Origin of the sequence: Pseudomonas sp. G.S.17, assembly GCF_038096165.1 — a bacterium.
In the GTDB taxonomy this organism is placed as follows: Bacteria; Pseudomonadota; Gammaproteobacteria; order Pseudomonadales; family Pseudomonadaceae; genus Aquipseudomonas.
Genome location: NZ_CP151076.1, coordinates 2449621 through 2564963, shown reverse-complemented (window position 1 = coordinate 2564963; position 115343 = coordinate 2449621). Strand labels below are relative to the sequence as shown.

At 59.5% G+C, this 115343-nt stretch carries 102 protein-coding genes and 2 pseudogenes (2 of these 104 only partly in view); 51 read left to right on the top strand and 53 right to left on the bottom strand.

All coding sequences use genetic code 11. The features are described 5' to 3' along the window. On the bottom strand, nt 1-360 hold the 5' end (the start) of the coding sequence (locus AABC73_RS11885; RefSeq protein ID WP_341522017.1) for an IS30 family transposase. Its footprint begins 654 nt before the window's first position; only the first 360 of its 1014 coding nucleotides appear in the window; it begins with the start codon at nt 358-360; its stop codon lies off the left edge, out of view. Between the two features lie 63 nt (nt 361-423). Here AABC73_RS11885 and AABC73_RS11880 point away from each other — a divergent pair, with 63 nt between their 5' ends. Next, nucleotides 424-1992, top strand: coding sequence for a methyl-accepting chemotaxis protein (locus AABC73_RS11880; RefSeq protein WP_341524222.1), 1569 nt, complete (start codon nt 424-426; stop codon nt 1990-1992). An 11-nt stretch (nt 1993-2003) separates the two neighbouring features. Here the strand turns inward: AABC73_RS11880 and AABC73_RS11875 are convergent, their stop codons facing one another. From AABC73_RS11875 to eat, 4 genes are all read right to left on the bottom strand, one after another. Next, the gene (locus AABC73_RS11875; protein WP_341523742.1) at nt 2004-3632 is read right to left on the bottom strand and encodes a diguanylate cyclase; all 1629 of its coding nucleotides are present in this window, start codon (nt 3630-3632) and stop codon (nt 2004-2006) included. An 811-nt stretch (nt 3633-4443) separates the two neighbouring features. Further along, nucleotides 4444-5268, bottom strand: a complete 825-nt coding sequence (eutC, locus tag AABC73_RS11870; protein WP_341523741.1) for an ethanolamine ammonia-lyase subunit EutC — start codon at nt 5266-5268, stop codon at nt 4444-4446. A gap of 3 nt (nt 5269-5271) precedes the next feature. Continuing rightward, nucleotides 5272-6663, bottom strand: coding sequence for an ethanolamine ammonia-lyase subunit EutB (locus tag AABC73_RS11865; protein ID WP_341523740.1), 1392 nt, complete (start codon nt 6661-6663; stop codon nt 5272-5274). 13 nt (nt 6664-6676) lie between these two features. Next, entirely contained in the window at nt 6677-8032 is a 1356-nt protein-coding gene (eat, locus tag AABC73_RS11860; protein ID WP_341523739.1) for an ethanolamine permease, read from the bottom strand. A gap of 379 nt (nt 8033-8411) precedes the next feature. Between eat and AABC73_RS11855 the strand changes: the two genes are divergently transcribed. Next, nucleotides 8412-9467, top strand: a complete 1056-nt coding sequence (locus AABC73_RS11855) for an AraC family transcriptional regulator (protein ID WP_341523738.1) — start codon at nt 8412-8414, stop codon at nt 9465-9467. Between the two features lie 24 nt (nt 9468-9491). Here the strand turns inward: AABC73_RS11855 and AABC73_RS11850 are convergent, their stop codons facing one another. Continuing rightward, nucleotides 9492-11111 (bottom strand): methyl-accepting chemotaxis protein, encoded by a 1620-nt coding sequence (locus AABC73_RS11850; RefSeq protein ID WP_341523737.1) that lies wholly within the window; start codon nt 11109-11111, stop codon nt 9492-9494. A 704-nt stretch (nt 11112-11815) separates the two neighbouring features. On the opposite strand from AABC73_RS11850, the pseudogene vgrG reads away from it, so the two are divergent. Then, nucleotides 11816-14083 (top strand): annotated as a pseudogene (gene vgrG, locus AABC73_RS11845) (type VI secretion system tip protein VgrG); the annotation flags it as partial. 997 nt (nt 14084-15080) lie between these two features. Here the strand turns inward: vgrG and AABC73_RS11840 are convergent. After that, on the bottom strand, nt 15081-16148 hold the full coding sequence (locus AABC73_RS11840; RefSeq protein ID WP_034136202.1) for an IS630 family transposase: 1068 nt from the start codon (nt 16146-16148) through the stop codon (nt 15081-15083). Between the two features lie 297 nt (nt 16149-16445). Here AABC73_RS11840 and AABC73_RS11835 point away from each other — a divergent pair, with 297 nt between their 5' ends. The 6 genes from AABC73_RS11835 (at nt 16446) to AABC73_RS11810 (ending at nt 24287) form a co-directional block, all read left to right on the top strand. Next, nucleotides 16446-16880, top strand: coding sequence for a hypothetical protein (locus AABC73_RS11835; RefSeq protein WP_341523736.1), 435 nt, complete (start codon nt 16446-16448; stop codon nt 16878-16880). 81 nt (nt 16881-16961) lie between these two features. After that, the gene (locus AABC73_RS11830; protein ID WP_341523735.1) at nt 16962-18407 is read left to right on the top strand and encodes a hypothetical protein; all 1446 of its coding nucleotides are present in this window, start codon (nt 16962-16964) and stop codon (nt 18405-18407) included. A 1-nt stretch (nt 18408) separates the two neighbouring features. Next, nucleotides 18409-19458 (top strand): hypothetical protein, encoded by a 1050-nt coding sequence (locus AABC73_RS11825; RefSeq protein ID WP_341523734.1) that lies wholly within the window; start codon nt 18409-18411, stop codon nt 19456-19458. Continuing rightward, nucleotides 19455-19718, top strand: coding sequence for a PAAR domain-containing protein (locus AABC73_RS11820; RefSeq protein WP_341523733.1), 264 nt, complete (start codon nt 19455-19457; stop codon nt 19716-19718). Before AABC73_RS11825 ends, AABC73_RS11820 begins: the two co-directional genes overlap by 4 nt. A gap of 3 nt (nt 19719-19721) precedes the next feature. Further along, nucleotides 19722-20954 carry a hypothetical protein gene (locus tag AABC73_RS11815; RefSeq protein ID WP_341523732.1) on the top strand — a complete coding sequence of 411 codons (1233 nt, stop codon included), beginning with the start codon at nt 19722-19724 and terminating at the stop codon, nt 20952-20954. Between the two features lie 9 nt (nt 20955-20963). Next, nucleotides 20964-24287: an ImcF-related family protein gene (locus tag AABC73_RS11810; protein ID WP_341523731.1), complete on the top strand. Its 3324-nt coding sequence runs from the start codon at nt 20964-20966 to the stop codon at nt 24285-24287. Between the two features lie 147 nt (nt 24288-24434). Here AABC73_RS11810 and AABC73_RS11805 read toward each other — a convergent pair whose 3' ends face one another. Then, nucleotides 24435-25271 (bottom strand): IclR family transcriptional regulator, encoded by an 837-nt coding sequence (locus AABC73_RS11805; RefSeq protein ID WP_341523730.1) that lies wholly within the window; start codon nt 25269-25271, stop codon nt 24435-24437. A gap of 249 nt (nt 25272-25520) precedes the next feature. On the opposite strand from AABC73_RS11805, the gene AABC73_RS11800 reads away from it, so the two are divergent. The 11 genes and pseudogenes from AABC73_RS11800 (at nt 25521) to moaA (ending at nt 36046) form a co-directional block, all read left to right on the top strand. Further along, a complete protein-coding gene (locus AABC73_RS11800) occupies nt 25521-26549 on the top strand; it encodes an ABC transporter ATP-binding protein (RefSeq protein ID WP_341523729.1) in 1029 nt (342 codons plus the stop codon). Further along, entirely contained in the window at nt 26546-27418 is an 873-nt protein-coding gene (locus AABC73_RS11795) for an ABC transporter permease (protein ID WP_341523728.1), read from the top strand. The genes AABC73_RS11800 and AABC73_RS11795 overlap by 4 nt, the downstream gene beginning before the upstream one ends. 3 nt (nt 27419-27421) lie before the next feature. Then, on the top strand, nt 27422-28216 hold the full coding sequence (locus AABC73_RS11790) for an ABC transporter permease (protein WP_341523727.1): 795 nt from the start codon (nt 27422-27424) through the stop codon (nt 28214-28216). A 24-nt stretch (nt 28217-28240) separates the two neighbouring features. Then, a complete protein-coding gene (locus AABC73_RS11785; protein WP_341523726.1) occupies nt 28241-28531 on the top strand; it encodes a (2Fe-2S)-binding protein in 291 nt (96 codons plus the stop codon). Continuing rightward, a complete protein-coding gene (locus AABC73_RS11780) occupies nt 28528-29892 on the top strand; it encodes an FAD/NAD(P)-binding oxidoreductase (protein WP_341523725.1) in 1365 nt (454 codons plus the stop codon). Before AABC73_RS11785 ends, AABC73_RS11780 begins: the two co-directional genes overlap by 4 nt. Next, entirely contained in the window at nt 29889-31070 is a 1182-nt protein-coding gene (locus tag AABC73_RS11775) for an FAD-dependent oxidoreductase (protein ID WP_341523724.1), read from the top strand. The genes AABC73_RS11780 and AABC73_RS11775 overlap by 4 nt, the downstream gene beginning before the upstream one ends. Continuing rightward, a complete protein-coding gene (locus AABC73_RS11770) occupies nt 31067-32119 on the top strand; it encodes an ABC transporter substrate-binding protein (protein ID WP_341523723.1) in 1053 nt (350 codons plus the stop codon). Before AABC73_RS11775 ends, AABC73_RS11770 begins: the two co-directional genes overlap by 4 nt. 165 nt (nt 32120-32284) lie before the next feature. Next, nucleotides 32285-33124: pseudogene (locus AABC73_RS11765) on the top strand (cation:proton antiporter); the annotation flags it as partial. Between the two features lie 265 nt (nt 33125-33389). Further along, nucleotides 33390-33821: a response regulator gene (locus tag AABC73_RS11760; RefSeq protein ID WP_341523722.1), complete on the top strand. Its 432-nt coding sequence runs from the start codon at nt 33390-33392 to the stop codon at nt 33819-33821. Further along, nucleotides 33818-34849, top strand: a complete 1032-nt coding sequence (locus tag AABC73_RS11755) for a histidine kinase dimerization/phosphoacceptor domain -containing protein (RefSeq protein WP_341523721.1) — start codon at nt 33818-33820, stop codon at nt 34847-34849. Before AABC73_RS11760 ends, AABC73_RS11755 begins: the two co-directional genes overlap by 4 nt. Before the next feature lie 198 nt (nt 34850-35047). Next, complete coding sequence (moaA, locus tag AABC73_RS11750) at nt 35048-36046, top strand: GTP 3',8-cyclase MoaA (RefSeq protein ID WP_341523720.1); 999 nt, start codon at nt 35048-35050, stop codon at nt 36044-36046. A 12-nt stretch (nt 36047-36058) separates the two neighbouring features. Here moaA and AABC73_RS11745 read toward each other — a convergent pair whose 3' ends face one another. From AABC73_RS11745 to pedF, 8 genes are all read right to left on the bottom strand, one after another. After that, a complete protein-coding gene (locus AABC73_RS11745) occupies nt 36059-37726 on the bottom strand; it encodes a NahK/ErcS family hybrid sensor histidine kinase/response regulator (protein WP_341523719.1) in 1668 nt (555 codons plus the stop codon). Further along, nucleotides 37710-38873, bottom strand: a complete 1164-nt coding sequence (gene ercA / locus AABC73_RS11740; RefSeq protein WP_341523718.1) for an alcohol dehydrogenase-like regulatory protein ErcA — start codon at nt 38871-38873, stop codon at nt 37710-37712. Before ercA ends, AABC73_RS11745 begins: the two co-directional genes overlap by 17 nt. Before the next feature lie 147 nt (nt 38874-39020). Next, nucleotides 39021-39092: a pyrroloquinoline quinone precursor peptide PqqA gene (gene pqqA / locus AABC73_RS11735; protein WP_020289857.1), complete on the bottom strand. Its 72-nt coding sequence runs from the start codon at nt 39090-39092 to the stop codon at nt 39021-39023. A 222-nt stretch (nt 39093-39314) separates the two neighbouring features. Then, nucleotides 39315-41090, bottom strand: coding sequence for a PQQ-dependent methanol/ethanol family dehydrogenase (locus tag AABC73_RS11730; RefSeq protein ID WP_341523717.1), 1776 nt, complete (start codon nt 41088-41090; stop codon nt 39315-39317). Nucleotides 41091-41255: 165 nt separating this feature from the next. Beyond that, the gene (locus tag AABC73_RS11725; RefSeq protein WP_341523716.1) at nt 41256-42209 is read right to left on the bottom strand and encodes a quinoprotein relay system zinc metallohydrolase 1; all 954 of its coding nucleotides are present in this window, start codon (nt 42207-42209) and stop codon (nt 41256-41258) included. 1 nt (nt 42210) lies between these two features. Continuing rightward, on the bottom strand, nt 42211-42972 hold the full coding sequence (locus AABC73_RS11720) for a quinoprotein dehydrogenase-associated SoxYZ-like carrier (RefSeq protein ID WP_341523714.1): 762 nt from the start codon (nt 42970-42972) through the stop codon (nt 42211-42213). Nucleotides 42973-43066: 94 nt separating this feature from the next. Then, nucleotides 43067-43927: a transporter substrate-binding domain-containing protein gene (locus AABC73_RS11715; RefSeq protein WP_341524220.1), complete on the bottom strand. Its 861-nt coding sequence runs from the start codon at nt 43925-43927 to the stop codon at nt 43067-43069. Nucleotides 43928-43976: 49 nt separating this feature from the next. Further along, complete coding sequence (gene pedF / locus AABC73_RS11710) at nt 43977-44414, bottom strand: cytochrome c-550 PedF (RefSeq protein WP_139110520.1); 438 nt, start codon at nt 44412-44414, stop codon at nt 43977-43979. A gap of 239 nt (nt 44415-44653) precedes the next feature. On the opposite strand from pedF, the gene exaA reads away from it, so the two are divergent. Both exaA and AABC73_RS11700 read left to right on the top strand, forming a co-directional pair. Next, complete coding sequence (gene exaA / locus AABC73_RS11705; RefSeq protein WP_341523713.1) at nt 44654-46525, top strand: quinoprotein ethanol dehydrogenase; 1872 nt, start codon at nt 44654-44656, stop codon at nt 46523-46525. 108 nt (nt 46526-46633) lie between these two features. Next, complete coding sequence (locus AABC73_RS11700; RefSeq protein WP_341523712.1) at nt 46634-47278, top strand: pentapeptide repeat-containing protein; 645 nt, start codon at nt 46634-46636, stop codon at nt 47276-47278. Nucleotides 47279-47423: 145 nt separating this feature from the next. Here the strand turns inward: AABC73_RS11700 and AABC73_RS11695 are convergent, their stop codons facing one another. Both AABC73_RS11695 and AABC73_RS11690 read right to left on the bottom strand, forming a co-directional pair. After that, entirely contained in the window at nt 47424-48065 is a 642-nt protein-coding gene (locus AABC73_RS11695) for a response regulator transcription factor (protein ID WP_341523711.1), read from the bottom strand. Beyond that, nucleotides 48066-49325, bottom strand: coding sequence for an ATP-binding protein (locus AABC73_RS11690; protein WP_341523710.1), 1260 nt, complete (start codon nt 49323-49325; stop codon nt 48066-48068). A 150-nt stretch (nt 49326-49475) separates the two neighbouring features. Between AABC73_RS11690 and AABC73_RS11685 the strand changes: the two genes are divergently transcribed. From AABC73_RS11685 to AABC73_RS11660, 6 genes are all read left to right on the top strand, one after another. Then, on the top strand, nt 49476-50660 hold the full coding sequence (locus AABC73_RS11685) for an ABC transporter substrate-binding protein (RefSeq protein WP_341523709.1): 1185 nt from the start codon (nt 49476-49478) through the stop codon (nt 50658-50660). Nucleotides 50661-50696: 36 nt separating this feature from the next. Further along, nucleotides 50697-51671, top strand: coding sequence for a YVTN family beta-propeller repeat protein (locus AABC73_RS11680; protein WP_331150369.1), 975 nt, complete (start codon nt 50697-50699; stop codon nt 51669-51671). Further along, a complete protein-coding gene (locus tag AABC73_RS11675) occupies nt 51668-52411 on the top strand; it encodes an ABC transporter ATP-binding protein (protein WP_341523708.1) in 744 nt (247 codons plus the stop codon). Before AABC73_RS11680 ends, AABC73_RS11675 begins: the two co-directional genes overlap by 4 nt. Continuing rightward, entirely contained in the window at nt 52408-53199 is a 792-nt protein-coding gene (locus tag AABC73_RS11670; RefSeq protein ID WP_341523707.1) for an ABC transporter permease, read from the top strand. The genes AABC73_RS11675 and AABC73_RS11670 overlap by 4 nt, the downstream gene beginning before the upstream one ends. Nucleotides 53200-53338: 139 nt before the next feature. Next, entirely contained in the window at nt 53339-53887 is a 549-nt protein-coding gene (locus AABC73_RS11665) for a PQQ-dependent catabolism-associated CXXCW motif protein (RefSeq protein ID WP_341523706.1), read from the top strand. A gap of 67 nt (nt 53888-53954) precedes the next feature. After that, nucleotides 53955-54620: a response regulator transcription factor gene (locus AABC73_RS11660; RefSeq protein WP_020289842.1), complete on the top strand. Its 666-nt coding sequence runs from the start codon at nt 53955-53957 to the stop codon at nt 54618-54620. Nucleotides 54621-54746: 126 nt separating this feature from the next. Here AABC73_RS11660 and AABC73_RS11655 read toward each other — a convergent pair whose 3' ends face one another. Continuing rightward, entirely contained in the window at nt 54747-55076 is a 330-nt protein-coding gene (locus tag AABC73_RS11655) for a thioredoxin family protein (RefSeq protein WP_341523705.1), read from the bottom strand. Between the two features lie 224 nt (nt 55077-55300). On the opposite strand from AABC73_RS11655, the gene AABC73_RS11650 reads away from it, so the two are divergent. From AABC73_RS11650 to AABC73_RS11640, 3 genes are read left to right on the top strand one after another with little or no spacing between them, the layout of a single operon-like run. After that, nucleotides 55301-56452, top strand: coding sequence for an HlyD family secretion protein (locus AABC73_RS11650; RefSeq protein WP_341523704.1), 1152 nt, complete (start codon nt 55301-55303; stop codon nt 56450-56452). Then, the gene (locus AABC73_RS11645; protein WP_341523703.1) at nt 56449-58044 is read left to right on the top strand and encodes a DHA2 family efflux MFS transporter permease subunit; all 1596 of its coding nucleotides are present in this window, start codon (nt 56449-56451) and stop codon (nt 58042-58044) included. The genes AABC73_RS11650 and AABC73_RS11645 overlap by 4 nt, the downstream gene beginning before the upstream one ends. A 12-nt stretch (nt 58045-58056) precedes the next feature. Next, entirely contained in the window at nt 58057-59520 is a 1464-nt protein-coding gene (locus tag AABC73_RS11640; protein ID WP_341523702.1) for an efflux transporter outer membrane subunit, read from the top strand. A 124-nt stretch (nt 59521-59644) separates the two neighbouring features. Here the strand turns inward: AABC73_RS11640 and AABC73_RS11635 are convergent, their stop codons facing one another. The 14 genes from AABC73_RS11635 to phnC form a co-directional block, all read right to left on the bottom strand. Then, complete coding sequence (locus AABC73_RS11635) at nt 59645-60466, bottom strand: alpha/beta hydrolase (protein ID WP_341523701.1); 822 nt, start codon at nt 60464-60466, stop codon at nt 59645-59647. Between the two features lie 693 nt (nt 60467-61159). After that, nucleotides 61160-61909 carry a phosphonate metabolism protein PhnP gene (gene phnP, locus AABC73_RS11630; RefSeq protein WP_341523700.1) on the bottom strand — a complete coding sequence of 250 codons (750 nt, stop codon included), beginning with the start codon at nt 61907-61909 and terminating at the stop codon, nt 61160-61162. Continuing rightward, nucleotides 61900-62466: a phosphonate metabolism protein/1,5-bisphosphokinase (PRPP-forming) PhnN gene (gene phnN / locus AABC73_RS11625; protein WP_341523699.1), complete on the bottom strand. Its 567-nt coding sequence runs from the start codon at nt 62464-62466 to the stop codon at nt 61900-61902. The genes phnP and phnN overlap by 10 nt, the downstream gene beginning before the upstream one ends. Next, nucleotides 62466-63611: an alpha-D-ribose 1-methylphosphonate 5-triphosphate diphosphatase gene (locus tag AABC73_RS11620; protein WP_341523698.1), complete on the bottom strand. Its 1146-nt coding sequence runs from the start codon at nt 63609-63611 to the stop codon at nt 62466-62468. Before AABC73_RS11620 ends, phnN begins: the two co-directional genes overlap by 1 nt. Continuing rightward, entirely contained in the window at nt 63605-64321 is a 717-nt protein-coding gene (phnL, locus tag AABC73_RS11615; RefSeq protein ID WP_341523697.1) for a phosphonate C-P lyase system protein PhnL, read from the bottom strand. Before phnL ends, AABC73_RS11620 begins: the two co-directional genes overlap by 7 nt. A 22-nt stretch (nt 64322-64343) precedes the next feature. Continuing rightward, nucleotides 64344-65162 (bottom strand): phosphonate C-P lyase system protein PhnK, encoded by an 819-nt coding sequence (phnK, locus tag AABC73_RS11610; protein ID WP_341523696.1) that lies wholly within the window; start codon nt 65160-65162, stop codon nt 64344-64346. After that, nucleotides 65159-66043, bottom strand: coding sequence for an alpha-D-ribose 1-methylphosphonate 5-phosphate C-P-lyase PhnJ (locus tag AABC73_RS11605; RefSeq protein ID WP_341523695.1), 885 nt, complete (start codon nt 66041-66043; stop codon nt 65159-65161). The genes phnK and AABC73_RS11605 overlap by 4 nt, the downstream gene beginning before the upstream one ends. Beyond that, complete coding sequence (locus AABC73_RS11600; RefSeq protein ID WP_341523694.1) at nt 66040-67116, bottom strand: carbon-phosphorus lyase complex subunit PhnI; 1077 nt, start codon at nt 67114-67116, stop codon at nt 66040-66042. The genes AABC73_RS11605 and AABC73_RS11600 overlap by 4 nt, the downstream gene beginning before the upstream one ends. Continuing rightward, nucleotides 67116-67712 (bottom strand): phosphonate C-P lyase system protein PhnH, encoded by a 597-nt coding sequence (gene phnH, locus AABC73_RS11595; RefSeq protein WP_341523693.1) that lies wholly within the window; start codon nt 67710-67712, stop codon nt 67116-67118. The genes AABC73_RS11600 and phnH overlap by 1 nt, the downstream gene beginning before the upstream one ends. Then, a complete protein-coding gene (gene phnG / locus AABC73_RS11590) occupies nt 67712-68176 on the bottom strand; it encodes a phosphonate C-P lyase system protein PhnG (protein ID WP_341524219.1) in 465 nt (154 codons plus the stop codon). The genes phnH and phnG overlap by 1 nt, the downstream gene beginning before the upstream one ends. 5 nt (nt 68177-68181) lie before the next feature. Then, nucleotides 68182-68886 carry a phosphonate metabolism transcriptional regulator PhnF gene (gene phnF / locus AABC73_RS11585; RefSeq protein ID WP_341523692.1) on the bottom strand — a complete coding sequence of 235 codons (705 nt, stop codon included), beginning with the start codon at nt 68884-68886 and terminating at the stop codon, nt 68182-68184. Nucleotides 68887-68922: 36 nt separating this feature from the next. Beyond that, entirely contained in the window at nt 68923-69717 is a 795-nt protein-coding gene (gene phnE / locus AABC73_RS11580) for a phosphonate ABC transporter, permease protein PhnE (RefSeq protein ID WP_341523691.1), read from the bottom strand. Nucleotides 69718-69770: 53 nt separating this feature from the next. Next, the gene (gene phnD / locus AABC73_RS11575) at nt 69771-70775 is read right to left on the bottom strand and encodes a phosphonate ABC transporter substrate-binding protein (protein ID WP_341523690.1); all 1005 of its coding nucleotides are present in this window, start codon (nt 70773-70775) and stop codon (nt 69771-69773) included. A gap of 75 nt (nt 70776-70850) precedes the next feature. Then, nucleotides 70851-71684: a phosphonate ABC transporter ATP-binding protein gene (phnC, locus tag AABC73_RS11570; RefSeq protein ID WP_341523689.1), complete on the bottom strand. Its 834-nt coding sequence runs from the start codon at nt 71682-71684 to the stop codon at nt 70851-70853. Nucleotides 71685-72050: 366 nt separating this feature from the next. On the opposite strand from phnC, the gene AABC73_RS11565 reads away from it, so the two are divergent. Next, nucleotides 72051-74144 (top strand): hypothetical protein, encoded by a 2094-nt coding sequence (locus tag AABC73_RS11565; RefSeq protein WP_341523688.1) that lies wholly within the window; start codon nt 72051-72053, stop codon nt 74142-74144. Nucleotides 74145-74692: 548 nt separating this feature from the next. Here AABC73_RS11565 and AABC73_RS11560 read toward each other — a convergent pair. The 10 genes from AABC73_RS11560 to mrdA all read right to left on the bottom strand — a co-directional run bounded on the left by AABC73_RS11560 (nt 74693) and on the right by mrdA (nt 88938). Further along, entirely contained in the window at nt 74693-76582 is a 1890-nt protein-coding gene (locus AABC73_RS11560) for a methyl-accepting chemotaxis protein (RefSeq protein WP_341524218.1), read from the bottom strand. A gap of 242 nt (nt 76583-76824) precedes the next feature. Next, nucleotides 76825-77814, bottom strand: coding sequence for an ABC transporter ATP-binding protein (locus tag AABC73_RS11555; protein WP_341523687.1), 990 nt, complete (start codon nt 77812-77814; stop codon nt 76825-76827). After that, complete coding sequence (locus tag AABC73_RS11550; RefSeq protein ID WP_341523686.1) at nt 77811-78830, bottom strand: ABC transporter ATP-binding protein; 1020 nt, start codon at nt 78828-78830, stop codon at nt 77811-77813. The genes AABC73_RS11555 and AABC73_RS11550 overlap by 4 nt, the downstream gene beginning before the upstream one ends. Before the next feature lie 2 nt (nt 78831-78832). After that, nucleotides 78833-79732 (bottom strand): D,D-dipeptide ABC transporter permease, encoded by a 900-nt coding sequence (gene ddpC, locus AABC73_RS11545; protein ID WP_341523685.1) that lies wholly within the window; start codon nt 79730-79732, stop codon nt 78833-78835. A gap of 1 nt (nt 79733) precedes the next feature. Beyond that, nucleotides 79734-80750 carry an ABC transporter permease gene (locus tag AABC73_RS11540; protein WP_341523684.1) on the bottom strand — a complete coding sequence of 339 codons (1017 nt, stop codon included), beginning with the start codon at nt 80748-80750 and terminating at the stop codon, nt 79734-79736. A gap of 130 nt (nt 80751-80880) precedes the next feature. Beyond that, nucleotides 80881-82449 (bottom strand): ABC transporter substrate-binding protein, encoded by a 1569-nt coding sequence (locus AABC73_RS11535; RefSeq protein ID WP_341523683.1) that lies wholly within the window; start codon nt 82447-82449, stop codon nt 80881-80883. Nucleotides 82450-82620: 171 nt separating this feature from the next. Next, a complete protein-coding gene (gene ddpX / locus AABC73_RS11530; RefSeq protein WP_341523682.1) occupies nt 82621-83181 on the bottom strand; it encodes a D-alanyl-D-alanine dipeptidase in 561 nt (186 codons plus the stop codon). A 58-nt stretch (nt 83182-83239) separates the two neighbouring features. Further along, nucleotides 83240-84100: a MurR/RpiR family transcriptional regulator gene (locus tag AABC73_RS11525; protein WP_341523681.1), complete on the bottom strand. Its 861-nt coding sequence runs from the start codon at nt 84098-84100 to the stop codon at nt 83240-83242. Between the two features lie 990 nt (nt 84101-85090). Then, nucleotides 85091-86809: a ubiquinone-dependent pyruvate dehydrogenase gene (poxB, locus tag AABC73_RS11520; RefSeq protein WP_341523680.1), complete on the bottom strand. Its 1719-nt coding sequence runs from the start codon at nt 86807-86809 to the stop codon at nt 85091-85093. Between the two features lie 239 nt (nt 86810-87048). Further along, nucleotides 87049-88938 carry a penicillin-binding protein 2 gene (gene mrdA, locus AABC73_RS11515; RefSeq protein ID WP_341523679.1) on the bottom strand — a complete coding sequence of 630 codons (1890 nt, stop codon included), beginning with the start codon at nt 88936-88938 and terminating at the stop codon, nt 87049-87051. Between the two features lie 454 nt (nt 88939-89392). Here mrdA and AABC73_RS11510 point away from each other — a divergent pair, with 454 nt between their 5' ends. From AABC73_RS11510 to AABC73_RS11500, 3 genes are read left to right on the top strand one after another with little or no spacing between them, the layout of a single operon-like run. Next, complete coding sequence (locus tag AABC73_RS11510) at nt 89393-90142, top strand: gluconate 2-dehydrogenase subunit 3 family protein (RefSeq protein WP_341523678.1); 750 nt, start codon at nt 89393-89395, stop codon at nt 90140-90142. A gap of 6 nt (nt 90143-90148) precedes the next feature. Further along, complete coding sequence (locus AABC73_RS11505; protein ID WP_341523677.1) at nt 90149-91912, top strand: GMC family oxidoreductase; 1764 nt, start codon at nt 90149-90151, stop codon at nt 91910-91912. Continuing rightward, complete coding sequence (locus AABC73_RS11500) at nt 91909-93135, top strand: cytochrome c (protein ID WP_341523676.1); 1227 nt, start codon at nt 91909-91911, stop codon at nt 93133-93135. The genes AABC73_RS11505 and AABC73_RS11500 overlap by 4 nt, the downstream gene beginning before the upstream one ends. Before the next feature lie 67 nt (nt 93136-93202). Here the strand turns inward: AABC73_RS11500 and AABC73_RS11495 are convergent, their stop codons facing one another. After that, on the bottom strand, nt 93203-93598 hold the full coding sequence (locus tag AABC73_RS11495; protein ID WP_341523675.1) for a helix-turn-helix domain-containing protein: 396 nt from the start codon (nt 93596-93598) through the stop codon (nt 93203-93205). Between the two features lie 87 nt (nt 93599-93685). On the opposite strand from AABC73_RS11495, the gene AABC73_RS11490 reads away from it, so the two are divergent. Both AABC73_RS11490 and AABC73_RS11485 read left to right on the top strand, forming a co-directional pair. Beyond that, a complete protein-coding gene (locus tag AABC73_RS11490) occupies nt 93686-94543 on the top strand; it encodes an SDR family oxidoreductase (RefSeq protein WP_341523674.1) in 858 nt (285 codons plus the stop codon). Between the two features lie 131 nt (nt 94544-94674). Further along, nucleotides 94675-94983 (top strand): RcnB family protein, encoded by a 309-nt coding sequence (locus AABC73_RS11485; RefSeq protein ID WP_331152133.1) that lies wholly within the window; start codon nt 94675-94677, stop codon nt 94981-94983. A 90-nt stretch (nt 94984-95073) separates the two neighbouring features. Here the strand turns inward: AABC73_RS11485 and AABC73_RS11480 are convergent, their stop codons facing one another. Continuing rightward, nucleotides 95074-95832 carry an SDR family oxidoreductase gene (locus AABC73_RS11480; RefSeq protein ID WP_341523673.1) on the bottom strand — a complete coding sequence of 253 codons (759 nt, stop codon included), beginning with the start codon at nt 95830-95832 and terminating at the stop codon, nt 95074-95076. Nucleotides 95833-96060: 228 nt separating this feature from the next. Here AABC73_RS11480 and AABC73_RS11475 point away from each other — a divergent pair, with 228 nt between their 5' ends. Continuing rightward, nucleotides 96061-96960 carry a LysR substrate-binding domain-containing protein gene (locus AABC73_RS11475; RefSeq protein ID WP_341523672.1) on the top strand — a complete coding sequence of 300 codons (900 nt, stop codon included), beginning with the start codon at nt 96061-96063 and terminating at the stop codon, nt 96958-96960. 77 nt (nt 96961-97037) lie between these two features. Continuing rightward, nucleotides 97038-97868 (top strand): AraC family transcriptional regulator, encoded by an 831-nt coding sequence (locus tag AABC73_RS11470; protein WP_341523671.1) that lies wholly within the window; start codon nt 97038-97040, stop codon nt 97866-97868. On the opposite strand, the gene AABC73_RS11465 is transcribed toward AABC73_RS11470, so the two are convergent. Next, nucleotides 97865-98452, bottom strand: coding sequence for a LysE family translocator (locus AABC73_RS11465; protein ID WP_341523670.1), 588 nt, complete (start codon nt 98450-98452; stop codon nt 97865-97867). The genes AABC73_RS11470 and AABC73_RS11465 overlap by 4 nt on opposite strands. Before the next feature lie 181 nt (nt 98453-98633). Here AABC73_RS11465 and AABC73_RS11460 point away from each other — a divergent pair, with 181 nt between their 5' ends. The 5 genes from AABC73_RS11460 to AABC73_RS11440 all read left to right on the top strand — a co-directional run bounded on the left by AABC73_RS11460 (nt 98634) and on the right by AABC73_RS11440 (nt 100776). After that, a complete protein-coding gene (locus tag AABC73_RS11460; protein WP_341523669.1) occupies nt 98634-99551 on the top strand; it encodes a bestrophin family protein in 918 nt (305 codons plus the stop codon). A gap of 47 nt (nt 99552-99598) precedes the next feature. Then, entirely contained in the window at nt 99599-99793 is a 195-nt protein-coding gene (locus tag AABC73_RS11455; RefSeq protein ID WP_341523668.1) for a hypothetical protein, read from the top strand. A 103-nt stretch (nt 99794-99896) separates the two neighbouring features. Further along, on the top strand, nt 99897-100136 hold the full coding sequence (locus AABC73_RS11450) for a hypothetical protein (RefSeq protein WP_065834293.1): 240 nt from the start codon (nt 99897-99899) through the stop codon (nt 100134-100136). A gap of 72 nt (nt 100137-100208) precedes the next feature. Further along, the gene (locus tag AABC73_RS11445) at nt 100209-100403 is read left to right on the top strand and encodes a hypothetical protein (protein WP_341523667.1); all 195 of its coding nucleotides are present in this window, start codon (nt 100209-100211) and stop codon (nt 100401-100403) included. A 121-nt stretch (nt 100404-100524) separates the two neighbouring features. Next, nucleotides 100525-100776, top strand: coding sequence for a hypothetical protein (locus AABC73_RS11440; RefSeq protein ID WP_341523666.1), 252 nt, complete (start codon nt 100525-100527; stop codon nt 100774-100776). A gap of 24 nt (nt 100777-100800) precedes the next feature. Here AABC73_RS11440 and AABC73_RS11435 read toward each other — a convergent pair whose 3' ends face one another. The 3 genes from AABC73_RS11435 to AABC73_RS11425 form a co-directional block, all read right to left on the bottom strand. Continuing rightward, nucleotides 100801-102273 (bottom strand): MFS transporter, encoded by a 1473-nt coding sequence (locus AABC73_RS11435; protein ID WP_341523665.1) that lies wholly within the window; start codon nt 102271-102273, stop codon nt 100801-100803. 79 nt (nt 102274-102352) lie between these two features. Next, nucleotides 102353-103672, bottom strand: a complete 1320-nt coding sequence (locus AABC73_RS11430) for an Nramp family divalent metal transporter (protein ID WP_341523664.1) — start codon at nt 103670-103672, stop codon at nt 102353-102355. Nucleotides 103673-103931: 259 nt separating this feature from the next. Further along, nucleotides 103932-104867 (bottom strand): NADP-dependent oxidoreductase, encoded by a 936-nt coding sequence (locus AABC73_RS11425; protein ID WP_341523663.1) that lies wholly within the window; start codon nt 104865-104867, stop codon nt 103932-103934. A gap of 272 nt (nt 104868-105139) precedes the next feature. Here AABC73_RS11425 and AABC73_RS11420 point away from each other — a divergent pair, with 272 nt between their 5' ends. Continuing rightward, nucleotides 105140-106579 (top strand): MFS transporter, encoded by a 1440-nt coding sequence (locus AABC73_RS11420; protein WP_341523662.1) that lies wholly within the window; start codon nt 105140-105142, stop codon nt 106577-106579. A 123-nt stretch (nt 106580-106702) separates the two neighbouring features. Further along, nucleotides 106703-106873: a hypothetical protein gene (locus tag AABC73_RS11415; RefSeq protein WP_331152146.1), complete on the top strand. Its 171-nt coding sequence runs from the start codon at nt 106703-106705 to the stop codon at nt 106871-106873. 74 nt (nt 106874-106947) lie between these two features. Here the strand turns inward: AABC73_RS11415 and AABC73_RS11410 are convergent, their stop codons facing one another. The 3 genes from AABC73_RS11410 to AABC73_RS11400 all read right to left on the bottom strand — a co-directional run bounded on the left by AABC73_RS11410 (nt 106948) and on the right by AABC73_RS11400 (nt 109172). Continuing rightward, on the bottom strand, nt 106948-107172 hold the full coding sequence (locus tag AABC73_RS11410) for a DUF6555 family protein (RefSeq protein ID WP_331152147.1): 225 nt from the start codon (nt 107170-107172) through the stop codon (nt 106948-106950). Nucleotides 107173-107310: 138 nt separating this feature from the next. Beyond that, nucleotides 107311-108861: a nitric oxide reductase transcriptional regulator NorR gene (norR, locus tag AABC73_RS11405; protein WP_341523661.1), complete on the bottom strand. Its 1551-nt coding sequence runs from the start codon at nt 108859-108861 to the stop codon at nt 107311-107313. Nucleotides 108862-109013: 152 nt separating this feature from the next. Continuing rightward, the gene (locus tag AABC73_RS11400) at nt 109014-109172 is read right to left on the bottom strand and encodes a hypothetical protein (protein WP_341523660.1); all 159 of its coding nucleotides are present in this window, start codon (nt 109170-109172) and stop codon (nt 109014-109016) included. Between the two features lie 31 nt (nt 109173-109203). Between AABC73_RS11400 and AABC73_RS11395 the strand changes: the two genes are divergently transcribed. From AABC73_RS11395 to AABC73_RS11375, 5 genes are read left to right on the top strand one after another with little or no spacing between them, the layout of a single operon-like run. After that, a complete protein-coding gene (locus AABC73_RS11395; protein WP_341523659.1) occupies nt 109204-110655 on the top strand; it encodes a UbiA family prenyltransferase in 1452 nt (483 codons plus the stop codon). After that, a complete protein-coding gene (locus AABC73_RS11390; RefSeq protein WP_341523658.1) occupies nt 110652-111968 on the top strand; it encodes an FAD-binding oxidoreductase in 1317 nt (438 codons plus the stop codon). Before AABC73_RS11395 ends, AABC73_RS11390 begins: the two co-directional genes overlap by 4 nt. Continuing rightward, nucleotides 111965-112705 carry an SDR family oxidoreductase gene (locus tag AABC73_RS11385; RefSeq protein WP_341523657.1) on the top strand — a complete coding sequence of 247 codons (741 nt, stop codon included), beginning with the start codon at nt 111965-111967 and terminating at the stop codon, nt 112703-112705. Before AABC73_RS11390 ends, AABC73_RS11385 begins: the two co-directional genes overlap by 4 nt. Next, on the top strand, nt 112702-113685 hold the full coding sequence (locus tag AABC73_RS11380) for a lysylphosphatidylglycerol synthase transmembrane domain-containing protein (protein WP_341523656.1): 984 nt from the start codon (nt 112702-112704) through the stop codon (nt 113683-113685). The genes AABC73_RS11385 and AABC73_RS11380 overlap by 4 nt, the downstream gene beginning before the upstream one ends. 34 nt (nt 113686-113719) lie before the next feature. Further along, on the top strand, nt 113720-115153 hold the full coding sequence (locus AABC73_RS11375) for a glycosyltransferase family 39 protein (RefSeq protein WP_341523655.1): 1434 nt from the start codon (nt 113720-113722) through the stop codon (nt 115151-115153). 148 nt (nt 115154-115301) lie between these two features. Here AABC73_RS11375 and AABC73_RS11370 read toward each other — a convergent pair whose 3' ends face one another. Beyond that, a protein-coding gene (locus AABC73_RS11370; protein WP_341523654.1) for a glycoside hydrolase family 15 protein crosses the window boundary here: on the bottom strand, nt 115302-115343 show its 3' end. The gene runs 1785 nt beyond the window's last position; 42 of the gene's 1827 nt are visible here — the last part of the coding sequence; its start codon lies off the right edge, out of view; the stop codon is at nt 115302-115304.

The following is a 115343-nucleotide window of genomic DNA, read 5'->3' as shown; positions in this document are numbered from 1 at the left end:
GTTGTAGATGGTTTCACGGCAAACGTAGGCTTCTTCAAAGTTCATTTTCATAAGCCGCAGCTTGCCCGCGATTTGCTCAGGAGAAAAGCGCTCTCGGAGCAAGTGGATAACCAACTCGAAGCGATCGTTGCCCACCACCAGCTTTCTGGAAGGGCGACAGACTTTGCGCCTCTCACGGGTGTGAGTTTGTGCAGCAAGCGCGGCATAGCCCGTGCTGGAACATCGATTACGACGAAGCTCCCGGCTAATCGTGGAGGGGCTACGGCCCAGCATCCGGGCGATTTCGCGCTGACTGAGATTCTGGTACTGCCCGACCTGAATCGTGGCGCGTTCTTCAATACTGAGTTCGGTATAAGACATGGCGGCACCTTACCTGAGGTGAGGTGTTGCACTCAGTTTTTGCGGCCGCCCAGCTTCGGCGTTATCTGCCTGCTGATCATAACGCTTGCCGGTACGGTTCTTTACGAACTCAATGGTGTCCATGACTCGGCCACTGAGTTGCAGGGCAACTGGCTGCCCAGTGTTCAGGCCGTCGGCAAGATTGAAACTACCGCGCTCCTTTATCGGTTGGATGCCAGACGTTTTGTGATGGACGACAAGCGACACGGTGAAGCTTCGCTGAAAAAAATCGGGCTCCTGAGATCAACTCTGAGCCAGACAGTCGAAGCCTACAAACCACTCATTTCCAGCCCGCGGGAACTGGATTTGTTCAACAAAGTTGCGGCCGACGTGGCAGCGTATCAATCCAAAGTCGATGAGCTCATGACGTTGAGCAAAACCCAGACTTATCAGGAAATGGCGGTGTTCATTCAAGACACTACCAAACCTCAGGCAGTTGCCTTGCAGGCCTCCCTCGCAGAGTTGATAGATCTGAACGCAAAAGGCGCCATCCAGTCAGGCGAAACCGCCAGCGCGAGCTTCAAGAGTGGTCAAGTCTTCGTCATCGCTTTAAGTGTGATTACGATCATCATTACGATCCTGGTGGCCATCACCTTCACCCGCAGTATCAGCCGACCGATCCTGGCACTGTTGGGCAGTACGCAGAAAATCGCCAGCGGCGACTTGCGCACCCCTGTTGCCGTCAATGGCGCGGACGAAATCACCGAACTGCAAAGCGCGACAGCCGCAATGCTCGCCAGCCTTAAAGGGACGATCCAGCATATCTCCGATTCATCCGGACAACTGGCGTCGGCAGCCGAGGAAATGAGCTCGATCACCAAGGAGTCCACCGCTGGCATTCAGCGTCAGACCATGGAAACCGAGCAAGCCGCGGCAGCGGTCAACGAGATGACCGCTGCGGTTGAAGAAGTCGCACGCAATGCCGTGTCGGCCTCGCATTCCACCCAGGAATCGGAGCGTTCTGCCCGCACAGGCCAGGAGCGCGTAGGCCAGACCATTGAATCGCTGGAGAAACTGAGCGCGACAGTCTCGCAGACCGGTATCGAAGTCGAAGGCCTCGCCAACCAGGCGCAAAACATTGCCAAGGTGCTGGACGTGATTCGCTCGATTGCCGAGCAGACCAACCTGCTGGCGCTGAACGCCGCCATCGAAGCCGCACGGGCTGGCGAACAAGGTCGAGGTTTTGCAGTTGTTGCCGATGAAGTGCGAGCGTTGGCGCACCGCACCCAGTCGTCGACCCAGGAAATCGAGCAGATGATCCAGGGCATCCAGAAAGACTCCACACGAGCAGTGCAGTCCATGCAGCAAAGCAGCGCTGAAGCCGGTTCTACCTTGTTGATTGCTCATGAAGCCGGCGCCGCGATCAAGCAGATTACTGCGTCGATCTCCGACATCAACGAACGCAACATGCTGATCGCCACCGCCTCGGAACAACAGGCGCAAGTCGCCCGCTCCGTCGATGTGAACCTGGTGAGTATTCGTGACCTTTCAGTGCAGAGTTCATCGGCTGCAAGCCAGACCTCGATTGCCAGTAACGAGCTCTCGCAGTTGGCCGTTGACCTGAACAGGCTGGTATCGCGCTTTTCGGTCTAGTCAGGGTCTAGTCAGACCCTGGAACTCAAGAACCGGCCCCGGCCGGTTTTCTTGACCTGGTACATGACCCGATCCGCAGCCAGTAGCAATGAGCTTTCAGAACTGTTTCCGTCACCCCAGGAAATTCCGATCGACACGCCTACCACGCAAACCGTACCGGCCAGATAAAACGGCGTACTCAAGACATCGATGCACTTGACGGCCACGGCGCTGACAGTGGTTTCGGCATCGGGTCCAAGGTCACCGAGCAGCACCACAAACTCATCGCCGCCAATGCGCGCCAGCGTATCGGCCTCGCGCACCACGCTGGCGAAGCGCATGGCGACCTGGCGCAACACTTCGTCGCCAGCATCGTGCCCCAGGCTGTCATTGATACCTTTGAAGCCATCCAGGTCCATGAACAACAGGCCCACATGACTCTGCTTGCGCTGCGCCAGCGCCAGTGACTCGCGCAAGCGTCGGGAGAGATACGCCCGATTGGGCAAGTTGGTCAAGGCATCGTGATGCGCCATGCGCTCCAGTTCGGCTTGTTTGGCATTCAATTTAAGTAAAAGACGATTGAACGCCGAAATCAGATGCCCGATTTCGTCGTCGCGAATAACCGGCAAGGGCGCCAACGGTTGTTCGCCCCGCGTCATACGGTCCGCTTGTGCCGCAGCCGTGAACAACTGCCGAAAGACCAGATAGATACCCAACGCCGACAGCGTGCCAAACACCAGAACCGCAAATAAAACACCTTTGAGCAAAAAATGCTGCAGGCGATTGACCGTCGCAAACGCTTCGCTACCCGGCACACGCGCCACAACATACCAGCCCGCACTTGCAACAGAAGCCATCGCTGCAACTTCCTCGGTGCCTTCGGCGTTGACGGTGACTCCCGCCCCGCGAAACCCCGCCATGGCCCGATCATTCAGCGTATCGACGCTGGGCTCGGCAACTGGCTTGAGAGTCATTGGAAGTTGCGACGACTCGACAAACTGTTTATCCCGGGGGAACACCAACGCGAACCCGCTACCGGTCTCACCCATTCGATTGTGGAACAGCGAATCAAGAAAACCAGCTGCTGCAAGTGCTGTGCTCCCCACCAGCACTGCCGCAATTTCACCGTTCGGTTTTTTTACCGGCACAGCAATGGGAATCAGCGGCCCATTACCAGCAGTGTCGGGTTGTGGACTTCCGACAGACGGCCGACCCGCCAATGCCGCTTGAAGGTAATCGCGCTCGGCATAATCAGGATCACGTTGGCCATCCAGCAACGGAGCACTGGTCAGCAAACGTCCTTGGGTATTGATGACGGCAATACCAGAGAACAGCGTCTGATAGTCGTAACGCTCGTTCAACCAGGCTTGAAGTTGTCCGGGTTCTGCCAGTGAAACCTGGGACATATCGGCAGCCAGCCGTTCCAGCAAACGTTGACGTTGTAGAATCTTGCTGTCGACATCCTGCGCCACGTAACTCGCCAGGGCCAGCTGCTGGCGCTGCACCGTGGCAGCCAGATCTTCACGCAGGAAGTTGCTCAATACGTAACCACGCAACACCGCGCCGGAAATAATGATGCACAGAGCCAATAGCAAGAGTCGGGTGACGATGCTGTTGAAGAGGCGTGGGCGATTCACAGCCAGATAATATTTACTTCTCATCGCCAGCGTTTATCCGAAGGCCATCCATTTGACATCAGGGTGCGATAAGTTTCGATTTATAGCTACCTTGGATGAGATATTTCCTGCGCTTAAGCAATATCTGTAGCAGGGGACTTGTCCCCGAAAGCGCCAGTGCAAGCGCTGCAGATCTTCCTCGGCAGACCCAGCGCCTTCCCGGACAAGTCCGGTCCTACCGAATCAACACAACCCGGTAGGAGGGGACTTGTCCCCGAAGAGGCCGGTGTGAACGCTGAAGATCTTCCTCGGCAGACCCAACGCTTTCCCGGACAAGTCCGGTCCTACCGAGCTATACAACCCGGTAGAAGGGGACTTGTCCCCGAAAGCGCCAGTGCAAGCGCTGCAGATCTTCCTCGGCAGACCCAGCGCCTTCCCGGACAAGTCCGGTCCTACCGAATCAACACAACCCGGTAGGAGGGGACTTGTCCCCGAAAGCGCCAGCGCAAGCGCTGAAGATCTTCCTCGGCAGACCCAACGCCTTCCCGGACAAGTCCGGCCCTACCGAATCAACACAACCCGGTAGGAGGGGACTTGTCCCCGAAAAGGCCGGTGTGAACGCTGAAGATCTTCCTCGGCAGACCCAACGCCTTCCCGGACAAGTCCGGTCCTACCGAATCAACACAACCCGGTAGGAGGGGACTTGTCCCCGAAAGCGCCAGCGCAAGCGCTGAAGATCTTCCTCGGTAGGCCCGCCGCCTTCCCGGACAAGGCCGGTCCTACATTTATCGCGAGTTGCCGACGCTATTTAGGAGTGAGGGCAGTGTTTGCTGCGCGACAGGAGATTGTCTCCAATTCATTGCTTGAGAAGGAAATTACCCTTGCCCGTCGGAACATCGGCGTCCAGCGTATGCACCTGCGCATCGTCCTTGAGATTGACGCCCGACAACTGCCGTCGCCAGGCTTCACGCATCAGGTACAGCAATTTATGCGCGGCCATCGGGTAGCTCATGCCTTCCAGGCGCACATTGGAGATGCAGTTGCGCGCCGCATCGTTCAAACCCACGCGAGGCGCGAAGGTGAAGTACAGGCCAAGGCTGTCCGGCGAACTGAGCCCAGGCCGCTCACCGATCAGAATTACCACCATTCGCGCATTAAGCAGTTCACCGACTTCATCGGCCACGGCAACTCTGCCCTGCTCCACCAGCACCACCGGCGCCAGGCTCCAGCCTTGCTCGGCGGCCAGTTCGTCGATGCGTTCGAGCATTGTCGGGCTGTGCCGATGCACCGCCAAAGCCGACAAACCATCAGCCACCACCAGCGCCAGATCAAAACCCTGCGCCTGGTCCTGGGCATAGGCGCTCAGTTGCCCGGCCGAATCAGCGGACAATCGGCGACCGAGGTCAGGCCGCTGCAGGTACTGATTACGATCAGCCGCAGAGCTGTGCAACGTCAGCACTTCCCGGCCGCGGGACTGCAATTTTTCAGTCAATGCCGCGTGGTCGAATGCCAGGTGCACCGCATCGCGCGCCTGAGCATGGGCGAACTGGAAGTCCAGCTGCGCCGCAGTGGGCAGGCTGGTGCCCGCGTGACCCAAGGCGATGCGCGCTGAAGTCAGCGAACGTAACTGGCTCCAGGCATCGGCCTGAACGGGAGTTTTCGGGTCATCCCTCATGGTCATCCCTCAATTGAGTTTTGCCAGCGCCTGGCTGAAGAGTGGCGGGATACCCTGCCCGAGCCGCACACCGCCGTCATCCTGGCGCAGGATGTTCATGCGGATCAGCCACTCCTCGAACTCCGGCGCAGGTCGCAAGCCGATGGTTTTGCGGGCATAGAGCGCGTCGTGAAACGACGTGGTCTGGTAGTTGAGCATGATGTCGTCGGAACCGGGAATGCCCATGATGAAGTTGATCCCGGCAACGCCCAGCAACGTCAGCAACACGTCCATGTCGTCCTGATCGGCTTCGGCATGGTTGGTGTAGCAAATGTCGCAACCCATGGGTACGCCCAGCAGCTTGCCGCAAAAGTGATCTTCCAGCCCGGCACGGATGATCTGTTTGCCGTTGTACAAGTATTCAGGACCGATAAAACCGACCACGGTGTTGACCAGAAATGGATTGAAATGCCGGGCCACGGCGTACGCGCGGGTCTCGCAGGTCTGCTGGTCGACGCCGTGATGGGCATTGGCCGACAGCGCGCTGCCCTGCCCGGTCTCGAAATACATCAGGTTATTGCCCCGCGTGCCCCGGTTCAGACTCAAACCGGCTTCGTGGCCTTCCCGCAAAATCTCCAGGCTGATACCGAAACTGCTGTTCGCCGCCTCGGTGCCGGCAATCGACTGGAACACCAGATCCAGCGGCACGCCCTTTTCAATCGCCGCAATGGACGACGTGACGTGAGTCAGCACGCAGGATTGAGTCGGAATCTCATAGTGACGAATCACGCCATCGAGCATCTTCAACAGTTCACTGATGGCGCTGACGCTGTCGGTGGCCGGATTGATGCCGATCATGGCATCGCCGTTGCCATACAGCAGGCCATCGAGAACGCTGGCGGCAATGCCGGCGGGATCGTCGGTCGGGTGATTGGGTTGCAGACGGGTCGACATCCTTCCGCGCAGCCCCACGGTGTTGCGAAAACGCGTGACCACACGGATTTTCTGCGCCACCAGCACCAGATCCTGGACGCGCATGATCTTCGACACAGCAGCGACCATTTCCGGAGTCAGCCCCGGCGCCAACGCCCGAAGGCTGGTTTCAGTGGCCTCGTCGCCCAACAACCAGTCGCGAAAGCTGCCGACGGTCAAATGACTGACCGGCAAGAAGGCTGCCGAATCATGGCTGTCCATGATCAGCCGGGTGACTTCGTCCTGCTCGTAGGGGATCAGCGCCTCGCTGAGGAACCGCTTGAGCGGTACGTCCGCCAGCGCCATCTGCGCTGCCGCTCGCTCAGCGTCGCTGGCGGCGGCGATTTCGGCAAGAAAGTCCCCGGAGCGCGCGGGACTGGCCTTGGCCAGCAACTCCCGCAGGCTGTCAAAGCGCCAGGTCATCGCGCCAATGCTGTGGGAGAAGCTCATGCACATCCTTCCTTTATTGACTGGCCAGAGCCGGGACAGCGCCACGACCACGTACCATTTTGCAGAACACCGCACCGACCAGCATCAAGCCGAGGAAGATGCAGCCAATCATCAGGTTGAACCAGATCATTGCCACCAGGCACACCACTGCCAGAATCAGGGCAATGGCCGGGACCACGGGATAACCGGGGGCACGGAAGCTGCGCTCAAGATTTGGCTCGCTGCGACGCAGTTTGAACAGGCTCAGCATGCTGACAATGTACATCACGATGGCACCGAACACCGACATGGTGATCATCGCTGCGGTGAGGCTCATGCCTTGCAGATTGACCAGACCGTCGCTGAGAATCGCCGCGATACCCACTACGCCACCGGCCAGAATGGCCCGATGTGGCGTCTGGAAACGTGACAGTTTGGCCAGCCCGGACGGCAGGAAACCCGCACGCGCCAAGGCGAAGAACTGACGTGAGTAGCCCAGAATGATGCCGTGGAAACTCGCGACCAGACCGAACAGGCCGATCCACACCAGCATGTGCATCCAGTTCGAGTTATTGCCGACTACGGCTTTCATCGCCTGAGGCAATGGATCGTTGATGTTCGCCAGCGTGCGCCAGTCGCCGACACCACCGGCGAAGATCATCACACCAATAGCCAAGGTCACCAGGGTCAGAATCCCTGCGACATACGCACGGGGAATGGTCTTTTTCGGATCTTTCGCTTCTTCGGCAGCCATGGCCGCGCCTTCGATGGCGAGGAAGAACCAGATGGCAAACGGGATCGCGGCAAACATGCCGCTGATCGCCGGCATACTGAAAGTATCGGAACCGGCCCAGCCACCCAAGGCGAAGTTACTGAAGCTGAAGGCCGGAGCCACTACGCCCATGAACACCAGCAATTCGGCTACGGCCAGCACAGTGACGACCAGTTCGAAGGTCGCGGCAATGCTCACCCCCAGGATATTCAGGGTCATGAATACGAAATACGCGCCGATGGCCGCCCACTTCGGGTCCAGCGACGGGTATTGCACATTCAGGTATGCACCGATGGCCATGGCGATGGCCGGCGGCGCAAAGACGAACTCGATCAGCGTCGCCAATCCGGCAATCGTCCCGCCAGTCACGCCAAATGCGCGCAGGCTATAGGCGAACGGGCCGCCGGCGTTGGGGATCGCGGTGGTCAGTTCGGTAAAGCTGAAAATGAAGCAGGTGTACATCACCGCCACCATCAGCGTGGTGACCAGAAACCCCAGGGTACCCGCGCTGCCCCAGCCGTAACTCCAGCCGAAGTATTCGCCGGAAATCACCAGGCCGACGGCCAGCCCCCACAAATGCAGGGTGCCCAATGTTGGTTTGAGTTGCGAAGCAGTCATGGTCGTAAACCCCGGAAGCCAGCGACGGTATTGTCTGTCGACGAGAATAGTCACTCGGACAAAGCCAAGGCTTGACCGGGGAGAACGAGATTTGTCCTCTGCGGTCAAGTTTTCCGGCGCATTGCAGGCAGTGCCTCACGCCAGCGCACGAAAACTCGGTTGCGCCTTAAATCGGGTCACGGATTTCGGGGTTTTCAGTGCCACTTCGCTTCCCAAGCTGGCGTTTGGCCTGCGCGATGCTGGGTGATCGGGTATCAGCTAAGGCGTTCCACGCACCAACGGGATTGCCACCCGGACGAGCTGACAACCCTTAAGCGGTAACAAGGTATGACAATTGCTTGAATTATTTTCATACACACCATGACGGCCCCTCATCACCATGTTCCAGAACCTGCTTTCACCCGCACCGTTAAATGCGCAAAGTGCCAGCAATTGTGGTGTCCTGTCGGCGGCCGCCAATGGTCTGGACGGTTTTATTGTTCAGCATGGCGGTGATCTTGATCGCGTCTTCGGCCATGCGGGAATCAATCCCGAACAGCTGCTGCACCCGACCTTGAGCCTGCCGCTGCCCAACTACTGCAAAGTGCTGGAGGAAGCCGCGCGGCAAACCGCTTGTGACAATTTCGGCCTGCACTATGGCCAGCAATTCCAACCCCAGGCGCTCGGCCTGCTGGGTTATATCGGCCTGTGCTCGTCCACCCTCGAAGACGCCTTGATCAACTTCGCCAAGGCTTTTCCGTTTCATCAACACAGCACGCTGATCCAGCTGGTGGATCAGGGCGAGTGTTATCGCTTCGATTATCAGGTACGTCACGGCGCGATCCACGAACGCCGCCAGGATGCCGAGCTGACCATGGGCATGGCCACCAATCTGGTGCGCCATGTGCTCGGCCCCGACTGGGCACCCAGGGAAGTCGCGTTCGAACATGCGCAGCCCGAAAACTGGCATGAGCACCGTGAAGCGTTCCAGACCCAGGTTCGCTTCGGTCAGGCCTGCAACTCAGTGCTGATTCCCAAGCACGACCTCATTGCCAGGGCGATGCCCGGTGCCGACCCGATCCTGTTGATGCTCATCAAGGATGCCATTCGTCAACTGGGTGAAAGCGGCAACCAGCCCGGCGTACTCGATCAGGCGCGACAAGCCATCACCGCAGTCCTGCATCTGGGCGAGCCCGTGCTGGAAGACATCGCGCAAACTCTGGGCCTGTCCGAATGGACGCTGCAACGTCGGTTGCGTGAACACGGCGTCAACTTCACGCAATTGGTGGATCAAATCCGGCAGCAATCTGCCATGACCCATTTGCAGCAGCAGAACATGAGCGTCACCCAACTTGCGACGCTGCTGGGCTACTCGGAAACCAGCGCCTTCTCCCGCGCGTTCAAACGCTGGTTCGGGTTAAGCCCGAGGCAGTGGCGCAGCGCGGCGAATGTCTGAAACGATCAGTTCCAGACATCGGCCTCAAGCACTCAAGCGTGAAATCACATCGTTGAGCCCCACCGAAAGGCCATGCAAATCATGGCTGGCGGCTTGAGTGCGCTTGACGTTGTCCTGATTGGTGCTGGCGATGGCGGTAATTTCCGTGAGATTGCGGGAAATGTCCTCGGCCACGGACGTCTGTTCTTCGGCAGCGGTGGCGATCTGCCGGTTCATGTCCCGAATGGCTTCGACTGCCAGCGTAATCCGATCCAGAGTCGCACCGGCACTGGTCACCTGCTCGACGCTTTCTTCGCTGCGTGCCTGACCGCCCTGAATCGCCTGCACGGCGTCGATAGCGCCGGTCTGCACCGAATTGATGATCTGGTTGATCTCGGCGGTCGACGCGGCAGTGCGTTGCGCCAGGGTTCTGACCTCGTCTGCAACCACTGCAAAGCCCCGCCCGGCTTCACCGGCACGGGCCGCTTCAATGGCCGCGTTGAGGGCCAGCAAGTTGGTCTGCTCGGCGATGCCGCGAATCACTTCGAGGACCTTGCCGATCCGCCCGCTGTCGGTTTCCAGACGATGAATCACGTTGGCGGTATTGCCGATTTCGTTGCGCATTGACGTGATCGTCGCCATGGTTGCCTTCATCACCTTGCCGCCTTCCTGCGCATGGTGATCGGCTTCATCGGCGGCCTGTGCCGCTTGCGCCGCGTGGCGTGCAACTTCCTGCGCCGTGGCCGACATTTCGGTCATGGCGGTTGCCACCTGATCGGTGCGCTCGAACTGCTCGTGAGTCCCTTGGGCCATAAGCGCGGCAATCGAATTCAATTCGCTGCCGGCCGTGTCCAGATCCGAAGTGCTGCGCTTGAGTCGAGTAAAGGTATCCGCCAAAAAGTCGCGCAGGATGTTTGCCGCGATGGCCAGACGACCCAACTCATCCTGACGAGTAATTTCAACCCGTTGAGCAAATTTGCCTTCGCTCAACTGCGACACATAGTCGATCAGCCTGCGAATCGGCGTGATCAAGTTGCGATTGACCATCCACAAGGTCAGCAACCCCACCAGAATCGCCGAAGCCAACATGACCAGCGCGCCGAGCAAAATGGTACGGTCCGCCGTGCTGCTGATCAGCAGCGACTGTTCGCCGCTTTGCTTGCGCAACTGCTCGACCAACTGGCTCATCTGTTCACTGGCTGCGCGGTCCACGCCCTTGACGGCAATGTCGCCCGCCACCGGATCGCCGCCAGCGGCAACGAAGGCATCGCGCCCGTTGCGATAGGCAGCGCCAAGCACCTGATGTTCTGCGCGCAACTTCTGAACCTGAGCTTTTACTGATTGCTCCGTGCCCTGCAATGCTGCGAGTTTATTCAGAGCCTCCTCAACCAGATGCTCCTGCTCTTCGAACAGCGCCCAGTACTTATCCCGATCCGCCGACGCCTTGCCGCGCAGCAGCACGTTCTTCCATTCCTGGACCTGGATCTTGAATTGCAGATTGGCTTCATCGACCAGCTGTGAAGCGCGCAACGGCCCCTCAAGCAAGCCGCGATAGGACTGCACATTGTTGGAAAGGAAATGAAAACAGGCCAGCGCGATCAACAGCACCAGAATCAGACTGCCACCAAGCAGGCCGAGAATCTGCAGCCTCAGGGATTTGGACATAACAAGCACCTCGGGAGGGAGACGGACCCATGCCTGGCATGAACCCAATGATGTCGACTTCCATGTTCTGCCGCTCCGAGCACACGCCTCGTCACGCAACCTACTCCCGAGGCATCGGCTCGGCTGCGCGGTTCTTGAGGGGCGTTGGTCGGTCAGGCGCGCGCGTGCCTGCGGTACTGTGAAATTCACGGTGGCGACGCAGCCAAGTAACCGACGGAAAAACTGAATGCAGGATACGACCTTGCATTTGCTTCATTTTCAATGAAAGTGATCGTGATCGTGATCGTGATCAGATGCCGACCTCATAGATGCTTTAGTGCTTCGCTGTAGGACACGTCCGATAATACATAGGAAATTTCCTTATTCCGGGTTCGGGTATGGAATCAAGGCCCTAGATAATCCATTGTTGCGCGCTCCGACCCCATTATAGGTTTTGCACAAGGTATTTATCGGTAACCGGCAATGCCTGTTCAGCGTGTTGTTAGCGATATGAATATTGGCAGCCTTATTGATAGACGTATTTGGGTGCGGTTCGTTAATCAATCTTCGGTTTGTTTAAAAGGATGTTTATTAATGTTTATAAGCATTGACTGCGCATTATTGCGCGTCCCCTTTCTGTGCGTTAATTCCGCGTACGTTGTTGGAAGCATCTTGTTACTCCCGCCTGGCAGCGTTCCGTTGCAAATGTTACGGGAGGCCTGAACATGTCCACTGCACTGCACGCTTTCTTCGACCACAGCCGTCACAAACTGCAAGTAAGTGATGTCGATGCATCCCTCGACGTCCTGACTTTCAAGGGCGAAGAACATCTGAGCCAGCCGTTCAAGTACGACGTGGAGTTCACCTCTGCGCAGCAGGACATTGCGGTCGAGAAGATGCTCGGTCGGGCCGCGACATTCAGTCTGCATGGGTTGCCGCCCAAGTACCCGAAGATGACGCCGGATTTTCTTTCCGTCGTGCCCGAGCCGCCGCTGCGCACGTTGCATGGCGTGGTCACCGGCTTCAAGCGCCTGTCCGATTCCAACGATGAAGCCCGTTACGCACTGACCCTGCAACCGCGTCTCGCGCTGCTCGGCACGGGTAAACAGTTCCGCATTTATCAGCATCAGTCGGTGCCGACTATTGTCGAGAGCATTCTGCGCAGTCGGCATAACTTCGAAGGTCAGGACTTTCTGTTCAAGCTGGCGCGCGACTACCCCAGGCGCGAACAGGTCATGCAATACGGCGAAAGCGATCTGGTGTTTATTACCCGGCTGCTGGCCGAAGTGGGTATCTGGTTTCGCTTCACCGTCGACCAACGTCTGAAGATTGATGTTGTTGAGTTTCATGACGACCAGCGTCATTACCAGTTCGGCGTCGAACTGCCTTTGCGTTCGCCGTCTGGTTTTACCAGCAGCGGGCAGGATGGCGTGTGGCAACTGCAAACCAGCCATAAGGTGGTAGAAAAAAACATCAACTTTCGCGCCTATCACCATCGCGATGCCAATGCCTGGCTCAACGGCGAAGTCGATCAGACCCGAGGCGCAAAAACCACCTACGGCGAGGCTTACCACTACGCCGAACCTTACAAAGAACTCGGCGACCGGATTGCTCAGGACGAAGACCTGTTAAGCGAAAGCGGTTTTTTCTACGCGCGCCTGCGTCACGAGCGCTACCTCAACGGCCAGACCCAACTCAGCGGTGCCAGCAGCAGCGCGACGCTGGGCCTCGGTCAAGTCCTGAAAATCACCGGCGCTCCGCAAGCCTTCGCGCCGGGCGCAGTCATTACCCAACTGAACACTTGCGCCGCCCGTGATCGCAGCTTCGAAGTCACCTTCGAGGCCATCCCCTATTCGGAAACCGTCTGCTTCCGCCCGCCCTTGGTGGCGAAGCCGCAAATCGCCGGCACCGTACCGGCGCGCGTCACCAGCCCGCAGAAAAACGCCCCTTACTCCGAAATCGACCGGGATGGCTACTATCGGGTCAACTTCCTGTTCGACCGCGACAGCTGGAAGCCCGGCCAGGAAAGCATGCTGCTGCGCCTCGCGCGCCCGTATGCCGGCGACACCCACGGCCTGCATCTGCCGCTGATTGCCGGCACCGAAGTGGCCATCGCCTTCGAACAAGGCGACCCCGACCGACCTTACATCGCCCACGCCCTGCACGATGACCGCCGCCCGGACCACGTCACCCTGCGCAAACGCGACTACACCCGCAACGTCCTGCGCACCCCGGCCAACAACAAACTGCGCATGGAAGACCTGCGCGGCTCCGAGCACATCAAACTCAGCACCGAACACAGCGGCAAAAGCCAGCTCAACCTCGGCCATCTGGTCGACGCCGAGAAGAAAAAACGCGGCGAAGGGTTTGAACTGCGGACCGATGGCTGGGGGGCGATACGGGGTGGTAAAGGCATTTTTATCAGTGCGGATGAACAAGCCAAGGCCCAGGGTGTTGCGCTCAGCATGAGTGAAGCAGTCGCGCAATTGGACGAGGCCCTACAGCGCGTACAACTGCTGGCCCGCAATGCGGTGACTGCGGGGGCATTGGAGGCAGACGCAGCCGCACCGGAACACCTCAAAAGTGCGTTAGCGCAGTTGAAGGAAGCGGGCTTTCTCGTTTCTGCCCCGGCAGGCATGGCTTTGGTGACACCTGCGCATTTGCAATTGTCGGCGGGACAGACGCTAACCGGAGTGAGTAACAACACCGATTTCAGTGCACTTAAACGCTTCACAGTTGCAGCAGGTGATGCCATTGGTTTGTTTGCTCAAAGGCAGGGATTCAAGTTCATCGCCAATAAGGGGCCTGCGTCGATTCAGGCGCAGAACGACAGCATGGAACTGCTCGCCCGACAAGGGCTGGATATCAGTAGCACTGAGGATGAAATACGCATTACTGCGAAAAAGAAAATAACCCTCAACTCCGGTGGTAACTACATCACCATCGACCCTTACCGCATCGAGATTGGCTCGCCGGGCGAAGTTGAAATCAAAACCCCTCACTTCGATTACATTCGAACGGGGGCCAAGCTGAATACCGCGCTATCTCCGCTGGCTGATCCGCTGGGTGATGTACCCAACAAGCTCGCTCTCAATTACTTCGATGCAGCGGCAAAGCCTGTCGCAGGCGTGCCCTACATCCTGACGTTTGATAATGGGCAAGTGTTGCAAGGCAACCTGGATGAGAACGGCAAAGCTCTGCACAGTCCAGTTCCGGATAGTCCAGCACGCGTGCAGTATCAGCTCCCTGAGCCTGAACCGGAAGAGTCCTGGCCAACCTATGACTCACTGGCGCAAGAGCCTCCGGGAGAAGAAAAGTCCCCACCCCAAGAGTCAGGTCCTGGGGTATGGGTTACCAAGGAATACGACTATCTCGGTTTGGCAAACGTAGCAATCGGATTGCTTAACCGGGTTACGACTATGGGGGATCAAGGGCGAGTACTAGGTAGTGATGGCAAAGACCTAAAAAACACCATGAGAGATGTTATTCAGGAGTGGCAACCGCTTGCTAGCGGTACGCCGTCAGATTTGGTGCAGAAGTCTAAGCAGAACAAATACGGAGAGGTCAGGCGCAAGCGGCAGACTTATCAGGAGGGTAACGATAATTGGGCGGTTAGTGGCAGTTCCTGGCACTGGATGCCGGTCATTCCCAATAAAGAATTCGAGATGAAGGAGTAATCAGCATGAATAAGAGGCGTGTATTTCTGCTCTGGGGTTTCATGGATATTATGTACCTGCTGAGCTTTATTTATTGGGACTTTAGTCGAGGGCGCACGCCTATTTACGACGATTACATTTTGATGCAAGAAGTCGTCGTGCAGTATGGTAACAGCGCGCCAGCGTTTTTGTTTTGGTGCTCCGTGATATTGATTCTATCGATATGTTGTTCAGCAGCCATGTTTATCAAACAAGCCCCTGCTGCACGCATTGTTGCCTATTTGCAGAGCCCACTTCGCCTGTACCTAGTGTGCTGTCTCAAAAATAAAGCTCCTCATGCCTGTGAGGCCATTGCCTCACGGGCTCGCTGTATCTTGTTCAAAATATCTTCCCCCTTGGCGTTCCAGACATAGCGAGTCGGCTGCGCATTTCGCAGTGCTAGGAACGTGGTGATCGAGCTTTCCAGTTCGCGAACCGAGCTGAAACTGCCGTCACGCAGGTACACCGTGATATCGCGAAAGAAGCGCTCAACCATGTTCATCCACGAGCTGGAGGTCGGGGTGAAGTGCATGTGGAAGCGCTTGTGCTTCTCAAGCCATGCCTTCACTTTCGGGTGTTTATGCGTGGCGTAGTTGTCCACGATCAGATGCAATTGGAGCTGTTTGGGCGTTTCTCGATTGATCTTCTTGAGAAACTCCAGCCATTCCTGATGCCGGTGTTGGCGCTCTATGGAACTGATCAAGCGCCCCTGAAGATAATCCAGCGCAGTGAACAAGGTGACGGTGCCATGGCGGACATAATCGTGCGATTGCGTACGGATATGACCGATCCCCAAAGGCAGTCCAGGCTGGGTACGCTCCAGAGCCTGAACCTGGCTTTTTTCATCGCAACAAAGCACCAATGCCTTATCCGGCGGATCCAGATACAGCCCGATGACGTCCCAGAACTTCTCTTCGAAGTTTGGATCTTTGGACAGTTTGAAGGTACGTGTCAGGTGCGGTTTTATATCGTTGGCGGCCCATATGCGCTGGACGCTGGCCGGTGAAATGCCGGCGACTCGCGCCATGCTTCGACAGCTCCAGCGAGGCTGACCGATACGCGGCTGAGTGACCTGCTCAAGTGTTCGTTTCAACGCTTCGGCCGATAGGGATGGCTTGCGACCTCGTCCGGGCAGATCCACTAGGCCTTGTAGACGCAGCTCTTGAAAGCGCTTGCACCAGCGGGTGACTGAAACAACGGAGAGACCTGTCAACTGGGCAATCTCGTTACGAGAACAACCTCGAGCGGCTAGCAAAATCACCCGTGCCCGACGACCGTCGCGCTGACTGATCGTGGCTGATCTTATGCGCCGACTCAGTTCAATTTGTTCGTCTTCACTGAGCACGATGTCCTGAGAGTTCATGTGATCACTCCAAGCACTGACTGACCACAGAAGCATAGCTCAGGTTAGAAACTTATTTCAGAGACGGCACACTAGCGGTGCCTTCATTGGCGTTCATTCCATGGGTCAGCGGTTTTTTTAGCGTCAACCACGCGGTGGTAGCTTGGCTTTTATTATTAACGTCCGAGGGGTTGAAGATATGGAGCATTAAGCGGCGAGGCACGGATGACAAAATTGGCGCTTGAGTAAGGCGCTATAAAGATCCGGGATCCAGTCAATTTTTTTGGATGACATAGTAATCGATAGGGACAAGTAAAAATGACCAAGCAGCAAGTGTATTTCTTTTGGGGTGTTGTCGACCTGTTGTGCGTGTGGTGGTTTGTTTACTGGAATTTAAGTAATCCCACAACATTTCTTTATGGCGCATACATGATGATGATATATGCGTTTTCGCCGGCCAACTGGCTGGCTATTTTGGGTGGATTCATTGTCCCTGTACTTTTAAACCTCTCATTGGCGCTGAGTATGTTCATGTTTTTCAGCCATCACCGCTGGGCGCATATGGTTGCTTTTGTGCAAGCGCCATTTCGCCTGTATTTCTTTATTCCGTCGTTACCCTTTATGCCTTGGGTGAATAGTTTCTTTGGGCTGAAAAAAACAGCGTTGATATTTTTTATATTTCTTCTCGTTGAAGTTATCAAGCTGCTCAGCATTTCGAGGGTGAACGCAGTACCGGTTGGAGAGCCTGAGTAATCATGCGTTTTCTTGACGCGCAGTGGCCTCCGGTTACAGGGAACCGCACAACTTTCTTATTAAATACTGCGATGAAATGCCATGAATGAAGAACTGCAGAACGCACTGGCGTTCTATCAACCCGCGCCACCCGGTTGGTTTTCGGGTGCCCAAGCCAGGGTCGAGGCCAGTGGCGTCTGGCTTTGGGAAACGCTGCAAGGCGATTTCCATGAAGACCCCAGCACGGCGCAGGTCGTTACAGGAACGCTGATTTCCATGATCCCGCTGGTGGATCAACTCTGCGATATCCGCGACTTTATCGCCAACTGCCGCAAGATCGATGAGGACAGCAGCAATACGTGGGCCTGGGTGGCGATGGTGTTGACCTTGATCGGCGCTGTTCCGGTATTGGGCTCACTGGTTAAAGGTTGCTTCAAAGTAATGATCCAGGCCGCGCGGCGTCGTTTACACACGACGCTCAAAACAGAGCCGCGTGAGATTGATTTCGAGCAGGGGATGGCCCTGCTCAGGCGCTACCTGGACATGGCACCGGTGCGCGAAACACTGGCTCGTATGAAAGTTCACAACGTTTACCAATACCTCGCGCAAAGCATCGACCAGCTCAAGGCCCAATTGAGCGTGGAACTCCTGATGGACGGCTTTAATGCTCTGAGGAGCATCAGTCGTAAGTTGATAGACCGCGCCATTCTCTGGGGCCCGGCTGCCTTGAAAACGCCAGCGGAATTGCTATTGGCGACCATTGAGGGGGTATTCATCAAGGCCCCCACTGAACTGTATAAGGCCCTGCGTCATACCCAGGATTATCTGGACACCCTGGCCAACCGCCTGCGGGTGGAGGCTGACGGCGTCTATCGCGCACGGCCGGGGGACAATACCCATGTGCTGGGTCAGCGGCCGAATGCCGAGCTCGAGCTGCTTGAACGCAAAAAACCGGAGTGGGTGGACGATATTACGGACTCTAAGTTTAAGGCCTTGCAGGAGTTGCCGTCAGATGCGTTGACGAAGATTGCGGAAGGTTGGCCGGACATCATTAAAGGTAAGTTCGATACGTTCCACGGAACTGTAAACGCAGTGAGCGTCGCCCCAGGCAAGCGTCTATACCGGGTGGTGGAGCCCGGAGAAAAGTCCTACGACAACGGCTTCTTCTGGATGCGCGAGGACGAGTTCCAGGCACTCAACTCCAAAAGTGAGTGGCGGCGCAATTTTGCCGTCTGGAAGAGCTGGAATGAAAACGGCGAGTACCTGGTTTATACCGTGCCACCAGGCGATTCCCTCAAGGTTTGGGAAGGGGTCGCTGCCAGTCAGAAGCTCAAACCGGACGCCAGTTACACGCTGGAAGGGGGGCGCAAGCAAATCGTGTTGGACCCCAAGGACCTTAAGCCTGATTTTTCCAGCCCCCGACAAAAAACCGGCTGGGGCTACGACGACGGTACCGGCTTCGCCGACCTCGATCCTCCGGCACCCTTTTTGGGCCTGCCCGTCTTGACCAATAACTGGCGCATGCCTGATCTCAAAAAGGAACCTTGAAATGGCCGTTCTGCATCCCCTTGAATGCTACTTGCTGGAAACCTTCAGTTCACCCGAGCATTTCGCGGCCACCCGCGATGCAATCATTGAGTGGATCGATGCCCATGAGGCGGCCTTTGCTCGCGTGCAAAGCAACCTTGATCCGCACCATCGCAGTAAACCCCAATGGCAGCAAGGCGATGTGGTCTGGGGTAACCGGGTGCTGCCCGATATTCGTCCTGACCGGGATTTTTACATCAAAGCTTATATCCAGCGAGTCAACAACGATCCATTGGCATTCAAAGCTGGCTTTGCAATGAGATTCAATAACCGGGGCATGATGGAGTTCTGGGACGGCTGGATGACCGATGAGGAGCAACAGCGCATTCAGCTACTGCGAGAGCGGGCGACCAAGCTGGATCAACGACTTGGCTGGACTACTGGCGGAGAATGGGACGAAGGCGCCTTGACCTATAAGGGGCAGGGTGGGCTCTACGAAGTAAGTGAATTGCCCCGCCGCATCCCCCGCTATGAACTGGACCCTAATGTGCGCATCGAAAAAAACGAGCGAGCCACGCAGATAGGCATCTATCTACCGGATGTGGATTTCGCTCCAGCGCGCTTACTGTATCCCGACAAGTTTAAGGGGGGGAGCTCGGCAAGTCTGGGCATCCGGCGCACGGATTTTGTCTTTGAAGCTACTGGCAAACCCGCCTATGACTGGGTGGAAACCCAATGGACCGAAACCGGCTGGACACTGGTCCGTCGCGTGGAAGATGAATTCATTGACGTGCCCGAGCGCGGTTTCTTCCCCAAAGGTGAACCAGAAGAACTCTATACCTGGCCTCAGCGCGAAGCGCAGTTCATCAGCCGTGAGGAACGGCCACATATCACCGCGCGGTCGGGAGAGCTCGCAAGCCACAGCGGGAAATGGTCGGTCTTTACCCGCAAAGGCCTTGAGTACGTCGACCTGCAACAAGGCGAACACCTGCCCTTTAAGGATGACCAGCCGGTGACCTGGACGCTGATCCGGCGGGTCGACGGTGGTTCTTGCACGGAGTCTCGAAAATGAAAGGAATTATTCGTATAGGCGACACCACCACCGGTGGCGGTAAGGTGTTTTCGGGTTCCGAGGATATGGTATTTGACGGTATCGGTGCGGCCCGGTTGGGTGATCCGGTGCTGTGCCCTATTCCCGGCCACGGCCGCACAATTATCGCCGAGGGGAACCCGACCTATTGTGACAACGGTGTACCTGTGGCTTTTGATGGGCATTTGTGTGCCTGTGGCTGCGCATTGATTTCTTCCCTGTCTGCTGCCACGGCGAGGTGATTAATGCCAGTCAAACTGGACGAAGTCCCTGCTCCCCTGAGCCCCCCGGCGGCACCTCGTGCGTGGTTATGGCTTCTTTTACTGGTTGTGTTGCTGCTGGTGGGTCTGATGCTAACGCTGTTATTGGCGGGTGCCGATTTTGCTCTGCAGCCGGATCGTTTTTGGTTAAACGTTTTGGGCGCCCCTTTTCTGATCTGGTGTGCGCTGGGCCTTTTACGGGCGATGTTGTATGCCGGTGAGTCTGGCGTGGCTGAAAGCTGGAACGACGCCCGGGAAGAGGATCTAGCTCAGAAACTGCGTCGTGGGCGACGTTCGCAGCAGGTGTTAGCAGTAAGCCTGCATACCGCGTTACGTGAGCGCAGCATCGATAGCGGTGAAGCACAACTGCAAGCTTTGCTTCACGGTCAAAAGGCCCTGACTGTCCAGCCTGAGTGGCAGGCCAGTGAAAATGGCGCTCGTCATAGTCGACTGGTTTACGAACAGGGAGAGTCGCCCGAAGTGTTGCTGCGACGAGTGTTGCGGCAAGTGGTGGGCGATATTGCCAGAGTGCTTGAGATGCTCCCGGACGATCAACCGCTGGCGTTGCTGCTGGAGATGAGCAGCGGCATCCAGAAAAACACGTTGAGCGAGCTTTGGCATGACGTTTGGTCCGAATCGGGTATACGCCAGACGGCCACACCGGTCGAGGGCAGCGGATTATCGGTAGTGGATGACTGGCTCGACCAGCGTATCCACGATCAGGCGCTATTGCTGGTAGTAGCGTTTCAGCTCGCACCTGACCAAACCGGGGGTACGGCAGAAGCGGTCGTGGGCTTGCTGTTCGGTAACCGTTTGACGCAAACCGTGCTGGAGCCGCTGGCTTATCTGCATCGTCCCGAGCAGGAACGCGAGCCAGATGCCGAGGGGCTTCTTAAGGCCACGCGCCAAGCTCTCGAATGGGGGCCGGTGGAGGTTTCACTCATCCAGCACGTTTGGATCGCCGTAGCGGACTCGGCCCGGACAGCGGCTGTTAGCGGGGCACTTGACGGCGTGCAGATGCTGGCCGACCACCGACAAGGCTTGCACGACCTCAGTATGTTTTTGGGCGATCTAAATTGCGCTGCGGCATGGGTCGCAATCGCTGCTTCTGTGGAATCGATCCGCGCCGAAGCCACGGCCCAGTTCATTTTTTGTCGAGAGAGCACGGCTGACGCACGGCTGTGGTGCTCAGTGGTTGTGCCGCCATTGGCAGTTTAGGGAAATCTGATGAGTAGTCGACGTTCTATATGGTTTTGGATTCTTGTCGCTGTGGTGCTTTCAGTGGGAGCTCTCCTATGTTTCCTGGTCTGGCAGCGGCCAACGTTACTAAACATGCAGTTGGAAGAAGTTGGACTATCTTCCGTTTGGCTGACTACAGCCGGTCTGATACTGATGGTGCTGGTGATTGGTTTTAAGGTCATGGGGCGTAGGGCAGGCCCGTCGTTTTATCAGTCCCGCAGGAGTGACGACCTGATCCCTGCCGCTTCGGACAGCACGCAGAACAAGAGCTCGGAACGGCCAGATAAACTCCGCAATCGCCTCAAACAAAACCACGGCCTGCTCTGGCGCCGCAAAGTCCGCCTTTTAATCATCGTCGGCGAACCCGAGCAGATCGAAGCCATCGCTCCCGGCCTGGCCAAAGACCTTTGGCAGGAAGGCCAGGGCACGGTGTTGTTGTGGGGTGGCAGTCCGCAGGTTGAATTGCATGAGGCGTTCGTTGCGCGGTGGCGCGGTTTGACGCGTGGGCGGCCGCTGGATGGGGTGGTTTGGGCGTTGAGCAAGGCGCAGAGCGCCGATGCTGCGGCGATGAATACGGGGACGCGCAACCTGAAAAGTCTGGCGAGTGCCTTGTGTTGGCAGTTGCCGCTGCACCTGTGGCAGGTCTGCGCCAGTGAATGGTCGCAACTTGAACGCCCGACCGATTCGGTGGGTTGTCTGTTGCCGGCGCGCTTGACGGCGCCGCAGCTGGAAAGCTGCCTCGGCGAGTTGCCGCAGCCTTTGCGGCTGGCGGGCCTGGCGCAGATGGAAACCGCGCTTGAGCATGATTTCCTGTTTCGTTTGTCTCGCGACTTGCAAGCCGAGGGCATCGCCCGTTGGCGCCAGGCGCTCGCGCCGTTGCTCGGTGATTTCGCTCGGGGTTTGCCGCTGCGTGGTGTGTGGTTCAGCCTGCCAGTGTCGCGAGCTACAAGTGATTACCCCAACCTCTGGCTGCTGGATCCGGCGTGGCGTGGCGTAGTTGAAGACCGGGCCGTCAATGTGCGTCGCTTGGGCTGGCCCGCCACCCGCATCGGCTACGTATTGATGCTCAGCCTGGCACTGCTGTGGGGCGCGGGCATGCTGTTGTCGTTCGCCAGCAATCGGCAACAAATCGCCCAGTTGCACACCTCGCTCGCGACCCTGCAACAGCCCGGCAATGGTGATGCGCAGCTGCGAGCGCTGAACGACTGGGTGCGGGAAATGGCGCGGCTGGATTATCGCCTTGAACACGGCGCGGCCTGGTATCAGCGCTTTGGCCTGAACCAGAATCAGGCGCTGCTCGATGCCTTGTGGCCGCGTTATATCGAAGCCAACAATCGCCTGATGCGCGACCCGGCGGCGGCAAACCTGCAACGTCAGCTGCGGGCGTTGGTCAAGCTGGCGCCGGACAGTCCCGAGCGGGCCAAGCGTGCCAACGACGCGTACCAACAGCTCAAGGCGTACCTGATGATGGCGCGTCCGGAAAAAGCCGATGCAGCCTTTCTGGCCAAGGCTTTGGGCAATGCCGAACCTGAGCGTGAGGGTATTTCGCCGGGCTTGTGGCAAGGCTTGTCGCCCGGACTTTGGAAGTTTTACAGCGAGCACCTGGCCGCGCACCCGGACTGGCGCATTGAAGCCAATCCGACGCTGGTGGCCCAGGCGCGACAAGTGCTGCTGGGGCAGTTGGGCCAGCGCAATGCCGAAGCCAACCTGTACCAGAAAGTGCTCGACGCGGCGGCCAATCACTCTCCGGCATTGAGCCTGCACGACATGGTCGGCGACACCGATGCGCTGGCGCTGTTGTCCTCGGGCGCCGAGGTGCCCGGCGTGTTCACCCGTCAGGCCTGGGAAGGCCAGGTGCGCAAGGCGATTGATGACATTGCCGACGCACGCCGCGAGCAAATCGACTGGGTGCTCAGCGACAGCCAGACGGACATCGCCGCCGAACTGACCCCGGATGTGCTGCGCGAACGCCTCACCCAACGCTACTTTCAGGACTACAGCGGTGCGTGGCTGGCGTTTCTCAACAGCCTGCGCTGGAAGCAGGCCAAGAGCCTGGCCGAAGTGATCGACCAGTTGACGCTGATGAGCGACGTGCGCCAATCGCCGGTCATCGCGCTGATGAATACCCTGGCGTGGCAAGGACAGGCCGGCACGCGTGGGCAGGCGTTGGCTGACTCGTTGATTCAGTCGGCTCAGCAGTTGATCAAACAGGACGCGACCCCCGTCATCGACCAGCTAGGACTCGGCCCGCGCGGGCCGCTGGATGCAACCTTTGGTCCCTTGCTGGCCCTGCTCGGCAAAGGCCCGGAAAGTGCGGCCAGCGATGACAGCCTGAGCGTGCAGGCGTTTCTCACCCGCGTGACCCGCGTGCGCTTGAAGTTGCAGCAAATCAGCAACGCACCCGACCCGCTGGAAATGACCCAGGCTTTGGCGCAAACGGTGTTTCAGGGCAACAGCATCGACCTGACCGACACCCAATCCTATGGCCGTCTGATCGCCGCGAGTCTGGGCGCCGAATGGGCCGGAATTGGCCAGACCTTGTTTGTGCAGCCGCTGGATCAAGCCTGGCAAAAAGTCCTGCAACCCTCGGCGGCGAGCCTCAACAAACAGTGGCAGCGTGCGGTTGTCAGCGACTGGGACAGCGCCTTCACCGGCCGTTACCCCTTTGCGGCCACCGCCAGCGACATCTCGCTGCCCATGCTCGGGCAAATGATCCGCGCCGATTCCGGGCGCATCGAACAATTCTTGCAGCGCCAGCTCAGCGGCGTGCTGCGCAAGGAAGGCAGCCAGTGGGTGGCAGACACGCGCCATAGCCAGGGCTTGCGCCTGAATCCGCAATTTCTGACCGCCATCAACCAGCTCAGCCATCTGGCCGACGTGCTCTACACCGACGGCGGCATGGGCTTGAGTTTCGAGCTCAGTGGCAAAGCCGTGCGCAACGTGGTGCAAACCACCTTCACCCTCAACGGCGAAAAACACGAGTACTTCAATCAGCGGGAAAAATGGCAACGCTTCAACTGGCCGGGCCGCAGCGACCATCCGGGCGCCAGCCTAACGTGGACCAGCGTGCACACCGGCGAGCGCCTGTTCGGGGACTATCAAGGCACCTGGGGCCTGATCCGCCTGCTGGAGAACGCCAAAATGACCCTGCTGGACGACGGCGAAAGCCGCTACCGCATGGTCCTCACCGCCCCCGACGGCCTCGGTTTGACCTGGCATCTGCGCACCGAAATGGGCGCGGGGCCGATGGCGTTGCTCAAGTTGCGGGGGTTCAGGATGCCGAAGGAGATATTTCTCGTTAGGAGGAATTGAAAGGTCATTGCAAAAGAGCCTCTGAACACGGCGGGAGTCGAAACCGGGATCATCATCCGCGAGGCGTGCGGACGGGCGTCGTCAGCAATCGCTGCCTCGCGGCGCGGGCGAACATTAAATCCGGTGTTTTCGCGGAACAGTAATCCCCTACTCCCCCTGCCCAAACACCTGACTCGGCCTGCGCAACGACGGATCAAACGGGTTGATCCGTGCGCTGATCACGGCGGCTTCGCGCTTGAGCAATTCCACGACGGTCAGCAAACGATCCGGGCCGAGGCGGTCGCTGATGGTGGCAACGCTGAGGGCGGCCACCGAGCGGCCTTCGCGGTCGAAGATCGGCACCGCCAGGCCGGCCATACCCGGCAGTGCGCCGGTGTTACGGGCGGCGTAGCCGAGGCGGCGGACGTTTTCGACTTCCGAACGCAGGAAGACTTCGTCGTACAGGTGGAAATCCTTGAGGCGTGGCAGGTTGTAGCGGATCACGGTGTCGCGTTCTTCTTCCGGCAAATAGGCGAGGATTGCCAGGCTGCCCTGCCCCACGCCCAGTGCTACGCGGCCGCCGATATCGCCGGTGAAGGTGCGAATCGGATACGGGCCTTCGCTGCGGTCCAGGCAGATTGCATCGAAGCCACTGCGCGCCAGCAGGAACAGCGAATCGCCCAGGGAAGCCGACAGCCGCAACAGGCTGGGCCGGACCAGATCGCGCAAGTTGCCGGTGTTGCCCGCCTTGGCGGCCAACGCAAAAAACTCGATGCTCAGCCGATAGCGCTTGCTGCGCTGATCCTGCTCGACCATGCCTTCATCCATCAGGCTGCGTAACAGGCGATGGGTGGTGGGTTGCGACAGGCCAACCTGCTGGGCTAATTGGGTAACCCGTTCGCCACCCTCGGCGCAGTTGCCCAGGCAACGCAGCACGGCAAACAGCCGTGACACAGCGCCGACACCAACATCTTTCGTATTTTCGTTCCGCTCAGTGGAATTCATTTAAGTTAATTCCGATATTTAATTCGCCAACCGAATGAACATGAAAAAAGATGTCATTCAGTGAAATTGCCTCTTTCACCCATCCTAGTCTTCGTCCTACTCTCAGTCCACAGGGCGATTTGAACAAAACCTGGTAGCCGACCCAGATCGAGCACCAACGTCCACTGCAACCGAATGACTTCATTTCGCTTCTGCCCTTTTACCAACAGCGTGCCCCGGCGCGCGTGATAAACAAGGTGGAACGCAGCCATGGCTTTTCTGCAACTCGAAGGTCTTTCCAAGCGCTATGGCGCTATCGACGCCGTCGTCGCCACCAACCTCGTGGTGGAAAAAGGCGAATTCGTTTCCCTGCTCGGCCCTTCCGGCTGCGGCAAGACCACCACCCTGCAAATGATTGCCGGCTTCGTTGAAGTCAGTGACGGACGCATCGTGCTCGACGGTCGCGACATTACTCACGCCAAACCCAGCAGTCGTGGCCTGGGTGTGGTGTTCCAGAGTTATGCGCTGTTTCCGCACATGAGCGTTGCCGATAACGTCGCCTTTGGCCTGCGTATGCGCAAAGTGCCCGCCGCCGACATCCAGCGCCGCGTTGCAACAGTGCTGGAATTGGTGCGCCTGACCCAGCATGCCGCGCGTTACCCTCGGGAGTTGTCCGGCGGGCAGCGCCAGCGGGTCGCGCTGGCCCGAGCGCTGGTCATCGAGCCGCCGGTATTGCTGCTGGACGAGCCGCTGTCCAATCTGGACGCCAATCTGCGCGAAGAAATGCAATTCGAGATCCGCCGCATCCAGCGCGAAGTGGGCATCACCACCTTGATGGTGACCCACGATCAGGCCGAAGCCCTGTCGATCAGTGATCGCGTGGTGGTGATGCAGGCCGGGCGTATCACGCAGATCGATGAACCTTACAAACTCTACGAACACCCACGCACGCGCTTCATTTCCGGGTTTGTCGGCAAGGCCAACATGCTGCCCGGCGATCTGGATGCCGATGGCTGCGCGCAAGTGCGTCACGTAGCCGGTGACGGCGCGCTGACCTTGAGCCTGCGCCCGGAAAAAATCGATCTGGTGGCCGCTGGCAGCGGACGCCTGCAAGGCCGGGTCATCACCCGTTATTTTCTGGGCAGCCAGTGGCTGTATCGCATCGACACCGACATTGGTGAGCTGACCGTGGTACGCCGCAATGACGGCGCAGCCCCGATGGAAGAAGGCACGGCGGTCGGCATGGATTGGCAGGCGGGTTTGTTGCGCGTGCTGGACGCTGACGAGGTACACCCATGAGCCTGCTCACCGCCATGCGCCAGGGCGGGCGCGGTTATCTACTATCGGCACCCGCGCTGGCACTGTTCGTCGGCCTGTTGCTGTTGCCGCTGGCCTTGACCTTGATCCTCTCGTTCAACGTTTTCGACTATGAAGTGGGCGTCAAGAGCGGCTCTTACACGCTGGCCAACTACGTCAGCGTCCTCACTGACTCGTACTTCTACGAAATTTTCCTGCGCACCTTCTGGATCAGCGCGCTGGTGACGCTGCTTTGCGTGATTATCGGTGTTCCAGAGGCCTACATCCTGAGCCGCATGGGCACGCCGTGGCGCTCGATTTTCCTGATTCTGATCCTCACGCCGCTGTTGATCTCGGTGGTGGTGCGCGCCTTCGGCTGGAGTCTGCTGCTGGGTGCCGACGGCCTGATCAATCAAGGGATTCAAGCCTTGGGCGGTCGGCCGATCAAGATGCTCTACACGCCGTTCGCCGTGATCATCGCGCTGGTCCACGTGATGCTGCCGTTCATGATCATTCCGATCTGGACATCGTTGCAGAAGCTCGATCCGGCAGCGGAACAAGCAGCGCTTTCCCTTGGCGCATCGCAGGCCAAGGTAATGCGTCTGGTGGTGCTGCCACAGGTGATGCCGGGCGTATTGTCCGGCACGCTGATTGTGTTCGGGTTGTCCGCCAGTTCTTTCGCGATTCCCGGTCTGCTGGGCGGCAGACGCCTGAAGATGGTCGCGACCGTGGTCTACGACCAATACCTCTCGGAATTGAACTGGCCCATGGGCGCGACCATCGCCGTGGCGCTGTTGTTGGTGAACCTGCTGGTCATGCTGTCCTGGAACCGCATGGTCGAAGGCCGCTATAAGAAAACCCTGGGGGAATGACCCATGTCGAAAAACGGTCCTTTGGCCCTGTCGTTTCACGCCCTGGTGGTGCTGTTCATGCTGGCCCCGCTGGTGGTGGTCTGTCTGGTGGCGTTCACCCCGGAAAACACCTTGAGTCTGCCGACGTCGAGCTTCTCCCTGCGCTGGTTTCGCGCGGTGTTCGAGCGCGCCGACTTTATCGATTCGTTCTATAACAGCCTGATTCTGGCCTTCGTTGCGGCTTCCCTGGCGACGCTGATTGCGGTGCCCGCTGCATTGGCGATCACCCGCTATCAGTTTCCGGGGCGCAACTTTCTCAACGGCTTGTTCCTGTCGCCGATCATCATTCCGCACCTGGTGCTGGGTGTGGCGATGCTGCGTCTGTTCGCGCTGATGGGCGTCAACGGCAGCTTTGCCTGGCTGATGCTGGCGCACGTGGTGATCATCACGCCGTATGTGCTGCGTCTGGTGATCGCTGCGGCCATCGGCATTGATCGCAGCGCCGAGCAAGCAGCTGAGTCTCTGGGGGCGAGCCGTTTCACGCTGTTTCGGCAGATTACCTTGCCGATGATTCTGCCGGGTGTCGCCGGGGGTTGGCTGCTGGCGTTCATCAACAGCTTCGATGAAGTCACGTTGTCGATCTTCGTCACCTCGCCTTCCACGCAGACTTTGCCAGTGCGCATGTACGTGTACGCCACTGAATCCATCGATCCGATGATGGCCGCCGTTTCGGCGCTGGTCATCGCGTTGACTGCTGCGACCATGATCCTTCTCGACCGGGTATACGGCCTGGATCGGGTACTGGTCGGCAAACACTAACTGGCGGTCAGGAGCGCAACTCTTATGGCATTGCTCAAACGATTGGCCGAGCAGGATCGCCCGGCCCTGGCCTTCACCCTCGACGGCCAACCGGCCAGCGGCTTGCTGGGCGACACGTTGCTTACCGCCGTATTGACCAGCGCCGAGCATCTGCGCGGCAGCGATTTCAGTGCCGAGCCTCGCGCCGGGTTTTGCCTGATGGGCGCGTGTCAGGATTGCTGGGTGCAACTGGACGACGGTCGCCGGGTGCGCGCCTGCTCGACGTTGCTGGAAGCCGGGCTGAACGTGAGTCGCGAACCGGGGCGGCAGCTATGAGCCAGGTCCATTCGGCAGTCATCGTCGGTGCCGGTCCTGCCGGTATTCGCGCGGCGCAAACCTTGCTCGCCCATGGCGTAACCCCTTGTCTGGTAGACGAAGGCTTGCGCGGCGGCGGGCAGATTTATCGACGTCAACCGGAGAATTTTCGTCGCGAACCGAAAGCGCTGTATGGCTTTGAAGCCAGCAAGGCGGTTGCCGTGCATCAGACCATGGATCAGTTGGCGGCGGTGGTTGATTACCGTCCGCAAACCCTGGTCTGGAACGCCGAGGACAACCGCCTCGACACCCTGCAGAACCGCCACGCCGGGCAGATCGACTATCAGAACCTGATCGTCGCTACCGGCGCCACGGACCGGATTCTGCCGGTGCCGGGCTGGACGCTGCCGGGCGTGTACAGCCTGGGCGCGGCGCAAATTGCCTTGAAGTATCAAGGCTGCGCCATTGGCGAGCGCGTGGTGTTCGCCGGCAGCGGACCTTTGCTGTATCTGGTGGCTTATCAGTACGCCAAAGCCGGGGCCAAGGTGGTTGCGGTGCTCGACAGCGCGCCTTTTTCTGCCCAATGCCGCGCCCTTCCGGCCTTGCTTGGCCAACCGCTGACCCTCGCCAAAGGCCTGTATTACCGGGCCTGGCTCACCGCGCACGGCATTCCTGTGCATCAAGGCACAACGCTGCAGCGCATTGACGGCGAAAAACGCGTCAGCGCAGTGCAGTGGCAAGGCAACGCAGCGGTTAAACATCTCGAATGCGACGCCGTAGCCTTCGCTCATGCTCTGCGCAGCGAAACGCAACTGGCCGATCTGCTGGGTTGCGACTTCCACTGGAGCCCGCTGAATCGCGCCTGGCTGCCAAGCAGGGACAACGCCGGGCGCAGCAGCGTCAAAGGTGTGTATCTGGCGGGCGATGGCGCCGGAATCATGGGCGCCGACGCTGCGGAAATGGCCGGCGAACTGGCTGCCCTGACATTGCTGGCCGACAACGGCCACAGTGTTGATGCGGCACGCGTCGCTGAACTGCAAGTAAAACTGGCCGGCATCGAACGCTTTCGGCATGGCCTGGAAACTGCTTTCCCCTTCCCCGTCGACTGGGCCGCTAAAACCGCCGACGAAACCGTTGTCTGCCGTTGCGAAGAAGTCAGCGCCGGGGACATTCGCGCTGTCGTCGAAGAGGGTCATTGGGAGATGAATCGGGTCAAGGCCATGTGCCGGGTCGGCATGGGTCGCTGCCAGGGACGTATGTGTGGATTGGCCGCAGCGGAAATCGTCGCGCACAGCAGTGGCCGGGAATTGGCCAGCATCGGGCGTCTGCGCGGGCAGGCACCGATCAAACCCCTGCCGTTCGGTGTGGAGACTTCGCAATGAGCAACGTCATCGAAACCGACGCGCTGATTATCGGCGGCGGCATTGTCGGTGCTTCAGCAGCGCTGGCCCTGGCGCTGAAAGGCAAAAGCGTTGCCTTGTTGGAGCGGGACTTTTGCGGCTCGCATTCCAGTGGGGTGAATTACGGCGGCGTGCGGCGTCAGGGTCGACCCTTGTCGCAACTGCCGTTGTCGCAACGCGCCCACGCCATCTGGAGCGGGCTGCATGAGCTGATCGGCATCGACGGCGAATATCAACGTTCCGGCCACCTCAAACTGGCGCGGAGCGACACGGACATGGACGCGCTGCGCGCCTATGCCGAAGCAAGCCGGGGGTTTGGTCTGGAGCTGCAATTGCTTGATCGCCAACAGCTGCGCGCGCGTTTCCCGTGGGCTGGCGATGTAGCAGTCGGGGCGTCGTTGTGCGCTGACGACGGACACGCCAACCCGCGTCTGGTGTCGCCGGCATTTGCCCGGGCGGCCAAACGCGCCGGAGCGCAGATTCACGAACAGGCCAAGGTCGTCGACGTCAGCCATGATGGCCAGGCGTTTACCGTGCACACCGCGAATGGCCTGACGTTGCGCGCACCGTGGTTGCTCAACTGCGCCGGCGCCTGGGCCGGTTCGCTGGCGGCGCAATTTGGCGAACCGGTGCCGATGGTGTCCGGTCATCCGGCGATGCTGGTCACCGAACCGCTGCCGATGTTCATGGATATCAGCACCGGCGTCGAAGGCGGCGGGATCTACGCCCGCCAGGTCGCCCGGGGCAATTGCGTGCTGGGCGGCGGACAAGGGTTTGCCCTGGACCCGGCCCGGGCCAAATCGGGTCAGGCTGCGCTGTTGGAAATCCTGCGTAACGCCGTGGAGCTTTACCCACCGCTGGCCGGTGCGCAGGCCATCCGCACCTGGAGCGGCACCGAAGGTTACTTGCCGGATCGCGAACCCGTTCTCGGCCCGAGCATTGCCCAGCCAGGTTTGCTGCACGGTTTCGGCTTTGCCGGTTCCGGCTTTCAAATCGGTCCGGCGGCAGGCGAGGCACTGGCCGAATGGGTCTGCACCGGCCAGTCGACAATCGCCCTGGACGCGTTTTCCATTCAACGATTTCAACCACCTGTTTCAGTTGCTAAACAGCCCATCCCGACTAACGTCATCCCATTGCACAGAGGAAGGTCGCTTCTATGAAGAACGTCAAACGTTTCGCAATCTCCGGCTTGTCGTGCCTGCCGCTCGCGGCCTTGCTGGCCTCGGCCCCGGCCCACGCCGAACCGACGCTGTACCTTGGCATGAACGGCGGCACCATGGAGCGCCTTTACGCGGATCAGGTGCTGCCTGCGTTCGAGAAAGCCAACAAGGTCAAAGTGGTGATCGTGCCCGGCACCTCGTCGGACATCCTCGCCAAGGTCCAGGCCAGCAAGGATAACCCGCAGATGCACGTGATCTTCCTCGACGACGGGATCATGTACCGCGCCATTTCCATGGGCCTGTGCGACAAGCTGCAACCGAGCTCAGGGTTGGCTGATCTGCCCGCCAAAGCCAAGATCAAGGACGAAGCGGCAGCGGTCAGCCTTGGCGTAACCGGCCTGGCCTATAACACCAAGATGTTCAAAGAGAACGGCTGGAGCGCGCCGACTTCCTGGATGGACCTGGCGGACAAGCGCTACAAGGAAAAGGTCGTGTTCCAGTCACTGGCGTCGTCCACCTTCGGCCTGCATGGCTTCCTGATGTTCAACCGGATTCAGGGCGGCAGTGAAACCGACGTCGAACCCGGCTTCAAGGCCTGGCCGAAAACCGTTGGCCCTAACGTGCTGGAATACATCGCCAGCTCGGCGAAGATTTCCGAGATGGTGCAAACCGGCGAAGCCGCGCTGTTCCCGCTGACGCCTACTCAGGTGACGGCGCTGAAGATCAAAGGCGTGCCAGTGGAATACGCACCGCCCAAGGAAGGCGGCGTGGTGCTGAACGTGGCTGAATGCGCAATCGCCAAAAATGACCAGCCGGAACTCGCGCAAAAACTCGCAGCGTACCTGCTGACCCCGGAAGCACAGGCCCCGGCGCTGGAATTCGGCGACCAGATCCCGTCCAACCCGAAAACCCCAACCACCGACAAGACCCACGGCCAAGTCGCGGCGATGAACAAGTATCTGGAAACCGCCGTGACCATCGACTGGGATCAGGTCAACCAATTGCGCCCCGAGTGGAACGCACGCTGGAATCGTAGTGTGGAGCGGTAGTCACTGACCGATCCCTGTATAGAAGATCCGTAGGACTGGCTTTAGCCGGGAGAATGCCCTCCCGGCTAAAGCCAGTCCTACGGAATTGTTTCAACTCTACGGTCTCACGACAGTCACAACGATAACGCCCCCGGTCGGGGGCCATGTTGCGAGAGTCGGAGACGGATGAGTTTTATTGTTTGTATGGCCGTGTTGGGCACGCTGCTGATGCTACTGGCGCTCACCTCCTCCTTCCTGCGCTGGTTACCTGTCACGACGTCGGCGGTCTGCCTGGCGTTCGGTTTTGCCATCGGCCCGCTCGGCCTGAATATGCTCGATCTGGACTTTCGCCAGGCGTCCGGCTGGATGGAGAGCCTGACGGAAGCTGCCGTGCTGTTTTCCCTGTTCAGTACCGGAATCAAATTGCGGCTGCCATTGAGCGGCAAGGCCTGGCATTCGGCTTATTGGCTGGCGGGGCCGGTAATGCTGGCGACGATAGCCGGCACCAGTCTGGTCGCCCACTACCTCTTCGACCTTTCCTGGGGCATGTCATTGTTGCTGGGGGCGATGCTGTCCCCGACTGATCCGGTGCTGGCCGGTCTGGTGCAAGTCAACAACGCACAGGATCAGGACCGGGTGCGCTTCGGTCTTTCCGGCGTGGCCGGTCTCAACGACGGCACGGCCTTTCCCTTCGTTATTTTTGCCCTGCTGTTTATCAGCCATGGGGGGGTCGACATCGACTGGCTACAGCACTGGGCCGTGAAGGATCTCGTCTGGGCAGTACCGGCGGGCCTGTTGATCGGTTACGGGCTCGGCCGTGGCGTTGGGCATTTGATGATTTACCTGCGCATCAAGAATGCCGACAGCACTACTTCACCCAATGACTTCCTGGCGCTGGCATTGATTGCCATCTCTTATGTCGTCGCTGACACAGTGGGCGCGTTCGGCTTCCTTTCGGTATTCGCCGCCGGCCTGGGATTACGTCAGGCGGAAGCCCGCACCACCCAGTCTGAAGTACCTTCCGACTTTTGCACGGCATCAGCATCCAGCCATTACTTGAACGCTACGAACGCAGTTCGGCGGTTAACAGTCCGCACTGATTTTGTAATGGCTATCATTTAATCTATCCAATCGAATGTATTTTAGAACTTTTATGAACCATTTAGATAGAACACAGACCAAGTTATTGATACGCCTGCTTCGAGAAGCGGCGACCCCCTGCGTTTAGGGCCCTGCACCTTGTTCATTCGCTAAAGCGTGCCTTGGCATAGTTAAAAAGTAGACGAGTAAAATGCGTATTCTTCTGGTAGACGACGATCCGGTACTGGCCTTGCTCGCGGCAGCAACCTTGGCGGATGAGCATGAAGTCATCGGACCTGCCTACGACGCGTCGCACGCCTTGCTGTTGGCGGCGCAGTACAAGGCTGACGTGGCATTCGTCGATATCAACCTCAACGGCCACGACGAAGGCATTGCCCTGGCCCGCGGTCTCTGGGCCAGGCATGGGGTCGCCTCGCTGTTCGTCAGCGGCCAGGTCGGCGCAGCGCGGGCGCACGCCGATGCAGCAATAGGCCTGCTGCGTAAACCCTATGCCCCGGAAGACCTCAATCAGTGCGCGTTGATCGCCCAGGCCATTCTTGCTGGCCAGTCATTGAGTACCCTGCACCCACCCGGCTCACTGGAAATTTTCAGCACCGCCTTTCTACGCAGCGCCAGCGGATGAAACAGCTAAATGACGTCCCCATTGACCCAGTACAACTGGGTGAACTCGAATTTCGGGAATTGGCTGACCACGCTCCGGTAATGATCTGGCGCTCACGTCCGGACAAACGCTGTGACTGGTTCAACGAGCGCTGGAAGTCCTTCACCGGCAAGACCCAGGAGCAACTGTTCGGCTACGGCTGGGCCGAGGATGTGCATCCCGACGATATCGAACAATGCATGTCCATTTATCAGAATGCCTTCGACGCCCGTGACGCCTACACCCTCTCTTATCGCCTGCGTCGTACCGATGGGCAGTATCGCTGGCTGCTGGGCAACGGAGCTCCGTACTACCGGAACGGCGAATTTGCCGGATATTTTGGCAGTTGCATCGACATTACCGATCAGCGGGAAATGGAGGAACAGCAACGGGTACTGCTGGCCGAACTCAATCACCGGGTCAGAAACAACCTGCAGTTGATCATCAGCCTGCTGCAAATCTCGAAACTGCGCGCCAAGGGCGAAGAAGCCAAGACCCTGATGCAAACCGCCATAGCCCGGATAACCGGCGTCGGTGCGGTTCAGGACGAATTGCATCGCAGCAGCACCGGACGCATCGATCTGGCTGACTATCTACCCAAGCTGGCGCGCAACATTATCAATGCCCAACGTCGCGGTCCATCGATCCTGTGCGCCGAGACCCAATCGGTGCAGGTCTCGCTGCAAATGGCTTCAAACCTGGGGCTGATGCTTAACGAATTGATGGGCAACGCGGTCAAGCATTGCCAGGGCGGCCCCGACAGCCGAATCGGCCTGCACCTTTCCCTGCTGGATGACCGGACGGCGCAGATCAGCGTAATCGACGACGGCAAGGGCTTCAGCGCCGAAACCCTCGCGGAATTTTCCCAGCCCAAGGGCAGGCGCGCCGTCAATCTGATTGACGCCCTTTCGCAACGCTGCAAGGCCAAGATCGTGCGCGACAACCTGAGGCCCGAAGAAGGCAGCGGCGCTCGGGTGCAACTGGTGTTTGCGGTGGATAATCTGCCGTGAGCGTTATCTGCACTGCCCCGCAAACCCTGCCTCATCGACTCAATCAATGACCCCATCGGAACAAGCAATTGGACTGCGGCAATTGGACTCAGTTAGCGTGCTGGTCAATTCGACAGTGAACTCCAGGTAGACAACAGGGCGCGCGGTCTTCGTCGGTCTGGATTACTATGTGTCGAGACTCAGTATCGAGAAGGTGAAATGTCAGACCGAATCCTCGTAGACAGCTTTGCACGCAAGGTAGATTACCTGCGGATGTCCGTGACAGACCGTTGCGACTTCCGTTGCGTGTATTGCATGGCCGAAGAGATGACGTTTTTGCCCCGGCAACAGATCCTGTCCCTGGAAGAAATCCTCCAGGTGGCAGAGCGGTTTGTGGCGTTGGGCACCCGCAAGATTCGCCTGACCGGTGGCGAGCCGCTGGTACGCTCGGGCATCGTCGGCCTGTGCAAGAACATCGCCGCCCTGCCCGGCCTGCGCGAACTGTGCATGACGACCAACGGCTCACAGCTGGAAAAACTCGCCCAGCCGCTGTTCGACGCCGGCCTGTCTCGCTTGAACATCAGCCTCGACAGCCTGGACCCGGCACGTTTTCGCGAACTGACCCGTACCGGCGACTTGAGCAAGGTCATTGCCGGCATCGATGCCGCCAATGCCGCAGGTTTTGTCCACACCAAGCTCAATTGCGTGGTGATGCAGGGTCGTAACGATCACGAAATCAACGATTTGGTGGCGTTCGCCATCGAACGCAATCTGGACATCACGTTCATTGAAGAAATGCCGCTGGGTGTGATCAGCGAACACAGCCGCGCCGAGTCGTTTTTCTCCAGTGACCAGGTCCGGGAAAGGATTGCCGAGCGCTATACCCTGATTCATTCCACCGAATCCACCCAGGGCCCGTCCCGTTATTGGCGCCTGGCCGAGGCGCCGGATATTCGCGTCGGTTTCATCTCTCCGCACAGCCACAATTTCTGCGCCACCTGCAACCGGGTGCGCCTGACTGTCGAGGGTCGACTGTTGCTATGCCTGGGCAACGAGCATTCGGCTGACCTCAAGTCAGTGTTGCGCGCACATCCAGGCAAGCCGGAGAAACTGGAAAAAGCCATCATCGATGCCATGCAGCTCAAGCCGTGGAGCCACACCTTCACCCTTGATGACGATGTGCAGGTCGTACGCTTCATGAACATGACGGGCGGCTGACAGCCCGTTCATTTACCCCAGCAATTGACTCAACACCGCCCGCAACTTGCCGGGCTTGACCGGTTTATTGAGCAATGGCGCACCCAGTTTCTGCAATGAACGTCGGCATTGATCGCTTCTGTCGGCGGTAATCATGACTGCGGGTATTTCCTGCCCGAAATATTCACGCAGGCCTCTGACGACCTGGCAGCCGGTCACCCCGTGATCAAGGTTGAAATCCGCGAGAATCAGCTCCGGCGGCCGACCTTCGAGCACGCGATAAGCGCTGGCCTCGTCGCTCGCAGTGAGCACTTCGCAGCCCCATTGGCCAAGCAAGGCGGCCATGCTCTCCAGAATGCTCAATTCGTTGTCCAGCACCAGCAAACGCCGCCCCGGCAGCGGGTTGCCCGTCCCCGATTGTTGCTGCACCACGACACTGACCGGCACCGGTATTTCGTCGGACAGCGGCACGTCGATGCTGAAACGCGAGCCCACGCCCGGCCGGGATTTGACCTGCACCCGATAGCCGAGAATCTTCGCGATCCGCTCGACAATCGCCAACCCGAGGCCCACGCCTTTGCGGTCGGCGGCGCGGCCCACATCCAGCTGATTGAATTCGAGGAAGATCGATTCCAGCCGATCGTCGGCGATGCCGCGCCCGGTATCCCAGACTTCCAGACGCAGAGAGTCGCCGCGCCGTCTGGCGCCCAGCAGGATGCCGCCTGAAGCGGTGTAACGGCAGGCATTGCTGAGGAAATTACGCAGGATTCGGGTCAACAGTCGCAGGTCGGTGTACACCGCAAAATCGCCGATGTGCGCGCGAAAGCTCAAGCCTGAGGCTTGCGCCACTGACTGAAATTCCGAAGCCAGCGGTGCCAGCAGTTCATCCAGCCGATACAACTCCACGTCCGGCTTGACTGCCGCCTGATCCAGCTTGGAGATGTCCAGCAGATCGGTGAGCAGGTCTTCGGCGCCTTCCAGTGCCTGATGGGTGCGTTCCACCAGGATGTGTTCCGCATCCGGCAAGGCGCGCTCGCGCAAGGTGGAGATCAACAACCGCGCCGCGTTCAAGGGTTGCAACAGGTCATGACTGGCGGCGGCCAGGTATTTGTCCTTGCTGCGATTGGCGGCCTGGGCTGCGTCCCTGGCCACCAACAACTCGTCGGTGCGGGCGGCGACACGCTGCTCCAGTTCGTCGTTGAGTTGTTGCAGGCGCTGCTGCGCCAGCTTGCGCTCGGTGATGTCGGCGACGAAGCCCTCGAAAATGCCGTCTTCATCGGGTTTGAGCAGCAGGTTCATCAATACGTCGAGCCAGCTGCCGTCATTGCGGCGCAGCCGGGTTTCGTAGCCCAGCAAGCTGCCTTCGCGTTGCAGGACGTGGCCGATAGCGTCCGTTTCAGCCTGCCCGCCGATAAACAGGCTGCCGGCCAGATCAGCCAGGGAAAACAGCACTTGCTGCGGATCGTCGTAGCCGAGCATGCGCGCCAGTGCCGGGTTGGCGGCCAGCAACCCCTGTTGCAGGCTGGCCTGGAAAATCCCGTGAACGGCATGCTCGAACAGCCATTTGTAGCGGTTGCGCTCCTTTTCCAGCTCCTCGAGCCGCACCGTCAACTCGGGATAATGGCTCTTGCGCGTCGAATGGTTGCCCAGTCCAAGCAACGCGGTCAGCGCGCTTTGCCGCTCGTCAGAGGGCTTCGCCATACACCACCTCAACGTCGCGCTGACTGGACGCGCGCGGGTTGGTGAGAATGCACGGGGCATCCATGGCGTGCTGCGAGAGGAACGGAATATCCGACATCCTGACCCCGTGCCGCCCCAGGGTTTCGTGGAAGCCGACCGCATGTTTGAGGGCGATCAAATGTTCGACCAGGCGCTGGGAAATCATTTTGTGGGTCAGCCCACGGCAATCGATGCCCAGGGTTTCGGCGATCAACTTGAAGCGGTCGGGCGCGGAGCTGTAGTTGAAGGCCACAACGTGTTCGACCAGTACTGCGTTGCACAAGCCGTGAGGCAAGTCGAGGAAACCGCCGAGGCTGTGGGACATGGCATGCACCGCGCCAAGGATCGCATTGGAAAACGCCAGCCCGGCCTGCATGCTGCCGAGCATGATTTTCTCGCGCAGGGCGATGTCGGTGGGATTGGCGATCATCTGCACAAGGTTGCCGTCAATCAGGCGCATGGCCTCCAGCGCATGAGGATCGGTCAGCGGACCGTGACCCGTGGAAACGAAGGCTTCAATGGCATGCACCAGCGCGTCGATGCCGGTACAGGCGGCCAGAAACGGATCCATGCTCAGCGTGGTTTCCGGATCGATCAACGACACGTCCGGGACCACCGCCTTGCTGACGATGGAAAATTTCATGCGCTCTTGCTGATTGGAAATGATCACGAATTGCGAGACATCGGCGGAGGTCCCGGCCGTGGTCGGAATCAGGATCAACGGCGGGCTCGGCACACGGATGGTGTCCACGCCTTCGAATTCAAGGATGTTGCGCCCATGTGCCACAACAATGCCGATGCCCTTGCCGCAATCCATCGGGCTGCCACCGCCCACCGCGACGATCACATCGCAGTGATGCTCGCGGTACAGCTCGGCGCCACGCATGACTTCTTCGACCCGAGGATTGGGCGAGACGTCGCTGTACAGGAAGTGGTCGATATTCAAGGCTTGCAGGCTGGCCTGGACATCGGCCACCCAACCGGCGGCAATCACGCCAGGGTCGCTGACCAGCAGGACCTTGCGCGCACCGAAGGTTTTCGCATAGTTGCCGACGCTGTGACGACTGCCGGCACCAAAGATGATTTCAGGAGAAACGAATTTACGCAGCTGGCTGAGGTTCTGGCTCATATAAAGCCTTTTTTTGTTGTTATTAGAAGATGAACGCCAGCCTAGTGTATTTGTTACTGAATGCAATACGACCTTTTAATGACACGGCCCGGACAGCAAAAGGCCCCGGCCATCGCGAAGGATGGACCGAGGCCGGGACAGTCTGGTTCAGCGACTGGCGAAATACATGGTCACTTCAAAGCCGATACGCAGATCGGTAAACGCGGGTTTTTTCCACATGGGTCAATCCTCTTGTTGTGCCGGGAAAGTCCGGTTGTTCAATTAGTGCATGGGTGATGCACGGTTGAAATAGTACTTTGGGCCTGAAAACGCCCTGGATCAGACGATCTCAGATTCTGTTGGAGCGAAGCTTGCCCGCGAATCAGGCACCTCGGTGGGCCATACCCACCGCGTTATCGTTCTTCGCGAGCAAGCTCGCTCCCACCCCGCAAGCTCTAGCCATCAGCGTTTGGCGACCAATTCTTTCGGCAGTTTGAAAGTCCAGAGCATGCCGCCCTGATTGAAATCCTTGATCCGCTTGGCCACTTCGCCACCCCACAGCGGCACCGCACCGCCCCAGCCCGACAGGACCGAAACGTATTGCTCGCCGTCCATTTCCCAGGTCACAGGCGAGCCGAGTACGCCGGAGCCGGTCTGGAACTCCCAGACTTTCTCGCCCGTTTTGGCATTGAATGCCTGCAGGAAACCTTCAGGCGTCCCGGTGAACACCAGATTGCCCTTGGTGGTCATCACCCCGCCCCAGAGCGGCGCGTAGTTCTTGTGCCGCCAGACTTCCTTGCCGGTTTTCGGGTCGATGGCGCGCAGCACGCCAATGTAATCTTCGTTGAGCGGTTTGATGGTGAAGCCCGCACCGAGGAACGCCGCGCCTTTTTTGTAGGCGATGCCCTCGTTCCAGATGTCCATGCCCCATTCATTGCCCGGCACGTAGAACAAACCGGTGTCAGGGCTGTAAGCCATCGGCATCCAGTTTTTCGCGCCGAGGAATGCCGGAGCGACAAATGACGAGGTGCCTTTGGCCTCGCCGTCTGGAGCGCCAGGACGACTGGCGTCGATGTAGATCGGCCGACCGTCTTTGTCCAGGCCGCTGGCCCAGGTGATCTTGTCGGCAAACGGGAAGCCGCGAATGAACTTGCCGTCCTTGCGGTTCAGCACATAAAAGAAGCCGTTGCGGTCAGCAGTGGCGGCGGCCTGCACGGTTTTGCCGTCCTGCTCGTAATCGAACGAGATCAGCTCGTTGACGCCGTCATAATCCCAGCCGTCGTGAGGCGTGCTCTGGAAGTGCCATTTGATGGTGCCGTCATCGGGATTCAACGACAGACGCGAAGACGAATACAGGTTGTCGCCGGGCCGCATATGCGAGTTCCACGGCGACGGGTTGCCGGTGCCGATCAGGATCTGATTGTTGCTGGGGTCGAAATAGCCGCCCAGCCAGGGCGCCGCGCCGCCGGTTTTCCAGAGATCGCCGGGCCAGGTCTTGTTGGCCTCACCGCCGGAGATACCATTCTCGATGGCCTTGCCGTCCTTGTAGGTGTAACCCATGTTGCCTTCGACGGTTGGCCGCGACCACAGCAGCGTGCCGTTCTTCGGATCATAAGCCTCGACCTTGCCCACCACCCCGAACTCGCCACCCGCCACGCCGGTAATCAGCTTGCCGTTGACGATCATCGGCGCGGCGCTGATGGAGTAGCCGGCCTTGTGATCGGCAACCTGTTTGCTCCACACCACCTTGCCGGTGTCTTTGTTGAGGGCCACCAGCTTGGCATCGAGCGTGCCGAAGTAGACCAGATCGCCATATAGCGCCACGCCGCGATTGATCACGTCGCAGCAAGGACGGATGTCATCAGGCAGACGCGCGTCGTATTGCCAGAGCTTCTTGCCGGTGCGCGCATCCACGGCGAAAACCCGGGAATACGAGCCGGTCAGGTACATCACGCCGTCCTTGATCAACGGTTGCGCCTGCTGGCCACGCTGTTTTTCACCGCCGAAGGAAAACGCCCATACCGGCCGCAGGTCCTTGACGTTTTCGGTGTTGAGAATATCCAGCGGGCTGTAGCGCTGGCCCAGGACGCCCAGGCCATTGGTGACGATCTGCTCGGGATTTTTCGGATCCTGAAGGATTTCTTCGTCGGTCACCGCTGCCAGGGCTGTGCCTGACAGCAACATGGCGCTCATGAGCAGGCTCAGGGCGAAAGATGGGCGACGTGCGGGTTGGGTCATGACGGCTGCCTCTGCGTTCTTGTTGTTCTGGATGTCTGTTCTGGATGCTTCGGGAAAATTTCCCGACCTGTCACAGATTCTTCTAGGCCAGGCACCTCGGAACAATTGGCCGCAGTATCGAAATGTCTAGTTCCTTGGTAGTGCCTTGGTAGTGCCTTGCTGGCTTCAGCGGGCATCCACGCGCGTCATCTGCGCTTGTTCGTAACGCGAATACAGATGACTGACGCTGCGAATCAGCTCGTAACGGGTCAGGCTTATCGCCGCAAAACGCTCCGGGATCGGGCTGCGAATCACCTCAGCCATGTCACTGCCATTGGCGGCAGCGGTGCGCAGCAGGTTGTCGAGCCAGCCGAGGTAATCGCGCATCTGCATGAACGGCACATCATCGCTGGCCACCGGACCATGCCCCGGCACCAGCTGTTTCCAGGGCAACGCCTGCAGTTGCTCAAGGTCCGCCAGCCAGACGTCCAGCCCAGGCGTGTTCGGCGTGGTCAAAGCCCGTTGGTAAAACACGATGTCGCCAGCGAACAGCACGCCGGTCAGCTCGTCGAAGATCGCCAGGTCCGCCCCAGTGTGGCCTTTAAGCGCGATCAGCCGCAGCGGATGCCCACCCAGATTCAAGGTGCTGGCGTTCAACGCTTGATTGGGCAGCAGCACTTCAGTGCCACGCATCCAGTCGCCGACCATGCGGTACATGTTTTCCGCGAGCGCATCACCGTGCTGCCGCATCAGCTCGGTGGTTGCGCCAAGCGCGCCGATGGGCACATCCGAAAAAGCCTGGTTACCCAGCACATGGTCGGGATGGTGATGGGTCAGCAGCACCTGAATCACCGGTTTGTCGGTGGTTGCCGCAATTGCCTTGCGCATCGCCGCGCCGTAGCGCCGGGACGGACCGGTATCGATCACCACGACGCCACTGCCGGTGACGATAAACGCGGTATTGACGATGTTGCCGCCATTGGCCTTGGCAAAGTTATCGGTGCTGCCTTCAAGCAGGTAGGTATTTTCGGCGATCTGCCGGGGCTTGAGGTTGTATTCCAGCTCGGCCTGAGAGAATGGGCTGATCAGTAACCAGATCAGCAGTGCCGCGCGTTTCGACCCTCTTCGAGCGTTATGCATGTCAGGGCACCGCCGCATTGAATTCATTGCCGCTGGTGTCGCGCAGCACTAAACGGGTGGTGCCGGAACCTCGCACATCAAAGCCCAGCATCGGGTTTTCGCTGACCGCCGGAAACAGTTCCAGACTTGCCAGGAGGTGGTCGCTGGCGTCGCGCAGTTCGGCGTGATTGAGGTAGAACTCGGGGATGCCGCTGACCATGCCGTTGTCCATGGGATGGGAAATCTGCAGGCGTAGACGGCTGAAGTCCTGACGCGGATAGCGTCCACCCAGCACTTCGCCGATGTGTTCTTCCCAACCCGCTTGGGTACGTACCACGCTGGGCGCCGTGCAACCGCCGCCCGCCGCCTGAATTGTCGTCGAGCCGATATGCCAGACACCATCGCGGGTCAGCACGGCGGCGCGCAACGGTGTGGCCTGTTCGATGCGAATGCGGATCGCCAGCCACGGCATGACCTGTTCGCCGGGCTGGAAGTCGACGATCTGCGGCAACGGATTGAGTTCGGCCCAGGCCAGGATTCGCAGCACCTGGCCCTGATAAGCCCGGGCATCGATCTCGATGGGCACCTGTCGCGCGTCCTCGGCAAAAGGTGGCGCGCGCAGGATGACGTTCTCGTCAAATACGTAGGGCGCGTCCTTGAGCAGCTTTTGCTGGAAGAACGCCCACATGACCGAAACCACCGGGTCTTTGCCGGGATCGGGCGGGACGGCGAGGGCCAAGGTCGGCGCAAGCAACAGCAACAGTGCAGCGATGCGGGTGAACATGAATTCTCCGTTATTTGCCCAGATCGCCAGCGAACATACCGGCCTCTTCGCGAGCAAGCTCGCTCCCACGTAATCTGCGCAGATACTCGCCTCCCTACTGATACATCTCCGGCACGTCATATCGCATGCCGTAGGCGGCGTAGATCTTTTGTACCTCGCCGTCGCGGATCATGATTTCCAGCTGTTCTTCCAGGGCGTAGGACAACTGGCGATTGCTTTCGTGGACTGCCATGCCGATTTCCCAGACCTGGCGGCCCATGTTCGGGTAGGCGTTTTCCGCAAGGATCAGTTGCGGGTCATTCGCCTGATGCAATTGCCAGTCGATTTCGCCACGCATGGCCATGACCGCGTCCACCTCGCCGCCCTGCATGGCGACAAACGCCTGCTGCACGCCGGGATAGTGATGGGTCCTGGCGGCGAACTGGCCGTTGAAGATCGATGTCAGGTAGAACGACGGCACGCTGTCGATTTCCACGCCGATGGGATGCGCTTCGAACACCGCGACGCTGGGCACCGCGTCCAGACGGCGATGGTCGTAAGCGACTTGCCAACGCTCGGTCTGATAGGGCCCGAACATCACCACATGATCATTGTCCAGCTCACCGAACTCGTTGCGGCGCTGGGCGTAATCCCGGTCATAGGGAACCCGCATCATGACGTCGGCCAACTGCTGGTCGCGCAACTGGCTGCCGCGCCAGATCAAATCCCGCAAGTCATCGTCGAGTTTTTCACCGGGAGGCGCCCACATCAATTCCAGGCTGACGCCCAGCGCCTTGGCCAATGCCGTGGCCAGTTCGATGTCCACGCCCCGTGGCTGACCGTCGACCTTGAAGCTGTAGGGCGCGAAGTCCTGATAGACCGCGACTTTCAACACCCCGGAATCAATGATCGTGTCGTAGTTGCGCACCTGTGCGTTGGCGACCGGACCCAGCAGGATCAGAGCACACCACAGCATTGCGCTTGATAGCGTTGCGTTTGAGAAGATGGCGAGCAGACGCATGCGGTCACTCCTCGACGTGAACGCTGTCCAGATAGGTACGCACCGCCCAGAGCGCTTCCTGGCTCAAGTAATCGGCCATTTTCGGCATGTAGACACGACCGTCGCGCACCGCGCCGTTGCGCACTCGCTCAACGAACCACTCGTCACCCACGACGCCAACGTCCAGCAAACGCAGGTCGGGCGCGATGCCGCCGGATTTGGCTTCCAGGCCATGGCAGGCCGCACAGTTCTGGTTATAGGCCGACGAGCCGATTTCCAGCGCGCGGGCGTGATCCTTGGAATCACGATAGGGATTCTCGGTACGCCATTCGGCGCCCAATGGTTCGAGTCCTTCAGTGGCCACCGCTTGCGGCACCACGTTGCCATGCGCCAGCGCCAGACCGCTCGCAGCCAACAGGCTGATCAGGGTTGCAGTGAGCACGGTAGTTGAGATTCTTATCATTGTTATGTCCTCAAGATTGCACGCAAAAAGCCACGCAGCCATCTTAAGAACCCTGTCACCCGCATCGAATGCTGCTTTGGTGGCCGCGCCCTCCTCCCTTGGTAGTAGAGCTTGGGACGCAGGTCCAAATCAGGGGCGATTCGGGAACTCTTCCCGGCAACAGCGGGAGTTTTTCCGTATCGCGCCCCGCTTCGCGCCGCCAACCTGTGCAGGTCCAAACCTTCAATGGAACCTGCCCCATGACAATAACAAGATCGTCACCTGCCGCTTTGTCACCACTGGCCCTGGCCCTGTTGCTGGGCGGCCTGTCGCTTTCGGGCCTTGCCAGCGCCGCCGATGCGGGCAAGGTCAGTTGGGAAGACATCGCCGAGGACCATCTCAGCACGCAAAACGTTCTGCAATACGGCATGGGCACCAACGCCCAACGCTGGAGCCCCCTGGCGCAGGTGAACGACAAAAACGTCTTCAAACTCACCCCGGCCTGGTCGTATTCCTTTGGCGATGAGAAGCAGCGCGGTCAGGAGTCTCAGGCCATTGTCAGCAACGGCGTGATTTACGTCACCGGCTCCTATTCCCGGGTATTCGCCCTGGAAGCCAAGACCGGCAAACGTCTGTGGACTTACAACCACCGCCTGCCGGACGACATCCGTCCGTGCTGCGACGTGGTCAACCGTGGCGCCGCGATTTACGGCGACAAGATTTTCTTCGGCACCCTGGATGCGCGAGTCATCGCGCTGGACAAGAACACCGGCAAAGTGGTCTGGAACAAGAAATTCGGCGACCACAGCAGCGGCTACACCATGACCGGCGCGCCAACGCTGATCAAGGATAAGGTCAGCGGCAAGGTGCTGTTGATTCACGGCAGTTCGGGTGACGAGTTCGGTGTGGTGGGCCGTCTGTTCGCCCGGGATCCGGATACCGGCGAAGAAGTCTGGATGCGGCCTTTTGTCGAAGGTCACATGGGCCGCCTGAATGGCAAGGACAGCACGCCGACCGGTGACATCAAGGCGCCCTCATGGCCGGACGACAAGACCACCGAAACCGGCAAGGTCGAAGCCTGGAGCCACGGCGGCGGCGCACCCTGGCAGAGTGCGAGCTTTGATCCCGAAAGCAACACCCTCATTGTTGGCGCCGGCAACCCCGGCCCGTGGAACACCTGGGCACGCACCGCCAAGGACGGCAATCCTCACGACTACGACAGCCTCTACACCTCAGGTCAGGTTGGGGTCGACCCGAGTACCGGCGAAGTGAAGTGGTTCTATCAACATACGCCGAACGACGCCTGGGATTTTTCCGGCAACAACGAACTGGTGCTGTTCGACTACAAGAGTCAGGACGGCAAGACCGTAAAAGCCACCGCCCACGCCGACCGCAATGGCTTCTTCTACGTGGTGGACCGCAACAACGGCAAGTTGCAGAACGCCTTCCCGTTCGTCGACAACATCAGTTGGGCCAGCCATATCGACCTGAAAACCGGGCGTCCGGTGGAAAACGAAGGCAAGCGTCCCGCCAAGCCATTGCCAGGCGAAACCAAGGGCAAACCGGTGGAGGTTTCGCCGCCGTTCCTGGGCGGCAAGAACTGGAACCCCATGGCCTACAGCCAGGACACCGGCCTGTTCTACGTTCCCGCCAACCAGTGGAAAGAAGACTATTGGACCGAAGAAGTGAACTACAAAAAAGGCTCGGCCTATCTGGGCATGGGCTTCCGTATCAAGCGGATGTATGAGGACCACGTCGGCACCCTGCGCGCCATGGACCCCACCAGCGGCAAGGTAGTCTGGGAGCACAAGGAGCGCCTGCCGCTCTGGGCCGGCGTGCTGGCGACCAAAGGCAATCTGGTGTTCACCGGGACCGGCGATGGCTTCTTCAAGGCCTTCAACGCCAAAACCGGGGAAGAGCTGTGGAGCTTCCAGACTGGCAGCGGCATTGTTTCCCCGCCCATCACCTGGGATCAGGACGGCGAGCAGTTCATTGGCGTGACGGTGGGTTACGGCGGCGCGGTGCCGTTGTGGGGCGGCGACATGGCCGAATTGACCAAACCGGTGGCGCAAGGCGGATCGTTCTGGGTGTTCAAGATTCCGAGCTGGGACAGCAAGACAGCGACCAGATAAAACGGCCTCTGTAGGAGCCAACTTGTTGGCGAGGCGGCGTGTCAGCTACGCCGCTTCGCGAGCAGCTCGCTCCCACGAATCGCATTAACCCTGCCCTGGAAAACCATCATGAACTACCTGCCGCTCATTCTATTTTTCGCCCTGCCCTGCGCGCTGGCCGCCGACGACGGCGAGCCGTTGGTGATCAACGGTTGCACCATCGCCGAAGCCAGCCAATGCCCGAACGCCGACCTGCGCGGCGCGGACCTGAGCAATCAGGATTTGCGCAAGATGAACCTGGCTGGCGCCGACCTGCGCGATGCCAATCTGCGTCATGCCCGCCTGGATCTGGCCAATCTGGAAAAAGCCCGCCTGCAGAACGCCACGCTGACCCGCGCCAGCCTGCAACAGACCAACCTGCGCCTGGCCGACCTTGGCGGCGCGCAACTGCAAGCGGTGCAAGGCTGGGGCTTGTTTGCCCAGGGCGCGCAATTCGAAGGCGCCAACCTCAGCGCCGCTTACCTGCAATTCGCTCGTTTGTCCGGGGCGAAACTGCATAACGTCAACTTGCAGGCTGCGGATCTGGAGATGACCTTTCTCAACAAGGCCGACCTGCAGGGCGCGGATCTGCGCGACGCGAATCTTCAGGAAACCAAGTTCGGCGCAAGCAATCTGGCCAACGCCAACCTCACGGGTGCACGGCATCCGTATGCCAATTTCCAGGACAGCAATATGCAAGGGTGCGTGGCGTGCCCTGGCGGTTGGGATGATTGAGGGGGCTGCGGATGAACCGTGAGAATGAGGCTTGCCCACGAATTGGCCGTAGGACCGGCTTTAGCCGGGAGGGCAATTGACGGCCTCGCGACTAAAGTCGCTCCTACAGTCGCTCCTACGGAAAATGGCATTGGCGCAAAAAACCTCACATAACCACCCGCATCACCCCGGTATCAATTGCCAGGTGCACCAGTTCCGCATGGGAACTGACCTGCAGCTTGTTCTTGAGCAATGTCAGGTAATTGGAAACGGTCTTGGCGCTGATGCACAGGCGTTCGGCAATCACCCGCGACGGCGTGCCTTTGGCGAGCATCAGGAAAATCTCCAGCTCCCGCCGGGTCATGCTTTGCAGACGCGGATCGGCGCAATCCTGCTGCTGAGGATTGCAGGCCAGTTGCGTGGCCAGCGGCTGCTCGATGTAAGCGTGCCCGGCAAGGATTCGGCGCACCGCCTCGATCAGCACATCGGGGGCCGAGCTTTTAGTCAGGTAGCCCGAAGCTCCGGCGTCCAGTGCCTGGCGCACCAGGGGAAGTTCGTCATGCATGCTGAAAAATAACACCCGCAGTTGCGGCAAGCGTTGTCGCAAGCGCCGGGTGGTTTCCAGACCGCTGATGCCTGGCAGGCCGAAATCCATGATCACCAGTTGCGGAATGTCTTCCTGCACACACACCAGGGCTTCCTCACCGGTCGCTGCTTCGCGCACCTGCACCAGCGGCAACATCGCGCGCAGCAAACTGGCGTAGCCCTGCCGCACCACGGCGTGGTCGTCGACAATCAGAATATGCATTCAAGCCTCCAGGGGAATGTTCAGTGCCAGCGTCCAGCCAGCACCGGGTTGCGTCTCGATATGCAGCTCACCGCGCAGGCAGCGGACGCGTTCGCGCATGGAATACAGGCCCACGCCGGGCCGCTGCGGTGGCAGCGCGCCGCAGCCGTTGTCGCGAATTTCCATGACCAGTCGAGCGCTAAGCCTGCGCAGGCTGACCCGCACCTGACTGGCGTTGGCATGCCTTACCACATTGGTCAGCGCTTCTTGCAGCAACCGGTACAGATGCGTCTTCGCAGCGGGGTTCAACTCGGGGAGTTGCGGGTCGACCAGCAGCACGCACTCAATGCCGTGAGCGCTGCGCCACTGCTCCGCCAGCAAGGTCATAGCCTCGGGCAGTGGCAGGTGCTGCAAGACCACCGGGTACAAATCCCGGATCAACGCCCGAAAGCCAAGCTGCAATTGCTCGCAATTGGCCTCCAGCCCCAGAGCGGTACTGCGCACCACGTCTGATTGATCGGCCACTATGCGCAGCAAACAGGCCTGGGCGCGAATCCCGGCAAGGTATTGGCCAAGGTCATCATGCAGGGTCTGCGCGAGTCGCGTGCGCTCCTGATCCTGCACCGCGAGCAGCGCTTGGGTCAGGCGTCGGTTATCGGCTTCGACATGTTCCAGGGTGGCGGTCATGCGGTTGAAATGCCCGGCCAATTGTTGCGCCTCGGCATTGCCTTGCAAGGGCAGGCGCACGTGCAGCGCCCCGCGAGAAACCTGCTGCAAGGCTTTGAGCAGGTTATCCAGCACATGCATGCCGCGACACACCGCCCAGCGAATCGTCGACAGACTCACCACCAGCGCCAGGCCACACAGCAACAGCAATTGCTGCAATGAGTCCCAGACCTCATCGATTTCATCGCTGGGATCGACGCCAAGCTGCACCCGCCGACCATCACTGAGGTCGAGAACCCGCACTGCGTGGCTCTCGGCGGGGAACAGCCAGCGAGCAATCAAGGCATCCGCGCCGCTTTGTGTGATCAGGTGTGGCGGCTCATCGGCGGCCAGCCAGATGACGCGCACATGGCGCAGGTGTTCGCTCAGATGCGGCTGGAGCGCGGCGGGCTGCTGTTCGGCGGTGTCACTCAGGTATTGCACCACGGCCTGGGCGGCGACCAGCTCGCGGTCGACATCGGCCACGGCCTGATGCAACAGCAGCCACAAGCAGGCCGCCGTGACCAGCGAGAAGAAACCGATCACCCAAAGGTTGATGCGCCAGAGTGCGGACATGACCTTGCCTTCTTATTATTGATATCCGCATGCTAAATCCCGGCAACAGCAGTCCGGCTACTACCTTGGTACTGGCAGACTGGTACTTTCTGCATATTTCCCCGCCCTCGCGGCGTTCCTATGCTGGCGCTACCCGTAACGGAGTGCCTCATGCGCCAGCTTTCCAGACCCGCCCTGCACTGCCTGCTTGCCCTTGCGGCGGCGGTCTTGTGGACAAGCCCAAGCCCGGCCGCCGATGAAACCCTGCAAGTGCGCGTCGGGTATCTGGCCTTCGTGCCCGACCCCGGCCCGCTGTTATCCAATGTCATTCCTGAACCGGTGGATGCCGGACTACGCGGCGCCGAACTGGCGATCATCGACAGCAACAGCACCGGGCGTTTCCTCAAACACAGCTACAACCTGGAAACCGCCAGCGCCGACAGTGCGCAGGCATTGCTGGAAAAAGCCCGCGCGCTGCATGAGCAAGGTTTGCGGCTGTTTGTGGTCAATGCTCCGGCGGATACGCTGCGCCAGCTCAGCGCCGCGTTGCCGGACAGTCTGCTGTTCAACGCTGGCAGCGCCGACGACAGCCTGCGCAGCACTGCCTGTTTGAGCAACGTGCTGCACACCTTGCCCAGCCGGGCGATGTTGACCGATGCGCTGGCGCAATTTCTCGCCGTACGGCGCTGGAATCGCTGGCTGCTGATCGTCGGTCAGACGCCCGATGATCAGGCGTATGCGGCGGCCGTACGCCGCGCCGCCAAGCGCTTCGGACACACCATCGTCGCCGAAAAAAGCTGGAGCTTTGACAACGACCAGCGCCGCAGCGCCCAGGCCGACATGCCGCTGTTCACCCAGACCGCCGAATACGACGTGGTGCTGGTAGCGGACGAACGGGGCGACTTTGGCGAGTACGTGCCCTACCAGACCTGGTACCCGCGCCCGGTCGCCGGCACCCAGGGCCTGACGCCGACCGGCTGGCACAAGACCGTGGAAACCTATGGCGCGGCGCAATTGCAGAAACGTTTCGAAGCCCTGGCCGGACGCTGGATGAACGACCGGGATTTCGCGGCCTGGATGGCCGTGCGCAGTATCGCCAGCGCAGTCAGCAAACTGCGCGGCGTCGATCCACTGGACATCCGCCGCCTGGAGTTAAGCGATCAGTTGCCGCTGGACGGCTTCAAGGGCCGCAAGCTCAGCTATCGCGCGTGGAATGGCCAGTTGCGCCAGCCAATTCCCATCGTCCAGCCCCGCGCCCTGGTCAGCACGTCGCCACAGGATGGCTTTCTGCACCCGGTCACCGAACTCGACAGCCTGGGCTATGACAAGCCCGAAGTGAGCTGCACCTTCAACTGACGTTTTGCCGACAATTCCAACAATAAGGAACACGCCATGCGCCGCACCCTGATCGCCACTGCCTTGATGGCCGCCGCCCTTTCAACCCTCGCGGGGCAAAGCCTGGCGGCCACCGCCTGGGTGTCCAACGAGAAGGACAACAGCCTCAGCCTGATCGACATGGACAGCCTGAAAGTCACGCAAACCATTGCCGTCGGCATGCGCCCTCGCGGCTTGCTGCTGTCCCATGACAACAAGCTGCTGTACATCTGCGCCAGCGACTCGGACCGGGTGCAAGTGATGGATGTGGCCACCCACAAAATCATCAAGGAGCTGCCCTCCGGCAAAGACCCGGAACAGTTCGCCCTGCACCCCAACAACCGCTGGCTGTATGTTTCCAACGAAGACGACTCGCTGGTGACGGTGATCGATACCGAGAACTCCAAGGTCCTGGCGCAGATCGATGTCGGCGTCGAACCCGAAGGCATGGCGGTCAGCCCCGACGGCAAGTGGGCGGTCAATACCAGCGAAACCACCAACATGCTGCACTGGATCGACACCAGCACCCAGACCCTGGCCGACAACACTTTGGTGGATCAACGACCACGCTTCGTCGAGTTCAATCAGGACGGCTCGCAACTCTGGGCATCGGCGGAAATCGGCGGCACGGTGAGTGTGATCGACGTCGCCACCCGCAAGATCATCAAGACCCTGAACTTCCAGATCAAAGGCGTTCACCCGGACAAGGTGCAGCCGGTGGGCATCAAGATCGCCGCCAACGGCAAATACGCCTTCGTCGCCCTGGGCCCGGCCAACCATGTGGCGGTGATTGACGCCAAGACCCTGGAAATCGTCGATTACCTGCTCGTCGGCAGGCGGGTCTGGCAGATGGCGTTTACCCCGGATCAAAGCCAGTTGCTGACCACCAACGGCGTCAGTGGCGATGTGTCGGTGATCGACGTCGCCAGCCTCAAGGTAACCAAGTCGATCAAGGTCGGCCGTTACCCTTGGGGTGTGGTCGTGACCCCATGAATGCGCTGGAGGTCGACGACCTGAGTTTCGCCTATGGGCCTCGGGAAGCCTTGCGCCAGATCAGTTTCAGCCTCGCTCCGGGCCGCTTTGGTGCGTTGCTCGGCCCCAATGGCGCGGGTAAATCAACCCTGATCGCCTTGCTGACCCGGCTGTATGACCTGCAACGCGGCGAAATTCGCGTGGGCGGCTGTTCCCTGCGCCAGACGCCGCGCCCGGCGCTGCGGCAATTGGGTGTGGTGTTTCAACAAAGCACGCTGGACCTGGACCTGAGTGTCGAACAAAACCTGCGTTATCACGCCGCGCTGCACGGCATGCCGCGTCGTTCGGCAATCGCCCGCGTCGCTGAAGAACTGGCGCGTCAGGGGTTGACCGAGCGCAAGGCCGAACGGGTCCGCGAGCTGAATGGCGGGCATCGGCGTCGGGTGGAAATCGCTCGGGCCCTGTTGCATGAGCCACGCCTGTTGCTGCTCGACGAAGCCAGCGTCGGCCTTGATCCGGCCAGCCGTCTGGCGCTCAACCAGCACGTGCGCAGCCTGTGTCGCGAACAAGGCATCAGTGTGCTTTGGACCACGCATTTGCTCGATGAAGTGCAGCCCGACGATGACTTGCTGATCCTGCATCAAGGACGCCTGGTCGCCTCAGGCAACGCCGGAGCCGTCAGTGCCGAACATGGCGGTGAACTGGGCACTGCGTTTGCCCGCCTGACCCTTGTTTCTGCATCTGGAGCAATCAGCCGATGAACGCCTATTGGCAATGTTTCAGCGGTATTGTCCTGCGTGAATGGCTGCGTTTCATTCTGCAACGCACACGATTCCTCAGCGCGTTGGTGCGCCCACTGCTGTGGCTATTGGTGTTCGCGGCAGGTTTTCGCGCGGCGCTGGGCATCGCCATCATCGAGCCCTACGACACCTACATTCCTTACGAGGTGTACATCATTCCGGGCCTGGCCTGCATGATTCTGCTGTTCAACGGCATGCAAGGCTCATTGTCCATGGTTTACGACCGGGAAATGGGCAGCATGCGCGTGTTACTCACCAGCCCACTGCCTCGCACCTTTCTGCTGATCAGCAAATTGCTGGCCACGTCGTTGATTTCGTTGTTGCAGGTGTATGCCTTTCTGGCGATTGCCTGGGTTTACGGCGTGCAACCACCCGCATGGGGTTTGCTGGCAGCGCTGCCAGCCTTGTTGTTGGTGGCGTTGATGCTCAGCGCGTTGGGCCTGTTGCTGTCGAATGCGATCCGCCAACTGGAAAACTTCGCCGGGGTGATGAATTTCGTGATCTTCCCGATGTTTTTCCTGTCGTCGGCGCTTTATCCGCTATGGAAAATGCAGGAGGCCAGCCAATGGCTGTATTGGCTGTGCGCGATCAACCCGTTCAGCCACGCGGTGGAACTGGTGCGCTTTGCCCTTTATGAGCGCTTCAACCTGCTGGCAGCGGCGGTCTGCCTGGGCTTGACGATCATTTTCACGCTGCTGGCCATCGTCACCTTCAACCCCCAACACGCCGCCGTCCGCAAGCCAGGCTAATGTCGCCTTGCAGCTTGAAGCGTGCCGCTCCAGGCTGCTCTTCTACTACTTTCGTACTGGTTTTGCTTTCTATCGTCGCATTCCCAAAGCGGCGGTTGTGCCTTGTAATGCAGGTCATAACAAGAAAGGAATAGCCGCCATGCTGCGTGCTTTGCGCTCAACCCTGCTATCGATGGTGCTTGCTACGACGCTGCCGTGCCTCGCCGTGGCTGACACCCCGTTGTTTTCCGCCGATGGCTATCGCATAGCTTTGTATCGCAGCCCGACGCCCGTTCAGGTCGAGGGCGCGCGGATTATTGACACGGCGCAGCTTCAGGCGCTTATGCAACAACCTGCCAAACCGCTGCTGATCGATGTGTATCGCCGACAATGGCTGCAAGGTCGCTTCATCGAAGACGAACCTCACGCCAATCTGCCGGGCAGTCTGTGGCTGGCCAATACTGGCGACGGTGAACTGACAGAGCAATGGCAGGCTTATTTTGTCGGCCATCTGCAGCAAGCCAGCGCCGGTCGTCACGATATGCCAATGGTGTTTTACTGCCGCGCCGATTGCTGGCTGAGCGGGAACGCCGTGAAGCGCGCGGCGGCGCTGGGCTACAGTGATCTGTATTGGTACCGCGACGGTCTCGACGCCTGGCAGGCTGCCGGTTTGCCCGTCAAATCTGCGCAACCGCTGCCACTGCCCTGACACAAACGCAACGGACCCGAAGCACCATCAGAACAACACCATATTCCATAAAAACAAGGTGAATGGCATGTACAAAATTCTAATAGCCGACGATCACCCGCTGTTTCGCGAGGCCATCCACAACGTCATCACTGACGGTTTTCCCGGCAGCGAAGTGATGGAAACCGAGGACCTGGAAAGCGCCCTGGCCTTGACCCAGCAGCATGACGATCTGGACCTCATCCTGCTGGACCTGAACATGCCCGGCATGCACGGCCTCAATGGCCTGATAAACCTGCGCAACGAAGCGCCGACCATCCCGGTGGTGATCGTTTCCGCCGAGCAGGACAAACAGATTGTTCTGCAAGCCATCACCTACGGCGCAGTGGGTTTCATCACCAAATCGTCGCCGCGACTGCAAATGACCCAAGCCATCGAGCAGATTCTCAACGGCAACGTTTATCTGCCGTCGGACATCATCCGCAGTCAGAAGCCCGCCACCCGCCGACATAACAGCGAAAACCGAAGCTTCCCGCCGGAACTGCTGCAAGCCCTGACCCGCAAGCAATTACTGGTGCTGGAACGCATGACCAAGGGCGAGTCGAACAAACAGATCGCCTACACCTTGGAAATCGCCGAAACCACGGTCAAGGCCCACGTTTCAGCGATCCTGCGCAAGCTCAATGTGCACAACAGGGTGCAAGCCATTCTCAGCGCCGGAGACATTGATTTCGCCGCGTACCTGCGGCGCTGATCCATGCTCGTCTGAACCTGGTTGCCCGCCCTGCCACTGATTTTACAAAGCCGGTGGCCGGCTTCGTATGCTCCTTGAGTCGCGTTCAATGGCTTCCTTGGGATGAAGCCTCGATCAGCGATCTCCTCAGCCCTGCCGCACCATCCCTTCGCACGCCTCTTCGATATCGCTGGTTTGGGTGGGCCGCACCAGACGGCTCAACTCCTCACCGTCGCGCATGAATATCAGTGTCGGCCATAACTTGACGCGAAATGAACGGCCCAGCGGTCGCCCGCTGCCATCCTCGATTTTCAGATGCCGCACGTCGGGGTAATCGCGCATGACCGTGCTGATCAGCGGCTGTGCAGCTTTGCAGTAACCGCACCAATCGGTGCCGAACTCGATCAGCGTCGCGCCCTGCAAGGCGTCTACCTCGGCGCGCGTCGGTGCGGTGGTGGCGTAAGGCTGGCTGCTCATGGAATGTCTCCGAAAATGGGAATGCTCTGCCGTCGATGGTCAATGTGACATGTGAACGACGCCATGGGCAGAGGGTTCCTTACTCGTGTTCAGACTCATCTGCGCATTTCTACCCTTGCGTGATCGGAAATATGGACTTACATTACGACCATAATATTACGACCGTAATCCATAGATTCCCGTCGCGGCCAAGGCTGCGACGCACACTTGCGCAGGTAACGCTGATGAACAGTTCACTTCAGGCCGATTTAACGGCCAGCACCGCCGTCCCATCGCGCAACAAGTCGCCCCTGCTCAAACGCCTGTTGTTGCTGCTGGTGATCATCACCGCGTTGGTGGCCGCGGTACTGTTCGGCCTGCATTGGTGGACGGTCGGCCGCTTCATTGAATCCACCGACGATGCTTATATCGGTGGCGACGTCACCGTGATCGGTCCCAAGGTGCCGGGCTATATCACCGAGCTGAAGGTCGTCGACAACCAGTTCGTCCACGCCGGTGACTTGCTGGTAAAGATCGACGACCGTGATTACCAGGCCGCGCTGCACAAAGCCGAAGGTGCAGTCGCCGCTCAGCAAGCGCTACTGGCCAATCTGGATGCCACCGAAGAACTGCAACACGCGGTGGTCGGTCAGGCCAAGGCCGGTATCGATGCCGCTAACGCCGAAACCGTGCGCTCACGGGACGATCATGCGCGCTATAAAGACTTGGTCAGCCGCTCCGCCGTGTCGGTAGAAAGCGCCCAGCGTGCTGACGCGACGTTCAAGACCGCGCAAGCCAACGGCGCCAAGGCCCAGGCTTCGTTGCTCGCCACACAACGCCAACTCAATGTGATTGCCAGCCAGAAACAGCAGGCTCGCGCGGCGCTGATGCAAGCCGTGGCCGAGCGGGAGATGGCGCAGCTCAACGTTGCCTACACCGAATTGCGTGCGCCGGTGGATGGCGTAATCGGCAACCGTCGGGCGCGGGTCGGCGCCTACGCAGCGGCCGGAACCCAACTGCTTTCGGTGGTGCCCGCCAGCGGCTTGTGGGTCGACGCCAATTTCAAGGAAGACCAATTGGCGCACATGCTGCCCGGCCAACCGGTGACCATTCACGCCGACGTGCTGCCGGGTCGCGAATTTCACGGGCATCTGGACAGCCTGGCCCCAGCGACCGGCGCGCAATTCAGCGTATTACCGCCGGAAAACGCCACCGGCAACTTCACCAAGATCGTGCAGCGAGTGCCAGTTCGGGTGTTGCTGGATCAGGACGACAGCACGCTGGGCAGCCTGCGGCCGGGTCTTTCGGTTACCGCGCAAGTCGACACCAACGCCAAGGTCAGCGTTCCGACTCCATCCGCACCGGTTGCTGCGGCTAATGTGAGCCGTGCGCCATGAGTACGGTCGGCGTTGCTGCTTCTGCGCAGCCTTTCGACGCGGCATCGATGCCCACCGCGCAAAAAGTCTTCGCCTTCGCCACCATGTGCGTGGGCATGTTCATTGCCCTGCTCGACATCCAGATTGTCTCGGCTTCGCTACGTGATATCGGCGGCGGCTTGTCGGCCGGCGCAGATGAAACGGCCTGGGTACAGACCAGCTACCTGATTGCCGAAATCGTGGTCATCCCGCTGTCCGGCTGGTTGTCCCGAGTGATGTCGACCCGCTGGCTGTTCTGCGCGTCGGCGGTGGGTTTCACCCTCGCCAGCCTGCTGTGTGGCCTGGCGTGGAATATCCAGAGCATGATCGCCTTTCGTGCCCTGCAAGGTTTTCTAGGCGGCTCGATGATCCCGATGGTATTTACCTCGGCGTTCATGTTCTTCACCGGCAAACAGAAAGTCATCGCCGCTTCGACCATCGGCGCCATCGCGTCCCTGGCGCCGACGCTGGGCCCGGTGATTGGCGGCTGGATCACTGATGTTTCGTCCTGGCACTGGCTGTTTTACATCAACCTGCTGCCGGGCATTTTTGTCGCGGTTGCCGTGCCGATGCTGGTCCGTATCGACAAACCGGACCTGTCCCTGCTCAAGGGCGCCGACTACGCGAGCATGCTGTTCATGGCGGTATTTCTCGGCTGCCTGGAATACACCCTGGAGGAAGGGCCGCGCTGGAACTGGTTCAGCGACAGCACGATTGTCGCCACGGCATGGATCTCCGGGATCGCGGCGCTGGCGTTCGTCAGCCGCACTTTGATGGTCGCCAACCCCATCGTTGATTTGCGCGCATTGAAGGATCGCAATTTCGCCTTGGGTTGCTTCTTCTCGTTCGTGACCGGCATCGGTCTGTTCGCGACGATTTACCTGACGCCGCTGTTCCTCGGCCGGGTGCGTGGCTACAGCGCGCTGGATATCGGCCTTGCGGTGTTCTCCACCGGTGTATTTCAGGTGATGTCGATCCCGCTGTATGCGTTTCTCGCCAATCGGGTCGACCTGCGCTGGATTCTCATGGTCGGGCTGGCGTTGTTCGCCGTATCCATGTGGGACTTCTCGCCGATTACCCACGATTGGGGCAGCAAGGAATTGCTGTTGCCCCAGGCCTTGCGCGGCATTGCCCAACAATTGGCCGTGCCTCCAGCGGTGACCCTGACCCTGGGCGGGCTGGCCATGGCGCGGCTCAAGCAGGCATCAGGCTTGTTTAACCTGATGCGCAACCTCGGTGGCGCGATCGGCATTGCCGCCTGCGCGACGATTCTCAACGACCGCACCAATCTGCATTTCACGCGCATGGCCGAACACCTGAACAGCAGCAACGAAGCCATGAACCAATGGCTGAGCCAGGTGAGCGGCAATCTGGCCAGCCTTGGCCAGTCCGGCAACGACGGCATGACCGCCGCGTTGCATCAACTGTGGCTGCTGACACTGCGCGAAGCCCAGACCCAAACCTACGCCGATGCGTTCCTGGCGATCATGGTCTGTTTCATCATCGCCACCGCCATGGTGCCGTTGATGCGCAAGGTCGTTCCGCCCGCTGCGCCTTCCGCCGACGCTCACTGAGAAACCCACGCCATGAAGACCCTGAATAGCACCCGCACTTTTACCTTGAGCCTGCTGGTGGTGGCGTTGGCCGGCTGCGCAGTCGGCCCGGATTACCAGACGCCCGTGCCCATCGTCAGTGGCCCGTTCAGCCAGCAGACATTGCTCGACCAGCGGATTGGCGAGACGCCCGCGCCGTCGCTGGACACCTGGTGGAACGGTTTCGCCGATCAGCAACTGAACCGGATCATCGAGCGTGTGCTCAAGCAGAATCTCGATCTGCAGGCCTCCATGGCCCGGGTCGAACAGGCCCAGGCTGCCGCCCGTGAAGCTGGGGCCGAACGTTTGCCCGAGGGCAATCTCGACGCTCGCGCCGTGCGTCAACGCCAGTCCCAGGAAAGCGCGCTGGGCAAGATCGGCAGCACCTTTCCCGGCTACGAACGCAATCAGACGATTGAAACCATCGGTGCTGGCGCCAGCTGGGAGGTCGACCTGGCCGGTGGCCTGAAGCGTGGCGAACAAGCTGCCAGCGCCGAAGCCCAGGCAGCCGAGGCCAATCACACCGGCGTGCGGATTTCCGTTGCGGCCGAGGCGGCCGACGCTTACTTCCGGGTGCGGGGCGCGCAACAACGCATCGCGCTGGCCGAAGATCAGGTACAGACCGAAGCGGCCTTGCTGGCCCTGGTCAACGACCGTTTCGGCAGCGGCCTGTCGACCCATCGCGAACAGGCCCAGGCTCAGGCGCTGGTCTTGCAGGCCCGCGCCACCTTGCCGCCATTGCGCACGGAACTGGCGTTGCAGCTCAACCGGCTCGATGTGCTGATGGGCGCGCAACCCGGCACCTACGCCAAAGAATTGCTGACCCGTTCGCAAAGCTACAAGGTGCCGACGATCAGCGACACCGACGGCCCTGCCAGCCTGCTGCGCCGGCGTCCCGACGTGATGGCGGCCGAACGCCGTCTGGCTGCGTCCAGCGCACATATCGGCGCGGCCATTGCCGAGTATTACCCGAAGGTCTCGCTGGCCGGTTTACTGGGTTTTGAAAGTCTGCACAGTGGTTCGTTGATCGGCGCTTCGGCGTTTCAACCCCAGGCCATCGTCGGCCTGCACTGGCGGCTGTTCGATTTCGGTCGGGTAGACGCTGAAGTCGCCCAGGCCAAAGGCGCCAACGCCGAAGCTCTGGCGCAATACCGCCAATCAATGCTGCGCGCCACCGAGGATGTGGAAAACGCCATCGTGACCCTGACCGAACTGGAATCCCAGCATCGGGAAGTGGAACAGGAAGTCGCCGCCCACAAAGTCGCCCGCGACGCCGCGCAGGATGCCTATAAAGGTGGGGCGATCAGTCTCGTAGAAGTGCTGGATGAAGACCGGTTGTTGCTGACCTCGCGGGATCAATTGGCGCAACTGCACGCCAATGACGCCCGGGCGGCGGTGGCCACATTCCGCGCGCTGGGCGGTGGCTGGCCGCAGGCGGTGCAGACTGCCGGGAAGTAGATCACCTGATTTTGTGGGAGCGAGCTTGCTCGCGAATAGGCCATTACATCCAGCACATGTATCTCGCCAGAAATATCGCCTTCGCAAGCAAGCTTGCTCCCACGGGTCGTGCGCTTATTGGCTCCTAGCCTTTGATAAACGCCAACAACGCCTGGTTGACCTCATCGGCCAGGGTCGTGCACATGCCGTGAGGTGCGCCGGGGATGATTTTCAGGGTCGAGCCCTTGACCAATTCCGCACTGCGCAACGCGGAGGCCTTGATCGGCACGATCTGGTCGTCGTCACCGTGCAGAATCAGCGTCGGGATGTCGATTTTCTGCAGGTCTTCGGTGAAGTCGGTTTCCGAGAAGGCCTTGATGCAGTCCAGTTCGCCTTTGATCGAACCGAGCATACCCATGAACCAGAACGCATCGATGGTGCCCTGCTCGACCTTGGCGCCTTCGCGATTGAAGCCGAAGAACGGCACGGCCAGGTCCTTGAAGAACTGCGAGCGGTTGCCGAGTGTGCCAGCACGAATACCGTCGAACACATCAATCGGCAAGCCTTCCGGATTCGCCTCGGTCTTGAGCATCAGCGGTGGTACTGCGCCGATCAGCACGGCTTTGGCAACCCGGGAAGTACCGTGACGTCCGAGGTAACGCGCCACTTCACCACCACCGGTGGAGTGACCGATCATGATCGCGTCTTTCAGATCCAGCGCTTCGAACAGCTCCGCCAGATCGTCGGCGTAGGTGTTCATCTCGTTGCCTTCCCACGACTGACCCGAACGGCCATGACCGCGACGGTCGTGAGCAATCACGCGATAACCCTGCGCGCCGAGGAAAACCATCTGCGCATCCCACGCATCGGCATCCAGCGGCCAGCCGTGAGAGAACACGATGGGCTGGCCGGTGCCCCAATCCTTGTAAAAAATCTCGGTGCCATCTTTGACTTTCAACAGGCTCATTGGATATTCCTCAGGTGATGAAGTGATGGGAGATGCTAAGACGTGAGGAAGGAGACTAGACGCGAATGAGGCGCAGACATTGAACATCTGTGCGGTTTTTGATGGGTGGTTGCCGCCCTGGCTCGCACACAAGGGAAATGTGTACATATCCATTGCTTCGATAACGGCGGCTTTTGGTTGCGCCCTTACGGCGCCTCACTTTTGAACAGCCCAAAAGTAAGCAAAAGGCTCTTGCCCCACCACTCGGTCCCTCGCTTTGGCTCGGCATGCCCGTAATCCGACATTGATTCGGAGGGTCGCCGCAAAGGGCCATCCCTGGCCCAGTGCGGCTAAACCGGCGTCCTGCCGGTTTACCCTCCAAATCAACATCGGATTTCGGCCAGCGTGATTTGACGGGGCGCTTGAGATCAAGATCAAAAACAAAGCCAAAGCCAAAGCCAAAGCGGCGTTGAATCTGTGTGGACCGTATCTCAACTGTAGGAGCGAATTTATTCGCGAGGCGTAAGTGTCAGCTACACAATCATCGTTGCCGGCTATCGCTAACAAAACCAGCACATACCGCGCGGTAAGTTCGCAAAACAGGTCGGTTTTCAGGCCGCCTCACTTTTCGAAAGTGACCCGCCGTAAGGGCGCAACCCTAAGCAGCCTTTACCGCAGCAACGGATATACCCCCCCAATCTGACCCTGTATAGATCAGACCTGCATCCCATCCCGCCCCACAACCACGCCCTCCGGCAACTCGCTTTCATGCTCCATCAGCCACACATCCAGCGTATGCCCGACATGGGTCAGCACCGCCTTGGCAGGTTGCAGACGGTCGATGATGTCCAGAGCCAGGCTCAGATCGTTGTGATTGCGTGGGGTTTGTGGCTGCTGCGGCATGGAGCAGTCGAGGATCAACGCATCCAGCGGTTCACGTTGCAGATAAGCGAAGGTCGCTTCGGGCAGGCCGACGGTGTCGGTGAGGTACGCAACGCGTCGCCCTTCCCCTTGCAACAGGTAACCGAGCGTCGGTTTTGAATGAACCAAGGGTAACGCCGTCACGCTCAAGGCACCGAGCTGACGGGTTTCAAACTCAATGAAAGGCTGGCTGAAATCCAGAATGCCCGGATGCTTGTACAGATCGGACAAACCTTCCGGGTCCACCGGGCCGTGTACCGGAATGACCAGTCCCTGGCCCCAGCGCAGATGCAGCAAGCCCTGCGCATGATCGGCGTGGTAGTGGGTTTGCAGAATGCCGTTCAGGCTGCGCGGCGGGAATCGTTCGGTGAGGTCGGTCAGGCCGCTGTCGATCAACCAGCGCTGATCGCCGCATTCAACCAGTGCGCTGCACGGCAGCCGCCGATAATGCTGGTCGGTATGCGCCAATCCACAGGCCGCGCATTGGCAGCCGTAGACCGGCACTTGCCGGGCGTCAGCGGTGCCCAGCAAGGTCAGGCGCATGCGTGCTCGCGGGCGATGCGCTGGATCAACTGTTCGACACTGTGTTCCAGCGCTCCAGAGTTATCCAGGACAAAAACCCCTGGGGCCGAGGCTTGCACATCGCCGGAAAATTCAGCGTTGCGCCGCAACCGCGCGTCGATTTCAGCCGCCGATTCCCTGCCCCGCGCCAGCAAACGCTGACGCAAAGCCTGTTCGCTGACGGTCAGCAGCACCGCCAGCAAATCGGGATAACGTTGTCGCGCCTGAGGCAGATAGCCCCGGGAACCGTTGATCAGCACATCGGAGCCTTGCGCAAGCCATTCGTCGATCTCTTTGGGAATGCCGTAATGCAAGCCGTTGGCCTGCCAGCTCAAGGCGAATTCGCCCTGCGCCTGCATCGCCGTAAATTGCTCGACACTCACCGCTTGCGCCGCCTCGCCGACCGCTTCCGCCGAACGGGTGATCACCCGGCGCACGATTCGGCAGCCGCGCCGTGCCAGCTCATCGCGTGCCGCGTCCAGCAGGCTGTCCTTGCCCGAACCGGACGGTCCGATGAGATAGATCAACCTGCCAACCATCAATACACCCTCTTGCCTTGCCGCCATACGTGTTGAATCACCGGCAGCGCGTCCTGAGTCCGGACATGAACCAGGTCAGCGCGCAGACCGATACGAATTTCCCCACGATCAGTCAGACCCGCCGCAATTGCCGGTGCTCTGCTGACCATGCTCACCGCCTGCGACAGCGAGCAATTCTGCTCCTGATCGGCCAGCGCGAACGCGGCCTGCAGCAGGCTGGCCGGATAGTAGTCGCTGGAGAGAATATCCAGTAGCCCTACTTTGGCCAGACCCGCCGCCGCGACGTTGCCCGAGTGCGAACCGCCGCGCACCACATTCGGCGCGCCCATCAATACGCTCATGCCCAAACGGCGGCAGGTCTGGGCCGCTTCCAGCGTAGTGGGAAACTCGGCGATGGTCATCCCGTAACCTGCCGACTCTTCGACATGAGCGACGGTTGCGTCGTCGTGACTAGCCACCGACAAGCCCCGCGCCAGGCAATCCTCAACAATCGCGCGCCTATAGCTGTCGCTGTATTTGCGGGAGTTGGCGACCTGTTCGACGATGAATTCGTCCATCTGCGCCGTGTTCAGGTGATATTTGCCCATGTAGTACTCGCGGTACTTGGACTCCAGGGCGAACTGACGCTGGCCCGGCGAATGGTCCATCACCGACACCAGCTGGACCAGCGGCTGTTCCACCAGATCGCGGAACACACTCAAGGTGTCCGGATGGCAGACTTCGCAGCGCAGGTGCAAACGGTGCTCGGCGCGGGTCAACCCGGCAGCATTGGCCGCCGCGATGGCTTCGAGCATGGCCGGCAGTTGCTGCATGCGCTTGCCCTTGGGGTTCACGTCGCCAATGGACAGCGCGTCGAATACGGTGGTGATGCCGGACGAGATAATCTGCGCATCGTGACTGAGCACCGCCGATGCCGACGGCCAGTCCACGCCGGGGCGCGGCGACAGATGTTTTTCGAGGTTATCGGTATGCAGCTCCACCAGGCCCGGCAGCAAATAGTCGCCCTGCAGGTCTTGCGCCTGGGGCAGCCTGCTGCGCCCTTCGCTGACCTCGGCAATCAGGCCGTTGCGCAACACCACGGTGCCGTGGAATACCTGTTCGGCGCCGACTACCTGGGCGTTGGTCAGAATCTGTTCGGTCAGCATTGCAGCAACTCCTTGGCGGTGAGTTCCAGTGGGGTCATGTTCAGATGGCGGTCGGCGACGGCTTCGCGAGCGGTACGGTCGTGGAAGATACCGATCAACGCGGCTCCGGCCTGCTTGGCTTCGTTGATCAGTTGCAGCACCACCTGGCCATTGGTGTCATCCAGCGAAGCCGTCGGTTCGTCCAGCAGCATCACTGGCCAGGGCACCATGAAACCCCGGGCGATATTGATCCGTTGCTGCTCGCCACCGGAGAACGTCCCCGGTGCCAGTTGCCACAAGCGCTGCGCAATGTTCAAGCGCGTCAGCAGCAATTCGGCACGGGCCTTGGCCTCGACTTTGTTCCAGCCTCGGGCCAGCGCCGGTTCCATCACCACGTCAAGGGCGCAGACCCTCGGGATCACGCGCAGAAACTGGCTGACATAACCCAAAGTTTGCCGCCGCACCGCCAGCACTTGCCGGGGTTCGGCGCCCACCAGTTCCAGCGGCTGCCCTTCATGCTGCACACGAATGCTACCGCCTGCCGGAAGATAATTGCCGTACAACGTGCGCAACAAGGTGCTTTTGCCTGCGCCGGAATGCCCGTTGAGGACCAGGCATTCGCCGCCACGCACCGAAAAATTCAGGCCGCGCAGCACATTGAGCACCACGCCGTTTTGTTGATGCAGGGTGAAAGTCTTCGAGAGGTCGCGGACCTCGATCAGGGTATTCATCAGGCTCATCCCAAAAGTCGCTTCACGGTTGCAGCACCGAAGACACCAGCAGCTGCGAGTATGGATGCTGCGGGTCATCGAGAATCTGGTCGGTCAGGCCGGTTTCGACGATCCGCGAAGCGCGCATCACGATCAGCCGATCCGCCAGCAGCCGCGCCACCGCCAGATCGTGGGTGACGATTACGACGGCCAGATCCAGCTCCCGCACCAGGCCGCGCAGCAGATCGAGCAGCCGTGCCTGCACCGACACATCCAGCCCGCCGGTGGGTTCATCCATGAAAATCAAACGTGGGCTGGACACCAGGTTGCGCGCGATCTGCAAGCGCTGCTGCATGCCGCCGGAAAACGTGCGTGGCAAGTCGTCGATGCGCAGCGGGTCGATTTCCACTTGCGTCAGCCAGTCGATGCCGGCCCCACGCAGTTGCTGATAATTGCGCATGCCCTGGGCCATCAGGCGCTCGCCGATATTGGCCCCGGCGGAAACGCCCATGCGCAAGCCGTCACGCGGATTCTGCTCGACGAAGCCCCACTCGGTGCGCAGCAAGGTGCGGCGCTCGGTTTCGCTGGCGCTGTACAGGTCCAGCACATGGCCGTCCTTGCGCCGATAATCGATGCCGCCACGATCCGGCGGGCACCGTCCGCTGAGCAGCGACAACAAGGTGGATTTGCCGGAACCGGACTCGCCGACGATGCCCAGCACTTCACCGGGATACAACTCGAAATTGACGTCCTGACAGCCCTTCTCCGGGCCATACAGCCGCGTCAGGCCGCGAACCTTGAGCAGCGGCGATGCAGCGTCAGGGTTTGCCGGAAAGATGGGTGCGGCGTGTGCGCTGTTCATTGGCCGGTCTCCTGCTGCAATACGCGCTGGGCGCAGTAATCGGTGTCGGAGCAGACAAAACTTTGCGTGCCAGCATCGTCGAGGATCAGCTCGTCGAGGTAGGAATCATGGCTGCCGCATATCGCGCAGTTGTGCTCCCAGCTCTGGATCTGGAACGGGTGATCCTCGAAATCCAGGCTGTGTACGCGGGTGAATGGCGGCACCGCGTACAGGCGCTTCTCGCGACCGGCACCGAAGAGCATCAAGGCCGGGCTCATGTCGAGCTTGGGGTTATCGAATTTCGGGATCGGCGACGGGTCCATCACGTAACGCTCATCGACCATCACCGGGTACGCATAGCTGGTGGCGATATGGCCGAAGGTGGCGATGTCTTCGTAGAGTTTCACGTGCATCACCCCGTAATCATTGAGCGCGTGCATGGTCCGGGTTTCGGTTTCCGAAGGCTCGATAAAGCGCAGCGGCTCAGGGATTGGCACCTGATAAACCAGAATCTGATCGGCATGCAACGGGGTTTCCGGGATGCGGTGGCGAGTCTGGATAACAGTCGCATCCGGAGTGCGCTCGGTGGTGGCGATGCCTGCGGTGCGCCCGAAAAAGCGCCGGATCGACACCGCATTGGTGGTGTCGTCCGCGCCCTGATCGATGACCTTGAGCACGTCTTCAGCGCCGAGAATTGCTGCCGTCAACTGCATGCCGCCGGTGCCCCAGCCATAAGGCAATGGCATCTCGCGGCCACCGAACGGCACTTGATAACCGGGAATCGCCACGGCCTTGAGCAAGGCGCGACGGATCATGCGTTTGGTCTGCTCGTCGAGATAAGCGAAGTTATACGCTTCGTCGCGCTCCGGTCGGGCCGGTCGGGATGTCTGGTAGGCATTCATGCGTGCGGCTCCTTGTGCGCAGGTGCGCGCAGCTTGCGGATCAACTCCAGTTCGGACTGGAAGTCCACGTAGTGCGGCAGTTTCAGGTGCGAGACAAAACCGGCGGCCTCGACGTTATCGCAGTGGGCCAGGACAAACTCTTCCTGCTGCGCCGGTGACTGAATCTCTTCGTTGAACTCCTCGGCACGCAGCGAGCGGTCCACCAGCGCCATGGCCATGGCCTTGCGCTCTGCATGACCGAACGCCAGGCCGTAACCGCGAGTGAACTGCGGCTGTTCAGTGCCGGAGCCAACGAACTGATTGATCATTTCGCATTCGGTGACTTCCAGAGTGCCGATGGAAATCGGGAAACCCAGTTCTTCGGGCTCGATCCACACCTCGACTTCGCCGATACGAATCTCCCCGGCGAACGGGTGATTGCGGCCATAACCGCGCTGGGTCGAATAGCTCAGCGCCAACAGAAAGCCCTCGTCGCCACGAGCCAGTGCCTGCAAGCGCTGGGCGCGGGTGGCCGGGTATTCCAGTGGCTCGCGGGTGATATCAGCGACCGCTTCGCCGTCATCCGCTTCGTTCTTGATCAACCCTTCTTTAGCGAGCAAGCCCAGCACACGCGGGCACGGCTCCAGCGCCGCGCCCTCCTGCACCTGCGGCCCGGCAAACTCGCCTTCGGCCAGCAGGCTGAAATCCAGCAGGCGATGGGTGTAGTCGAAGGTCGGGCCGAGCAATTGCCCGCCCGGTACGTCCTTGAACGTCGCTGAGAGGCGACGGTTGAGCTGCATGTTCGAGGTGTCGATGGGCAAGCTGGCGCAGAAACGCGGCAGCGTGGTGCGATAGGCCCGCAGCAGGAAGATCGCTTCGATCATGTCCCCGGCCGCTTGCTTGATCGCCAGCGCGGCCAGTTGCTCGTCGTACAGCGAGCCTTCAGTCATGACCCGAGCCACGGCCAGCGGCAATTGCTGGCGGATCTGCTCGACGCTGAGTTCCGTAATGGAAGTATCGCCCCGGCGCTTTTTCGCCAGCAGCTTGTGGGCGTTGTCGATGGCCTGTTCGCCACCCTTGACCGCGACGTACATCAGGCACGCTCCTGCACACGAGTGCTGCGTGGCAAACCGAGCAAGTCACTGCCCGCGAGGAAAAACACATCCAGGCCACGAGGAAAATCGTTATGGGTTTCCCGCTCCTGCCAGAACGTATCGTTGACCGGCAGTGCGACGCGGTTTTCCGTCTGGATGCCCGGCCCGCGCCAGCTCAGCAGCGGCCCGCCGGACAGGCTCGGCAGCTGGATCAGCAAGGTGCAGGACTGATCAGGGTAACGGTCGTTGCCCAGATCGAAGCCGTGCAAATCATGCAGCTGACTGTGATCGAGCAAAGCGAAGCGTGCGTTCTGCCGCTCGCTGACAATCGGGCAGCCACAATGGAAGGTCAGGTTGGCACGAATGACCGGCGTATCGAACGCTGGCGCCAGCCACAACGGCGTGTCGATATCCAGCAGCGCCAGACACAATGCATGACTGGCCGCCGCCAGACCTTGCAAGGCCGGTGGCTGTTGCGCCGCCTGCAAGGGATGAATCACGCCGGGACCGGCCAGCGCCTTGAGCGCCGCACGAAAACTGCGTTGCGCATCGAGCACAGGGTCGGCGAATGCCGGTTGCAGAAGGGTTGCGCTCATCAGTCTTCTCCTCTGACCAGGGTAAAGAATTCCACCTTGCTGGCGGCGGTCTGTGCGTCTTGCTCGGCGCGGCGTGCGGCCTGAGTGCGGGCCAGCGGCTCGATCAGTTGGTTGAGCCAGTGCTGCTGTTGCGTGCCTTGCAGATGGGCGTCGGCCAGAGCGGCCAGTTCGGCGCGGGCCTTGTCGCGCCCGGCCAGGTAACTGAAACCGGTGCGCCCGTCCGCGAGGCGCACCACGCAGCGGGTCACGCTCATTTCCCCGACGTTGAATGGCGCGCCAGTGCCGCCCATGCGGGCACGCACCAGGGTCATGCCGATTTCCGGGGCGCGAATCAATTGGTATTCGGCATCGCGCAAGGCCGATTCATGAAGGTTCAAGTCGTCGCGGGTGGCGCGGGCAAGCAGCCCGATCCAGCGCTGGCGAGCAACGATAGCTGGGTCTGTTTCAGGGTTCATGTCTGGCATCTCCATCATGTAATGACCTGATACTGGAAGCGGTCGGAGCGGCTGGTGGAACGGGACAGTTCCACCGGATTGCCGGCGTCGTCCCGGGAAACGGTGAGCACCGTGAGGACCGGTAAATGCCGGGGCATCATCAATAGCCCGGCTTCTTCACGGCTGGGCAAACGTGAGCCGATCAAGCTCAGGATGCGCGTCAACGGCAACTGGCGCGCAGCGAAGAACTGGCGCAATGAGCCACTGCGATAGGCCGACAGCATTTCACTGCGGCTGGCACAGAACCGATGCCGGATCAGGCTCACCGGCTGGCCGTCGAGGCGGCGCAAGGTGTTCAGCTCGACCAGCGGCGCGTGTTCGGCCACGCCCAGATGTTGCGCATCTTCAGCAGTCGCCAGGCATTCATTGCGATGCAGGAGCGTTGCTTCAACTCCCAGGCCCAGCGCTGACAATGACTGGCTGTAGGCGCTGTCAGCCTGCACCGGGTAAATCAACCGGCGTTCCAGCACTTGCGTGCCCTTGCCCTGGCGGCGCAGCACGCAGCCTTCACGCACCAGCTCGTCAATGGCGCGGCGGATGGTGTGGCGGTTGACGGCGAAGCGCGCGGCCAGCTGGATTTCGGCGGGGAGATAATCCCCGGCGCGATAACCGTCCAGTTCGTTGCGCAAGGTGTCCGCCAATTCGCGGTACACCGGCTCTGCTTGTCTAGACATTTCCATGGTTAAAAAAAGCGCAACAAAGCGCCCCCTCTCCTTCTAGATGAACTGCTTGCGCAAGCGCTGGGACACGATGTCGATGGCGCTTACCACGACGATGATCACCAGCAATACCGCGCAGGTCTGGGTGAACTGAAAGGCGCGGATGTTTTCCCAGAGGATCACGCCGATGCCGCCCGCGCCGACCATGCCCACCACTGTCGCCGAGCGCACGTTGGATTCGAAGCGGTACAGCGCATAGGAAATCCACAGCGGCATGACTTGCGGGATCACCCCGTAGATCACTTCCTGCAAGGCGCTGGCGCCGGTGGCGCGCACCCCTTCAACCGGTCCCGGATCGATGGCTTCCACGGCTTCGGCGAACAGCTTGGCGAGCACGCCGGTGGTGCTGATCCACAGCGCCAGAACGCCAGCAAATGGACCCAGACCCACAGCCACCACGAACAACATGGCGAAGACCATTTCATTGATGGAGCGGAAGGAATCCATGACCCGGCGCAGCGGCTGGTGAATCCACCACGGGGTGATGTTGTCGGCACACAAAATACCCAGCGGCACCGAGCAGACAATCGCCAGCACCGTGCCCCACAGAGCGATTTGCACCGTGACGATCATTTCCTTGAGGTATGAACGCCATTCATGGAAGTCCGGCGGGAAGAAATCGGCAGCGAAAGTCGCCATGTTCCCCGAGTCGCGGTACAGCGCCAGCGGGTTCATTTCAGCGCCTTGCCAGGCCCAGGCCAACATCGCCAGAAACAAGCCCCAGCCCAGGTATTGCGGCCAGGTGCGCTTGCCCGCGGCCTGAACGTATGCAGCGTGCGTAGTGCTCGTCATAAATAGCTCTCGGTGGCCAGAAACGGGCGCGGCACAACACCGCGCCCGGTCAATCAACCGGCAGTGGCAGTGTTTTTCTTCTCAAGCTCGGTGATGCGGTCTTGCAGCTTGGTCAGGCCGGCATCAATGTCTTTAAGGCGCTTGGCCTTTTCAGCGGCATCCAGCGTGGTGCTGGCGACCACTTCGGTGCGTTGCTTGAACAGGTCCAGCTGGCGGATCGGCAACAACTGGTCATCGCTGGATTTGAGGAACTTGCCCAGCTGCATGCCTTTGAGCACGGCTTTCTCTTCGTCGGTGTTGCCGTAGTCAGCGAAGAACTCACGAATCTTGGCTTTGTTTTCGTCCGACAGCGCCTTGCTCCAGACCATCGGGTCGGCAGGGATCAAGGGCGATTTCCAGATCACTTTGAGCTTGGCCGCCATGTCCGGCTGGGTAACTTCCAGACGATCCCAGCTCTCGGTATTGAAGGTGGCGACATCCAGTTGACCCTTGGCAACGCTGAGGGCGTTCACTTCATGGCTGGAGTTGAGCGTGCGCTTGAACGCCGTGGCGGCATCGACGTTGTTCTTGGCGAACACGTAGTAGCCCGGGACCAGATAGCCGGAGGTGGAGTTTGGATCACCATTGCCGAAGGTCAGGGTCTTGGCGTTCTTGAGCATATCCTCGACCGAATTGATCGGGCTGTCCTTGCGGGCAATGATCACGCTCCAGTAACCGGCGGCGCCATTGGCGGCAGCGGTCTGGGCGAAGATTTCACCGTTGGAACGATCAACCGCTTCCATCGCCGCCTTGTTGCCCAGCCAGGCCACATCCACCTTGTTAAAGCGCATGCCCTGAATCAGGCCGGCATAGTCCGAAGCAAAGGTGGCGTTGACCTTCAGACCGGTTTTCTTGCCCATGTCATCCAGAAACGGCTGCCAGATGCTCTTGAGGTTCTGCGACGATTCGGTAGACATGATGCCGAAGTTGATGACTTTCTCGTCGGCATGGGCGGTGCCCAGCAAGCAACTGCCGAGCAAGGCAGCAGACACAACGACGCGACCAATACGGTTCAACATGGAAGCACTCCTGAAGTGATGTTCATGGATTGGCTGTTGGTTTTATTGCTGTATTCGTGAGTTTGGTGTCGCCGTTCAAACACGGGCGAGTGCCAGTTTGGGTGGCTGTACGGTGCGGCGGCCTTCGTCGGAAATCATCAGGCTGGTGTCCACATCCGCGCCGTACAGGTCGTTGAGGAACTGGCTGCTGAGGCCATGGGCATTGCCGTCGTAATGAATGCGACCGCCCTTGAGCGCCACGGCCCGCGGGCAATAACGCACGGCGTAATCCACCTGATGCAAGGTGACCACCACGGTCTTGCGGTCAGTGCGGTTGATGTCGGCGAGGATTTCCATGACCTTGCGCGCCGACTCGGGATCGAGCGAGGCAATGGGTTCATCGGCGAGGATCACTTCGGCGCGCTGGGTCAACGCCCGGGCAATTGCCACGCGCTGTTGCTGACCGCCCGACAGGGTCGAGGCCCGTTGCGCAGCGAGGTCGGCCAGGCCAACGCGGTCCAGGGATTCCATGGCACGCTGCTTTTCATCGGCGTTGAACAAGCCGAGGTTGCCGCGCCAGCCGGGCATGCGCCCCAGGCAACCAATGAGCACGTTGTCCAGTACGCTGAGGCGATTGACCAGATTGAACTGCTGGAAGATGTAGCCGATGTCCGAGCGCAGATGACGCACTTTGCCATTGAGGCGCCCGCTGGACTGTACTTCTCGGCCCAGCACTTCGACCCGGCCGCCGTTGCTGCGGTCGCAACAGGCCAGGCCCGCCAGATGACGCAACAGCGTGGATTTACCCGAGCCGGAAGCGCCGATCAAGGCAACCATTTCACCGGGTTGTATAGACAACGCAAGGTCAACCAAAGCGGGCTTGCGCGCAAAAGTCTTGTTCAGACGTTCGACATGGATGGCTGCGGACATAGGCTTCTCTGTCTGGTTGCGCAGCCGGAATGGCCGCTTGGGTGCAACAAACAGTAGAGCTGGGGTATTTCAGCGGGATGAACCGAACATGACGGTTGGGTAACCGTTTGGTGAAAGGTTGAGCACGAAGGGATAACCAACCAGTATGTCCAGGACATCGACACTGGTTGGTTACATTCTTATCTACATTCGGAATAACGACTGTTTCATATCGATTACAACAACTAAAAGAATAATCAATGCGATATTGACGGCCCGAAGAAATACCACTAGACCCAAATAGTCACTGTTGTGACCTATCCCGGAAAAATGCTTGACCCGGCGTTATCGATGGCTTTGCCGCTTCGAACTATTTGAAAGAGATAGTTGGAAAACGGAGGAATCACAGTCATGACAACTCAAGCAGAAACCGAGCGACACATCACAAAAATCATCGTTGCCATTCACGGCATAGGCAGTCAGAGCCGCAGCAACACGATTCGCACTGTGGCGCACCGCATCGGAAGTCTGTACGAGGACCCCCCACCGCTAATGCCGCTGGTCTTCTTCCCGCTGGGTGAAAACGGCGAAGTCCATGTCAGCACGCTGGACGTCGGGGCGGGTCACAAAATGGAAAAGGTGGGATTTGCCGAGATCTATTGGGCCGATGTCGCCAAATGTGTGGTCACGCAAGGCGATACCCTGGAAGAGAGCAAAGCCTGGGGCAAAACCATTGTTGCCCGAGCCCACGCTTTGTACGAGGCGAAACTCAAGGACAAGAAACAATGCCTGGATGACAAGGATTTCGCCTTGGCGGCGGGTGCGGTGGATGAAATATTAGAGGCCGTTACCGTGATTGAAAACCTGAGCTGGGTGTTCAAGAAGTCCGGAGTTTTCGAATTCCAGATTTCTTCCCTGCTCAATGATTACATCGGCGACGTGCAACTGGTTGCCGACTTCAAGCCCTATCGAAAACAAATAATCGGCAACTTCCATGACGCGATGACCCAAATTGTCGACAGCTTTAAAACCAGACAACCTGAGACGCCGAGGATTTACATCGTCGCCCACAGCGAAGGGACCGTCATCAGTTTTCTCGCGATGCTTGAAGCGCTGTCCGCTCCCGTAAACAGCTCTTTGCAGGCCAAGTCCGGCCGAACCGCGACGTATCAGTGGATACAACACGTGTCCGGCTTCATGACCCTGGGTTCGCCTATCGACAAACATATATTGCTGTGGCCAAAGCTCTGGCCGGTTGACACCATCGCAACGGAAAACTTCACCGGCGCAACGCCGCTGGGGCACGTCACAGTCATTGCGCAACCACCGGAGAATGGCATCACCCTGCCCGCGCCGATCAAATGGCGTAACTACTACGACTTCGGCGATCCGGTCGGCTTCCAGCTGGATAGCGCCCGGGCCTACCTGCGGGATCAGCAATGCGCTGCATTTGAATTCGATGCAGAACATGACTTCGGTTTTGCCAGGTACTGGCTACCGGGCAAAGCACACGTAGATTACTGGCAAGATGCGGATGTGTTTCGTCATTTCATCGATGACGTGGTGTTTGCTGATTCCTCGCCCAACGTGACAGATACGTCAGCAGCCGCCAGCGACACGCCTGGCACCAGCGGCGCATCCCCGGCCAAGAGACTCCCGCCGAAGACCAGCCAGCTAGTCAGTCTGGTGAGCGTGGCTATTCCTTATGTGCTGTCATTCGTGCTGCATGTTGCCGCTGTGTACTTCATGCTCAAAGCCGTCATGACCTTCCTGTATCTGGACTCCTGGACTGCGCTCGAAATAACAAGCTGCGTCATCACCCTGTCCATCCTGCTCGCCAGTATCACCGTGGCCGGCCGACTCCCGCGCCTGGTAAAACGCACGCAAAAGCGATGGTGGATACTTGCGATTGGTGTTTACGCAGTGGGGGCCCTCGCCGTTATATACATGCTGGATGACCGAACTGCGGACTTCCTGACTTCCGGCATCGCAAACACGACGACAATTGAAAGCTTTTATGGGGTATCGCTGGAGAAAGCATGGCTTATCGGCTTGGGTGCCCTTGTCGCGGCGTCGTGCTGGCTGGTTCCGCGCAATCCTCGCTGGGGCCGCAGATTCATGGTGGGCTCGGGTGTGTTGGTCGTGGCGGCTGCAATAGCAGTGGGTTATATCAATGCACCGCCTGTATTCGAAGAGCACAGTGCAACGGGGACTGCAGCCAAGGAAGTAGAACGCCTGCTCTGGCCGCTTGTGCTTGCAGCGCTGGCGTTTATCTATCTGTGGTGGCTGGCGATCCTGACCTTTGACCTCGCATTCATCTGGCATCGTTATATCCGCAACTCGGTCGCCATCGACGCCGTCAGGTGCTGGCAGGATGAAAAAGATGCAAAGCCGCGAACATTCAAAGGGCGCGAACCCAATCTGGCAGTGCCGCATTTTTCACTGGTAAGCCAGGCCACTAAAAACCGAGTGCCGCGATGATGTCGCTGGAATGCTGTCATGACTGGGAGCGAGCCAGCGCTCACGCCGTAAATCTGTGTCGCCGCCACGAACGCCTCGCGAATAAATTCGCTCCTACACTCGAGATACAGTCCAAATCAATGTCGGATTACCGGCATGCCGAGCCAAAGCGAGGGACCGAGTGGTGGGCAAGAGCGCTTTGGTTACTTTCGCGCTTTTCGAAAGTGAGCCCTTAGTAGCCATTACCGAAGCAATGGATATGTACACATTTCCCTTGTAGGAGCTCACTTGATCGCGAGGCTCAGGTTCTGTAAACGCCTGATCAATTGTCTCGCCAACAAGTTGGTTCCTACAGGAGCGCCGAATTTAAATCCGACGCGAGACCTTAGAAGATTTCACTGTGTCGGCGATCCGTAGGACCGGCTTTAGCCGGGAGGGCGGAAGGTCTGACAATGCAATTGCTGCAAATGTACCGGCCTCCTCCCGGCTAAAGCCGGTCCTACGGGATATGTTCAGATTCAACTGGTCGTGTGACGAGGATCACAATGCTATCTCCAGGAGCCCAGGAGTTAGATCCGGAACGTCCCCACCAAATGCTGTAGACGCGCGGCCTGTTCTTCGAGATGGCCGCAGGCATGCAGCGTGAGCTTGAGGTTGTCGACGCCTTCCTGGTTGAGGGTGTTGATCTGGGTAATGTCGACGTTGATCGACTCCACCACTGCGGTCTGTTCTTCGGTAGCCGCCGCAACGGACTGGTTCATGCCGTTGATTTCGTCGATGCGGCGGGTGACGCTGCTAAGACGTTCGCCCGCCTGGTTGGCAACGCTGACGCTGCTTTCGCTCTGACGCTGGCTTTCGGTCATGGTGACCACCGCTTCCCGCGCGCCGACTTGCAGCTCTTCGATCATGGTACGCACTTGCTGCGCAGAATCCTGCGTGCGGTGCGCCAGATTACGCACTTCATCGGCGACCACCGCAAAGCCGCGCCCCGCTTCCCCGGCCCGCGCAGCTTCGATAGCAGCGTTGAGCGCCAGCAAGTTGGTCTGCTGGGAGATGCTCGTGATCACTTCGAGAATCTGCCCGATATTCACCGTCTTGCCGTTCAGGCTTTCGATGTTGGCGCAGGACTCGCTGATTTTCGACGACAGCTCATTCATGGCCGTGATGGTCTGCTGCACGACTTTCTGGCCATCGCCTGCCAGTTCGCTGGCATCCGCCGAGTGCTGGGAAGTACGCGCAGCGTTCTGGGCAATTTCCTGGGCCGCTGCGCCCAACTGGTTGATCGCCGCTGCCACGCTTTCGGTACGGTTGGCCTGCTGATCGGAGTTGGTCATGGACGAGTTCGAAGCTCTGACCACGCGCAATGCCACTTCACCCAGCTGACCGGCGGTGGACGCCACTTCACGGATCGAGCCGTGGATACGTTCGACGAAATGGTTGAACGACTGCGCCAGGGCACCGAATTCATCCTGGGACGTAATGGCCAGACGCTTGGTCAGGTCGCCGTCCCCGTCAGCGATATCGCGCATGGCACGGCCCATCTGGTGCAGCGGCTGCATCAGGACGCGGATCAGCAGACCGAGCAGCAAGATAATGATCACCACGGAGATCACCATCGCGGTGATGGCCGAGGTGCGGAACTCACCGAGCATCGAATAAGCAGCATCCTGATCCAGAACCAGCGCCACATACCAGTTGGCCGAAGAAACGCCCTCGACTTTGGTGAGCGACATGATTTCGGCTTTACCCGAAGATTCAATTTCCCGCACGCCAGCCGTGATTGCCGGAGTGTCGTTCGGGTAAGCCTCGCTGATGTTCTTCAGGATCAGTTTGCTGTCCGGGTGAATCAGGATCTTGCCTTCGCCGCTGACAATGAACGCATAACCATGACCGCCAAAATTCAGCGAGTTGATGGTTTTGCTGATGCTGTCCAGGGATATATCCGCGCCCGCGACGCCAATAAATTGATTCTGATATTTAACCGGCGTTGCCAGCGTCACCACTAACTTGCCCGAAGAGGCTGCAATATACGGTTCAGTCACAATGGTGCCGGAAGCGTTTTGCGCCGCTTTATACCAACCCCGCGCACGCGGATCATAATCGGCCGCGCGATTGCCGGCAGGTACGGAAAACATTACGCCGTCGGTGCTGCCGAAATAACTGAGCTGGAAGTTGTCGCTGTACGCCGGCACACCGATGGCGCGCTGCAGCTCAGGCAGTGCCTTGCCGTCGGCGGCAATGCGCTGGGACATGGATTGCAGCAACTGCGTGCGACTGTCGAGCCAGGTCTGGATATTCTGCGTCGTCAAACTGCCAAGCTGTTGCAACTCGGCAAATACATTGGTTTTTAATGTTTCGCGTTGTCGATAATCGTTCACAACAATAAAACAAGTAAACGCGACAACCACAACCAATGCGGCGGCGAGCAGGATCTTCCTGCTGAAACCCAAACTTTTCATCATCACGGACACTTCCACTGCAAAAGAACAACGACGGGAGCGGCGTATTCTGCAGATAACAGAGAATGCCGTGCGGCGTTGTACTGGGCTTCGCAATAAAAGGAAAGTCGCTTCTTTTGAATAGATCTCCCAGATTGTCACTATCAGACGGATGACCTTGAAAGGGCCGAATCCGGAGCCGATGCGGCCTTGGCAGGCGCCAGCCTGTTGCCGAAGCGGCGGCCCTGCCCAGGCCGATCAGGCTAGCTGCGCACAACAGACTCCAAATGGCATCGCACCTGTGCTTCTCCGCCCCTGGCTGCTGCCAATACTTGCGGTTTGTCACAGCCCACGGTGGCTTTCGGGCAGCGGTCACGGAAGAAACAGCCGGTCGGCAGCCTGCGGTTACCGGGCAATTCGGTGGGCGCGGCGACCTGCGTATTGTCCAGCGGCGCACCGAGGCGCGGCACTGCATCGAGCAGCAGTTGCGTATAAGGATGGCGCGGTTGTTCCAGCACCTCGGCTGCGCTGCCCAGTTCGACGATTTGTCCCAGGTACATAACCGCGACCCGGTCCGCCATATGCCGCACCACCGACACGTTGTGGGAGATCAGGATATAAGTCAGGTCGCGGCTGCGTTGCAGTTCGGCCAGCAAATTCAGGATCTGCGCCTGCACCGAGATATCCAGTGCCGAGGTCGGCTCGTCGAGGACGATGATGTCAGGATCGGACGACAAGGCTCTCGCGATGGCAATCCGCTGCCGCTGACCTCCGGAAAACTGATGCGCAAAACGATCCAGGTACTCGGGGCGGATCCCCACCTGCGATGCGACCCTCGCCGCGATATCACGCATCTCCCGACGCGGGACCGTACGTTGCACATACAGCGGCTCGGTGATGATCTTCCACACCGGCAAGCGCGGATCCAGCGAGGACTGCGGATCCTGGAAAACGATCTGCACATTGCTGCTGCGCTCGCGGGCGTCGTTGTAGATCCAGTCGACGCTGCCCAGGGTTGGTTTGATCAAACCCATCAGCAATTGCGCCAGGGTGCTCTTGCCGCAGCCGGACTCGCCCACCACGCCCAGTGTTTCCCCGGCGCGGACCTGCAGGTCGAGACCGTTCAGGGCATGAGCGACGCCTTTAGGTCGCCCGAGCCAGTCGCTGCCGACCGGGAAATGCACCCGTACATCGTTGAGGGCAAGGATCGCCGAGTTGTCTTCCGGCAGGCGTTTACGTGCGTTTTTGATCATAAGGCTTGCTCCTGAGCATTCAGCCAGCAGGCGCTCTTGCGCACGCCGGCAGCATCAATGGCCAGCAGCGGCGGACGCTCCAGGCACTTGGCCATGGCGAACGCGCAACGATCACGAAACGTGCAGCCGTCGGGTAACGCGGACAGGTTCGGCACCTGACCGGGAATAGTCATCAGGGCTTCACCGGGCCGGACTTGCTCGGGCAGTCCGTTCAACAGGCCCTTGGTGTAGGGATGACGCGGATCGGCCATGACCTGCGCGGTATCCCCCTGCTCCACCACCGCGCCGGTGTACATCACGTAGACGCGGTCGCAGAACTGCGAAACCAGCGCCATGTCGTGGGTAATCAGCAGAATCGCCGTACCCCGCTCCCGGGCTTTTTCCCGCAGCAGCAACAGCACCTGACGTTGCACGGTGACATCCAGCGCCGTGGTCGGCTCGTCAGCGATCAACAGTTGCGGGTCACAGGAAAACGCCAGGGCGATCATCACCCGCTGGCGCATGCCGCCGGACAGTTCGAACGGGTAGCTTTCCAGCACCTGCTCCGGGTCGGCAATGTGCATGTCGCGCAGCAAGGCAATCGCCTTGCTCCGCGCCTGATCCTTGCTCAAATGCTGATGATGAATGATGACATCGGTCATCTGCCTGCCGATGCGCCGGGTAGGATTCAGGGCGGTCATCGGCTCCTGGAATATCATCGCGACATCGCGCCCGCGCACCTTCAACAGTTCTTTCTCCTGGGCCGCCAACATGTCCCGGCCGAGGATGTTCAGACTGCCTGCGGTGACCCGATAGCTGCGCTCCGGCAGCAAGCGCAGGCTCAACATGGCCGTCACCGATTTGCCGGAGCCGGACTCGCCAATCACGCCGACGATCTCGCCGGGATTGACATGCAGGGAGACGCCATTGAGCGCCTTGACCGTGCTGCGATAGGCCGGGAATTCAATGCTCAGGTTATCAATGGTCAATACCGGCGCGAGGTTCGGCACCGGGATGCTGGTGCTATGAGTAGGCATGGTCATTTCCCCTGTTGCCGTGGATCGAGCAAGTCGCGCACGCCGTCGCCCAGCAGATTGAAACCGGTGGCCGTGACCAGAATCGCCAGGCCGGGAAACGTCGAATACCACCATTGATCAAGAATGTAGTTGCGCCCGGTTGCGACCATCGCGCCCCACTCCGCTGTCGGTTGTTGCGCGCCCAGGCCGATGAAGCCCAGCGCCGAGGCCATGAGAATCGCCGCACCGATATCCAGGCTCAGTTGCACCAGCAAAGGCGGCGTGGCATTGCGCGCCACGTGCCAGAGCACGATGTGCCAGCGCCCCGCGCCAAACGTCTGCGCCGCCTTGACGTAGCCCATCTGCCGGATGCTCAGTGCCTGGCCCCGAGCCAGCCGCACATAGAACGGAATACGCACCAGGGTAATGGCCAACATGGCGTTGAACAGACTTGGACCTAGCGCCGCCGTCAGGGCCATGATCAGCACCAGCGATGGTACCGAGAGCATGATGTCCATCAGGCGCATGATCAGGCTGTCGAAACGACCGCCAATGACCCCGGACATGCAGCCCAGCAAACCGCCGATCAGGCAGGAAGTAAATGCGACGAACAAGCCGACTCCCACTGATTGCTGACTGCCGTACAACACCCGGCTCAACAAATCGCGTCCGACTTCATCCGTGCCGAACCAATGCTCCGCCGACGGCGGCGCGAGGCGATGAATCAGGTCTAGCGCATTGGGGTCGTAAGGGGCCAGCCACGGCGCGAAAATCATGCACAGCAGGACCAAAGCGCTGATGACCAGACCGGCGATGGTCAGCGGACTGCGACCGACCTGATAACGCAGATAGGCGAACCGTTCCCGCCACGCAGGGGTTTGCGCCACGGACGGAATGCTCAAGGGCGTGAGTGGAGTCGTCATGTCAGTTGACCTCGCCGATACGTGGGTCGATCAGACGGTAGACCAGATCGATTGCCATGTTGAGCAGCACATAGATGAAGGAAACCACAATTGCGAAGCCCATCACCGCCGGAAAATCCAGAGACTGGATCGACTTGACCACGTAGGCGCCCATGCCGGGCCAGGCGAAAACTGTTTCGGTCAGCACTGCGCCATACAGCAGATCGCCCAATGTCAGGCCCAGGACCGTCACGGATGGAATCAATGCGTTGGGCAGCGCATGGCGCAGAATCACCGCCCACTTCGACAAACCGTAAGCCCGCGCGGTACGGATGTAGTCCTCGCCCAACTGATCGAGCATCGCCGAGCGTATCTGCCGCGCGATAACGCCAAGATTGACGAAGCCCAACGTCACAGCAGGCAGAATCAGATGCTGTGCAGCATTCTTGAACAACTCCCAGTCGCCCGTCAGCAACGAGTCAATCAGATAGAAACCGGTGATGGTTCGCGGCGGCGTCAAGCCTTCGTCCAGTCGTCCACTGCCCGGCAGCCAGTTCAAGTGGCCGTAGAACAGCACGATCAGGCCGAGGCCAAGCCAGAATGCCGGGGTGGAAATGCCGGTGACCGCCAGCGTGCGGGCAATCTGGTCAATGGCGCGGTTGTGGTACACCGCCGACAGCACGCCCAACGGCACGCCAATCAGGATCGACAACAACAAGGCGGCAAGCGCCAGCTCCAGAGTCGCCGGAAAATACGCCTGCAAGTCCTCAAGGACCGGGCGGCTGGTGCGGATCGACGTACCCAGATCGCCTTGCAGCAGATCGAGCATGTAGCGGCCATATTGTTGATAGAGCGGCAAATCCAGCCCCAACTGATGACGGATGTTGGCAACAATGGCATCGCTGGCCCGGTCGCCGGCGATCAGCCGGGCCGGGTCGCCGGGAATAAGGTGAGAAATCGCAAAAGTGATCACGGAAACGCCAATCACGACCAGCAGCAGGCCGAACAGACGTTTGCGCAGAATATTCAGGAAGGCCATCAGGCACCTCGGTCACGCTATAAATGGCAATTCAAAACGACTGCCTTGGGCACGGCGTTGCAGCGCTCCCCTCTTTTGCCATGCAGGGAAGCGCTGAACGTTTACGGTAGAACGGATGAGCTGGTGACGATTACTTGGTGATCGTCGCCACGTTGAACACTTGCTCCAGCATCGGGTTGAACACGTACCCTTTAACGTTATCCCGCATCGGCAAGGTGTAGGCCTTCTGGTACAGATAGGCATAGACGCTGTCATTGAGGACGATCTTCTGCGCCTGCTGGTACAGCTCGGTACGCTTGCCCGCGTCATTGGTGGCCGCTGACTCACGAATCAGCTTGTCCACCGCGGGGTTTTCATAAAAGGAGCGGTTGCCGGCCAGGCCTTGCAGCTTGGAGTCGAACCAGAAGTTCATGAACATGTAGGGGTCGGCGAAGTCCGGGCTCCAGGAACCGATGGCGATGTCGAAATCACCGCTGCCCAGCCGCTCACGCATTGTCGCGTTGGCCAGTTTTTCCATTTTCAGGTTGATGCCCAGTGGCTGCAGGCCCGCTTGCAGGGTCAGACCGATAGGTTCCCAGTTCGGGTCCTTGTCGGAATACATGAAGTTGAGGGCGCTGATTTTGGTGGGCGCCTTGGCAAGATCGGCCTTGGCCTTGGCAAGATCCTGTTTCGGGACCGGCAACTTCTCGTCGTAAGCCCACATGCCTTGGGGAATCGGACCATTCATAGGCTTGGCCTTGCCTTTGAGAATGCCGTTGATGATGCCGTTGTAATCCAGGGCGTCGACAATGGCCCGGCGTGCATCCGGGTTATTCATCGGGGCCTTTTTGTTGTTCAGGTACAGCAGCGTGACCCGCAACGAAGGGAAGTCGCCAATGACCACACCAGACTTCTTGCTCAAGGCTTCAAGCTGGTCTTCCGGCATGTCCTCGATAATGTCCAGGTCGCCATGTTCCAGTTGCAGACGGCGTACCGACGCCTCACTGATGATCTTCACCACGACCTTGTTCAGCGTCGGTTTGGGACCGGCGTAATAGCTGTTGTGCTCCATGGTCAGGGATTGTCCCTTCTGCCAGCCGGTCAGCTTGAACGCCCCGGAACCCGCCGTGTGGGTCGACAGATACGCATCGGCACCTTCGGTTTTTTTGGCCACTTCCGGGTTGACGATAGCTGCGCCGTTGTGGGCCAGGGTCGAAAGGAATGGCGCATAAGGCGTCTTCAGCGTGAAGCGCACGGTCAGCGGGTCGACCACGGAAACCGCCATGTCATCCGGGAAGGCCCCGGACGGACCCTGTTTGAGCTTCATGACCCGATCGAACGAGAACTTGACCGCGTCGGCATTGACGTCGGTACCGTCATCGAACTTGTTACCCGACTTAAGCTTGAACTCCCACACCAGACTGTCAGCCGAGGTGGTCCAGCCGGACGCCAGTTCGCCTTGCACTTCGGTGCTGCCTTTGCCGTTCTCGACCTTGTAGGAAACCAGTCGCTGATAAGCTGGATAGGTCACCGTCCAGTCGTTGTTATCGATGGTCACGGCCGGGTCGAGAGTCTGTGGATCGGCAGGTTTGCCGATCATCAAAACGTCCTTGGGCACTGCAGCGCTGGCGGACTGCCAGGCACCAAGCCCCATGGCGGTACACAGCAGTGCCATGACGAGATTGCGCGGGTTCAAGCGCGGGTTGCAAAGAGAGTTCATGCCGGTTCCTTGATCATTCGATGTGTGGAAGTTCGTCAGGTTTTTTATTGAAGCTATACCGGGCAGTTCAAACTCGGACTTGCGTCCGATAACGGCGTTTTCTCCAGGAAGATCACGCCGGATTCAAGCCGGGATTCATGGTCGTCCCGGTCCTATAAAACGTCAGTGCGGTCAGTGGCTGGCGGTGCGGATGGTCTGCTCGTCGAGCAACGGATAGTCGTCGGCCTCCGGCAATTCGTAGTGCCACCATTCGCTGTCGATGTGCCGAAAACCTGAAGCCAGCATGATGCCCAGCAGCATCAGGCGATTGCGCTGCACCGCAGGCGGCAGGTCGGCATAAAACTGATGAGAAGGTTCGCGCATGTCATCGAAACCGGTGCCCATGTCCAGCGGCTCACCCTCCGAATCAAGCAGCGTCAGGTCCACTGCGACGCCACGGCTGTGATGTGAACCCAGGCTTGGGTCACGCACATATTCCGGGTTCGGCAGCGCTTGCCAAAGCAGCAGCTGTGCATACGGCGGGCGATAGGCATCGAAAATCCGCAGTCGGTAACCCGCCTGGCGTGCCAGGCGGCTGGCCTGGCGCAGACAACGTTCGGCGTCCACATGCAGCAGGCAGCGCGGGTCCTGATAAATCACCTTGCCAGCCAGATTGTCGGCACCGGCATAAATCAGATCGATGTCGACCTGCAGGGCATTGGCGTCGACTTCGACAAGTGGGCTGTTGTTCACGCGGTTACTCCAGTGACAGATACGTGGGTCATTAAATGCAGTTCGACGGCCTGACCCGTTATTCAAACTGGCCGAACAATTCCTGCAACTGACGGTTCTTCGCCAGGCGCTCGTCGAGGCTGTCGCCATATCGCTCAGCCACCGCGGAAACCATCAGATTGAACAGGCATGCCAGCGGTGCCGGTGAATCCCAGAACTGCCCGACGTCGGACTTCAGTTGCAGCAGATCAAGGGGAAAATCCCGCGCCCAGGGGCAATGAAAATCGGTGATCAAGGCCAACGGCAGTTGCTGATTGCCGGCAGCCTCGCAGAACTTTCGGGTCATGCTGGAGTAGGTTCGAAAATCGGCAATGATTGCGTAAGGGTTTTCGAAATCGGAGTTCAACGACTCCGCATAGGTCCCGGACAAACCGTCAACGTAGTAGACCTTTGGCCGGATGTATTCCAGGTGACTGAAGAACGTATTGAGGATGCCGCGAGTGGTCTGTACGCCGACGATAAATACGGCATCGGCGGCATGAATGCGTTCGACAATGCTGGCAAACGCTTCGCTGCGCGCCAGGGCATAAACGTGCTGGATCGCCTCCAGTTCGCGATTCAACGAACGCTCCAGCGCGTCGCCTTGGGTAGCCTCTTCACGGAAGGCGCCCAGCCGGTCGGTCAGCACCCAACTGTGCGGGGACGCGCCGCGCAGGCTTTGCTTCACATCATCGATATTGCGATAGCCCAGCGAGCGAAAAAACCGCCCCACGGAAATGCCGGTGGTGCCGGTCTGTTGCGCGATGCTGTCGGCCGTCTCGAACGGCAGTTGCTGCGGATTGGCCAACAAATAACCGGCAATGCGCTTGCCAGTAGGCGTCAGCTCAGTGAAGCGCTGTTCGAGGGTATCGAGGAAGCTGGGAGTTGGCGTGGAATTCATGCTGGATTCAGCATCCTGGGTGGCGCGAGAAATGTTAGAAATGACTCATGCCATCTCAAAGTGTTATCAACATAACATTCGATTTCGAGAGAATACAACGCCTTTTTTGCTGATTTTTTGGAGATTGATTGGAGTGATTCAAGTCGGTGCGAAAGACGACCGAAATGCGCTTTTAGCGGGCAAAAAATGCCCCGCTTGGATACGGGGTCGACCTGCACACAGGATCCGCAGGACCGGCTTTAGCCGGGAGGACGCAAGGTCTGACGCCGCAACTGTTGCGAATGTACCGGCCTGCTCCCGGCTAAAGCCGGTCCTACGGTTGTGTGATGAGGATCAAGACGGCATCGAGCTCCCGCGCTAGCGCAAATTGGTCGTCGCCAGCGTACTGGGTAGGAGCCAACGTGTTGGCGAAGCGATGTCGACCTGCACACAGGATCCGTAGGACCGGCTTCAGCCGGGAGGGCGCAAGGTCTGACGCCGCAACCGCTGCGAATGTACCGGCCTGCTCCCGGCTAAAGCCGGTCCTACGGTTGTGTGATGAGTATCAAGACGGCATCTACCTCCCGCGCTAGCGCAAATTGGTCTTCGCCAGCGTACTGGGTAGGAGCCAACGTGTTGGCGAAACGATGTCGACCTGCACACAGGATCCGTAGGACCGGCTTTAGCCGGGAGGACGCAAGGTCTGACGCCGCAACCGCTGCGAATGTACCGGCCTGCTCCCGGCTAAAGCTGGTCCTACGGTTGTGTGATGAGGATCAAGACGGCATCTAGCTCCCGCGCTAGCGCAAATTGGTCGTCGCCAGCGTACTGGGTAGGAGCCAACGTGTTGGCGAAGCGATGTCGACCTGCACACAGGATCCGTAGGACCGGCTTTAGCCGGGAGGACGCAAGGTCTGACGCCGCAACCGCTGCGAATGTACCGGCCTGCTCCCGGCTAAAGCCGGTCCTACGGTTGTGTGATGAGGATCAAGACGGCATCGAGCTCCCGCGCTAGCGCAAATTGGTCTTCGCCAACTCAAACACTTCATCCCCGCGCCCGCTGAGTACGGCGCGCATCATGTACAGGCTGAAGCCCTTGGCCTGGGCCAGTTTGATTTTGGGCGGGATGCCCAGTTCCTGCTTGGCGGTAACCACGTCGAGCAGGACCGGCCCCGGATGATCGAAGGCCTTGCGCAAGGCCGCTGGCAGGTCCTCGGCGTTTTCCAAGCGAATCCCCAGAATCCCTGCGCCCAGGGCGATGCCGGCAAAGTTGGTTTCGTACAGATCGGTGCCGTGGGGAACGTAGCCGCTGGCTTTCATTTCCATGTCGACAAAGCCCAGCGAACCGTTGTTGAACACCACCATTTTGATCGGCAGGTTCAGCTGGCGCACGCTGAGCAAGTCGCCCATCAACATCGACAGCCCGCCATCGCCGCACAGGGAAATCACCTGGCGCTCGGGGAATGCCGCCTTGGCGCCCAGCGCCTGCGGCATCGCATTGGCCATCGAACCGTGGTTGAACGAGCCGATGAGCCTGCGCTTGCCGTTCATGTGCAGGTAACGCGCGGCCCACAGCGTAGGCGTGCCGACATCGACGGTGAAGATCGCGTCGGCGTCGGCCTGCTCGTCGATCAACTTGGTCAGGTACTGCGGGTGAATTGGATCGCCGGGCGCTGACGGCGTGGCCAGTTCATCCAGCCCTTCCCGGGCCTTGGCGTAATGCTTGAGGGCCTTGTCCAGAAAGCGCCGATCCTCGTGACGGTCCAGTTTGGGCAGCAACGCCGAAACCGTTTCCTTCACGCCGCCCACCAGGCCCAACGCAATCGGCGTACGCCGTCCGAGCGCAGTGGGATCAAGGTCGATCTGCACGATCTTCGCGTCAGCCGGATAGAAATTGCGATACGGGAAGCTGCTGCCGAGGATCACCAGCGTGTCACAGGACAGCATGGCGTGGTAACCGGAGCTGAAACCGATCAGGCCGGTCATGCCCACGTCGAAGGGGTTGTCGTATTCGACGTATTGCTTGCCGCGCAAGGCGTGAACCACCGGTGCGCCGAGTCGGTCGGCCAGCGCCACGACCTGCTCATGAGCGTCGGCGCAACCGGCGCCGCACAGCAAAGTGATTGCCTTGGAATCATTGAGAATGTCGGCCAGTTGCTGAATATTCTCATCGTTTGGCGTGACGCTGGGCGGCGCGACATTGACCCACTTTGCCGGGACATCCGGCGCATCGCTCAAGGCGACGTCGCCGGGCAGGACGATGACCGCAACGCCTTGCTGGCTGATCGCGGCACGCATGGCGCGCGCCAGGACACGAGGGAACTGCTCGGGGTTGGTGACCAGTTCGACGAAGTGGCTGCACTCCTTGAACAGTTCCTGCGGATGGGTTTCCTGGAAGTAACCGAGGCCGATTTCCGACGAGGGAATATGCGCAGCAATCGCCAGGACCGGCACCCGACTGCGATGGCAGTCGTACAGCCCGTTGATCAAATGCAGATTCCCCGGCCCGCAACTGCCCGCGCACACCGCCAGTTTGCCGGTAGCCGCCGCTTCGGCTCCGGCAGCGAACGCGGCGACCTCCTCATGGCGAGTGTGCATCCAGCGGATGGCGCCGAGTTTTTCCAGGCTGTCGGTCAGGCCATTGAGGCTGTCACCGGTAACGCCCCAGATACGGGTGACGTCGGCTGCGGCGAGGGTCTGTGCGAGGTGATCGGCGATGGTCTTGGACATGCGGGATTCCTTGTCGAGACAAATGGAAAGCGCGGCCAGTATCGTGCCACGCACCAGTCATCGACCCGCTGTGGTCGGGACAAGTTCAGAACCTGGCTCTTAGGGGCGGCGCAGAATCATCGTGGGAGCGAGCTTGCTCGCGAAGCTGTCCACCTGACAGCACCATCCGCACTGGCCTCTTCGCGAGCAAGCTCGCACACAGGTCGCGCTTGATTCTTACAACGAGCGCTCCTTTGCTCCTAAACGTGCGGCACTTCCGGCTTGGCCTGCGGGGCGTATTGCGCCTTGAGCTTGCCGTCCTTGTCCAGCAGCCAGGCGTCGAGGATCTGCCGCACCACGGGACCGGCAACCCGGCCGCCCGCTTCGCCGTTCTCGATCATCACCGACACCACGATCTTCGGATGTGCCGCCGGGGCGAAGCCGACGAACAAGGCGTTATCGCGGTTTCGTTCGAGGGTCTTCAAGCGGTTGTAGCGCTCGCCCTGCTTGATCGCGACCACTTGCGCCGTGCCGCTCTTGCCCGCGATGCGGTATTGCGCACCCAAGGCTGCGGCACGGGCGATGCCTCGGGGATCATGCATCACCATCTGCATGCCTTCGTTGACCTGATTCCACTCACTCGGGTCGTGCAACACGATATTGGGCATCGGATGCTCGTCGACCGGCGCGACATTGCCGACGGTCATCGCCAGATGCGGCCGAACCCACACGCCTTTGTTGGCGATCAAGGAAGTCGCCTGAGCCAGTTGCAACGGGGTGACCTGCATGTAGCCCTGGCCGATGCCGAGGATCACCGTTTCCCCGGGGAACCACGCCTGCCGCCGGGTAGCGCGTTTCCACTCACGGGACGGCATCAGCCCTGCGGCCTCTTCGAACATGTCCAGCGAGACTTTCTGACCCAGGCCGAACATGGTCATGTAGTCGTGCATGCGGTCGATGCCCAGCTTGTGCGCCAGGGTATAAAAGTAGGTGTCGTTGGAGCGCATGATCGCCGCGTCCAGGTCCACCCAGCCATCGCCGCTGTGGTTCCAGTTGCGGTACTTGTGGTCGAAGTCCGGCAGCTGAAAATAGCCGGGGTCGAAGACCCGCGTCGAGGCATTGACCACGCCGCTGTCCAGGCCGGCAATCGCGACTTCCGGTTTGATGGTCGAGCCCGGCGCGTAAAGCCCGCGCAGCACTCGGTTGAACAGTGGCCGGTCGATGGAATCACGCAGCGCGGCGTATTCCTTGAAGCTGATGCCGGTCACGAACAGGTTGGGGTCAAAGCTCGGCTTGCTGACCATGGCCAGCACTTCGCCGGTTTCCGGGTCCAGCGCCACCACCGAACCACGGCGGTCGCCCAAGGCTTCTTCGGCCGCTTCCTGCAGGTGGATATCCAGGCTCAGGGTGATGTTCTTGCCGGCGGTCGGATCAGTGTGTTTGAGCACCCGCAACACCCGGCCCTGGGCGTTGGTCTCGACTTCCTCATAGCCCACGTGGCCGTGGAGTTCCGATTCGTAAAAACGCTCGATACCGGTCTTGCCGATGGATTGCGTGCCTCGGTAGTCCACAGAATCCAGTTGCTTGGACTCTTTCTCGTTGATGCGCCCGACATAACCGATGGAGTGGGCGAAATGTGCACCCAGCGGATAATGACGCACAAACTGCGGCTCGACTTCGATGCCCGGCAACAGGAACTGATTCACCGCCAGCACGGCGATCTGCTCCTCAGTCAGCTCATATAGCAGCGTCACCGGCTCGAAGGGATGACGCGCCTGTTTGAGGTCCTTGTCGAACAGAATCCGGTCTTCGTCGGGAAGCTTGAGCAACTCCATCAGTTCGTCGATGACCCGCCGCCAATCCCCCGCGCGTTCGCGGGTCAGGGTCAGGTTGAAACTGGGACGGTTGTCGGCCAGTACCACGCCGTTGCGGTCGAAGATCAGCCCGCGTTCCGGCGTAATCGGCAATACGTGCACGCGGTTGTTTTCGGAAATCGTCGAGTGATAGGCGAATTCGGTGACTTGCAGGAAGTACATCCTGGCCACCAGACAGCAACTCAATATGGCCACGAACAAGGCACAGGCGATCAACCGTTTGTTGACCAGGCGCGTCTCTTTTTCGTGATCCTTCAAAGGTATCGGATCGGGCATTGCTACAGCTTCTCGGTGAAATAGCGAACGTTTGGAAGGTTACGCGAAAATGTATATGAATAAATATTTCCGAGATTATGCCTGCGCACGATACCAACAAGGATGAATATAACGAGATTTGTCGCCTGAAACCGGTACCATAAGCGGAAAAAGAATGAATTGTTGCAAATAGCGCAATAGTCAATTGCGAAATAAAGGCAATGCAACTTTTAGTAACACATCTATGATGGCTAAACCCGTGGAAAAGATGGCTGAGGACTCTGGGTTTCACCCGCTTAGCGTGCGCCTTATGCATGCAGCGTTACCAGAGACTAAATGCCACACCCTCGCGTAGCTCTCATTCGTCCCGTCGGTTGCCTGACGCGGACGTAAAACCGTGCACTGATCTCGAAGAACCAGCCCTTGGCGGGGCTAGCTTTTGTTCGCCCGTCAGTGGTCTTCGCAGGAGTCCTGAATGTCTGAAAAACCCTCCAAAGGCCTGACCCGGCGCCAACTCCTGGTCTCCTCCGCCACGTCCATCGCCGTCGGTGCGGCCGCCAGCGCCAAGGCCGCAACCCTGGTCGGCCTGCCGCAATGGGTCCCCTTTGACCGTAACGGTCCGATGCACTACGACACGCCAGGCTGGCAGTTTTTTACCGCCGACGAGGCGCGTGAAGTGGAAGCTATCGTTGAACGGCTCATCCCTGCCGATGACCTGAGCGTCAGCGGCAAGGATGCCGGTTGTGCGGTGTTCATCGACCGTCAGCTGGCTGGCGAATACGGCACGTTCGACCGCCTGTATATGCAGGGTCCGTTCGAAAAAGGTACGCCGATGCAGGGTGATCAATCCCCTCTGGTCCCTCAACAGCGTTATCGCCTTGGGCTGGCCGGCCTGGCGGGTTACTGCCAGAAGCAGTTTCAGAAAGCCTTCAGCGCCCTGAGTGCCGAAGACAAGGACAAGGTTCTGACGGATCTGGAAAAAGGTGCGATCAGCCTCGACGGCATCGACGCCAAGCTGTTCTTCCAGCAGGTGCTGGGCAACACGATGGAAGGCTTCTTCGCTGACCCGATCTATGGCGGCAACCGCGACATGGTGTCGTGGAAAATGATCGGTTTCCCCGGCGCGCGTTATGACTACCGCGACTACATCGGTCGGCATAACCAGAAGCTCGACCTCGTACCGATTTCCATCATCGGCAGCTCCGCCTGGAACAAAAAGGGTTAATTCGACATGGCAAAGAAACTACCTTCCACCGACGTCGTGGTTGTCGGACTCGGCTGGGCCGGTTCCATCATCGCCAACGAACTGGCCGATGAAGGCCTGAGCGTTATCGGCTTCGAACGTGGCCCTTGGCGCGACACGGCAAGCGACTTCAATATCGCTTCGGCCACTGACGAGCTGCGCTATTCGCGCCGTCAGGAACTGATGCTGCGCACCAAGCAAAACACCACCACCATGCGCAACAGTGTCACTGAAACGGCTTTGCCGATGCGCACCTGGGGTTCTTTCCACCCCGGCAACGGCACAGGCGGCGCTGGCAATCACTGGGCGGGCATCACCTTCCGCTTCCAGCCCCACGAATTTCGTCTGCACAGCTATCTGACCGAGCGTTATGGCAAAGAGCTGTCCCCGGAACTGACCCTGCAAGACTGGGGCACCGACTGGGAGGAGATGGAGCCGTTCTACACCAAGTTCGACCGTCTGGCCGGCGTTTCCGGCAAGGCGGGCAACATCAAGGGCGTGATCCAGGAAGGCGGCAACACCTTCGAAGGCGCGCGTTCCGAGGAATACCCGAACCCGCCCACCGAGCAGACTTACGCTCCGACGCTGTTCGCCGAAGCCGCGCGCAACCTGGGCTACAAGCCGTTTCCGGTGCCTTCGGCGCTGGTTTCCCGCGCCTACACCAACTCCCTTGGCGTCACCATGGGCGCCTGCACTTTCTGTGGTTTCTGCACCAACTACGGGTGCGCCAACTACTCCAAGGCCAGCGCAATCACCACAGTATTGCCGGTGCTGATTCGCAAGCCGAACTTCACCGCCAAGACCAACTGCGAAGTGCTGCGCGTAACCATGGACAGCACCGGCAAGCGTGCGACCGGGATCATCTTCGTCGACGCCAACGATGACGAGTTCGAGCAACCGGCCGACCTGGTGGTGATCAGCGCGTTCATCTTTGAAAACGTGCGCCTCATGCTGCTCTCCGGCGTGGGCAAGCCTTACGACCCGGTCACCAACACCGGCACCACGGGCCGCAACTACGCGTACCAGACCGCCAACAGCGTGCGGATGTTCTTCGATGACAAGAACTTCAACCCGTTTATCGGTGGCGGCGCCATCGGCATGGGTATCGACGAGTTCAACAACGACAACTTCGACCATTCGGGCCTTGGTTTCGTTGGCGGCGGCAGCACCCGGGTAACTCCGATTGGCGCAGCGCCTATCGACTCGCGTCCTTTGCCACCCGGCACCCCGGCCTGGGGCGCGGCATGGAAGCAGGCAACGGTGAAGAACTACGCCAGCACCATGTCCATCGGTTGCGAAGCCAGCAGCTATTCGACACGCACCAACTACCTGTCGCTGGACCCGACCTACAAAGATCCACTGGGTCGGCCGCTGTTGCGCATTACCTTCGACTTCCCGGAAAACGATCGCAAGATGGCCGCGTACGTGACCGGTAAAGTCCAGGAAATCGCCAAGAGCATGAACCCGCGGCAAATGGTCCCGAGCGCGCAAACCGGTCACTGGAACAGCGCCCCGTATCAGTCTTCGCACATCGTTGGCGGCTTCATCATGGGCGCCGATCCGAAGACCAGTTCGGTGAACAAATACCTGCAAGTCTGGGACGTGCCGAATCTGTTTGTGGTCGGCTCCTCCGCCTTCCCGCAGAACCCCGGCTACAACCCCACCGGCACCGTTGCGGCGCTGGCCTTCAAGGCCGCTGATGCGATTCGCACCCGCTACCTGAAACGCCCTGGGGAGATGATCACCGTATGAAGACTCTTCTTTCGGTTTGCGCAGGCGTGCTGGGCCTGGCCCTCAACGTTGCACACGGCGCCACCGGTGCCGACTCCTACAACCTGGTGGAAAAAGGTCGTTACCTGACGACCTTGGGTGACTGTACGGCTTGCCACACACTGCCCGGCAAACCGGCGTTTTCCGGTGGTGTCGTGCTCGACACGCCGTTCGGCAAACTGTTGGGTGCCAACATCACCCCTGATCCGGTCAACGGCATTGGCCGCTGGAGCTTCGAGGATTTCCAGAACGCCATGTCCAAAGGTCACGGCCTGGACGGCAAGCGTCTGTACGGCGCCATGCCTTACACGGCGTACACCAAGGTGCTGCGTCAGGACAATCAGGCGATCTGGGCCTATCTGCAAACCATCGAGCCAGCGGACAACAAGGTTGAAACCAATCAGCTGCCCTTCCCGTTCAACGTCCGCACCAGCTTGCTGGGCTGGAACCTGTTGAATTTCCAGGAAGGCGAATTCAAGGCTGATCCGAAGAAAACCGAGCAATGGAACCGTGGCGCGTATCTGGTGCAAGGCCTGGGTCACTGCGGCACCTGCCACACGCCGAAAAGCCTCACGGGCGGTGACAAGAACGACCAGTTCCTCGGTGGCGCCAACCTGCAGAACTGGGTCGCGCCGAACATCACCGCCGACGCCCACAGCGGCATTGGCAGCTGGTCCGAGGATGACATCGTCAAGTACCTGAAAACCGGTGCCAACCGCTTCGATATCGCTTCAGGCCCCATGGCCGAAGAAGTCGAGCACTCTTCCCAGCACTGGAAAGACGCCGACTTGATGGCGGTCGCGGTGTTCCTCAAGGACGGCAGTAAACCGGCTGATCCGCCCAAGGCCCTCGCGGCTACGGACAGCGCGATGGTCGCGGGCAAGGCGATCTACGCGGATCGTTGCTCGGCGTGCCACATCGGCAACGGCGAAGGCACAGAAAACCTGTTCCCGAAACTGGCCATGGCGCCTTTGGTCAACGGTGCCGATGCATCGTCGATGATTCGTGTCGTACTGGCCGGCAGCCGCGCTGGCGCCACCGATGCGGCCCCGACCGCACCGGCAATGCCATCCCTGGGCTGGGCGCTGTCCGACGATAACGTCGCCAACGTCCTGACTTACGTGCGCAACAGCTGGGGCAACGCGGCACCGGCCGTGTCGAGCGCGGACGTGAAGGCTGTGCGCGAGCAATTGCAGCCCAAGTAAAAACGCCACAATGAAAAATGCCCGGCCTTATGATGAGGTCGGGCATTTTTTTGTTCGGAATAAAATCCTACAAGCCCCGCGCTTCCATGATCCTTGGCAGATTACCTTCTATCCAGCTCGCCAAGGTATCGACCTGCAACGCCACTTCTTCGCCCAGAGGCGTCAACCGATATTCGACGTGGGGCGGCACCACGGGCAGCGCTTTGCGTTCCACAAAACCATCGTGTTCCAGATTCTGCAGGGTTTGCGAAAGCATTTTCTCGCTGACACCGCCGATCTTGCGACGCAGTTCACTGAAGCGATGCATGCCGCCGCGCAACACCACCAACACCAACACGCCCCAGCGGCTACAGACATGGCTGAGGATAATTCTCGACGGGCAATCGGTGGCCATCAGCTCCCCGGAGCGGGCTTGCATGATGGTCGAACAGAACTCTGTGGGGACCCTGGCACTTTGCGTCATGACACTTACCTTTTTGTACGTACTTACGAAAAGATAGCACGATGCTTATGCTTGGGCTTCACTAAATGCCTAGCAAGGAAATCTGCCATGTACATTGTCACCGGTGCAACCGGCCAGCTCGGCCGCCTGGTAGTCGAACAATTGCTCAAGGTCGTTCCGGCCTCGCAGATCGTCGCGGCGGTGCGCTCTCCGGAAAAAGCCGCCGACCTGATTGCCCTGGGCGTCAAGGTCCGGCATGCCGACTACGCCCGGCCAGAAACCCTGGACAGCGCGTTCAAAGGTGCTGAAAAGCTGCTGCTGATCTCCTCCAGTGAACTGGGCCAACGTGCGGCGCAGCACCAGGCCGTGATCGATGCCGCCAAGCGTGTCGGCGTGCAACTGCTCGCTTATACCAGCGTGCTGCGCGCCGATTCTTCACCCCTGAGCGTGGCCGTCGAACATCGCCAAACCGAGGCGGCGCTGCACAAATCAGGCCTGCCTTTCGTGCTGCTGCGCAACGGCTGGTACACGGAAAACTACACGGCGGGCATCCCCGGCGCATTGGCTCATGGCGCGGTGTTTGGCAGCGCTGGCGGCGGTCGGATCAGTTCCGCGTCGCGAGCTGATTATGCCGCTGCGGCGGTGGCGGTGTTGACCGCCGAGGACAATCAGGCGGGTCGCACCTACGAACTGGCCGGAGACGACTCCTATACGTTGGCCGAATTTGCCGCCGAACTGTCCAGGCAGTCCGGTCAAGCCATCGCCTACACCGACCTGCCTCAAGCTGACTTCGAAGCCGCGTTGATTCAGGCTGGCCTGCCGAGTTTCGTCGCGGCGCTGTTGGCCAACTCGGATGTCGGCGCGTCCAAGGGGGCGCTGTTCGATGAGGGGCATCAGCTCAGTTCGCTGATCGGTCGCCGAACCGTACCACTGGCACAGACCGTCGTGGCTGGACTGAACAACTGATCGTCGTGCCGTTCGCCTTCCTGCAGTTGAGGCGAACGGCATCTTCAAACCGAATGTTTTTTGGCAATGGTGGTCCTAGCTACACGAACAGAGCATTACGCACTGAGCCGTTAGCAAATCAGGAACCACTTATGAACAGTAAATCGCTCATCGCTTGTCTGGCTATTCTTGGCTGCGTTTCTGTCACCAGCGTTGCCGTCCAGGCTCAGGAAAAGCCTGAACCGAAAGTTGAACAATCCAAAGAGAATATCCGCGACCTGGAACTGGGTTCCCGGGCGCCAGCAAAATTCCAGCGGCCTGAAGCCGGCATGAAGGACTGGAGCAAGCACGGCCTCAAAGCGCCGTCCAAAGAAGCCCAGTGGGTCAAGATCAACGACAAATACGTGATGGTGCAGATCACCAACGGCCAGATCACCGAGATCGTGCCGATCAGAAAATAAAGCTGTTGGCGAGGCTTGCCCGCGAATCATCGTCTGGTCGCATTTTTCATCGCCAGAGTTGACGCCTTCGCGGGCAAGCCTCCACGGGTTTTAGAGGAAAATCCCGCCCGACGCCTCGATCCGCTGCCCGTTGATCCACTTCCCGCCGTCACCTAGCAACATGCTGATCGCCGCGCCGATGTCATCGGCTTCGCCGACCCGTCCCAATGCCGTACTGGAAGCAATCATCTGGTTGACTTCAGCATTGTCCCGCACTGTCCCGCCGCCAAAATCCGTCGCAATTGCGCCGGGGGCCAGCACGTTGACGTTGATGCCGCGTGGTCCGAGTTCCTTGGCCAGGTAACGGGTCCAGACTTCGATGGCACCTTTCATCGAGGCATACGCCGCGTAGCCGACCATGCTGAAGCGTGCGAGACCGCTGGATACATTGACGATGCGCCCGCCATCGGCCAGCAACGGCAGCAGTTTCTGGGTCAGGAAAAACGGCCCCTTGAAGTGAATATCCACCAACTGATCGAACTGCGCCTCGCTGGTTTCGGCAAAGCTGTTGTAAATGCCGACGCCCGCATTGTTGACCAGGAAATCAAACTGACTGGCCTGGAAAACCTCCCCAAGCGCCTGGGCAAGCTGCGTACTGAACGCATCGAAACTGCTGCTGTCGCTGACATCCAGTTGCAGCATGTGCGCACGACCGCCAAGCGCCTCAATTTCGGCGACTACGGCCTGGGCTTCGGCCTGCTTGCTGTGATAGGTGCCAATGACATCGACACCTTGAGCCGCCAGGTGCAACGCCGTGCTTTTGCCAAGGCCACGACTGGCACCGGTAATCAAAGCGATTTTCTTGCTCATGGGTATTCCTCGAAGAGAGTGGTCAGGGAGTGGGAACGAGTCTATTGTTCGATCCACTAGCGATAAACTGCTGATAATCGAAATAACTAGACGCTTTAAGCGAACAATTGAAAGAAAGCCGCGCAGAGGATTTATCCATGTCGCTTACACCGCGATGTCGGCCAGCACACAGGATCCTACGGGTTGTGTGATGGGATCAAGGCGACATCTACGGAGATTCATTCGGCTATGAACAAACTGGAACTGTTGCGCACCTTCGTGCGCGTCGCCGAACTGTCGAGTTTTACTCAGGCCAGCGAAGCTTTGGGCCTGCCGCGCTCAACCGTGTCCGAACAGGTCCAGGCTCTCGAGGAACTGCTTGGCACGCGCCTGTTATTGCGAACCACGCGCCGGGTTCAGGTCACGCCTGATGGGCAGCTATTGTATGAACGCAGCAAAGACATGCTAGCGCAGATGGATGAACTTGAAGGCTTGTTCCGCAGCGATTCAATGCTCAGCGGTCGGTTACGGGTCGACATGCCGACCGCCATGGCGCACAACATCCTTCTGCCGCGCCTGAGTGAATTCCTGAGCCTGCATCCCGGGATTGACCTGGAAATCAGCAGCACCGATCGGCGGGTCGATCTGGTGCGCGAAGGCTTCGATTGCGTTTTGCGCATCGGCGAGCTGCCGGACTCGCATCTGGTGGCGCGCAGCCTGGGCGACTTGTCGATGGTCAATTGCGTCGGTGCCGGTTACGCGCGGCAATATGGCGTCCCAACCAGCCTCGCGGAGTTGCAGCAGCATCGCTTGATCAATTATGTGATGGCGTTCGGCGCGAGCACCGCGCACTTCGAATACCAGGATCAGGACAAAACCCACACAGTGGCCATGCCGCACAGCGTGACCGTCAACAATGTTCAGGCCTATGAAGCCGCTTGTCTGGGCAATCTGGGCATCGTCCAGTCGCCGCGCATGGGCATGCGCAAACATCTGCTGCGCGGTGACTTGATTGAAATCCTGCCTGAGTTTCGTCCCGCGCCGATGAAGATTTCCCTGGTGTATGCCCATCGCCGCCATCTACCGGAACGCTGTCGGGTGTTCATGGACTGGTTTCAAGGCTTGATCGAGTTACACAACGCCGCTTGAATGCCGATGCTGGATTGACAGCCCGAACCCCGGATAGGCTAATCTCACTGTCTACTCTTCCTCGGGACTGATTCGGCATGGACCAGGACAGCGCCAAACGCTTGGCCGCACCGTTTTTCTGGCGCGACCCACGCTTGCCTTTCATCAAGGCGCGCTCGGTGGGCGATGGGCGCAAATTCTGTTACGCCAAGCATTCCCACGAAGTGTTTTCCATCGGCGCAATCACCGCCGGGCAAAGCACGTACCTGCATGAGAAGACCAGCCAGCGCGTCCAAACCGGCACAGTGGTGCTGATGAATCCAGGTGATGTGCATGCCTGCAACCCGATTGCCGACCAGCATTGGTCGTATCTCATGCTGTACGTCGACAGCCTGTGGCTACGAAACCTTCAGCACCAGCTGGGTATGGACGCCAACCTTGATTTCCAGCCCATCGCCCAGACTCACAGCAGCTGCGTCGAGCTGTTTCGGGGCATCAATCAGCTGTACGCCACGTTGATCGGCAGCGAAACCGATGTACTCGACAAACAATGCGCTGCGGTTTGCTTCTTCACCCAGATGCAACAGACACTGGGCAGTGCTGTTCTGCATACCGACCAACCCGTGGACCGCGTGGAACGGGCTGCGCAGTACATCAACGATAACTTCAAGGCCGCGATCAGCCTCGACGATATCTGTGGCGCGGCGAATATCTCGGCGTCGTATCTGATTCGCGCCTTCGAACAGCGCTACCACATGACGCCCCATGCCTACCTGATCAATCGACGGATTCAACACGCCCGCACCCAGCTCAAAAGCGGCCGTCTGATCGCCGACGTTGCTCAGGAAACCGGCTTCGCCGATCAGGCGCATTTTCAACGGGCGTTCAAGAAACATCTCGCCGCGACCCCAGGCCAATACAAGCTCTAAGCGGCCAGCAGATAAACAGCGCAGCCCACCAGCAGCAAGGCCATGCAGCGGTTGAACACGCGAATACCCAGCGCACTGCTTAAATAGTGGCGCAGGAAAGTCCCGGCAAAAGCCCAGCACGCCAGGGACAGATAACAAATCACCAGGTAGATCGCGGCAAACTGCCAGATCAGCCGCGCCTCGCCGCTGGCGGCAAAGGCGCCCATCCCGGCAATACACGCCAGCCAGGCTTTGGGGTTGAGCCACTGCATGACTGCGCCGTAGAGCATCGACGGCCGGTCGCTGGCCTGATCGACATTTAGGCGTCCGTTGTCACGGGCCAGTTTCCACGCCATGTACAACAGAAAACCCACCCCTGCCCACTTGATCCCCTGGGTCAGGAACGGCCACTGAATCAGCAACTCTTGCAATCCAAAACCGGTCAACACCAGCAATAACGTAAAGCCCAGGGTCGCGCCAGCCACATGCTGCAACGCCGGTCCCAGCCCAAATCGGGCCCCCGAACTCAAGGCAACGATATTGACCGGTCCCGGCGTGATCGACGAAGCCAGCGCGAAGGCGGCCATGGAAAGAAACACACTCATCTGAATACCCTGACTGAACCCTGGAATGAGTCGATCACGGTAAAGACGCGCACCCACTGCGTATTGAAGAAAATTACCCAGCGACGTGCAAAAAAACCGCCGAGAAGGAACGCAAATGCTGATCATCTGACACCGATAGGGCAGAATTGCGGGCATTGCTTTCCCCACACCGAGTTGCTGAATGATTACCCGCCCACAGAAACCGTCCCTTTGGGCGCTGTTATTTGCCATCCGCGGCACCATCGTGCCGGCGATCTGGCCCAAAGTGCTGTTCACGGTGCTGATCAGTTCGGTGGTGGTTGCTACTCATGGCAAGCTGTTCGATTACAAAGTAGTGCTGACCGCAACGCCATTCACCTTGTGGGGGCTGACGCTGGCGATCTTCCTCGGCTTTCGCAACACCGTGGCTTACCAAAGGTTCTGGGAGGCGCGCACGCTGTGGTCCGAGCTGTCCATCGTGACCCGCAACCTGACCCGGCAAAGCCTGAGCATGATGCCCAACCTGCCGACGAGTGAGCGACGTGCACTCCTTGATGCGCTGATTGCCTTCAGCTACTTGCTCAAGGACTGGCTGCGCGGCGAGAAACCTGGTGAGGACAGCTGTAGGCTGCTGGAGCCTGCCCTGCAACGCGCCACCTTCGACAAGGAAAACCCGCCGAGCGTGCTGCTGGGTCTGATCGGCCAGCGGCTGATGGACCAGGCGCGGCAAAGCAGCATCGGTGATCCGTTGAAAGCCGACATGGATCAGCAGCTGAACCGGTTGTCTTACGTGCTGGGCGGCTGCGAGCGGATCAGCAATACACCGATCCCCTACCCTTACATTCTGATGCTGCACCGCATCGTGCATGTCTATTGCTTCCTGCTGCCGTTCTGCCTGGTGGACAGCATCGGCTGGTTCACGCCGTTTGCGGTGCTGGTATTGGCTTATACTTTTTTCGGACTGGACGCGCTGGGCGACCAGATAGCCGACCCTTTCGACACCCAACCCAATGATCTGCCGTTGAACGCACTGTGCCGTGACATCGAAATCTCGGTGCTGGACATGCTCGACGAACCCGCACCGCCTCGCCTGGAGCCTGTCAATGATGTGCAGCTGTAGCCGCTTCATGGCCTTATCCGGAAAACCTTTCCTTGCCGAGCACACCTATGAACAGCTTTGAGCAATCGATCATCGAAGCCGCGCAGGACGCCACGCTTAACAACACCGACGCAGGGCGCGCCGAAGCCAAGGCTGCGGCCATAGCGGCGGTCGCCGAAATCATGGCGACGACTTCCGGGCTGCAACGCACCCTGGCCCTGGCAGCACTGCTGGACTCTTACTCCGAACAGGAAGACGAGTAATCGGCGGATTGGTTGACTGCTCGCAGGAGACACGGGTTGCTGATTCAAGCACTATGTCGCCCGAATGCGATGCCATCGCCGCAACACTTTATCTGGACGCGACATGACTCCCAACGCTGAACATTACAACCCCGCCACCGAATACGCTGACAAACTGATCAGCCGCATCGGTCAAACGCCCTCGTGGATTGCCAAGCGCATCGGTGTCACCGACAAACGCATGCGCTACATCCTGGAAGGCGAACGTACCGTCAAGGGCGAAACAACCCCGATCCAGATGACCTACACCGAGCAGTTTGCTCTGGAATGCCTGGCCGCCGAGGCCAAGGCGCGCAGCAAATAAACGCTGAACATCCTGCTGACCTCAAAGGCCAAACGATTCGGCTTCTTGAGTCGTAACCCTGAGCATTGATCCTTGAAAGAAATTCAGCAAGACCTGCAAAAAACCGCAAATGATCTGGAAAGTATTTCCCTGAGCCTGGCCGGACACGCGGTGTTTCTCCAGCATTCGATTCACGCCAAGGATGCCGAAGATGTGAGTCGTCAGGTCGTCAAGCTGCAGGATACCGTCGATGATTTACGAACCATTGCCGACCGGATCAAGCCTTGATCCGGGTCTGGCGTCATTACCTTTGGTCCAGTTTAGTCACCGGGAACTGAACCAACGGCGATAACAGGCTATCCCACCTGCATAGCGTTCCAGTCTGTACGCTGTATTTCAGGGTTACGCCATGTCTATCGAGAGCAATTCAGCCTTACTGCAGTCACTGATCGCTCAGCTTTCAATCATTGATTTCAGCTCGTCACTGGCCCTGCGAGGGGATGCCGCAGATAACCTTCTGGGTCTCAGAGACTTGTTCGAGCTGGACATGATTACCGGCAACTTCATTTACGGCGCTCTCAGCGACCCATTAGGTTTGCTGTTTCTCTCCGCCGATCACATTCTGCTGACCAAACGTGGCGCCCTTTTTGCTCTGCATTGAGTAAGTGAGTCAAGCGCTCTTTGCTCAATCCAGAGCTTGCGACAGTGGCCTGGCCACCTGTTCCAGCGATTTGCGCTCGGCCGCTGCGCCCCAGATGCCCTGGACAACTGCCGCCATAATCATCAGGCCCGCCCCGATCAAATAGCCGATCAGCACATTGCTGCGCTCATGGGTCTGGATCAGGTAGCCGAACAGGCTCGGCCCGATGATTCCGCCCAAACCGGTGCCAAAGGCATAGAACACGGCAATCGCCAATGCGCGAATTTCCAGCGGGAAGGTCTCGGCCACCGTCAGGTACGCTGAGCTGGCTGCTGCTGAAGCGAAGAAGAAAATCACCATCCAGGCAATCGCCTGCTGCGTCACATCCAGAACGCCTTGCTGAAACAGGTAGCCGCAGATCGCCAGCAGCACGCCGGAGATCCCGTAGGTCAGGCTGATCATCACCCGACGGCCGATCACATCGAACAAGCGCCCCAGCAGCAGCGGGCCGCAAAAATTGCCCAAGGCCAGCGGCAACACGTACCAGCCGACCTGCTCAGGCGGAACCTGATAGAAATCGGTCAGCACCAGCGCGTAAGTGAAGAAAATCGCGTTATAGAAAAAGGCCTGGGCCGTCAACAGCGTCATGCCAACCAACGCCCGCTGGCGAAACTTGACGAACAAGGTCTGGAATATCTCCCGCAGCGGCGTGTGATCCCTGGCATGTAAACGCAGCGGCGTGCTGGTGACGGCGGTTAATCGATGGCCCTGCTTGATCATGCCTGCTTCGATCTGCTCGACGATGCGTCGCGCTTCATCCGCCTGATTGTGGATCAATAACCAGCGCGGACTTTCCGGCAGCCACAGGCGCATGAACAGGATGATCAGCCCGAGTGCCGCACCGATGCCGAAGCACAACCGCCAGCCCAGATCGCCGCCGACCCATTGCGGATCGAGCAAGACAATCGAGCCTGCCGCCCCCAATGCAGCGCCCAACCAGAACGTGCCATTGATCGTCAGGTCCACCCAGCCACGGTAGCGCGCCGGGGTGAATTCCTGAATGGTCGAGTTGATCGCCGTGTATTCCCCGCCGATGCCCATCCCGGTGAGGAAGCGAAACAGCAGAAAACTTGCGACATTCCAGGAAAATGCCGTCGCTGCAGTAGCACCGACGTAAAGTATCAGGGTGATGAAGAACAACTTGCGACGACCGAGGCGATCGGTCAGCCAGCCAAAGAACAAGGCACCCAGCACAGCGCCGGCGATGTAAACCCCACCCGCCAGGCCGATATCGGTGTTGGACATCTGCAGCAATTCGCTGGACTTGAGCGCGCCTGAAACCGAACCGGCCAGCGTCACTTCCAAGCCGTCGAGCAACCAGGTAATGCCCAGCGCGAACACCAGCAGCGTGTGGAAACGCCCCCAGGGCAGACGATCAAGCCGCGCGGGCAGATCGGTCTCGAAAATTCTGCCCTTTTCGCGTTCGGCACCGGGAAGATTTGCACTCTCGACTTTCAAAGGGCTCGCTCCTGCTCGCAGACGCCTGATGTGCTGACAGGGTTGTGAGTCAAAGGCGCCCGGGGAGTTCAGGTCGTAATCAGCTGATCCAGAACCACAGCAGGGTCAGGTTCGCCGCCGAGATCAGGCCGAACAGGCACCAGGCAGCGGTCTGCACCAAGCGGCTGTTGACGAACGGCCCCATCAAATGCCGGTCGCTGGTGAAACGAATCAACGGCCAGAGGGCGAATGGCAGTTGCAGGCTGAGCACCACCTGACTGAGCACCAGCATCTTGCCCACCGAGCTATCACCGAGCCACATCACGCCGATCAATGCAGGAATCAACGCCAGGGCGCGGGTGATCAACCGCCGCTGCCAGCAGGGAATCTTGGCCTGCAGGAATCCTTCGAGGACCACCTGGCCGGCGATGGTGCCGGTAAACGTCGAACTCTGCCCCGCCGCCAGCAAGGCTATGCCGAACAATACGCTGGCCACGGCACCGCCCACCAACGGGTCAAGCAAGTGATAAGCGTCCTGAATTTCCACCACCTCGGTGTGCCCGCTCTGGTGGAATGCAGCGGCGGCCAGAATCAGGATCGCTGCATTTATCAGCAACGCCAGACTCAGGGAGGCAATGGTGTCGATGCGGGCGAACTTGATCGCGCTGGCCTTGCTGGCGTTATCGCTGCCGTTGACCCGGGTCTGCACCACTGAAGAATGCAGATAGAGGTTATGCGGCATGACGGTCGCGCCGAGGATACCGATGGCGATGTACAACGGCTCCTGGCCACTGAGCACATCCCAACTGGGCTTCAGCCCGGCAAAGACGTCCGGCCAGAATGGCTTGATGAGGATCAGCTCGACCGTAAAACAGGCGCCAATGGTCGCGATCAACCCCAGGACGATGGCCTCCAGACGCCGGACGTTGGCACCCTGCAAGGCCAGCACGATCAGCGTATCGAAGGCGGTCAACGCCACGCCGACGGTGATGGACACGCCGAGTAACAGATGAAAGGCCAACGCTGCGCCCAGCACCTCGGCAAGGTCTGTGGCGACAATCGACAGCTCGGCCAATAACCACTGACCTTTGGCGACGCGCGGGTTGTAACGCGAGGCGGACAACTGCGCAAGATCGCGGCCGGTGGCAATCCCCAGGCGCGAGCACAGGTTCTGCAACACCATGCCCGACAGGCTCGCCAGCACCACCACAAACAACAGCGAATAACCGAAGCGCGAGCCAGCTTCAATGGCGGTTGCCCAGTTGCCGGGGTCCATGTAGCCGATGGAGACCAGCAGGCCGGGGCCGACAAACAGCATCATCTTGCGCGCCAAAGAGGCATTGGCGGGAATGGCGACGCTGTCGGTAACCGCAGACGGGCAAAAGGGTGCAGTGGCAGTGGTAGGCAATTTGAACTTCACGGGGACCATACGGGCAGCGGGACGAGGTGTCGATGTTAAGGTTTTGCGACATATCTTGATACGCAAAAACTTGCTGCCTTCATGGTGTAGATACCGTCTTGATCCTCATCACACCCCTTTGAAGTTGAACAGATCCCGTAGGACCGGCTTCAGCCGGGAGGAGGCAGGTACATTCGCAGCAGTTGCGGCGTCAGACCTTCCGGCCTCCCGGCTAAAGCCGGTCCTACGAATTGCTTCGTGAACAAGATCGCGCCAACCCTCACCCATCGACCGTCAAAACCACCTTCCCTTCAATATGGGATTTTTCCAGGTAATCCTGAGCCGCCGCAGCGTCTTTCAGCGGGAAAGTGACATTGACCTTGACGCTCACCAGCTCGCCCTTGATCAACTGCGCGATGTCTGCAAGCTGCGCCCCACTGGGCTCAACCAGAAAAAAGCGGCTGTTCTTGCCATACGCATCCGGGCGGTTGCGGGCGGGCTCGTTCAAGGTGGAAACCAAGGTGCCGCCACGTCGCAATACAGCCCATGAACGCTGCTGCATTTCGCCGGACACCAGATTGATCACCAGATCGATATTCGAGCAGACATCCTCGAAACGCTCCCTGGTGTAATCGATGACCCGATCCGCGCCCAGTGCGCTGATGAATCGCGCGCTTTTGTCCGAGCCGGTGGCGTAGACCATCGCGCCCTTGGCGGCAGCGAGCTGCACGGCAAAATGCCCGACGCCACCGCTGGCACCCTGGATCAGCACGCGCTGCCCTGCCTCCAGATGGCCGTGATCGAATAACGCCTGCCACGCAGTCTGCGCCGCCAGAGGCACGGCCGCAGCGTGTATGAAATCAAGATTTTCCGGAATCTTTGCCAAATGCTCGACCTTGATGACGGCGTACTCCGCATAACTGGCATCACCGCCGACCATCCCGAAAACCCGATCTCCTTTGGCAAAACTTCCCACACCACTGCCCACTTGCTCGACAACGCCGGAAAAATCCCGGCCCTGGGTGATGGGCAGCTTCTCTGCACTGACCGGCGGAAATTCGCCTTGGCGAATCTTGTAGTCAACCGGGTTAACACTCGCAGCGGCAATTCGTACCAATACTTCACCCACTTGCGGATGAGGGATTTCAATAAATTCGAGTCGCAGCACACTCGAATCACCAAACTGGTGAATCCTTATCGCTTTCATGGTCGCCATGGGGCTGCTTCCTGACAGGTTGATAGGTAATGGGCTGACTACTGGTTCAACGCAGAGGTTCAGCTTAGTTGCCCACGCATCCGGCCAACGGAGCCCAAAAAACGGTATAGCAGCGCTGATCAACCCCGAGTGACCGTTCGGCATAAAAACGTGAAATTTCCGATTGTTCGGCAATTAACAACCAAGATTCGCTATAACCAACCGATCTAAACAATCATTTCAAAATGTTAAAGATCTATCATGTGTGATCCAGTAATTGCGGAATCTGACCCATGACTTCTTTATCACCGGCGGACAGCGTGACGCCGCAACTCCCATCCGATGGGGTTGATCCTGTTCGTGCAGCGTCCATCAGTGCACGCATCGATCGTTTGCCGGCAGTGGCGACGATCTGGCGCCTGATCGCGCTGTTGTCCATTGGCGGTTTTTTCGAGCTTTACGATTTATTCCAGACCGCTTACATCAGTCCGGGCCTGCTGCGTGACGGGATCTTCGCCACCGGCGCACAAGGCGTGTTCGGTTTTTCCGATCAGGCCGCCTTCGCCTCGGCAACCTTTCTCGGGCTCTTTCTCGGTGCCAGCCTGCTCAGCCCGATTGCCGACCGTTTCGGACGTCGGGCCATCTTCACCTTCGCGCTGATCTGGTACACCGTCGCCACCGTGCTGATGGGCGTGCAAAGTTCTGCGCTGGGCATCATTGGCATGCGCTTTCTGGTGGGTATCGGGCTGGGGATCGAGTTGGTGACCATTGACGCTTACCTGTCGGAGCTGGTGCCCAAGCGAATCCGCAGTTCGGCGTTCGCCTTTGCCTTTTTCATTCAGTTCCTTTCGGTTCCGGCCGTTGCCCTGATGTCCTGGTGGCTGGTGCCGCAAGCGCCGTTCGGGATTTCCGGCTGGCGCTGGGTGGTGCTGGCCAGCGCGGTATTCGCGCTGTTCATCTGGTGGCTGCGCTCGCGCCTGCCCGAGTCACCGCGCTGGCTCGCGCAGCATGGGCGCTTCGACGAAGCCGAACGCATCATGGATGACATTGAAGCCAAGTGCCTGCGTGAACACGGCAAGCCGCTGGACGCGCCCGAGCCGGAAGTGGTCGCGGTCGAAGGCCGCGGACGTTTCGCCGACATCTGGAAGCCGCCCTATCGTCGTCGGGCTCTGATGCTGATTGTGTTCCACATCTTCCAGGCCATCGGCTTCTTCGGCTTTGGCAACTGGCTGCCGGCATTGCTCACCGGTCAGGGCGTCAGCCTCACCCACAGTCTGGGTTATGCGTTTGTGATCACCCTCGCCTATCCGCTGGGTCCACTGTTGTTCGTGAAGTTTGCCAATCGCTACGAAAACAAATGGCAGATCGTCGGCTCGGCGCTGGGATCGATGATCTTCGGCACCTTGTTTGCGTTTCAGACCTCGGCCGTAGGCCTGGTGTTTTGCGGGGTGATGATCACCTTCTGCAATGCCTGGCTGAGCTTCAGTTATCACTCTTATCAGGGTGAACTGTTCCCGACCAATATCCGCGCCCGTGCCGTGGGTTTCTGTTACTCCTTCAGCCGGTTATCGACCGTGTTCAGCAGTTTGCTGGTCGGCTTCTTTCTGGAGCATTTCGGCACGCCGGGCGTGTTGGCCTTTATCGTCAGCAGCATGTTGATCGTGATCATCACCATCGGCACGTTCGGCCCGCGCACACGCAACCTGGCGCTGGAAAACATCGCTCACCGCTGATGGGGCATGGTGATTACTGGCGGGGGGGTGCAACCTGCCAGTAGTCAATGGCAGTGAACCGGTTGGATACCTGGCTATCCAAATCCGTATCAATTCCTGACCAACCCACAGATGAGGTGCACCATGGCCGGTTCCCGCCCGGAAAACCCAGATGTCGACCCAGATGAAGTAACCTTTCCCGAAACCGTTCCAGACCCGGTCAGCGAAGAGGAAGACCCGGAAGCCGGGTTTGAGCCGGGAACAGAGCTGGTGCCGGAAAAAGGCGATTTTCATGGCGTGCCCGGCAAGCAGTAGAAAGCGCAGATCCCAGCCCCTGACAGGCTAATGGTAGCCGGCCCACGCCATCGAAGGGTGGCCGGCACCGGGCATCAGCTTTGCGCCCACTCGACATCGGTAATACCGAAATGCTCGGCGTAAGGCTTGGACACGCGGGCGACCTTTTCCAGACGATATTTTGGGATGCGGGCAATGCCGGCATCGACGCTCGCGTGGTGCCAGGCTTCTGCGTTATCCATGCGTTCTGCACTGATATAGAACGATTTGAAGGCGCCATTGAACAGGTAATCAATTCGGTAATGTTTGTACTGGGACATCCAGGCAGTGCCTCATACTGTTTGTTTAGAGCAGTAGATGACCTTTGGCCCGAGCGAAAAATTCAGTCTTTTTTGACCAAATGATCCATCAGCACTCAGTGCGGTTCACCGCAATACCCGGCAAAGACGCTGACGCGCCTAGCGAATACCCAAGCGTCTGGCCAGACGACTGAGGTTGGCGCGGTCGAGCCCCATCTCACGAGCGACATCGACCCATTTACCCTGATGCCGGGCCAGAGCCTCCTCGATCAGCCTGGACTGAAACGCATCGACTGAATCCTTGAGTGTGCCGCCGGGCACCACTGCGATGGGCATTTCCATCGCGGAAGAATGGTTGACAGTGACTTCATCGATCAGGCCCAGCGCGGCAGCCTCAATGGTCAGAATGCGCGGACGCTCCTTATGGGCCGAAAGGGATTTGAGCACCGCGCGGCTGATCAAATGTTCGAGTTCGCGTACGTTACCCGGCCAGGTGTAACTCACCAGCAGTTTCTGCGCGTCGGCGTTCAAGCGCAGGCTGCGCAATCCCATGCGGGCGCGGTTCTCTTCGAGGAAGAAGCCCGCGAGCAGCAGCACGTCGCGGCCCCGCTCACGCAATGGCGGCACCAGAAGCGGATAAACGCTCAGGCGATGATACAGATCGGCCCGGAAACGACCGCTGCGCACCTCCTCGGCCAGATCCCGGTTAGTGGCGGCGATGATCCGCACGTCCACATGGTGCTCCTGATCTGATCCGACCCGCTGCAACTGGCCACTTTGCAAAACCCGCAACAGCTTGGATTGAACGGGAAGCGGTAACTCGCCGACTTCATCAAGGAAAATGGTGCCGCCATCGGCCAGTTCGAATTTGCCGCTGCGACCGTTCACGGCACCGGAAAACGCGCCCTTGACGTGGCCAAACAGCTCGCTCTCCACCAGCATTTCCGGCAGCGCGGCGCAGTTCAGACTGATCAACGGCTTCTGGGCGCGGGGTGAGTTCAAATGAATGGCCTCGGCCACCAGCTCCTTGCCGACCCCGGTTTCCCCGGTGATCAACACCGACAACGCGCTGTTGCCGACCAGCTGAATCTCCTGCTGCATCCGTTTATGTACGACGCTCTGCCCGATCAGTTCCCGAGGACCACGGCCGCCTGCAGCACGTTTATAGACTTCAGCCAGCTGGCGTTGATCTTCAATGCCGCGTGCCAGCTGCTTGATTCGCTCACTGGCCATGACCGTCGCCGCGGCGAGGCTGGCGAACGCTTGCAGATTGTCCAGGTCGACACTGCCGAAACGCGACGGATCCAGGGAATCCAGGGTAATCAGGCCCCAGGGTTTGTCCTGGAAATACAGCGGACAACCCAGGCAGTCATGCACTTCCAGATGGCCCGGATGCCCTTCGACCAGGCCGTCGTACGGGTCCGGCAAATCACAGTCGGTGGAAAAGCGCGTAGGGCCAGGGTTTTCCAGCAACACCTTGAGACGCGGGTGTTCCTCCACTCTGAAACGCCGCCCCAGGGTATCGGCGCTCAGCCCCTGCACCGCAAGCGGAATCAATACGTCGTCTTCAAGTTTGAGCAACGCCACGGCGTCGCACGGCAACAATTGCCGCAGCGCCTGCAGCAAACGCCGATAGCGCTCATCGTCAGGCAATTCCCGACTCAGGTCAGCGACTAAAGGCACCAACGCCGATAACAGAGGATTTGTCATTGCTGTTCCATTCACTATCTGACGACCAGGCGGAGGTCATTATGACTCCATGAAATTTGAAAAAGACAGCGGCACAAAACAATCGGTGACAGCCGACAGGTCGCCGCAATCTCGTTCAGCTATTTATAAAAACAGACCGGTCACCTGCTTATTCAACTTTTTAACGCCCCCATCACTTCGCAAGGAAGTTGAAACACTTCGTTGCCAAACAACGGTTTAAGTGCGCGAATAATTTCTGACGCCAGCACGCTGACGATATAAGCAATGCCGTTTAGTTTTATTGAAGTGGCGAATAATAAATTCCGTTTCATAGTGTTTCAAACCGGCGAAGAGTACATGAACATGGCCAGAATTCAGGGAAGAGTTCTCGAAACTTACCCGCCTTTAGTTGTTGACCTCGATGGCACGTTACTGCGCTCGGACTTGCTCATGGAAACAGCGATGGCCTTGGTGCGCAGCCAACCATTGAAAATTTTCAAGGTGTTCGGCTGGTTGATCAAAGGCAAAGCGGCGCTCAAGGAAGGACTGGCTCTGGCCACGCACATCGACGTCAGCGTGTTGCCTTACGACCCCCAAGTCATTGAACTTATCGAGGCCGAACGCGCCAACGGACGCATGATTATCCTCGCCACCGCCAGCCATGACAGCCTTGCGGTGCGCATCGCCGAACACTTGCAATTGTTTGATCGAGTGGTCGCGTCCAACGCTGAGCGCAACTTGTCCGCACACACTAAACGCGATCTGCTGGTCGGCCATTATGGCGAAGGTGGTTTTGATTATCTGGGCAACTCCCTGGACGATTTGCCGATCTGGGGAGCAGCGCGACAAGCGTTTGTGGTCAACCCCGAGTCCGGTGTCGAGCGTCGCGCCAAGGCGCAGGGTAATGTCGAGAAAGTCATTCATTCCAATGTCTCCACCTTGCGGGACTGGCGCAAAGCGCTGCGCATGCACCAGTGGCTGAAAAACGCGCTGATCTTTATCCCGCTACTCGCGGCTCATCAAATAAACCAGCCTTTCCAGTTATTAAACGGCGTGCTGGCTTTCCTGTTTTTCGGCCTTTGCGCGTCCAGCGTGTACGTGCTCAATGACCTGCTGGACCTGGCCGATGATCGCCATCACCAAAGCAAGCGCAAACGTCCATTCGCCTGCGGCAAATTGTCGATCAAGGCCGGGCTGGCTGTCGTCCCACTGCTGCTGATCGCGGCATTTGGCGGTGCCACCTTGCTCTTGCCCTGGCAATTCAGCGCCGTGTTGGGCGCTTATTACCTGCTGACGCTGGCGTATTCGCTGTACCTGAAACGGCAAATGGCGGTGGATGTCATCGTGCTGGCCATGCTCTACACCGCGCGAATTCTGGCCGGTGCCGCCGCGTTTGGCTTGCCGCTGACGTTCTGGATTCTGGCATTCTCGATGTTCATCTTCCTCAGCCTGGCGCTGGTCAAGCGCTATGCCGAACTGCGCGAAGCCCGGGCCAAGGACCTGAAGGAAATGACCCGAGGTCGAGGTTATTACCCCGGCGACCTGGACATGATTGCTGCCCTTGGCGCTTCGTCCGGGCACTTGGCGGTCATGGTCCTGGCGCTGTACATCCACGAAGGCACGACCATCATCCAGTACGCCCGCCCGCATGTGATCTGGCTGGCTTGCCCGCTGCTGTTGTTCTGGATTACCCGGGTCTGGATGCTGACCCATCGCGGCCTGATGAACGATGACCCGGTGGTGTTCGCCATTCGCGACCGCATCAGCCAAGGCATCGGTGCGTTGTTGGCGATAGTGTTCTGGGTTGCCATATGAGTGCGCCTTTGTATTCCTGGGGCCGATATCCCCTGACGCCGCAAAACGGCCATGCCTGCAACTGGATTGACGACCTGACCGCGCACGCCAAGGGCGTCATCGCCGAACATCAGACCAGCCTGCCCTACGGCAACGGGCGCAGCTACGGTGACAGCTGCCTGGCGGCCAGTGATCAGGTGCTGGACATGCGCGCCTTGAATCGCTTCATCCGCGCCGACTGGGACAAAGGCATTGTGCGCGTCGAATCCGGTGTGACACTTGCGCAAATCCTCGCCGCAGCGATTCCCCACGGGTGGTTTCTGCCCGTGACACCGGGTACACAATTCGCCACCGTGGGCGGTGCCATTGCCAATGACGTGCACGGCAAAAACCATCATTTGCGCGGCACCTTTGGCAGTCATGTCATGCGCTTCGGCCTGCTGCGGCATCGCGACGGCGCATTGATGTGTTCACCGGGCGAAAACGCGCGCTACTACGCCGCGACTATTGGCGGCCTGGGCCTGACCGGCATCATCAGCTGGGCGGATCTGCAGTTGATGCCGATTCGCGCCAGCCAAATCGACAGCACGGTGGTGCGTTTTGCCAACCTGACGGAATTCTTCAGCCTCTCCACCGAACTGGATCATCTTCACGAATACAGCGTGGCGTGGATCGACTGCCTGGCCAAAGGCGCCAACACCGGGCGCGGGGTATTCATCGTTGGCGATCATGCGCGCTATGGCTCACTTGAAGTGGGCAATAGATCAAATCTGAAAATCCCGCTCACGCCGCCCGTTTCGCTGATCAACAACCTGTCGTTACGCGCCTTCAACGCCATTTACTGGCGCGCCCATCCCGGCCAGCGCACGCCGAAACGCACCCCGTACGAGCCGTTTTTCTACCCGCTGGATCGCGTCCGGCACTGGAATCGAATCTACGGTCGCAGCGGCTTTCAGCAGTATCAATGTGTGGTTCCCGAAGGCAACGCTGAAGTCGCCATGCGCGCGCTGTTGGACGCCATTGCCGATTTCGGCCAGGGCTCTTTTCTGGCGGTGCTCAAGCGCTGCGGCGACATTGCTTCGCCGGGCCTGCTGTCATTCCCCATGCCGGGCACGTCGCTGGCGCTGGACTTCCCCCACAGCGATGAATTGATCAACAGGCTGTTCCCGCGTCTGGACGCCATTGTCCGGGAGGCGGGCGGCCGACTGTATCCGGCCAAGGACGCGCACATGAGCGGCAGTGATTTCCGCCAGGCGTATCCGGCCTGGGAGCGGCTGGAAGCGCTGCGCGATCCCTCTTTGATGTCCCGCTTCTGGAAACGAGTGAGCCTATGAAACGAGTCTTGATAATCGGCGCTACTTCAGCCATCGCCACTGCCTGCGCTCGTCTGTGGGCCAGCGAAGGCAGTGATTTCTTCCTCGTGGCACGCAACGCCGCCAAGCTGGAACAGACCGCCGCCGACCTGAAAGGCCGTGGCGCCAAAGTCATCACGCTGCATGAAATGGACGCCACTGACTTCGCCGCACACCCGGCCATGCTTGAACAGTGCCTGATGGCGCTGGGGCAGATCGATGTGGCGCTGATTGCTCACGGCACCCTGCCCGATCAGAAAGCTTGCGAGCGCGACGTCGGCGTCGCCTTGCAGGAACTCGTCAACAATGGCACCTCGGTAATCGCCCTGCTGAGTTTGCTGGCCAATCAGTTTGAAACCCAGCGCTGCGGCAGCCTGGCGGTGATTTCTTCAGTGGCCGGTGATCGTGGTCGCCCTTCCAACTATGTCTATGGCGCGGCCAAAGCTGCCGTCTCGACCTTCAGCGAAGGCTTGCAGGCGCGGCTGTTCAAGGTCGGAGTGCACGTGCTGACAATCAAGCCGGGCTTCGTCGACACGCCAATGACGCAAGGTTTGTCGCTGCCTGCGGCCTTGCTCGCGCAACCCGAGCAGGTCGCCCAGCGCATTGTCGCCGGCATCGCCCGCAAATCGCCGACGCTCTACACGCCGGGGTTCTGGGCGCTGATCATGTGGGTCATCCGCTCCATTCCGCAGCCAGTCTTCAAAAGGCTGAATCTATGAATGAGTCACCTTACCTGTCCGGCTGGCGCTACCGTGCGGTGGTGCTGTCGGTGGTGGGCTCGGCGATCGCCTACCTGGGCTTTTCCCTATGGGGCGGCTGGCATGCGGTAAGCCATGCGGTGGGCGAAGTCGGCGTGGTCGGCATACTCGCGGCGCTGCTGCTGTCGTCGTTCAATTACGGCCTGCGGTTTCTGCGCTGGCAGACTTACCTGCGCGTGCTGGGCCATCCTGTGGCATGGCAACCGAGCCTGAATATTTACCTGGCCGGTTTTGCCCTGACCACCACGCCCGGCAAGGCGGGCGAAGCGTTGCGCGGCGTGCTGCTCAAGCGCTGGGGTGTGCCTTATCCGCTGAGTTTCGCGGCGTTTTTCAGCGAGCGGCTGTCGGACCTGTTTGCAGTGGTGCTGCTGACCTTGTTCGGCCTGTCGCTGTATCCGGACGCGCGGCCGATGATCGTGGCGGGTATCAGCCTGGTGCTGATCGGTCTGCTGATCCTGTCCCAGAGACGCCTGCTGGAACGCCTGGCTTTGGCAATGCCAGCACAAGGCGGCAAATTGATCGGCCTGGCGCGGCAGCTGATTCAAGTGCTGATCGCTGCCCAGCGCTGCCATCGCCTGAGCCTGCTGATCGGCGTTACGACCCTGAGCGTGGTGGCCTGGAGCGCTGAGGCGTTGGCTTTTCACTGGATACTGAACTGGATGGGCGCCGACATCGAGCTGAACTTTGCCGTCTTTGTGTACGCCCTGGCGATGCTGGCCGGGGCCATCAGCTTCATGCCTGGCGGTCTCGGCGGCGCGGAAGCGGTGATGGTCGGCTTGTTGGTCTGGAAAGGCATGTCCAGCGCCGATGCAATCGCCGCGACCGTGGTTATTCGCCTCGCAACCTTGTGGTTCGCAGTCGGTATTGGCGCGGTGATGCTGCTCAAGCTCAAGTCGGCACACGCCCTTGATCCGCAAATCACCGGGCAAGCCGCCGAATAACCGGCACTTGTCAATCACCCACAGGAGTTGCTCCATGGCCTCAGGAAACGCCAGTCGTTCGTCAATCAGCCTTGCGCTGTTGCTGCTGTGCGCAGCCATTTTTGCCAGTTTCATCGCCTCCAGCGGACCGATTCAATGGATGGACAACGGCATATTCATGGCCGACGCCGCTATGGGCCACTACTTCAGCGAATCCCTCGGCCCGCTGGATCACCCGCTGTATCACTTTGTCAGCACCGCGACCTTCGAATTGCTGGGTCCTCAAGTCTTGAGCCTGCTCAACTCGATACTGCTGATACCACTGGCGTGGATCATCTACCTATTGGCCATGAGCGTCGGGGCCAGCACGCGCCAGGCATTGCTGGCAGCGGCTGCAACGGTCCTCTCCCATTCGGTGTTCTGGGTCTCGACCAAGATCGAGGTGTATATCCTGCACTCGCTGTTGGTGTTGCTGGCTTATTGGGTGCATTTCGAGCGCAAGTCTTCCCTGAGCGATTTAAGCAAGTTATTCATCATTGGCGCCCTGACCGGACTCGGCGCGGCCATTCACCAATTGACCTTTGTGGTTCTACTGCCGCTGTACATCCAGCTGTTGTATCAGCACAAGACCCGCATCCTGATCACCGTTCCTGGTTTCATGGCAGGTTTCGCAGTGGCGTGGCCTGCGGTTGCCCATGACCTGCATGGCGGAATGAACATCGTCGAGGTGTTCCATCGTTACCTGACCGGCAGCGCTAGCAAAAGTGACCAGCCGAGCTACGAAAGCAGCCTGCTGCGCTTTGACGATATGTGGCATGAAAAAAACTCGGTGTGCATCCTCTTGCTGTCGCTGATTGGCCCACAGTTGCTGGGGCTTGTGCTGTTTCCCAAGGACAACCGGTTGCGCCTGCTATGGGCCGCGGCAGCGTTGAATTTCGTCTTCGCGGTGTCTTATAACGTCACGGATCGCTTCACGTTTTTCCTGCCCGGCGTGGCGATGCTGAGCATTATTGGTGTCATCAAACTTCAGGCATTGCTCCCCGAAAACCTGAGTGGCAGGACGCTGACGAACCTCTCCGTGGTGGCGTCACCGCTGTCGATTCTGCTGGTGTATTCGCTGTATGCCTCAGGCTTGCTGAACCTGCCGACCCATAAAGAAGCGTTGCCGTTTCGCAACGACATTCATTACTTCATGGTGCCTTACCTGCCTGATCACTCTGCCGAGCAATTCGCCCACAGCTATGAACAATCGGTGCCCGAAGGCGCACTGATCATCGCGGACTGGACACCCATGGGCGCCCTGCGCTCCGCCCAGGCAGTCGGCGGATTGCCGGGCCGCACACTGGAAATGTGCGATGAAGTCAGGGATATCAAAGTCTTCCTCGAAGGCCACGGCGCGTATCTGGCGCGGACCAGCTACTGCGGCATGATCGGCGATAACTACGCGCTGGAAAACTTGGTGGTCGGGTTTGCGTTGCATAGCAAATGATTTGCGACATAAGCCCGGCGGGTGCAAGCCTGCCGGGGTGAACTTGCTCGCGAAGCGGCAGCTTCGGCCAACACATTTTTCTCAGCCTTATTTGAAAGCTTCGCGAGCCAGCTCGCCCCCACCCAAGTACACAGAGGTGCGACAGCCTTTACGGCTGCCACATCGTCTTCTCGCCATTGAGCTTGCGATC

What these genes read in the sequence shown, in the direction of transcription:
- AABC73_RS11875 (WP_341523742.1), bottom strand. Translation starts at nt 3,632, where the DNA reads ATGAGAAGTAAATATTATCTGGCTGTGAATCGCCCACGCCTCTTCAAC.
- eutC (WP_341523741.1), bottom strand. Translation starts at nt 5,268, where the DNA reads ATGACCATGAGGGATGACCCGAAAACTCCCGTTCAGGCCGATGCCTGG.
- AABC73_RS11865 (WP_341523740.1), bottom strand. Translation starts at nt 6,663, where the DNA reads ATGAGCTTCTCCCACAGCATTGGCGCGATGACCTGGCGCTTTGACAGC.
- eat (WP_341523739.1), bottom strand. Translation starts at nt 8,032, where the DNA reads ATGACTGCTTCGCAACTCAAACCAACATTGGGCACCCTGCATTTGTGG.
- AABC73_RS11855 (WP_341523738.1), top strand. Translation starts at nt 8,412, where the DNA reads ATGTTCCAGAACCTGCTTTCACCCGCACCGTTAAATGCGCAAAGTGCC.
- AABC73_RS11850 (WP_341523737.1), bottom strand. Translation starts at nt 11,111, where the DNA reads ATGTCCAAATCCCTGAGGCTGCAGATTCTCGGCCTGCTTGGTGGCAGT.
- AABC73_RS11840 (WP_034136202.1), bottom strand. Translation starts at nt 16,148, where the DNA reads ATGAACTCTCAGGACATCGTGCTCAGTGAAGACGAACAAATTGAACTG.
- AABC73_RS11835 (WP_341523736.1), top strand. Translation starts at nt 16,446, where the DNA reads ATGACCAAGCAGCAAGTGTATTTCTTTTGGGGTGTTGTCGACCTGTTG.
- AABC73_RS11830 (WP_341523735.1), top strand. Translation starts at nt 16,962, where the DNA reads ATGAATGAAGAACTGCAGAACGCACTGGCGTTCTATCAACCCGCGCCA.
- AABC73_RS11825 (WP_341523734.1), top strand. Translation starts at nt 18,409, where the DNA reads ATGGCCGTTCTGCATCCCCTTGAATGCTACTTGCTGGAAACCTTCAGT.
- AABC73_RS11820 (WP_341523733.1), top strand. Translation starts at nt 19,455, where the DNA reads ATGAAAGGAATTATTCGTATAGGCGACACCACCACCGGTGGCGGTAAG.
- AABC73_RS11815 (WP_341523732.1), top strand. Translation starts at nt 19,722, where the DNA reads ATGCCAGTCAAACTGGACGAAGTCCCTGCTCCCCTGAGCCCCCCGGCG.
- AABC73_RS11810 (WP_341523731.1), top strand. Translation starts at nt 20,964, where the DNA reads ATGAGTAGTCGACGTTCTATATGGTTTTGGATTCTTGTCGCTGTGGTG.
- AABC73_RS11805 (WP_341523730.1), bottom strand. Translation starts at nt 25,271, where the DNA reads ATGAATTCCACTGAGCGGAACGAAAATACGAAAGATGTTGGTGTCGGC.
- AABC73_RS11800 (WP_341523729.1), top strand. Translation starts at nt 25,521, where the DNA reads ATGGCTTTTCTGCAACTCGAAGGTCTTTCCAAGCGCTATGGCGCTATC.
- AABC73_RS11795 (WP_341523728.1), top strand. Translation starts at nt 26,546, where the DNA reads ATGAGCCTGCTCACCGCCATGCGCCAGGGCGGGCGCGGTTATCTACTA.
- AABC73_RS11790 (WP_341523727.1), top strand. Translation starts at nt 27,422, where the DNA reads ATGTCGAAAAACGGTCCTTTGGCCCTGTCGTTTCACGCCCTGGTGGTG.
- AABC73_RS11785 (WP_341523726.1), top strand. Translation starts at nt 28,241, where the DNA reads ATGGCATTGCTCAAACGATTGGCCGAGCAGGATCGCCCGGCCCTGGCC.
- AABC73_RS11780 (WP_341523725.1), top strand. Translation starts at nt 28,528, where the DNA reads ATGAGCCAGGTCCATTCGGCAGTCATCGTCGGTGCCGGTCCTGCCGGT.
- AABC73_RS11775 (WP_341523724.1), top strand. Translation starts at nt 29,889, where the DNA reads ATGAGCAACGTCATCGAAACCGACGCGCTGATTATCGGCGGCGGCATT.
- AABC73_RS11770 (WP_341523723.1), top strand. Translation starts at nt 31,067, where the DNA reads ATGAAGAACGTCAAACGTTTCGCAATCTCCGGCTTGTCGTGCCTGCCG.
- AABC73_RS11760 (WP_341523722.1), top strand. Translation starts at nt 33,390, where the DNA reads ATGCGTATTCTTCTGGTAGACGACGATCCGGTACTGGCCTTGCTCGCG.
- AABC73_RS11755 (WP_341523721.1), top strand. Translation starts at nt 33,818, where the DNA reads ATGAAACAGCTAAATGACGTCCCCATTGACCCAGTACAACTGGGTGAA.
- moaA (WP_341523720.1), top strand. Translation starts at nt 35,048, where the DNA reads ATGTCAGACCGAATCCTCGTAGACAGCTTTGCACGCAAGGTAGATTAC.
- AABC73_RS11745 (WP_341523719.1), bottom strand. Translation starts at nt 37,726, where the DNA reads ATGGCGAAGCCCTCTGACGAGCGGCAAAGCGCGCTGACCGCGTTGCTT.
- ercA (WP_341523718.1), bottom strand. Translation starts at nt 38,873, where the DNA reads ATGAGCCAGAACCTCAGCCAGCTGCGTAAATTCGTTTCTCCTGAAATC.
- AABC73_RS11730 (WP_341523717.1), bottom strand. Translation starts at nt 41,090, where the DNA reads ATGACCCAACCCGCACGTCGCCCATCTTTCGCCCTGAGCCTGCTCATG.
- AABC73_RS11725 (WP_341523716.1), bottom strand. Translation starts at nt 42,209, where the DNA reads ATGCATAACGCTCGAAGAGGGTCGAAACGCGCGGCACTGCTGATCTGG.
- AABC73_RS11720 (WP_341523714.1), bottom strand. Translation starts at nt 42,972, where the DNA reads ATGTTCACCCGCATCGCTGCACTGTTGCTGTTGCTTGCGCCGACCTTG.
- AABC73_RS11715 (WP_341524220.1), bottom strand. Translation starts at nt 43,927, where the DNA reads ATGCTGTGGTGTGCTCTGATCCTGCTGGGTCCGGTCGCCAACGCACAG.
- pedF (WP_139110520.1), bottom strand. Translation starts at nt 44,414, where the DNA reads ATGATAAGAATCTCAACTACCGTGCTCACTGCAACCCTGATCAGCCTG.
- exaA (WP_341523713.1), top strand. Translation starts at nt 44,654, where the DNA reads ATGACAATAACAAGATCGTCACCTGCCGCTTTGTCACCACTGGCCCTG.
- AABC73_RS11700 (WP_341523712.1), top strand. Translation starts at nt 46,634, where the DNA reads ATGAACTACCTGCCGCTCATTCTATTTTTCGCCCTGCCCTGCGCGCTG.
- AABC73_RS11695 (WP_341523711.1), bottom strand. Translation starts at nt 48,065, where the DNA reads ATGCATATTCTGATTGTCGACGACCACGCCGTGGTGCGGCAGGGCTAC.
- AABC73_RS11690 (WP_341523710.1), bottom strand. Translation starts at nt 49,325, where the DNA reads ATGTCCGCACTCTGGCGCATCAACCTTTGGGTGATCGGTTTCTTCTCG.
- AABC73_RS11685 (WP_341523709.1), top strand. Translation starts at nt 49,476, where the DNA reads ATGCGCCAGCTTTCCAGACCCGCCCTGCACTGCCTGCTTGCCCTTGCG.
- AABC73_RS11680 (WP_331150369.1), top strand. Translation starts at nt 50,697, where the DNA reads ATGCGCCGCACCCTGATCGCCACTGCCTTGATGGCCGCCGCCCTTTCA.
- AABC73_RS11675 (WP_341523708.1), top strand. Translation starts at nt 51,668, where the DNA reads ATGAATGCGCTGGAGGTCGACGACCTGAGTTTCGCCTATGGGCCTCGG.
- AABC73_RS11670 (WP_341523707.1), top strand. Translation starts at nt 52,408, where the DNA reads ATGAACGCCTATTGGCAATGTTTCAGCGGTATTGTCCTGCGTGAATGG.
- AABC73_RS11665 (WP_341523706.1), top strand. Translation starts at nt 53,339, where the DNA reads ATGCTGCGTGCTTTGCGCTCAACCCTGCTATCGATGGTGCTTGCTACG.
- AABC73_RS11660 (WP_020289842.1), top strand. Translation starts at nt 53,955, where the DNA reads ATGTACAAAATTCTAATAGCCGACGATCACCCGCTGTTTCGCGAGGCC.
- AABC73_RS11655 (WP_341523705.1), bottom strand. Translation starts at nt 55,076, where the DNA reads ATGAGCAGCCAGCCTTACGCCACCACCGCACCGACGCGCGCCGAGGTA.
- AABC73_RS11650 (WP_341523704.1), top strand. Translation starts at nt 55,301, where the DNA reads ATGAACAGTTCACTTCAGGCCGATTTAACGGCCAGCACCGCCGTCCCA.
- AABC73_RS11645 (WP_341523703.1), top strand. Translation starts at nt 56,449, where the DNA reads ATGAGTACGGTCGGCGTTGCTGCTTCTGCGCAGCCTTTCGACGCGGCA.
- AABC73_RS11640 (WP_341523702.1), top strand. Translation starts at nt 58,057, where the DNA reads ATGAAGACCCTGAATAGCACCCGCACTTTTACCTTGAGCCTGCTGGTG.
- AABC73_RS11635 (WP_341523701.1), bottom strand. Translation starts at nt 60,466, where the DNA reads ATGAGCCTGTTGAAAGTCAAAGATGGCACCGAGATTTTTTACAAGGAT.
- phnP (WP_341523700.1), bottom strand. Translation starts at nt 61,909, where the DNA reads ATGCGCCTGACCTTGCTGGGCACCGCTGACGCCCGGCAAGTGCCGGTC.
- phnN (WP_341523699.1), bottom strand. Translation starts at nt 62,466, where the DNA reads ATGGTTGGCAGGTTGATCTATCTCATCGGACCGTCCGGTTCGGGCAAG.
- AABC73_RS11620 (WP_341523698.1), bottom strand. Translation starts at nt 63,611, where the DNA reads ATGCTGACCGAACAGATTCTGACCAACGCCCAGGTAGTCGGCGCCGAA.
- phnL (WP_341523697.1), bottom strand. Translation starts at nt 64,321, where the DNA reads ATGAATACCCTGATCGAGGTCCGCGACCTCTCGAAGACTTTCACCCTG.
- phnK (WP_341523696.1), bottom strand. Translation starts at nt 65,162, where the DNA reads ATGAACAGCGCACACGCCGCACCCATCTTTCCGGCAAACCCTGACGCT.
- AABC73_RS11605 (WP_341523695.1), bottom strand. Translation starts at nt 66,043, where the DNA reads ATGAATGCCTACCAGACATCCCGACCGGCCCGACCGGAGCGCGACGAA.
- AABC73_RS11600 (WP_341523694.1), bottom strand. Translation starts at nt 67,116, where the DNA reads ATGTACGTCGCGGTCAAGGGTGGCGAACAGGCCATCGACAACGCCCAC.
- phnH (WP_341523693.1), bottom strand. Translation starts at nt 67,712, where the DNA reads ATGAGCGCAACCCTTCTGCAACCGGCATTCGCCGACCCTGTGCTCGAT.
- phnG (WP_341524219.1), bottom strand. Translation starts at nt 68,176, where the DNA reads ATGCCAGACATGAACCCTGAAACAGACCCAGCTATCGTTGCTCGCCAG.
- phnF (WP_341523692.1), bottom strand. Translation starts at nt 68,886, where the DNA reads ATGGAAATGTCTAGACAAGCAGAGCCGGTGTACCGCGAATTGGCGGAC.
- phnE (WP_341523691.1), bottom strand. Translation starts at nt 69,717, where the DNA reads ATGACGAGCACTACGCACGCTGCATACGTTCAGGCCGCGGGCAAGCGC.
- phnD (WP_341523690.1), bottom strand. Translation starts at nt 70,775, where the DNA reads ATGTTGAACCGTATTGGTCGCGTCGTTGTGTCTGCTGCCTTGCTCGGC.
- phnC (WP_341523689.1), bottom strand. Translation starts at nt 71,684, where the DNA reads ATGTCCGCAGCCATCCATGTCGAACGTCTGAACAAGACTTTTGCGCGC.
- AABC73_RS11560 (WP_341524218.1), bottom strand. Translation starts at nt 76,582, where the DNA reads ATGAAAAGTTTGGGTTTCAGCAGGAAGATCCTGCTCGCCGCCGCATTG.
- AABC73_RS11555 (WP_341523687.1), bottom strand. Translation starts at nt 77,814, where the DNA reads ATGATCAAAAACGCACGTAAACGCCTGCCGGAAGACAACTCGGCGATC.
- AABC73_RS11550 (WP_341523686.1), bottom strand. Translation starts at nt 78,830, where the DNA reads ATGCCTACTCATAGCACCAGCATCCCGGTGCCGAACCTCGCGCCGGTA.
- ddpC (WP_341523685.1), bottom strand. Translation starts at nt 79,732, where the DNA reads ATGACGACTCCACTCACGCCCTTGAGCATTCCGTCCGTGGCGCAAACC.
- AABC73_RS11540 (WP_341523684.1), bottom strand. Translation starts at nt 80,750, where the DNA reads ATGGCCTTCCTGAATATTCTGCGCAAACGTCTGTTCGGCCTGCTGCTG.
- AABC73_RS11535 (WP_341523683.1), bottom strand. Translation starts at nt 82,449, where the DNA reads ATGAACTCTCTTTGCAACCCGCGCTTGAACCCGCGCAATCTCGTCATG.
- AABC73_RS11525 (WP_341523681.1), bottom strand. Translation starts at nt 84,100, where the DNA reads ATGAATTCCACGCCAACTCCCAGCTTCCTCGATACCCTCGAACAGCGC.
- poxB (WP_341523680.1), bottom strand. Translation starts at nt 86,809, where the DNA reads ATGTCCAAGACCATCGCCGATCACCTCGCACAGACCCTCGCCGCAGCC.
- mrdA (WP_341523679.1), bottom strand. Translation starts at nt 88,938, where the DNA reads ATGCCCGATCCGATACCTTTGAAGGATCACGAAAAAGAGACGCGCCTG.
- AABC73_RS11510 (WP_341523678.1), top strand. Translation starts at nt 89,393, where the DNA reads ATGTCTGAAAAACCCTCCAAAGGCCTGACCCGGCGCCAACTCCTGGTC.
- AABC73_RS11505 (WP_341523677.1), top strand. Translation starts at nt 90,149, where the DNA reads ATGGCAAAGAAACTACCTTCCACCGACGTCGTGGTTGTCGGACTCGGC.
- AABC73_RS11500 (WP_341523676.1), top strand. Translation starts at nt 91,909, where the DNA reads ATGAAGACTCTTCTTTCGGTTTGCGCAGGCGTGCTGGGCCTGGCCCTC.
- AABC73_RS11495 (WP_341523675.1), bottom strand. Translation starts at nt 93,598, where the DNA reads ATGACGCAAAGTGCCAGGGTCCCCACAGAGTTCTGTTCGACCATCATG.
- AABC73_RS11490 (WP_341523674.1), top strand. Translation starts at nt 93,686, where the DNA reads ATGTACATTGTCACCGGTGCAACCGGCCAGCTCGGCCGCCTGGTAGTC.
- AABC73_RS11485 (WP_331152133.1), top strand. Translation starts at nt 94,675, where the DNA reads ATGAACAGTAAATCGCTCATCGCTTGTCTGGCTATTCTTGGCTGCGTT.
- AABC73_RS11480 (WP_341523673.1), bottom strand. Translation starts at nt 95,832, where the DNA reads ATGAGCAAGAAAATCGCTTTGATTACCGGTGCCAGTCGTGGCCTTGGC.
- AABC73_RS11475 (WP_341523672.1), top strand. Translation starts at nt 96,061, where the DNA reads ATGAACAAACTGGAACTGTTGCGCACCTTCGTGCGCGTCGCCGAACTG.
- AABC73_RS11470 (WP_341523671.1), top strand. Translation starts at nt 97,038, where the DNA reads ATGGACCAGGACAGCGCCAAACGCTTGGCCGCACCGTTTTTCTGGCGC.
- AABC73_RS11465 (WP_341523670.1), bottom strand. Translation starts at nt 98,452, where the DNA reads ATGAGTGTGTTTCTTTCCATGGCCGCCTTCGCGCTGGCTTCGTCGATC.
- AABC73_RS11460 (WP_341523669.1), top strand. Translation starts at nt 98,634, where the DNA reads ATGATTACCCGCCCACAGAAACCGTCCCTTTGGGCGCTGTTATTTGCC.
- AABC73_RS11455 (WP_341523668.1), top strand. Translation starts at nt 99,599, where the DNA reads ATGAACAGCTTTGAGCAATCGATCATCGAAGCCGCGCAGGACGCCACG.
- AABC73_RS11450 (WP_065834293.1), top strand. Translation starts at nt 99,897, where the DNA reads ATGACTCCCAACGCTGAACATTACAACCCCGCCACCGAATACGCTGAC.
- AABC73_RS11440 (WP_341523666.1), top strand. Translation starts at nt 100,525, where the DNA reads ATGTCTATCGAGAGCAATTCAGCCTTACTGCAGTCACTGATCGCTCAG.
- AABC73_RS11425 (WP_341523663.1), bottom strand. Translation starts at nt 104,867, where the DNA reads ATGGCGACCATGAAAGCGATAAGGATTCACCAGTTTGGTGATTCGAGT.
- AABC73_RS11420 (WP_341523662.1), top strand. Translation starts at nt 105,140, where the DNA reads ATGACTTCTTTATCACCGGCGGACAGCGTGACGCCGCAACTCCCATCC.
- AABC73_RS11415 (WP_331152146.1), top strand. Translation starts at nt 106,703, where the DNA reads ATGGCCGGTTCCCGCCCGGAAAACCCAGATGTCGACCCAGATGAAGTA.
- AABC73_RS11410 (WP_331152147.1), bottom strand. Translation starts at nt 107,172, where the DNA reads ATGTCCCAGTACAAACATTACCGAATTGATTACCTGTTCAATGGCGCC.
- norR (WP_341523661.1), bottom strand. Translation starts at nt 108,861, where the DNA reads ATGACAAATCCTCTGTTATCGGCGTTGGTGCCTTTAGTCGCTGACCTG.
- AABC73_RS11400 (WP_341523660.1), bottom strand. Translation starts at nt 109,172, where the DNA reads ATGAAACGGAATTTATTATTCGCCACTTCAATAAAACTAAACGGCATT.
- AABC73_RS11395 (WP_341523659.1), top strand. Translation starts at nt 109,204, where the DNA reads ATGGCCAGAATTCAGGGAAGAGTTCTCGAAACTTACCCGCCTTTAGTT.
- AABC73_RS11390 (WP_341523658.1), top strand. Translation starts at nt 110,652, where the DNA reads ATGAGTGCGCCTTTGTATTCCTGGGGCCGATATCCCCTGACGCCGCAA.
- AABC73_RS11385 (WP_341523657.1), top strand. Translation starts at nt 111,965, where the DNA reads ATGAAACGAGTCTTGATAATCGGCGCTACTTCAGCCATCGCCACTGCC.
- AABC73_RS11380 (WP_341523656.1), top strand. Translation starts at nt 112,702, where the DNA reads ATGAATGAGTCACCTTACCTGTCCGGCTGGCGCTACCGTGCGGTGGTG.
- AABC73_RS11375 (WP_341523655.1), top strand. Translation starts at nt 113,720, where the DNA reads ATGGCCTCAGGAAACGCCAGTCGTTCGTCAATCAGCCTTGCGCTGTTG.